Source organism: Hymenobacter coalescens, from assembly GCF_054783195.1.
The window spans coordinates 1-112,000 of sequence record NZ_BAAGRA010000001.1; the positions used below are offsets into that span (position 1 = coordinate 1).

The following is a 112,000-nucleotide window of genomic DNA, read 5'->3' on the forward strand; positions in this document are numbered from 1 at the left end:
ACTGCCACACCGCGTACATGTCATGCCCCAAGATACAGATAGCTATGAGGTTGTAGCAATGCCAGGAAACGGGTATTGGGGAATAATCAGCCACGCTGCGCTTATTGCTTAATGAATAATTAATGCTTATTACTTTAAGCAATTAATGCCGGGCAACTGGCTATGAAATCGGCGTTATTAAGCATTATCTAAATTTATTTATCGCTCAGAAAATGGCTTTAAAAGACATCTAGCGCCATTTCAACCTATGTCACAAAAAAAACTCCAGCCTGCACGCTACTTTATTTTCATTTCCTCGTTCCTTTGTTCAGGTCTTGCACACTTTTACTTTCTACATAACAATGGCCGAACTGAATCTGCAGCATCTGCAAAAAGTCCTCACGGATGCGACCCGCAACGAAAACCTGGTTCGCGAAATTCGCCGCGCGCACGGCAAGGTGCAGTTGGCCCTGAATGAGCTGGCTGAATTGCTGGATCCGGCTTACGAGCCTACCGAACGCAAAAAGCCGGGTCGTAAGACTTCGTCGGCGGAAGGCGGCGAAACCGGCGAAGGCCGTCGCCGCGGGCCGGGCCGCCCGCCCAAAAACACTGCCGGCAACGCCTAAGTAATTGCCTGCTTCAAAGCTTAGAGGGTCCGTCAACATCAGTGTTGGCGGACCTTTTTTTAGTTCACCCTCCTCCTATCCAGGCCAGTAGCGTACGGTTGCCCCAGCAGCTTACCAGACCGGGTTGGCTACGCCTTCTGCAACTGCTCGAAAGGCAACTCACTCCCGTTTTTTCTTCGAAGTTGCACGCGCCTATTTATTATTTCGCCCGTTTCGGCTCAGCCTATTGCCTGGTGGAAACCCGGGGTCTTTCCGTTTGGTTATTCTTTATCAGCACCGTCGCCTGCCAATAGCTATTAATTGCCAGACGTCAGGGGCTTTGTTAAGCTGCCACATCCCCATGACATTAACCCCGACACGCTTGCGCGAGTTGATTGCGCAGGGCGAAGGCGAAAGCCTCGAATTTAAAAAGCGTACGACCCACCCCAGCCGCATATCCCGCACCCTGGCGTCCTTGGCCAACGCCCGCGGGGGACGTGTATTGGTAGGCGTCGAGGACAACGGCCGCATCGTGGGCGTACGCGACGCGGAAGAGGAACGCTACCTGCTGCGTGAGGCCGCGACGCACTACGTAGACCCGCCGCTGACGCTGCGCCTGGACGAGGTAGACGTTGATGGTTGTACCGTGCTGGTGGTGACGGTGGCTGAAAGCGCCCACAAGCCCCACCGTGCCCGCGTCGGCAACGACGACTGGCGGGGCTATGTGCGCGTGGGCGATGAAAGCGTGCAAACCAGCCAACTCACGGAAAAAGTGCTGCGCCGTGACCCACCACCCGGCAGCCAGTTCGAATGGATTCCGCTCAGCCGCCACGAGCAGGCGGCGCTGGATTACGTGCGGCTGCATCCCCGCCTGACGTTGGGGCAGTACGAAAAGCTCATCAACGTGTCCAAGCGACGAGCGCACCGCATGCTTATCAAGCTGGTGCTCCACGGCTACCTGCGTTACCACGACAAGGAAAAAGAGCCCTACTACACCAAAGCGTAGCCGGCCGCCGAGCACGCGGCTTCGGCCTGGGCAGCTTACGCCTCGAGCGTCAGCAGCGGCAAGTAACGCTCGGCCAGCACGTGCAGATGGTGAGCCTCGTGGCCTGCCAGCAAGTAGAGCAGCGCCCGCACCGTGACGGGCTGGTGATTGGCTTTGCCGCCGCGCGCCCATTGCTCGGGCGTAAAGCTCCGGAACAAAGCCAGGGTGGCCCCGCGCGCGGCCGCGTACTCGTCGAGCAAGCTGGCCAGCGGGCGTTCATCGGCGCCGGAATGCTCCGCGTACCCGTTTTCGTCGAAGCCGGGCAGTTCCTGCCCGTCGCCCCGGGCAAAGCGCAGGGCGCGGTAGGCGAAGATGCGCTCAGCATCGGCTAAGTGCAGCACGACCTGTTTGATGCTCCATTTGCCGGGGCCGTAGCGCAGGCTTGCCTGCTCGTCGTCTACGGCCGCGAGCAGTTGGTGCAGCGCCGAGGGCTCCACGCTGAGCATAGCAAGCGGGTCGATGCCCTCGCCGATGTGGTGGAAATAGTTGTCGAAGTAAGGCGGATAAGTGCCCGGGGCCGGGCGCAGTGATGCGGACATGGCAATGAACATGAAGACGACGCGACAAGTTACGCGCCGCCGTCGGGAACCCCCTCTCCTACCTGCAGGTCAACTTCATGACGTTTTGGTAACATTTAGGTAACATTGTAACCCTCACGCAGAAGTACCTTTGTTTTCTCACCAAACCGACCTTCATGTCGATGAAATCACCTTTACTCCTAGGCTTGTTGAGCGCCGGCGTGCTGGGCTTTGCGGCTCAGGCAGCCCAGGCTCAAGTGACGCCCACGCCGCTGGCCACGAGCCCGTACTCCCAGAACTTCGACGCGCTGGGCAACACCGGGGCGAGCAACAACAAAACGACCCTGCCGGCCGGGTGGGATTTTTTGGAGACCAACGCGGGCACCGGCACCGGGGCCAACGACTTGTACACGGCCGATAACGGCGGGTCCAACGGGGGCAACACCTACAGCTACGGCGCCACCGGCAGCACCGAGCGGGCGCTTGGTGGGCTGCGCAGCGGCTCCCTAGTGCCCTCGTTTGGCGCTGCCTTCGCCAACAACACCGGCGCGGCCCTGACCAGCCTGACGGTGACCTACACCGGCGAAACCTGGCGCATCGGCACCATCAACCGCGCGGACAAACTGTCTTTTCAGTACAGCACCGACGCCACCTCGCTGAGCACCGGCACCTGGACTGGCGTGACGGCCCTGGACTACGCCAATCCCGGCAACGCCGCCACCACCAACGGCATCACGACCCCGGCGCACTCGGCCACCATCACGAGCACCATCACGGGCCTGAACGTGCCGGCCGGCACCAATATCTGGCTGCGCTGGACCGATTCCGACGTGACGGGCGCCGACGATGGCATGGCCATCGACGATTTCTCGCTGAGCTGGGGTGCCACCAACCCCACTTCGCCGGTGCTGACGCTGTCGGCGGCCACGCTGACCTTCCCGGGCCAGAACGTGGGCTCGACGTCGGGCGCGCAGACCTACACCCTGACGGGCGCCAACCTGACCGGCGACGTGACCGTGACGGCCACTGGCCCGTTCACCATCTCGAAGGACAACACCGCCCACGGCACGTCGCTGACGCTGACCACCGCGGAAGTGACCACCGCCAAGACGCTGTACGTGAAGTTTGCGCCCACCGCCACGGGCGCGGCCACGGGCAGCATCACGCACACCAGCGCGGGCGCTCCGGCCCGTACGCTGGCGCTGAGCGGCACCGGCCTGAACCCCAACCAGCTGAGCTTCGACTTCCAGGCTTGCACCGGCACGACCAGCCTTTCCGACGGCTGGACACAGTTTAGCGTGACGGGTGCCCAAACCTGGGCTTGCACCACCTTCGGCCGCAACCCCGCCGACCCGGCGTCGACGGCCGCCTTTCCGAGCGCGGTGCAGATCAACGGCTTCGCCAACGGCATTAACAACGTCAACGAAGACTGGCTGATTTCGCCCGCCCTGAACCTGGCCGGCACCAACTTCCCGCTGCTCTCCTTCTGGAGCCGCGTCGCCTTTGCCGGTCCGGCCCCGCGCCTGAAGGTATCGACCAACTACTCCGGCACCGGCAGCCCCCTGGCCGCCGGCGTGACCTGGACCGATCTGAACGCGTACTTCCCGCCCACCGGCACGGCCGCCTGGACGCAGACCAGCAACCTCAACCTGAGCGCCTACAAGCAGGCGGGCGTGTACGTGGCGTTTGTGTACACCTCCACGGCCGCCGACGGCGCCCGTTGGACCATCGACGACGTGAGCGTGACCAACTCGGCCACGGCGCCGGCGCCGGCCATCCGCACCAGCCCGAGCAGCGTGGCCTTTGGCTACCAGGCCGTAAGCACCTCGCCCACCCAGACCTTCGCCGCTTACCTGGAAAACCTGACCGCCAACGCGACCATCTCTTCTTCCGACCCGGCCTTTCAGGTGTCGCTCGACGGGACGACCTTCGCCAGTTCGGTCACGGTACCGGCCGCTACGGCCGCCACCGGCCCCGTGACGGTCACCGTGCGCTTCACCCCCACGGCAGCGTCGCGCAACTACACTGGCACCCTGACGCTGGCCACGGCCGGCGCTACCAGCGTGACCGTGGCCCTGAGCGGCAACACCTACGACGTGGCCAACACGCTGGAGGTCGTCAACTGGAACATCGAGTGGTTCGGCTCGACGGCTAACGGGCCCACTAACGAGCCGCAGCAGGACGCCAACGTGCGCACCATCCTCAACGCGCTGAACGCCGACGTGTTTGCACTGGCGGAAGTGGTGGATACCACCCGCCTGCGCGCCCTGGTGGCCGCCATGCCGGGCTACGCCTACCGCGTATCGGACTTCGGCTCGTACGCCGATAACCGCCAGGACCCGGACTACGCCGATGCCCAGAAACTGGCCTTCGTGTACCGCACCAGCGTTATCAGCAACCCGCAATTCACGGCTTTCTTCCGCTGCACCGAGGTGCAGAACTGCCCGCAGTTCAACGCCTGGTCGTCGGGCCGCTTCCCGTTCGTGATGACGGCCAACGCAACGCTGGGCGGCGTCACCAAGCAGGTGAGCTTCGTACTGATCCACGCCAAAGCCAACACCGGTGACCTGGTGGCCTCTTATAACCGCCGCAAAACCGGCGCCGACGCGCTGAAAGCCAAGCTCGACACCGATTACCCGACGGCCAACGTGGTCATCCTGGGTGACTTCAACGACGACTTGGACCAGACCATCACCGCTGGCATCACCCCGAACACGACTTCGTACAGCGCTTTCACCGCCGATGCCGCCAACTACCCGGCCCTGACCCTGCCGCTGAGCCTGACCGGCCAGAAGTCGACGGTGAGCTTCAACGACATGATCGACCACGTGGTGGTATCGAACGAGATGAACGCCTACTACGTGCCGGCCTCGGCCGCCGTGCAGACGCAAGTGGCCGGCCTGGTAACCAACTACGCCAACTCCACCTCCGACCACTACCCGATTCTGACGCGCTTCTCGTTCGCCAACCCCACCTCGACGGCCAAGGGCCACGTGGCCAAGCTGGGCCTGTACCCGAACCCGGTAAGCAAGTCGATCCGCGTGGAAGTGCCCGAGCGCAGCCAGTCGCTGCAGCTGCAGGTGCACACCACCGACGGCCGCCTGGTTATCAGCAGCACCGGCTCGGTGGAGCAGCTCAACCAGCAGCTCAACGCCAAAGTGGGTGGCCTGCACGCCGGTATGTACGTGGTACGCATCGTGGGCGAGCAGCAGACCTACGTGGAGCGCTTCGTGAAGCAATAGGCTTCTCCGCCGTTTCCGGCTCCGCAAAAAAGCCCCGCTCCTTCTGGAGCGGGGCTTTTTTTGTGGTGTTTGGTCCAGCCCGCCGCCTCAACCAGCCAAGGGCGGGTGCCCATCTTCCAGCACAAACGCCTGGCCGTCCTGCTCACCGGCCAGCCGCAGCCAATGGCGCTCGGCGGGGCGGCCCGTGGGCAGCCAGCCGCGGCCGGTTGCGGTCAGGACGAGCAGGCCCTCATCGTCGCCGAGGGCGGCGAAGTTGGGCAGGCGCGGGCCGCGGTGAAAGCCGGGCACGCCGTGCGCCGCCGTAATGGCCTCGGCGGTCGACAGCACGTCGGGCGTTACCAGGCCGGCTTCGCTGAGGTCGAGCAGGCCGGGCGCCGTGAAGGAATCGGGAGCGGCGTTGGGCAGTCCGCGGCGGGCAATGCACTCGAGGATGTTGCCGGCTGGATCAAGAAAGTAAAAGGCCCGCGCCTGCCAGTTGGGGAAGTCGGCAATGGGCTGGCCATCGGTGAAGGGCAACAGCGGCGTGCGGGCGCGCAGCCAGGTGTACACCTCCTCGAGCCGGTTGTGCGGCACGCTGAACGCGAAATGGTAGAACGGCTCCGCACCGGGCGGCGCTTGCCGAAACAGCAATCGGGAGCAGCCCACGGTCACGTGCAGCTCGGCGGGATGGGGCTGCTGCACCGGCAGCGCCAGCACCTGCCCGTAAAACGCGCGGAGTGCGGGCAGGTCGGGGGCCAGCAGGTGGAGGGCCAGAATGCGCATAAAGGCAGCCGTTGGGGAGTGGCGCCGCAACGTAACGGGTTTGGGCCGGTTGGTCAAGCCCGGCTGCCAACAACGCCCCGGCCGGTGGCCGCGTACAGGGGGACACATCCGTTTACTTTTCCTCTCCTCTATGGCTTCCCTCGCCCAACGCGGCCTGTCAATTTCCAAAAATGCCCTGTTCAGCCTCTTTGCCTCCCGCGCCGGCAAGCTGCTGGGCAAGCCCTTCAAGGTGATACTCGTGCTCAACGAGGTAGCCGACAAGCTGGCCACCCAGGGCAGCAAGGACAACAAGTTCAAGCAGCTCTTCGACGCGGCCTTCACCCTGGTGCGCCTCGTGCGGGCTTACATCAGCGGCGCGTACCGGCAGATCGAGACGGGCACCATCGTGGCGGGCCTGGCCGTGCTGCTGTACGTGCTGTCGCCCATCGACTTGGTACCGGATTTCATTCCCCTGCTGGGTTTTCTGGATGACCTGAGCCTGGTGAGCTGGTTTATCGGCAAGTTTCAGGGCGAAATCAGCCGCTTCCGCGAGTGGGAAACCACCAGCGCGGCCGCTGCGGCCCCCGAAGCCGCCCTGCCCCCGACTACCTCGGCCCGCTCCGCGCAACAAGCGGCGGCCGTGGCTGAGCTCGGCCACTCCTAAACCGACGCATTTTTCTTGCTCTTCCACGCCAACGCCGGCTCCACGGGGCCGGCGTTGGCGTGTTGGCGCCGGTACCACAGCCCAAACGCCACCAGTCCCAGCCACAGCGCCGAGCAACTGGCCACGATAGACTGCACCAGAAACCAGCGTAGCGCCGCATACGACTGCAGCGGGGCGGCCTGCCAGCGGCTGTAGCCCACGCCCAGCACCAACGCGCCCGCCATCAGCGCCACGGTCCAGCCCAGGCGGCGGCGCAGCGGCGGGGCCGTGGCACCAGCGGGTTGCCGGCGCAGCCAACGCCACGCCCACCAGGCCAGCAGCACGCCCCCGCCGGCCGTACTGGCCAGCTGCCCCACCTTGCAGAGCGGCATCGAGCCGAAAACCGGGAACGGCACCTCGCGCTGCAACAGCGGCCAGTGCTGCACCACCCAGCCATCGAGGTGGGTGAAAGCATCCCAGGCGTCGTGCGTGAGGGCCCCGAGCAGCAGGGCCGCCACCACCGCTCCGAAGCGGCGGCCGGGCCCGAAGGCAAAGGGCTGATTGGCTGCCTGGGCGGCGCGGCGCCCTGCCCAGGCGGGTAGCAGCGCCGCGGCCGGGGCCTTCACCACGCGGTGCCACAGCCAGAGCACCAGCAGCCCGGCCGGTAGGCAAAAGGTAAACAGCCCGGGCAGCGTGTGGCCGATGTTGCCAGTGGCCTGGAGCTGCACGAAGTAAATCAGGTCGGGCGCGAGGCTACCGATCCACAGGGCCGAAAGCGGCAAACCCAGGGGGCGGGCCAGTGGCACAACGGCGGCGGGATGGCAGAGCGTAAACGGCATCGGCGGCAAAAAGCTAGGCGCGGCGGGAACCCGGCGCGGGGCACGGGAGCCTTAAAGGTAGGCCAAGCCCGCCGCAGGGCGTCTCGGCATTGCGGCGTAATTTTGCGCCAACCATTCCCCATTCAAGCTCCCGCTCGTGACGACATTCTCTCCCCTGCGCGGCCTGCGTGCCTGCGCGCTGCTGCTGGCGCTGCTGCTGCCCGCCGTGGCCCGCGCCGACGAAGGCATGTGGCTGCCGCTGCTGCTCAAGCAGCTCAACGAAGCCGACATGCAGAAAAAAGGCCTCAAGCTCACCGCCGAAGACATTTACTCCGTCAACCGCGGCTCGCTGAAGGATGCCATCGTGCAGTTCGGCGGCGGGTGCACCGGCGAAATCATTTCCAACGAAGGCCTGCTGCTCACCAACCACCACTGCGGCTACGGGCAGATTCAGCAGCATTCGTCGGTCGAAAACGACTACCTGACCAAGGGTTACTGGGCCATGACGCGCGAGCAGGAGCTGCCCAACCCGGGCCTGACGGCTACCTTCATCGTGCGCATGGAGGACGTGACGGCGCCCGTGCTGCAGGGCCTGCCGGCCGGCATTGCCGAGGCCGAGCGCGAAAAAATCGTGCAGCAGCGCATCGCGCAGGTGGCCCAGAAAGCCGTGGAAGGCACGCACTACCGCGCCTTCGTGCGGCCCATGTTCGGGGGCGGCGAGTACTACCTGTTCGTCACCGAAGTATTTGAGGACGTGCGCCTCGTGGGTGCCCCGCCGAGCAGCATCGGCAAGTTTGGCGGCGACACCGACAACTGGATGTGGCCCCGCCACACCGGCGACTTCAGCATCTTCCGCATTTACGCCGGCCCCGACAACAAGCCCGCGCCCTACTCTAAGGCCAACAAGCCCTTCCAGCCCCGCCACTCGCTGCCCATTTCGCTCAGCGGCGTGCAGCCCGGCGACTTCACGCTGGTGTTCGGCTTTCCCGGCCGCACCACCGAGTACCTCACCTCCTGGGGCGTCGACGAAACATACTCGGCCTCCGACCCCATCAAGGTGAAAATCCGCGACACCAAGCTGCGCATTCTCGACGCCGACATGAAAGCGTCGGACAAGGTGCGCATTCAGTACGCGGCCAAATACGCTTCGCTGGCCAACTACTGGAAAAAGTGGATCGGCGAGATGCGCGGCCTTAAGCGCCTCGACGCAGTGCGCCGCAAGCAGCAGCAGGAAGAGCAGTTTCGGCAGTGGGTGCAGCAGGGCGACGCCGCCCGGCAGGCCGCCTACGGGCAGGTACTGCCGCAGCTGGAGCAGCAGTACCGCGCCGTGCGCCCCTACGTGGTAGCCCGCGACTACGTGACGGAAGCCGCGCTGGGCATCGAGTTGCTCAACTACGCCAGCGCCCTGCAGCAGTACGTGGATTTGATTCAGGACAAGGCCCCGCAGGCAGAAATCAACGCGGCCCTGGAAAAGACGCGCAAGGGCACCACCGGCACGTTCCGCAACATCAACATTGCCACCGACCAGAAAGTGGCGGCGGCCCTGCTCCCGCTGTACGCCGAAGGCACGCCCGCCGAGCTGCTGCCCGACCACATCAAGGCCCTGCGCAAGCAGCACACCACGCCCGAAGCCTGGCAGCGCTTCGTGGCCGACCTCTACGCGCGCAGCCGCCTCACCTCCGAGGCCAGCGCCCAGAAGGTGCTCGACGAAGTGGCCAAGGGCAACATCAGCGGCATTCTGAATGACCCGGCCTACCAGCTGGTGGCCCCCATCGTGGCCACCTACCGCCAGAAGGTGCTGCCCCTGTACTTGGCGGCCCAGGACCAGATTACGCTGCTGCAGCGCACCTACGTGGCCGGCCTGCGCCAGCAGCAGCCGCAGCGCAAGTTTTACCCCGATGCCAACTCCACCCTGCGCGTGGCCTACGGGCAGGTGGCCGGCTACCAGCCCGCCGACGGGGTGCAGTACGCCTACTACACCACCCTCGACGGCATCATGGAAAAGGTTGACCCGACGAACGTGGACTTCGAAGTGCCGCAGCGCCTCGTGGAGCTGTACCAGCAAAAGGACTACGGCCCCTACGCCGTCAACGGCACGGTGCCCGTGGCCTTTACGGCCACCAACCACACCACCGGCGGCAACAGCGGCTCGCCCGTCATCAACGGCCGCGGCGAGCTGATCGGCACCAACTTCGACCGCAACTGGGAGGGCACCATGTCTGACATCATGTACGACCCCGACCGCGTGCGCAACATCACGCTGGACGTGCGCTACATGCTGTTCGTGGTCGATAAGTTCGCCGGCGCGACGCACCTGGTAAAGGAAATGAAGCTGGTGGGCGGCCCCAATCAGCCGGCTTTCGAGCCGGCGGGCACGTCGGACAAGAAGGCGAAGAAGCAGAAAGTCAAGGTGAAGCGCGAAAAGGCCGCGGCGGTCAACTAAGCGTCGCCCGGCTCTCACCGTGCCTAAGGCCCTGTTCCCTCCCGGGAGCAGGGCCTTGTTGTTGGGGCGGATTTGTCAGGCTTACGCCTTTTCTTCAACCTGAACCGCGGCGTGGCCTTGCCGCAAAACCTCGTCAGGCGCTTAGCTTGCGACATGGTTAGAATGCTTTACCGCGCGGGCCTGCTGCTAAGCCTGCTTCTGCCGCCGCGCAGCCAGGCTCAGCCCTCGGCGGCGGGCTCCCCGCCCCCGGCGGCCTACCTGCTGCAACCCGCCGCCGTGTTCGATGGCCAGACGCTGCACCCGGGCTGGGCCGTGCTGGTGGAGGGCGAGCGGATCAAGGCCGTGGGCCCGGCCGCGCAGCTGGCGGCACCGGCCGGCTGCCGGCCGGTGCCGCTGCCGGGCCTCACGCTGCTGCCCGGCCTCATCGAAGGCCACGCCCACCTGCTGCTGCACCCCTACAACGAAACCAGCTGGAACGACCAAGTGCTGCGCGAGTCGCAGGCTGAGCGGGTGGTGCGCGCCACGGTGCACGCGCGGCGCACCCTGCTGGCGGGCTTCACCACCGCCCGCGACCTGGGCTCCGAGGGTGCTGGCTACGCCGACGTCGGGCTAAAGCAATCCATTGACCAGGGGCTGATTCCCGGTCCGCGCTTGCTCATTGCCACCCGGGCCCTCGTGGCCACCGGCTGCTACGGGCCCAAGCTCTCGGTAGACGTGCCGGTGCCGCAGGGGGCGCAAGAGGTCAGCGGCGCCGACGAAATCGTGCGGGCCGTGCGCGAGCAGGTCAGCCGCGGCGCCGACGTGGTGAAGGTGTACGCCGACTACCGCCTGACGCCCGGCGGGCCCTCGGTGCCCACGTTTTCCCAGGACGAGCTGAACGTGTTGGTCGCCACCGCCCGCTCCCTGGGCCGCCCGGTGGTGGCCCACGCCTCCACGCCCGAGGGCATGCGCCGCGCCACGCTGGCCGGCGTCGAAACCATCGAGCACGGCGACCAGGGCACGGCGGAGGTGTTCCGGCTGATGAAGCAGCGCGGCGTGGTCCTCTGCCCCACCGTGGCCGCCGGCGACGCCGTTCTGCAGTACCAGGGCTGGCGCAAGGGCCAGGCGCCCGAGCCGGAGCGCATCCAGCAGAAGAAAGCGAGCGTGCAGGCCGCCCGCCGGGCCGGCGTGGCGCTGGTGGTGGGCGGCGACGCGGGCGTATTCGCGCACGGCGACAACGTGCGCGAGCTGGAGCTGCTGGTGCGCGAGTACGGCTTCAGCCCGCTGGACGTGCTGCGCGGCGCCACCCACGGCAACGCGCAGCTGCTGCACCTGCCCGACCGCGGCCAGGTGCAGCCCGGCCTGCTCGCCGACCTGGTGGCCGTGCCGGGCGACCCGACGCAGGACGTGGCGGCGCTGCGACAGGTGCAGTGGGTGATGAAGGGCGGGGTGGTGGTGCGGGAATAGTTGCAACTTGTAGCCTATGCCCTCCATACCCGACATCCTTGCCGCCGCCCTTCCGGCGTTTGCCGCTGACGAGGCCGACGACGAATCCGTCCAGCAGTTTCTTTTGGCCCAAGGCGTTGATGAGGCCCTAGCCAACCAGGTCGTAGCCTTTTTGCCGCTGGCCTTCGGCCGCATCGTACTGGAACAACTGTCGCTGCAATTCTCCGAGGAATACTCCCGCGTAGGAGCCAGTGGGCGCATCCATTCGGGATACTCTTTGGCAGCTGAGCCTGTGTTTTTGGCTGCTACCAGTTTGGCTCGGCAGTTGGTCGCCACCGGCCAATGGAGTCAGGAACTCCACTGGCCCGTAGCCATGTGGAGTGCCGAGTTTCACGCCGTCAACAACTTGCTAAACGCGGGTTCACAGGCAGAAAACGTAGAACTCTCGCCACCAGTGCTGCTATGGAATATGGATGATTCGGCTGTGGCGGCCAAGCCTTGGTGGAAGTTCTGGTAAAAAAACGACACGTAACAGGTCAGCAGAGTTAACCTGTTACGTGTCTCTTATGGTTTGTCATTGACAAATTACCCCGGCCGCTCCACGCCCAGCGCCTTGAGCTGCGCCGCGTACTTGTCGTAAATCACCCGCAGGTCGGCGCCGTGCTTTTCGGCGTCCACGCCGATGCTCACGTTGGCGCGGTGAAAGCGGTGCAGGTGGCTCAGGTGGGGGCAGATGACGGGCAGGTGCCCGGCCAGCAGGAAGCGCACGTAGAGGTCGAGGTCTTCGGCCATGCGCAGCTCTTCGTCGTAGCCGCCCACCTCGTCGAAAAGGCGGCGGCTGTAGCACACGTTGCCCTGGATGAAGTGTTCGGCCCGGAAAATGGCCTGCAGCATGGCCGCGGGCGTGTCGAAGCGCCAGGCGTAGTAATCCTCGCCGGGCAGGTAGCGCCGCTCTTCGTCCACGCGCAGGAAATCGGCCACCAGCCACGGCCGGTCGGGGTGGGCTTCGATCTGGGCGCCGTAGTGGTAAAGGCAGCGCTGGAGCAGCAGGTCGTCGTCGTCGAGGGGCACGAGCCAGGCCTCCGGGTCGGTTTCGCGGATGAGGCGGTTGCGGGCCGGGCCGGGCAGCAGGCGCTCAGGCCCTTGGTGTTGCCAGGTGCGGATGGGCGGGCCCTGCCAGCCGCGGGCTTCGCCGAGGAAGGCCGCCGAGTTGTCGGTGCAGGCGTTGTCGAGGATGAGGTGCTCGTAGGAGGCATCGAGCGGGGCCAGGACGCTGGCGCGTACGCTCTGCACAGCCTCGGGCAGAAAGGCGGCCCGGTTGTGCGTGGGGGTGATGACGGCAAAGTGCATAGGACTTGCTTGTTCGGGCCCGGCCGAAAAAAGTTACCTTCCGGAAGCCATTCCCAACTTTCCCGTCAGCCGTGGCGTTTACCGGGGCAACTTCTCTGCTCCGCATTCCCATGGGCCTATACGTCGTAACGCTCCGCTTACCCGAAGTCTTCGACGAAGAGTTTGTGGCGCTGATTCCCCGCCACCGCGCCTTCGTCAACAGCCTGATCGAAGAAAACATCATCCTCTCCTACGCCATCAGCGCCGACCGCTCCCGGGGCTAGGTCACCATGCAGGGCGTCACCCCGGAGGCCGTACGCGCCGTGGTCGAGCAGTTTCCCCTGTACCGCTTCCTGCAGCAGATAGAAATCGACGAATTATTTGTATTCGACAGCACCGCTACGCGCCTGCCCAAAATCAGCTTAAATTAAGCTCGGCGGCCTCCCTTGGCGCCCCTTCTCCACCTTCGCCCTCTTCGCCCGCATGATATTTCCGCTGCTCTGGCCCCTCGCGCTGCTCTCCCAGCTGCACCCGGCCGCCACCGCACCATTCCCGTCGCCGGGGCCCGTGCCGGCCGAGGCGCCCACCACCGAAACGCTGCTCAACCGCCTGAGCAGCGCCATCGGCAAGCTGCAAACCCTGCGCGTGACGGTGAAGGCCAACGAACGGCACGCCGGCAGCTACCAGCAGGCGCGCACGCTCATGAAAATCAACGCCTCGCCCCTGCGCATCTACCTGCGCAACCACAAAGGCATCGAGGTGCTGTACCTGCAGGGCCAGAACGGCGGCGACGCGTGGGTGTACCCGGCCAAGTTTCCGTACGTAACCGTCAGCCTGGACCCCAACGGGGCCATCATGCGGCGCAACCAGCACCACTCCGTCGTCGACGCGGGCTACGGCACCATTGCCGACCTGATCCGCATCCCGCCGCAGCGCTCCGAGGCCTACCGCCGCTCCTTCCGCTACCAGGGCGACACCACCGTCCAGGGCCGCCCCTGCTACCTGCTGCGCTCCGACTTCCCGCAGTTCAAGTACGTGAGCTACAAGACCGTGGGCGGGGAAACCGCCGCCAAGATTGCCGAACGCTTCGGCTGCGGGGAGTTCCGCATTGCCGAACGCAACGACCTCGGCTACGAGGAAGTGCTGCCCGCCGGCCAGACCTTGCAGGTGCCCAATGCCTACGGACGTCGCACCATTCTCTGCGTCGATCAGAAGATGATGCTGCCCATGGCCGTGGCCGTGTGGGACGACAAAGGGCTGTTCGAAAGCTTTGAATTCTCGCAGGTGGTGGCCAACCAGCCCATTCCCGCCGCCGAGTTCAGCAAGGATTACAAGGACTATAAATTCTAATCCCGGATTTCGCGGACGATGGAACCAGTGGTGCCACGACTCTAAAAGTCGTGGCACCACTGGTTTCAAGCCACACGTTATTTCGAACCAGACGACGCGCGGTAAACGCAGTGGTGCCACGGCTCAAAGCCGTGGCACCACTGCGTTCAATCGTCTATCAAACCTCCGCGATTTAGCGGCGCATAGTTTTTTCGATCATGTCCCACATGTCCGGGGTCAGCAGCTCCAGCTTGTTGAACTCGCCGGCGCCGTTGAGCCATTCCCCGCCGTCGATGGTGATGACCTCGCCGTTGATGTAGGCTGCGAAGTCCGACACGAGAAAGGCGGCCAGGTTGGCCAGCTCCTGGTGCGAGCCCACGCGCTTGAGCGGCACCGAGGCGGCCGGGTCGAGCTTGGAGGCCAGCGGCTCGGGAAAGAGGCGGCTCCAGGCGCCCTCCGTCGGGAACGGCCCGGGCGCAATGGCGACCGAGCGGATGCCGTATTTGGCCCACTCCACGGCCAGGGAGCGGGTCAAAGCCAGCACGCCGGCCTTGGCCGTGGCCGAGGGCACCACGAAGGCCGAACCTACCGAAGCGTAGGTGGTGACGATGTTCAGGATGGTGCCGGGCTGCTGCTCCTTGATCCAGTGCTTGCCTACGGCCAGGGTGCAGTTGTAGCTGCCCTTGAGCACGATGTCCACGATGACGTCGAAAGCCTTGTTCGACAGGCGCTCCGTGGGGCTGATGAAGTTGCCGGCGGCGTTGTTCACCAGCACGTCGATGCGGCCAAACTCCTCGATGGTGCGCTGCACCAGCTTTTCCACCTCGTCGTACTTGCGCACGTCGCACTGCACGGCCAGCACCTTGCCGCCGGTCTGCTGGCGCAGCTCGTTGGCGGTGTTTTCCAGCACGTCGAGCTTGCGCGAGCTAATGACCACGTTGGCCCCGAGCTGCAGGAAGTAGGTGGTCATGGCGCGGCCCAGGCCGGTGCCACCGCCGGTGACGATGATGGTTTTGCCGTCGAGGGCGCCGTCGCGCAGCATGGGTTGGGCGTAGGGTGCAGTTGCCATTGGGAATGAAACGTTCGGGTTGGGTGGCAAGAAAGGTAATTATTACGACAAAGTAGTCGGCATGCCGAGTATTTACCTCAGGCGGCAGCCGGCGCCGTTGAGCTGCGCAGGACATCAACGTCGGTGACCACGCCCTCGGCCACGCACCGCCCCCTTCCCGGCAGCCGAAGCTGCAGCCGGGATACAGCCGCGTCCGGTGCACCTGGTACTTGGCTGGCTGGTTCAGGATGTACATCCGCGCGCGCAGCCATTCGCCCACGGGCAGGGGCAGCTCCGGGCTGAACGGCTGGCCTTGCGCGTCGCAGAACAGCGGCCAGATCATGTACGCAGGCCCGTCCATCTGCCCGTCGGGCTTCAGGTAAAAAAAATCCCAGCGGATGCCGTTGTATGGTGCGCTGTAGCGGCCGCCTTCTTCCGGGGGGCGGATGCGGATGCGGGCCAAGAAATCGGCCGGGGTGTCCCAACGGGCGTCTATGCTCATGCTTACGGGGCAACTGGAAACAGCCGGCCGATCCACCGCCAAGTTGGGCAAAAAGCGTCGTTCGAAGTCACGCGGCAAGGTCGGTCCGCATTTTTCCGGACCTTCGCCCTGCCCTTATTTCCCGCTTCCATCGTTCCGATGCCCTCCCTGCCCGCTTTCGCCGCTGCTCTCTCCCCCGCGTCTGTTTCCATTGCCGTACTCGGCTGCGGCTGGCTGGGCCTGCCGCTGGCCCGCGCGCTGGCCGCCGCCGGTCACGCCGTGGCCGGCAGCACCACCACGCCCGACAAGCTGCCCGCACTGGCCGCCGCCGGCCTCACGCCGCACCTGCTGCGCCTCGACCCCGCCACCACGCCCGCCGAGGTCGCCCCCCTGCTGCACGGCGCCGACGTGCTGATCATCAACGTGCCACCCTCCCGCGCTGCTGCCGACCGCGCGGCCTACGCCGCCGCGCTGCAGCCCGTGGCCGAAGCACTCGCGGCTTCGGCCGTGCGCCGGGTGGTATTTGTCAGCTCCACCGGCGTGTACCCCGACGAGCCGCGCATCATGCACGAAGCCGATGCCCTGGCTTCCGCTGAGGCAGAGAACCACCTCCTGCAGGCCGAGTGGCTATTTGCCCAGCCCGACCAGCCCTGGCAAACCACGGTGCTGCGCCTGGGCGGCCTGATGGGCCCCGGCCGCGCGCCCGGCCGCTTCCTGGCGGGCCGGACGGATCTGCCGCAGCCCACGGCGCCGGTCAACATGCTGCACCTCGACGATGCGGTGGGCGTGGTACGGGCCGTGCTCGACCAGGAGGTTTGGGGGCTCACGCTCAACGTGTGTTCGCCCCAGCACCCCAGCCGCCAGGCGTTTTACACCGCCGCAGCGGCGCTGCTGGGGCTACCCGCGCCGCAGTTCGCCGCCGATGCGCGCGGCGGCAAGCTCATCAGCACAGACCAGGTGCAGGCAACGGTGAACTACCGGTTCCGCTACACCGACCCGGCTACCGCCCTGCCCTACTGCGCCCACTGAATGCCCGCGGCGGGGTCGGGCTGTATCTTTGCCGGGTGAAAGAACTGCTTACCGTCGATGTGGCCGTGCTGGGCGGCGGGGCCGCCGGCTTTTTCGGGGCCATTGCCTGTGCCGAAGCCAACCCCGACCTGACCGTGGTGCTGCTCGAAAAAACCACCAAGCTGCTAAGCAAGGTGCGCATCTCGGGCGGCGGCCGCTGCAACGTGACGCACCACTGCTTTCAGCCGGCCGAGCTGGCGCAGCATTATCCCCGCGGCGGCAAGCAACTCAAGGAGCCCTTCCGCCAGTTCGGTGCCCAGGACACGGTGCGCTGGTTTGCGGCCCGCGGCGTCAAGCTCAAGACCGAAGCCGACGGCCGCATGTTCCCGGTCACCGACTCCAGCGAAACCATTGCCCAGGCCCTGGAAGAAGCCGCCCGCCGCACCGGCGTGCGGGTGCTGCTGAGCACCGCCGCCGACCTCATTGAGCCCCTGCCCAGCGGCTTCCGCCTGACGCTCAGCGGCGCGCAGGCGCCGGCCCGGGCGCTGCAGGTACGCAAGCTGCTGGTGGCCACCGGCGGCAGCCCCAAGTCCGCGGGCTACGACTGGCTGCGGCAGCTGGGCCACTCGGTGTGCGAGCCGGTGCCGTCGTTGTTTACCTTCAACGTGCCCGACTCGCCGCTCAAAGAGCTGATGGGCGTGAGCGTGCCGCACGCACGGGTGGTGCTGGCGGGCGAGAAGCTGGAATACGAGGGGCCACTGCTCGTCACGCACTGGGGCGTGAGCGGACCGGCCGTGCTCAAGCTCTCGGCCTGGGGCGCCCGGCGGCTGAGCGAGCTGCAGTACACCGGCACCGCTTTAATAAGCTGGGTGCCCGCGCACAAGGAAGAGTCGTTGCGGCAGTGGCTGCACACCTACCGCGCTGAGAATGGCAAGAAAACCGTGCTGTCGAACCCGCTGTTTGGGCTGCCGCAGCGGTTGTGGCGCACCTTGGTGGAGCAGGCCGGCATCGGCGCGGAAACGCGCTGGAGCGAGCTGGCCGGCAAGCTGCAAAACCGCCTGATCGAGCTGCTGCTGCGTACCCCGCTGGGCGTGCGCGGCAAAACCACGTTCAAGGAGGAGTTCGTGACCTGTGGTGGCATTCCGCTCGGCGAGGTGAACATGAAAACCATGGAAAGCCGCCAGGTGCCCGGCCTGCACTTTGCCGGCGAGGTGCTCGATATCGATGGTATCACCGGCGGCTTCAACTTCCAGGCTGCCTGGACCACGGGCTACCTCGCTGGGCGGGCCATGGCGGAACGGTAGATCAATGCATCGGCCCGCCCCAGTTCCATGGCTAAGCGTTGCATCTGCTTTACCATCGGCTCCCCAATTGCCGTCAGGCCGTCGTGGTGGTCCAGGCTGAGCAGCCAGCAGTGGTGCTTGTCCAGCACTCCGATTTCGCAACCCCACACTTCCTCGCTGATAGCCGCGAGGGCCGTCACGGTGCCTTGGTACCACCAAAACTTGGTCTGCTCCTGGGCATTGCCTTCAACATAGATAAAGCAGAGCTCCTCCTTACCGACCAGCCGCACCAGGTGAGGGAAGGGCCATTCGTTCCCGAGGCCTAAGGTTGCCGCCGCCTTATCAGCAGCCACCTGGGCCCAGGGCCAAGACCATTGTTTCAGCGCCCCGGTTTGCTCGGTAAACTCCAAGTACATCCGCTTCTCTACGGCCTGCCACTCCGTAAGCCTTAAGGGGCGAAATTGATCCGAGCTCAACCCTAGAGCTAGCCGAGCTTTTTCAATTTCCGGCCGAATATCATTTTTGCTCCACATAACCTACGCAAGTAAGCGGAATCCTAAACGTAACGGCCCGGCCGCAACCTTCTGCCAGCCTGCACAGTACTCTATCCTATTCCATCCTGATTCTTTCCACTCAACATTCCAAACACCATGGCAAGCGAAAACAATGCACTCAAGACTGTCCTGAACGAACTCGTGGAAACCCTGAAAGACGGTGAGCGGGGCTACTCCGAAGCCCTGACCGACGTGAAGGACCAGGATCTGAAGCAGGTGTTCAAACAATACGCGGTGCAGCGCGACGGCTACCTGACGGAGCTGGAAAACGCCATGCACAACCTGAACCTGCACCCGGCCGACACGAAAGAAGACAAGCTGGATTCGTTGGTAGGCACCGCGCACCGCGCCTGGATCAACATCAAATCGGTGGTCACCGGCAACGACCGGAAGGCCATCCTCGACGAGTGTGAGCGGGGCGAAGACTACGCCGTGAAAGCCTTCCAGAAGGCCGTCCAGGCCGAGGGGCTGCCCCAGGAAATCAAATCCATCGTGGAGAAGCAGTACAACGGCATCAAGCAGGCCCACGACCAGATCCGCAGCCTGCGCGACTCCTCGAAGTAAGCGCACTGATTTTACCGGCTGCTCAGGCGATTCGAATCCGCCAGTAGTTACCAGCAGCCGATAAGACAAAAGGCCCGCCTCAGTTGAGGCGGGCCTTTTGTCTATTTATTCAGTGCGAAGCACCAAGCCGAAGCCGGTCGGACTATTCGTCGAAGCCGCCTTCGTTACGGTCACGACGGGGCTTGTAGCCACCCTCGCTGCCGCCGCGGTTGCCACCGCCATAGCCGCCCGAACGCTGCCCGCCGCCGTAGCTGTTGCCACCGCGGTAGCCGCCTTCGCGGTTGCCGCCGCCGTAGCCGCCCGAGCGCTGACCGCCGCCGTAGCCGCCTTCGCGGCGCTGGCCGCCGTAGCCACCTTCGCGGCGCTGGCCGCCGTAGCCACCTTCGCGGTTGCCGCCCCCGTAGCCGCCTTCGCGGCGCTGGAAGCCGCCTTCGCGCGGGCCGCCGAAGCCGCCGGTGCGGCGCGGACGACGCTCTTCGCCGCCTTCTGCGCCCTCGGCACCGGCTTCGCGCTGCGTCGCCAGGCTAAAGGACACCGGGCGTCCGTACAGCGAGGTGCGGCCCAGTTGCTCCACGATTTCGGTCACGTTCTCGTTCGGCACTTCCACGAAGCTGAACTTGTCGTACAGCTCGATGTCGCCCACACGGCCGGGCGCGATGCTCGACGACGACACGATCAGGTCGACCAGGTCGCGCGGGTGCAGGCGGTCCTTTTTGCCCATGGTCACGAACAGGCGGGTGTACCCCTCTCGCGGCGTGCCCTTCTGGCGGTCCGATTCCAGGGCCTTGTCGGCCTGCTTCGATTCCTTCATCACCATCTTGAGCAGGGCGGCGGCAATGTCCAGCGACGTTACCTCCTCTTCCTGGTCGATCAGGCGCTGTACGCGGCCGATGTGCTTCTCCAGGTTGCCTTTCTCGATGATTTCCTTGATCTGGCCGAGCAGCACGGTGGTTTTCACCTCCGACACGTCCTCGAAGGACGGAATGCGCTCCTGCTTGATCTGCGCCTTGGTGAAGCGCATGATGTCGCGCAGCTTGTAAATGTCGCGGCCCGACACGAAGGTGAAGGCCTTGCCCGACTTGCCGGCGCGGCCCGTGCGGCCGATGCGGTGCACGTAGTACTCCTCGTCGGTCGGCAGGTCGTAGTTCACCACGGCTTCCACGTTGTCCACGTCGATGCCGCGGGCGGCTACGTCGGTGGCCACCAGGATTTCCAGCGTGCCCTTGCGGAACTTGTCGAGGGTGTTCTGGCGGGCCTGCTGGCTCATGTCGCCGTGCAGGCCGTCGGCGAAGTAGCCTTTGGCTTGCAGGTCGGCCACGATGTCGTCGACCATGCGCTTGGTGTTGGCAAACACAATCACCGACTTCAGGCTGTACATGTCGATAACGCGCGACAGCACATCCTTCTTCTGCGGACCGCGCACCTCGTAGTAGGCCTGCTCGATGTTCGAGACGGTCATCTCCTGGTGATTGACCTTCACGATCTGCGGGTCCTTCTGGTACTTGCGCGTCAAGTCCATGATGGGCTTGCTCATCGTAGCCGAGAAGAACACGGTCTGGCGCTCCTCCGGCATCTGCGCCAGAATGGTCTCGATGTCGTCGCGGAAGCCCATGTCGAGCATTTCGTCGGCCTCGTCGAGGATGATCATTTTCACCTTATCAAGCTTCAGCGTGCCGCGCTCCAGGTGGTCCATCACGCGGCCGGGGGTGCCGATAACAATCTGCACGCCGCGCTCCAGCGCTTTGAACTGACGGTCGTACGAGGAGCCCCCGTAGATGGGCACCACGGCCAGACCGCGCTTGTACTTACCGAGTTTCTGAATTTCGCCCGAAACCTGCACGGCCAGTTCGCGGGTCGGGCAGAGCACCAGGGCTTGCACGTCGCGCGTTTCGGCGTCGATTTTCTCAATGGCGGGGATGCTGAAGGCAGCCGTTTTGCCGGTGCCCGTCTGGGCCTGGCCGATAACGTCTTTGCCTTCGAGCAGCACGGGAATGGCGGCCGTCTGGATGGGCGAGGCTTCCTCGTAGCCCATGTCCGTAATGGCGCGCTGCAGCTCCGGCGAGAGCTGCAGTTCTTCAAATTTTACTTTCTCCATGATGTTGGTAGGGAGGGTTAGAAACGGCAATCGGAAACCAGCGCGTTCCTTTCCCTACGCAACACGACAGGACAACGGACGACGACAGCAGACGAACTCTTCTTTACTTGAGGCGAGCGGCAAACAACATAAGCCGCCTCGGCCGGGACGCGGACCGATTTGCAATTGCGGGTGCAAAGATAGGGAAAAATATAGTAGAAAAAGGGGATGCCTCGACAAATTGCCTTTTGCCCAGCGCCCCCTGCGCCCCGGCACAGGCCCAATAAAGGCCCTGCCCGATGCGCTTCGGCTATGCTTTCCGTAGCGGTGCTCCCCTTGGACGAAATTGTGCTGCCTTTAGTTCAGCGCGGGCGCAAACGACCGCGCCGCTGGCTCAACCTCAGGCGCTTATTGTGCACCGGCAGCTGTAGGCGTGACGCTAATGGCCGCGCGTTGCTTGGGGCGCCCCCATCCACAAACACAAAGCGGCCCGCCTCAGGGAGGCGGGCCGCTTGCTCACGTTATTCCGTGGTAAGAGCGCGACTAGGCGCGGCGCACTTGTACGGCATTCAGCCCTTTGCGGCCTTCGGCCACTTCGAACTGCACTTTGTCATTTTCGCGGATTTCGTCGATCAGACCGGTTACGTGGACGAAGATGTCCTGGCCAGTTGCGTCGTTTTTGATGAAACCAAAGCCTTTGGTTTCGTTGAAGAATTTTACCGTTCCTGTCTGCATGGTAAGGAGGTGATGAAGAAAATTATTTAAGCCAAACCGCTACAGAACCCTGTGAAAACACCGCAATGCTGCACAGCGGAACAGAAGCTTTTTATCTTAAACGCTGGTAAATATAGGCTTATTTATTTGGGACAAAAGAAAAATCCGCTCGGATTTTCAGCCCGTCAAAACCCGTTGCAAGTGCTGCAAAGGGCCTTTACTTTCGAAAAGCCAATTGCTTAGGCCCCTACTTCCCACCCATGAGCTTCGACGAAATCTACGCCCGGCTGCGCGAGCTGGGCAGCGAGCAAACCCGCAACACCTACCTGCGCCACGGCTTCGGCGACAACACCTTCGGCGTGAGCTTCGCCGACCTGAGCACGCTGAAAAAGCAGCTTGTCGGCCGCGGCAAAGACCGGACGCACGCCCACCGGGTGGCTGAACAGCTCTGGGCCAGTGGCACCTTCGAGGCGCGCACGCTGGCCACCCTAGTGGCCGATCCGGCGCAGCTGACCCCTGCCCAGGCGCAGTCCTGGGCCCCGGACCTAAGCAACCATAGCCTCGCCGACGCATTGGCGGCGCTGGTAGCCGGCACCGATTTCGCATGGACGAAAGCGGAGGAATGGATGACGGCACCGGGCGAGTACCAGCAGCGCCTGGGCTACGCGGTACTGGCCCGCCTAGCCGTACAGGACAATGCCCTGCCCGATGAGGCTTTTGAGCTGTACGTGGCGCGCATGGAACTGGCGCTGCAGCAGGCCCCCAACCGGGCCAAAGAAGGCATGAACAACGCGCTGATTGCCATCGGCAGCCGCAGCGAAGCCCTGCGCCGACGCGTGGAAGCTGCCGCCGACCGCATCGGCCCGATCAGCATCGACCACGGCGCCACCGCCTGCCAGACTTTTGAGCTCCGGCCTTACTTAGCGAAGGTGTGGGCCCGCAAAGCCCTGAAAAGCTGATGGGATGATGAGAACCCCATAAAAAAGGCGCGGAAGATTATTCCGCGCCTTTTAATGATTATCAAAATTCCCCCGCGGGCTAGCGCCGCCGGTCGGAGCGGCGGTCATGGTCGTCGTAGTGGTAGCGGCCGTCGCGGTCGTCGCGGGCACGGTCACGGCCCGGGTAATCGTCGCGGCGGTAGCGCTGCTCCTCGCGGTAGCGCCCGCCCTGGCTGCTGCCCTCGTAGTCGTCGTGGCCGTACTGGTCATTGATCTGGCGCACCCGCTCGCCGGGCTGGCCGTAGCCCGAAGGCCGGTCGCGAGCCGGGCCGCGGTCGTCGTACGGGTCGTGCTGCCGGCCGCGGCTGCTGGGGCGGTCCACCTCGTGGCCGCGGCGCCAGCGGTTGTCTTCGTCGGAATAGTGGCCGCGGCCGCCGCGGTAGTCGCCCTCGTACCGCTCGTTGCCGGGCCCGAGGCCGCCGTGGAAGGCGTTAGGGTTTTGTCGCTCGCGCGAGGTGCTGAACGCGGAGTCGTTTCGGCGGCGCTCGTCGTACTCAGCGTGGCGGCCGTAGCTGAAGGAGCCCTGGTCGCGGCCGTAGTCGCCGCGGGGCTGCGAGCGGTCGTAGTCGTTGTGCCGGTCGCCGCGCGCGGGGGCATCGTGGTCGTAACGGCTGCCGGAGCGGTCGTCGCGCTGGCGGCGCTGGTCGTAGTTGTCGTGGCGATTATCGTCGCGGCGGTCCTGGCGGCCGCCCTGCTGGTTGCGGGGCTCGTCCTGGGGGCGGCGGTCGTTGCTGGGGCGGTAATCGAAATTCTGTTCGTAGGGCATGGTTGTGTAGGGCAATGGTTGGAAGTAAGGTGTACTGCCGGGCCGCGGGGAAGGTTTTTGCGTACCATCGCCTTCCTTTGCGCCACCGCCCATGAACCCAGCCGACCCCGCCCCCGCCTTCCGCTTTTCACGCCCCGTTACCGTCGTGGAAGCCCACATCGACGAGCTTCGACACGTCAACAACGTGCAGTACGTGCAGTGGATTCAGGACATTGCCGGCGCGCACTGGCTCACGGCCTACCCTGTGGGCGAGCGGGAGCAGTACGTGTGGGTGGTGCTGGAACACCACGTGCGCTACCTGAAATCGGCCCTGCTCGGCGACGAGCTGCGCCTCAGCACGTGGCTGGGCGAGTTTAAAGGCGCCACGTCGCAGCGCTTCACCCGCATCGAGCGCGTGGCGGACGGGGCGGTGCTCTGCGAGGCCGAAACCAAGTGGGTGCTGCTCGACCCAACGACGCAGCGGCCCAAGCGCGTGGAACCGGGCGTGGTGGAGCGGCTGTGGGGGCCGGTGGAGTGATTTCGCCCAAACCCTGCGTTATTTGGAGGATTATCGAACCGATGCAGATGATATCCAACGCGCGCCATGCGGCCTGGCTGGCCCTGGTCCTGACCGGCTGCAGCTACGCCAAATCCAACCAGCAGGTGCTGGTATCCACTGATTGCGGCATGAACTGGGAGCGGGTCGAAGCGGGCAAAGCCGTGCCCAAGGGGACCATGAACCCTTGCTACATGAAGGTGGTCATTCCGAACTATCCCATGCAGGGCAACAGCCGCTTCATCACCAACCTGAAAGATCGGGTGCGCGCCTCCGTGCACATCGACTACGATTACACCATCGTGGAGCCGCTGAGCTTTATCCGGCAGGCCAAATACCTCGGCAAGGCCAATGCCGACCCGGACAGCCCCGACGCGCTGCCCGCGGCGGCGTTTGAAGGCGCTGAAAACATGGTCATCGACAAGCGCATTCGCGACGTGAGCAAGGCGCTGTTTCTGGCGGAGGACATCGTGGAGCTGGACCAGGCGGAGCTGGAAAATCATCTGCTGCTGCAGTCCAACAAGGTGCTGGAGCCGCTGGGCGTGCACCTGAATTTCATCACACTCACCTTTGATCTTGACGAGCAGACACGGCAGGCCATTGACGTGTCGACGGCCATGAAGATCTACGAAAGCAAGGGCCTCACCGAGGTGGGCAAGCAGGTGATGGTGCAGCGGGCCGGGGCGCCGCGCATCGTGGTCGAAAACAGCGCCCCGCCGGCCCCGAAAGAGGCCGAGGAGTAAACGCCGGCGGCTTTGGCGCCGGCTTGATGGGATGACGGGAGTACGCGCACCAACCCGCCCGTCATGCTTTGTCTGGCATCCGCTTGTCGAAGCAGCTATACTGCTTTGTTGAATGCTATCCGGCGAAGCGGTAGAGATGCTTCGACAAGCTCAGCATGACGGCCTTTTTTCGCACGCTTAGACAGGATCTTATACCAAAAAAAGCCGCGCCGGGTGTTCCGGCGCGGCTTTTTTACAGCGCGGGGCCGCGGGCTATTCCACCACGGCGTAGAGGTCGAAGTGCTTCCATTTGAGCATGTCCTCCTTCTGGCGAATGGGCACCACCTCGGCGTCGATGGCGAAATCGGCGAAGTAGTAGAGCGAGTAGCCCAGGTCGCGGAGCAGCTCGAACTGCTCGAAGCGGGCGGCGCTGTCATTTTTGCCGAAGCACTCGGTGATGACCGCCGGCCGGTACTGCCGCAGCAGACCGCTGATGGACTTGATGATTTCCTTGTCGTAGCCCTCGGTGTCGATTTTGACCAGCTTCAGGCGCGGCAGGCGGTCGGCGTAGTGCTGCTGCAGAAACTGCTGCAGGTTGACGCCTTTGATCTTGACGTTGAGCGAATACTTGCCGTGGCGGTTGCTCTTCTCGGTGCTGATGCCGCCGTTGTTGAACGAGGCCTCCGAGGAGTTGTAGTAGAATTCGCCGTCCTGCTCGCTGATGGCGAAGTTGTAGGCGTCGATGTTGGTCTTGTCGGGGTTGAGCTTGGTGTTTTCCTCCAGCACCTCGTACACGTACGGGTTCGGGTCGAAGCCCAGGGTGAGGCCGGTTTTGCCGGTGACCAGGGCCAGCGGCACGGTCATGTTGCCGATGTTGGCTCCGATGTCGATGGCCACATCGCCTTCGCGCAGGAATTTCTTGTAGAACTCCACGTTTTCGGCCGCAATGCTCTTGGGCTCCACCAGCGGGTTTTCCCAGTTGGCAAACCTGATGGTGCCGTACGGGCCAACCGTAAACGAGTCGATGCGCGTGGGGTATTTCTTGGTGACGCGGCGGGCGATTTTGCGCTTGATGGAATTGACAATGGCCTGAAACATCGGACGAGGCGGCGGTTGATGGCGTTAATAATCGGGGCGCAAGGTAGGCATTGTGCGGCAGTGGCGGACCACCGTTTTCCGGCGCTTTCTTTCCTCCCTGCGGTCTAAAACACTTCGCTTTCCGGGTTCAGCAGCATCGTTTCGACGTGCGCGGGCATGACCATACGGGTTTGCGCAACGCTGCTTAGCCCGATGATCGGGGCCAATCCGTCCTCGACGTTGACCAAGCACCAGCTTCGGTCATCGGGAAACAGGTACGCGGTGGCATCGAACATGGCTTGCTGCAGGAAAGTCACGAACTCGTCCGCAGTGACGCGGTACAGCACTTCGTCGTCGGTAGGTAGTACATGGTGCATTTGAGGCCCCCACCGCCAGTAGTCCTCCACGTAGAGGTTGAGCTTGGTCGCAGCTGCTAGGCCGTTTAGCAGCGTGCGCAAACGGGCGGCGGAGGGTTCTTCCAGAATGGCAAAGCCGCGTCTTCCCCACGGCAGTCGGTTAACCAAGCTCATGTCGTAGGGCAGCTCGAACCGGGCGGCCAACTGCCGGAACGTAGTCGACTGATAATGAGGTGTACGGTCGGAAATGTAGACGCCGTGCTGCGTCCAGATGGCCACGTTTCGGTTTATCTGGTCAATAGCGGTACTGTCGGGCTGGACCTCTCCGAATGGGAAGTCGGCAATTATTCCCACGACAGGCAGCAGTGTCAGGTACTGCTCATATGCCACCGGAATCAAGTGCTTGACCTTGAGCGGCTCGTCAGCAGGACCGAAATAGTACGCCGGGTTCAGCCAGCGCACCGTGGACAAATCGGCAGTGTACTCCATCGTTCAAATAGACCGATTAATCCGACCTTTACCAAGCTATTCCCGCCCCGCATGCCCGCTACCTTCCGCATCTATTCCGCTTCCGCCGGCTCCGGCAAAACCTACCAGCTCACCAAGGAATACCTGCGCCTGGCCCTGGGGGCCGACGAGCCGGGCTACTACAAGACCATCCTGGCCATTACCTTCACCAACGCCGCCGCGGCCGAAATGAAGGAGCGCATCATCGGGGCGCTGCGCGGCTTTGCCAACCCCGGCACCGATGCCAAGGCCGACGCGCTGCTGGCCGAGCTGGCCGAGGAAATGGGCCGCGACGGGGTGCTGCCGCGGGTGCTCGAAACCCCGGAGGAACGGCAGGGGCTGCTGCGCCGCCGCGCCCAGCAGACGTTTAAGCTGGTGCTCTACCACTACGCCGACTTCGCCGTCAGCACCATCGACTCCTTCGTGCAGCGCGTGGTGCAAGCCTTTACGCGCGAATTGGGCCTGCCCGCCGCCTTCGAGGTGGAGCTGGACGACGAATCGGTGCTGCACGCGGCGGTGGCCCTGCTGCTCGACAAGGTGAACCGCGGGCAGGAGCACGAGCTACTCACCCGCACCCTGCAGGACTACGCCCTGAGCAAGGCCGAGGAAGGCCGCAGCTGGAACCAGCTGCCCGACGAAATCATGCGCTTCGGCAAGTTTCTGCTCAACGAATCGGTGCACGAGGCGGTGGCGCAGCTGCAGCAGATGGAGCTCAAGGAATTCCGCACGCTGCACAAGACCCTGAAGCAGCGCCGCGAGCAGATGCAGGCCGAGGTGCAGGCCGTGGGCGACCGGGCGCTGGCGCTGCTCGCGCAGCACGGCATCGGCCTCGACCAGCTGGCGGGCGGCAAGAACGGCGTGCACTCGCACTTCAGCCGGCCGCTGCGCTGGCTCGACGAGCCCACCACGACGCCCACCAGCACGGCGCGCAAGGCGGCCGAATCGGGCAAGTGGGGCAGCGGCGACGCGCTAAAAGGCCCGCTGAAGCCGGCCCTGGAGGCTGTGGCCGGCGAGCTGACCGAGGCTTTCCAGGAGCTGGAGCTGCTGCAGGGCCGGTACCTGAGCCAGTACCTGCTCATCGAGGGGCTGCTGCCGCAGCTGTTTCACGTGTCGCTCTTGAGCGAGCTGAGCAAGGCCGTGCAGCAGGTCAGCCAGGACCGCAACGTGGTGCTCATCGGCGAGTTCAACCGCCGGTTGGCCAGCATCGTGCTGCGCGAGCCGGTGCCTTTCCTCTACGAGCGGCTGGGCGAGCGGTACCAGCACCTGCTCATCGACGAGTTTCAGGACACCTCCGAGCTGCAGTGGAACAACCTGCTGCCGCTGGTGGAAAACGCCGTGGCCAACGGCAACCTCAGCCTGGCCGTGGGCGACGCGAAGCAGGCCATTTACCGCTGGCGCGGCGGCGAGATGGAACAGATCCTACGCCTCTACCAGGGCCACACCGTGCCGCTCATCAACCGCGCCCAGGACGAGGAAACCCGCGACATCCTCGAAGCCCGCTACTTCGGCCTGGAAGGCGCGCTGGAGCCGGCTTCGCTGCAAACCAACTACCGCTCGGGCCCGCAGATCATCGGGTTCAACAACGACTTTTTCGCTCACGTCTCGCAGGGCCACCCGCAGCTGGAGCTGGTGCAGAGCATCTACGACGCGCATTTTGGGCAGGAGGCGCCAGGGGCTGGGCAGGCAGGCCCGCCCAGCCACGTCGAAATCCTGTTTACCCAACCCGATGCCCCGGCCCGGCTGTACCGCCCCGCCGAGGGCCGCTACGCCGAGGAGCCGCTGCCCGGCCACACCGGCGCTGAGGCGCTGGACTACGACGAAAGCACGCTCTACCTCACCCTGGCCTTGGTGGAGCAGGCGCTGGCCGACGGCTTCCGCCTCGAAGACCTGGCCGTGCTCTGCCGCCGCCGCGACCAGTCGCGGCGGGTGGCCAAGTTTCTCAAGGAGCGCGGCTACGACATCATCTCGGCCGACTCCCTCTCCCTGGAATTCGCGGAGGTGGTCAACCTGCTGGTAGCCATCCTGCGCGTGCTCCACCAGCCGGCCGACGCGCTGGCGCGGGTGGAGGCGCTGCTGCTCGTTGACAAGGTGGTGCGCGGGGTGCCGCCCACCCCTACCCGGGCCCGGCGCATCGGCGAAATTGCCAAGGAGGAGCGCAGCCGGCCCTTCTTCGATGAATTGCGCCGCCTGGGCTACGACGTGCAGGAGCGGCAAACCGGCAACCAGGACCTCTACGAGCTGTGCGAGCGGCTGATGGGCCTGTTCGGGCTGCTGCACCGCCGCGAGGAAAGCGAATACCTGTTTCGCTTCCTCGACCTGACGCTGGAATACTCGCTGCGCTACGGCAACAACCTCGGCAACTTCCTGGCTTACTGGGACCAGCGCAAGAGCAACCTGAGCATCAACGCGCCGGCGGGCCGCGGCGGGGCCGTCACCATCACCACCGTGCACAAGGCCAAGGGCCTGGCCTACGGGGTGGTCATCGTGCCCTGGGCCGACTGGAGCCTGGAGCCCAGCTCGGCCTTCGGCGGCTCCTACCTGTGGGGCCGCCTCGGCGAGGACGAAAAGCCCGTGGCCGGCATGCCGCCCGTGGCCGTGGTAAAGCAGCGCAAAGAGCTGGCCCAGACGGTGCTGGCCGGGCAGTACGCCGAGGAGCGCGAAAAAACCTTCGTGGAGGCGCTGAACCTGCTCTATGTGGCCTTCACCCGCCCGCGCCACCGCCTCTACATCCTCTCGCGCCGCCCCGACGGCGGCAAGGCGAGCAAGGACGACACCGCCCCGGCTTCGAACGTGGCCCAACTGCTGCACCGCTACCTCGTGGACCTGGGCCAGTGGAACGAGGAACAGCTCAGCTTCGTGCTCAGCGCCGGGGCCCCGGCCCCGCCCCGCCCCGCTCAGCTGCCCGCGGCCAACCTGTTTGCGCTGCGCAACCTGGCCACGGCCGACTGGGAGCAGCGCCTGCGGCTGCGGCGCCACGCCACCACGGTTTTCGACTTCTCCGAGCAGCAGCAGCAGCGCGACTGGAACCGCAAGCTGCACTTCGCCCTGCGCCGCGTCATCACGGCCCTGGACGTGGAGCGCGTGGCCGGGCAGCTCACCGCCGAGGGCCTGGTGAGCCGCCGCGAGCAGCCCGAGCTGCTGCAGCGCCTGCGGCAGCTGGTGCAGCACCCGCGGCTGGCCCCCTACTTCCGCCCCGACGTCATTGCCGAAACCGAGCGGGAAATCCTCGTCGGCGGCGCCCCGCGCGAGGACTACAAGCCCGACCGCGTGGTGTTCGAGCCGACGGTGGGCCTCGGCCCCGGCCGCGTCACGCTCATCGACTTCCGCGTGCCCCCGCCCGAGGAGCGGCACCAGCAGATGCTGCGCCAGTACGGACAGCTGTTTAAGCGCCTGGGCTACACGGATGTGCGCGGGCTGGTGTACTACTTCGAAACGGAGGAAGTGCTGGAGTTTGGGTGTTAGAGGAGTTGGGCTTAGCTTTCCGCAAAGAAGCTGCGGTCTACGCGGTTGCCCCAGCCGTGGCGTTCCTCAAACCGTGACTTCTCAAAAGGCCCCAACTGCGGCAGGGGCAGCCCTGACGACTGCATAATTGCCACAACCTGCATCGTTGTATCCAGCGTGTCGGCACTGTACCCAACCGTTGCGCCGTACAAATTGCCGCGCCCGGTTTCTATTACGTTTTCGATTAATACCTGCACGGCTGCCGGCAGAGTAGCATACCATTCCTGCAAGTCAGTTGCTTCGCTTGGCTGCGTTGGTTTTTCGGATAGGGCCGCTGTTTCGACCGCTTCCAAATAAACCCGGATGCTGTCTTCCCATTCACCTAAATCGGAACTGCTGACAAAGGCCCATAGCTTGGCGAGCAGGTATTGCGCCTGGGGTGCATGCCGTAGGTCGTAATGCGCCAATGCTTGCTCCAGACACGTAATTCCGAATGCCACCCGCCCCCTAATTGAGACTCGTTTAAGGCATTCTTCTGTTTTTGAACTGGGTCGCACCAGCTGCCTTAGTGATAATCCGAAACGCAGCGCTAATTTTTTGAACGTAAAGCCAAAGGCCATAAGCAGGCAGAGGGAGTAAATCAAAACTAAGCGGTAATCGGTAAAGGCATCTTTTCCGCGCCTCGGTAGTATCTTCTTCCGACAACCTGCCGCACGCTCATGGAAGAAGCTCCGTTCACCCTGCACGTCAACGGCCAGGACCGCGCCGTGCGCGCCGACCCGGCCACGCCCCTGCTCTACGTGCTCCGCAACCAGCTCGGGCTCAACGGGCCCAAGTTTGGCTGCGGCATGCAGCAGTGCGGGGCCTGCCTGGTGCTGCTCGATGGCTTTGCCTACCCTAGCTGCCAGCTGCCCGTGCACCGCGTGGGCGGCGTGTCGGTGACGACGCTGGAGGGCCTCACCCGCCCCGACGGCTCGCTGCACCCCGTGCAGCAGGCGCTGGTGGAGCTACAGGCCGCGCAGTGCGGCTTCTGCCTGAACGGCGTGGCCATAGCCGCTGCCGGGCTGCTGCGCCAGTACCCCAAGCCCGACGAGCAAACCATTCGCAACGGCCTGTTCCGCGTGCTCTGCCGCTGCGGCACCCACGAGCGGTACATCCGCGCCGTGCAGCGCGCCGCCGAGCTGATCGGGTAGCGGCGCAGGCCCGAAACGCCCTTGCCGCAGCTGCTCCTATCCCCTTCCCGTTAACGCTATGCCCACGTCTACACCGCCGCTTCCCTCCCGCCGCGCCTTCCTGAAGGATGCCGGCTGCCTGACCATAGGCTTCTGCCTGCTCGGCAGCGCGGCGCCCGTCTTGGCCGCGGCGGCCGACCAGCGGCCCGACTCGCTGCTCAGCAACCCGCGCCTCAATGCCTGGCTGGAAGTGCTGGCCGACGGGCGCGTGCGGGTGCTGACTGGCAAAATTGAAATCGGGCAGGGCATCACGACGGCCGTGGCGCAGGTGGCCGCCGAGGAGCTGAACCTGCCGCTGGAGCGCGTGGAGGTGGTGCTGGCCGAAACCGGCCGCACGCCCGACGAGCGGTACACGGCCGGCAGCGCCTCCATCGAGCAAAGCGCCATGTCGGTGCGCTACGCGGCCGCCGCGGCCCGCCAGCAGTTGCTGCAGCTGGCCGCCAAGCGCCTGCGCGTCCCGGCGGCCCAGCTCACCGTGGCCGGCGGCGTGGTGCGCACCGCCGACGGACGCCAGCAACTCACGTTTCAGCAGCTGCTGGCCGGGCGGCAGCTCAGCGGCGAGGTGCCGGCCGATACCCCGCTCAAACCTCAAAGCCAGTACCAGCTGGTGGGCCAGCCCGCGCGCCGTGCCGACATCGAGCGCATGGTGCGCGCCGAGCCAGTGTACGTGCAGGACCTGCGCCTGCCGGGCATGGTGCACGCCCGCGTGCTGCATCCGCCCGCCTATGGGGCCAGACTACAAAGCTTCGATGCGGCCGAGCTACGGCGGCAAGTGCCCGGAGTGCTCCACACGGTGGTCGACGGCTCGTTCGTGGGCATCGTAGCTGCCGATGAATGGGCCGCTATTCGGGCTCACGATTGGGGCAAGCAGCACGCGCAGTGGAGCGCTGGCCCGCCCCTGCCCGCCGAACAGCCGCTGCCGGCGGTGCTGCGCGCCCTACCAGCTGAGGTGGAGCAGGTGGCCCGCCAGGGCAGCGTGAGCATCCCGGCTGCGGCGGGCGAAAAAACCTTCCGCGCCACGTACTTCAAGCCCTACCTGATGCATGCCTCCATCGGGCCCTCCTGCGCAGTAGCGCTGTTCGAGCAAGGCACGCTGCACCTCTGGACGCACAGCCAAGGCGTGTACCCGCTGCGCGGCGCGGTGGCCGACCTGCTGGGGCTGGCGGAGGCGCACGTGCACGTCAAAGGCGTGCCCGGCGCGGGCTGCTACGGCCACAACGGCGCCGACGACGCGGCCGCCGAAGCCGCCCTGCTGGCCCACGCCTACCCCGGCCGCCCCGTGCGCCTGCAGTGGACACGTGAAGACGAGCACCTGTGGGAACCCTACGGCTCGGCCATGCTCTTCGACCTTGACGCCCGCCTCGATGCCCGCGGCCGCCTCACGCACTGGCATATGGAGCTGTGGTCGGATACGCACAGCACGCGCCCCGGCGGGCAGGCCGACAAGCTGCTGCCGGCGCGTCACCGGGGCCGCCCGCTGGCGCCCAAGCCCGGCGGCTACGGCGGGGGCACCGCCCGCAACGCGGAGCCGCTGTACCAGATTCCGAACCTGCTCATCAATGCGCACGCCGTGCAGGGGCCGCTGCGGGTGTCGGCGCTGCGCAGTTTGGGCGCCTTTGGCAACGTCTTCGCGCTGGAGTCGGCCATGGATGAGCTGGCCCAGCTGGCCGGGCAGGACCCCTACGCGTTTCGGCTGGCCCACCTGGCGGACGCCCGCGCCCGCGCCGTGCTGGAGGAAGTACGCCGGCTGACCCAGGACGTGAAAACCGGCCCAAACGAGGCGCTGGGCGTGGCTTTCGCGCAGTACAAAAACCAAGCGGCTTACCTCGCCGTGGCGGCCCGCGTGTGGGTCAACCCCGAAGACCATGTGCCCTGGGTGCGCCAGCTCTGGGCAGCCATCGACGCGGGCGAAGTCATCAACCCCGACGGGCTGCGCAACCAGACCGAGGGCGGGCTGATTCAGGCCGCGAGCTGGACCTTGCTGGAGCAGGTGCAGTTCGATGCGCAGGCGGTGCGCAGCCACGACTGGGAGAGTTACCCCATCTTCCGCTTCGATGAGGTACCGCGGGTGGAAGTCAGCATCCTCAACCGGCCCGACCAGCCCCCGCTGGGCGCCGGCGAAGCGGCCCAGGGCCCCACGGCCGCCGCCATTGCCAACGCCGTGCACCGCGCCTGCGGGGTGCGGGTGCGCGAGCTGCCCATCCGGCCGGTAAAGCTGGCTCCCCAAGGGGCCGAAAACGCCGGTTAATTTGCCGTAGCGCCGGCGGCGTTAGCGCATTCCCAGGGTGAGCGTTGGCAGCTGGCAGCGCAGGTTGCCGGTGAGGGTATCGGCGTAGAGCACAGGGTGAGGCCCCAAACCGAAGCGCAGGCCAAAACGGACCTCGGTGGGGCGCTGGGGCAGCTGAAACCGTGTGAGGGCAGCCAGGCGCAGGCGGCGGTAGGCGGCGGGCCGCTCCCGCGGGATGAGCACCAGGCTCTGGTCGTCGGGGCTGAGGAAGTAGTGCGTGGCGGTCTGGCGCAGGTACTGGTGGTTGAGGCCGCGGCCGTCCTGGTAGCCGGTGGCCGTGGCGCCCAGGTGCAGGCGCGCGAGCAGGCGCCCGTCCACCAAGTCGAGCAGCAGGGCGTTGGCGCGGGGCAGCGGCGGGCCCTGTTCGTCGGAAGTGGGGGCGTAGGCCACCAGGGCCGTGCGGGCGTTGACGAGGCGGGTGCCGGCCACGGCGAGGCTGGGCAGGGCCAGCTCCACCGGCGGGCGGCCCGCGGCCAGCACGGCGTAGCGGGTGAGCAGGGTGCGGCCGTCGGGCGTAGGCACGTTGGCGGCCGGCTCGTCCTGGGCGCGGTAGTTCAGGCCCAGGTGACGCACCTGCCCGGTTTCGGCGTCGAGCAGCACCAGGGCCGAAGCCGCCCAGTCGGTGTCGTAGGCCTGAAACCACACGGTGAAGGCCAAGGCGTTGAAGCGGGGCAGGTAGCCGCAGAACTGCGGGGCCGCCGGCAGGCTCTCGGTCACCAGCTCGGCGCCCAGGGCCGGCACGAAATCGGCCTTGCGCAGGGTGGTGATGAAGCGCACCCGGCCGTTGGGGTGGCGCAGGCGCAGGGTGTACTGGGCGTCGTAGCCGGCCCCGACGGCCTGCAACCGGGCCAGCGCGGCCGGGCTGGCGGGCTGCCCGGCCAGGGAGTCGCGCATCAGCAGCTGATGGGCCGCGTCCACCCGGGCCCCGGTTTCGATGCGGTAGAGCTGCCCGCCGATGGTGACGCTGCGCCCGGCGGGCCCCAGGGCGGTGAGCGGAGCAAAGGGCTGGGTGGTGTCGGCCACGGACTGCACGGCCGGGGCAGCGGCACCGGCAGTGGCTCCGGCCGTGCTGGCGACGGGCCGGCTCGGCTCACAGCTCAGGCACAAGCCCCCCAGCAACCCCAGGCCCAGCGGCCAGCTACGTAGCGTCATAATGGATACTCTCCCGGCCCCGGCTTACGGCCAAACAGCCCGCAAGATGCAGCGGCGGCGCGGGAATTCGCGGCGGGCGCTGCCTTGCCGCTGGTACTCAAGGAACTGCTAGCGCAAGGCCTCCCTGATGGTACCGGCGCAGAGGATGAGCGCAGCGCCCGCCTCGGAGTGGACGCGCAAGCACCACTTCGGCGAGCTGCTGCGGGGCAGCAGGCCCAGGCCCAGCAGCTTGCCCTCGGCAAACGATACGATTGAAGAGGTGGACAGTGGCGCCCTGTTTGGGGTTAAGCGGCAGCCTCACGCGTTGCTCATTGCTTTGACAGGCGGTAGCGCAGCGCACCGCTGATGGTATCGACCAGCAATGCCAGGCGCTGGCCTGTTTCGGTTTCCAGCTCCAGGCGCTGCTCGGTGGGGCGGGCCTTGCCGGTGAAGCGCGGCAGGCCCCGCAGCGCCACGAGGCGCGGCTGGGTGGGCGCACCGCGGCCAATCAGAGCCAGGCGCCCGCCGGCCAAGTCGACGAAGTAATGCGTGCGGGTGGCGGGCAGGTAGCGGTAGAGCCAGTTGTAGCCCAGCATTTCGCTGCTGACCAGATCGAGCTGAAACCGCGCCAGCTCGCGCCCCTGCCGGTCGAGCACCCGGTTGTTGGGTCCGGGCAGGGGCCGCTCCCGATCCAGCGAGTCCGCCTCGGGCGTGTAGGTCACCAGCACGGCCTGCTCGCTAAGCCAGGCGGCCGCGCCCACGCTCATGCCTGGCCGTCGAAACGCCACCACCCCGCCGTCGGCCCGCAGCAGCTCGTAGCTGGTCAGCAGCGCCTGCCCATCGGCCGAAAGCAAGGGGTTGCCGGGGTTGTAGGCCTCAAGAAACCACTGGCTAACCCCGGCGTGCCGCAGCCGCCCGGTGCGGGCATCGAGCAAGAGCAGCAGCTCGCCGCCCACGTCGGTGCCCTCGGGGCCGAAATACACCAGGAAGGCCAGGCTGCCGAAGGCGGGCAGGTAGCCCAAGTAGCGCGGCCGGAACGCGTCGGTATCAAGCACGAAGTCCTCGCCCAGGGCGGGGGCCAGCTCCCGGGTTTTGCGCAGCGTCTGGTCGAACACTGGCCGGCCGGCCGCGTCGCGCAAGCGGAAACGGTAGCGCACCTCGTAGCCGCGGGCGGTATCGATGCGCGTGACGCGGGTCGGGTTGCCAGCCTCATCCACCGCGCTGACACGGCTTCGGTAGATTTTCTGCAGCGGCTGGGTGGAGTCGGCCACGGCGCTGGTGTACAGCTGGTAGCGCTGGCCCGCCACCTCCACCGGCTGAAAGCGCGGCGTGGTGGCCGTATCGGGGCTCACCAGCGGCTGGTAAAAGGCCCGGGGGCTGGCCGCCAGGGTGTCAGCTGCCGGCGCGGCGGGGGCTGCCGGCGCGGCGGGCGGGGGTTGGCGCTGCTCGGCGCGGCGGGCATCGCATGCGGCCAGGGCCAGCATGCCCATCATAAACCAGCTGATTCGCATAAAATAAGCCCCGGCCACGCGCCCTGCGGTGGGCGCGTGGCCGGGGCTGCAACCTGCACAATTTCCGCGAACCGGGCTACACCTGCGCCACCGAGTCGGGGCCGTTGTGGCCCAGGTTTTTGGCGGCGCGCACTACTTCCGGCACGGCCAGGGCGAGCGAGGCCAGGGACAGGGCGTTGGCCGTCTGGCAGTAGAAGCACAGGGCCTTGTTTTCCTTCCATTCCTCGCGGGCCAGCACCAGGTTGGTTACCACGTCGCTGAGGATTTTGGCGCCCATGGCCAGCGGTACCCAGGGTTTCATCAACGCCCGGCCCTTGCCGCCGGCCGAGGCCAGCACGGTGGTCAGGCCGTAGGTCACGATCATGGCGGCCGCGTCGGGCGTGTCGAGGCGCTTGTAGCCGTAGTCGGAGGCGTCCACCTTGTCGGAGTCGAAGGGGCCCACGGGCGGGTCGGGCAGGTGCTTGACGATGCCCGTCTGGTAGAGCGTGACGATCTGGCCCATGGCCACGCCGAGCAGCGAGAGGCCGATAATCCAGCGGCGGCGCTTCAGGTCGGGCGTTTGGGCGGTGCGCAGCTCGCGGCTGAGTTGGGTTGGGTTCATGGCGGGGAACGGGGTCGGGTAGGAAAAGAAAACACGGGATTCTCAGAACCGTACGCGCCCCGCGGCGCCGGGTTCGGCCGCGGCTGGTTCGGCGCCGGCCGCGTAGCTTTGGCCCCATGCCCGTGCTGCCCGAAACCGCCCGCCTGGCCCTGCGCCCGCTCACTGCCGCCGACTTCGACGTGTACTTCCGCCTCAACACCGACCCGGCGGTAATGCGGCACATCGGCCCGCCACGCCCCCGCGAAGTGGTGCAGCAGTTCCTCGACGACATGCCCGCCGACTACGCCCGCTGGCCGGGCCTGGGCCGCTGGCTTACCCTCGACAAGCTGACTGGCGCCGTGGTGGGGCTGCACCTGCTCAAGCCCCTGGATACCTCGGCACACATCGAGCTGGGCTACCGCCTGCTGCCTGAGTACTGGGGCCGCGGCTACGCCACCGAGATGGGCCGCGCGCTGATTCACTACGGCTTCGAGCAGCTCGCGCTGCGCCAGATCGTGGGCATCACGGCCCCCGACAACCTCGCCTCGCAGCACGTGCTGGAAAAGTGCGGCATGCGCTACCTGCGCCCGGACCACTTCTACCACACCGACGTGCGCTTCTACGCCGTCGACAACCCCGCAGCGGCTTCCGCCGAATAGCCCTTGCCACTCCCCGCCCCCGCCATGGCTGATCAACTGCTGCTGCTGGTCGAAACCACCCTGCGCCTGCCGGGCCTGGGCACGCTCGTGGGCTCCCGCGCGCACGGCGAGGCCCTGCGGCGCTTTCCGCTGCACGCCCAGCTGGAGGTGGAGCTGCGCCTGCCCCACGGCCAGCTGAAAGTGCCGGCCACCGTGGAAGAGCTGCAGCGCCCCGCCGACGCGCCCAATGCCGAGGCCACCGCCGACTACGTGCTGCTGCTCGACGCCGACAACGTGGGCGAGCTGCCCGCCGGCACCGAAATCTGGCTGCCGGCCGTGTGGGCCGACATTTACCACCTTGCCTGAGCTTATGCTGCCCGAAACCGCGCGCCTGTACCTGCGCCCCCTCACGCTGGACGACCTCGACCTGGTGTACCGCCTCGACTCCGACCCGGCGGTGATGCGCTACATCATTCCGCCGCGTACCCTGGAGGGCGCCCGCGAGTACCTGCAAGAGGTGCTCGACAACTACGAGCGGTTTCCCGGACTCGGGCGCTGGGCCGTTCTCGAGAAGGGCAGCGAGGCCTTTGTGGGCATTCAGGTGCTCAAGCACCTCGAGGCCTCGGGCCACATCGAGGTGGGCTACCGCTTTTTCCCGGCGTACTGGGGCCGCGGCTACGCCACCGAAATGACGCGGGCGGTGCTGCGCTACGGCTTTGCGCAGTTGGGCTTGCAACAGATTGTGGCCGTGACCGACCCCAATAACCTGGCCTCGCAGCATGTGCTGGAAAAGTGCGGGCTGCGCTACCAGGGCCTGCAACACTTCTACGGCGGCCCTTCGCGGTTTTACACCATCGAGGCAGATGCTCTAACCGCCTAGCCCGGCCGCGCACAACTACTACTGCTGCGCGCCTTGCCGGCTACCCGGCATCCGGCCCTGCAGGGCGGTGAGCTGGGGGCGTAGATTGAGCACGCATTTGTACAGGGGGCGGCGTCAGGGCCGCTGCGAAGCCCAACAAGGGTGCGCTACTTCACCTGCCGCAGCCAGGCGGCCGCTTCCTGCGCGTCGTTGAAGACGCGGTAATGCAACGCGCCTTCGCGGGCGCCCTGCATCAGGGTGCTCATGGCCAGGCGGGCAAACACGTCGTTGGGCAGGAGCACGGCGGCAATCATCTCGCGCTGCAGGGCGTGGCTCACCACCAGCCACTGCTCCTTGATCCAGGTGCGCTCTTCGTCGCTGAACGGGGCCAGCAGCCGCTGATTGGCCAGCATGCGGTTCCAGCCCCGGCGCCTGAGCAGCTGCTCCAGGTGATTCAGAAATGCCTGAAACTCGCCGAGCTGGCGCGGCCCGGCGTTGTAGTCCACGATGGCGTACCCGTCGGGGTGCTCATGCAGGCGCCCGATGGGGTTTTCGAAATAAATCGGCAGGCCCGAGAGAATGAGCATACAGGAATGCGCAAGAAAGTGAGCGGCGGGCGGCAACTACGCCGCAAAGCTAGTAGCTCCGCGCACAAAGTCCTTTATCCCGGCCGGTTCGCGGCATTTGGGGCCGTCCCGCACGCGGGCTGGCAGCCGCGGCCGTATCTTTACCTTGCATGAATTCCCACGCTGCCCCCGTCGTTCCGCCCCACGCCGCCTCCGCTCCCAGCGCGGACGCGCTGCAACCCTTTCTGCGCCAGGCCGCCCAGGATTTGCTGAGCCGCTACACCGGCGCCGAGCTGTCGGACCTGGTGGTGGTGGTGCCCACGCGCCGGGCCGTGGTGTACCTCAAGAACGAGCTGGCCCTGGCCGCGCCGGTGGGCGAAGCGCTCTGGTCGCCGCGCGTCACGTCGATGGAGGACTACATGGTGGATTTGGCGGGCGTGCAAGTGGAGGAGCCCATTGCCCTGCAGCTGCTGCTGTTTGACATCCTGCGCGAACTGGACCCCAACCTGGACTTCGACCTGTTCACCGGCTGGTCGCGCCTGCTGCTCGACGACTTCTCCAACCTGGACCAGAACCTGGCCGACGCGAGCAACCTCTTCGAGTACCTTTCCGAAGCCAAGGCCCTGGAACGCTGGGACCTGACGAACTCGCCCGCGCCGGCGTCGGCCACGGCGGCCTGGTTCCGCTTCTGGGACGACCTGGAGAAAGTGTACCGCCGCCTGCGCCGCCGCCTCAAGACCGACAACCTCGCTTACCCCGGCCTGGCCTACCGCCTCGCCGTCGACGCGATGCAGAAGCGGCTTCAACACGAGGAGCCAGTGCCGCAACACGTGTTTCTGGGCCTGGGCATCCTCTCGCGCAGCGAGCAGTATTTGCTGCGCCAGCTACTGAAGGCCGGCAAGGCCGAGGTGCGCTTCGATACCGACCGCTTCTACCTGGAAGGCTCGCCCAACCGCGCCGGCCTGCCCTTCAGCCGCCTGCGCGAGCACCTGGATTTGGGCGTGCAGGCCCTGGGCTTCGCCGAAACGGGCTCCGTGGACCTGCTGCGCACCGTGCCGCGGCAGGTGCGCATGATCGGGGTGGCCAACAACTCCATGCAGGGCAAAGTGGCCGGGCAGCTGGTGGTCGAGGGGCTGCAGGCCAACGCCCGCGGCTCGGTGGCCGTGGTCTTGCCCGACGAGACGCTGCTGCTGCCCGTGCTCCACGGCCTGCCGCCCGAGCAAGTGCCGCAGTTCAACGTGACCATGGGCCTGAGCTTCCGCAGCACGCCGCTGTTCAACCTGATCGACCTGCTGTTTGAGGTGCACCTGACCGGCATCCGGGAGGGCGAAACCGGGCCCGACTACGGCATCCGGCGCTACCACCACCTCACCGTCACCAAGCTGCTGGCCCACCCCTTCCTGCGCCGTTACGAGCAGTGGATCGACCAGCAGCCCGAGCAGGAAGCCTACCACGGCGTGCTCGACCGGCTGTGCCGGCAGATCGTCAAGCGCAATGCGGTGTTGCTGACCGAGGACGAGCTGCGCGACATGGGCCGCCACCACCCGCTGGTGGAAGCCCTGTTTCGGCCCTGGCGCAACTGCGACGACGTGGTGCGGGCCTGCTACGAGGTCATCGAGCTGCTGCGCGACGTGTACCGGCAAGAGCACACGGCCATCGAAGCCGAGTACCTGTACCTGTTCTACACCCTGGTGCGCCAGCTCGATTCGGCCTTCGACTGCCGCGCGCAGCGGCCCTCGGTGCGCTCGTTCCGCCGCTTTCTCTACGAGCAGATGTCGCGCACGCGCCTGCCCTTCGCCGGCGAGCCGATTGCGCAGGTGCAGGTGATGGGGCTGCTGGAAACCCGCGCCCTGGACTTCGACCACGTCATCATCCTGAGCTGCAACGAGCAGATCTTGCCGGCCCCGAAGCGCAACAACTCGCTGTTTCCCTACGACGTGCTCACCAAGTACGGCCTGCCCACCTACGCCGAGCACGAAGCCGCCACCTCGCACCAGTTCTGGCGCCTGCTGCAACGGGCAAAGCGCGTGGACCTGGTCTACATCCTGCCCGGCGCCGAGGGCGTGCAGGCCGGCGAGCGAAGCCGCTTCCTGCTGCAGATCGAAAACGACCTGCTGCCGCAAAATCCCGGCCTGGAGCTGCTGGACCTGACCGCCTCGGCCACCGTGCTGCCCGACGGCCGGCTGGTGGGCGGCGAAGTGGCCCGCGGCTCCGAGGGCTACCAGAAGTACGAGGGCGACCTGGTGCTGGAAAAGGACTACGAAATGCTCGGCGCCATCCGCGGGCTGCTGGAGCGCGGCCTCTCGGCCTCGGGCCTGAACCAGTTCCTGACCTGCTCGCTGCAGTTCTACTTCTCACGCATCGCCAAGTTTCAGGAGCAGGAAGGCGTGGCCGAGGATTTGGGCGCCGACGTGTTCGGCACGGCCGTCCACTACGTGCTTGAGCAGCTCATGCTCCCCTTCGTGCGCGACAACCGGACTATTGCGGCCGACGACGTGGCCGCGTGGCTGCCCCAGGTGCCGGCCCTGCTGGAGCGCGGCTTGGCCCTGGACGACGGCGCCGAAACCGAAAACCCGCGCCAGCAGCTGCCCGACGAGGGCCTGAACCACGTGCTGCGCGGCGTGGGCGTGCGCCTGGTGGAGCGCTACCTGGAGTCCTTGCAGCAGCAGATGGAGCGCGACGGGCCGCTGAAGGTGGTGGGCCTGGAAGAAGAGCTGCACGGCACCGTGTTCGTGGAAACGCAGGCCGGCGACCGGGTAGCCGTGCGCTTGGTGGGCTACGCCGACCGCGTGGACGAGCTGCCCGACGGCCGCCGCCGCATCATCGACTACAAAACCGGCGCCGTGCACGGCTCGGGGCTGAACCTGCTCGGCAGCGCCCGCAAACGCTACACCCCCGCCGAAGCCCTGGAACGGCTGGTGTCGGAAGCCGGCGGCGGGGCCGAAAAGGTGCGGCAGCTCTGGCTGTACCGCCTCATGCTGGCCCAGCGCGGCTTCCCGGCCGCCGAGGCCGCCATCGTGCCCCTGCGCAGTCCCGATCCGCAGCCGCTGGAAGCCGACCTGTCCTTCCTCACCGACGACGGCCTGCTGTTCGAGGAAGCCAGCCAGGTGGCCCTCACCCGCCTCGTCGACCGCATGCTGGACCCGCAGGAACCCATCCGCAAAACCGACGACCTGAACGTGTGCCAGTGGTGCCCCTACAAGGGCATCTGCGCGAGATAAACGGTTAAATTGTCAAATTGCTAAATTGTTGGTCGTTGCGAAATTCATAACCATCAGCAATTCAACCATTTGACAATTTAACCACTTGAGTTTCATGGACCAATTCATGCAAGCCGCCATCGACGAAGCCCGCCTGGGCCGCTCGCAGGGCGGTATTCCGATCGGCTCGGTGCTGATGCGCAACGGCGAACTGGTGGCCAAGGGCCACAACAAGCGCGTGCAGGAGCTCAACCCCATTTTGCACGGCGAAATGGACTGCCTCAACAACGCCGGCCGCCAGCGCACCTACCGCGACACGGTGCTGTACACCACCCTGATGCCCTGCTACATGTGCGCCGGCACCATCGTGCAGTTCAAGATTCCGAAAGTCGTGGTGGGCGAGGCGCGTACCTTCGGCGAGTCCAAGGAATTTCTGGAAAGCCACGGCGTGGAGGTCGAAATCCTCGACCTGCAGGAGTGCGTGGACATGATGCAGGAGTTCATCACGGCCGAGCCGACGCTCTGGAACGAGGACATCATGGAGCTGTAGGCCCGCCCCTGCTTTTCCAGGCTGCCCGCCGAAGCCAGCCGCCGCTTCACCCGTTTATGTGAGCGGCGGTTGGCTTCGGCGGACGTACTTTTGGGCCATGCAACCGCGCGCCCTTTTCGCCTCCAAGCGCTGCCCACACTGCGGGGCGTGGTCGGACCACCAGCACCGGCCCGACGACCGGTGCCAGCACTGCCACGAGCTGCTCGACCCGCAGGGCCCGCAGCGCGCGGCCGACCTGCAGAAAGCCTGGCAGTGGGAGATGCCGCCGGTCATGCTCATTCCCATCCTGCCCACCGACTCGCGGCTGGTGCGCCTGTTCAAGCACGTGGTGCGCGGCGGGCAGCTGCTGTTTGCGGCTACCATTTCCTTTATCCTGTGGCTTATCGCGGCCGTGGCAGGCTAGCCCTGGCGCCGCTGCGGCAGCCCCTGTTCGTGGCCGCCGCGGCCGGTTACGCCGCGTACCAACTGCTGGCGCGCGGCCTGCACTGGCCCCTGCCCGGCTGGGTCACGAGCTGGCTGGCCGATGCGCTGTGCATGCCCGTGGTGCTCACGCTGGCCCTGGCGGTGCAGCGCGCAGGCCGCGGCCGCCCGCAGCTGGTGCTGCCCGACGGCTGGCTGCTGGCCGCGTGGCTGTACGTGAGCCTGTGGTTTGAGCTGCTGCTGCCCGGGCTGTACCCCGGCCGCTACACCGCCGACGGGCTCGATGTGCTGGCTTATGCCGCCGGCACCGGGGCTTTTCGTTGCTGGCTGAACCGGCCTGCGGCACCCCGGCGCTAACCCTGGCGCCCGCGTTTACCGTACAAGCTACTTCGCCCGCCGTGCCCGCCGCACGGCGGGCGGTTTGTTTCCGCAACGCTCCACCCCATGCTGCTCAACGACCTCCAACAAGTGTTTGCTCACTACTGGGCGCACCTGCTCGATTTAGTACCCAAGCTTGCCGTGGCCATTGTGCTGCTGGTGGTGGCTATTTTCCTGGCCAACCGCATCAGCGCGCTGGTCGGCGGCCGCCTGCACGCCCGCTCCCACGACCCGCTGCTGGCCGAATTTCTCACCCGCATGACCAAATGGGCCCTTATCCTGCTGGGGCTCACCGTGGTGCTGCAGGTGCTGGGCATGACGGGCCTGGTGGGCGGCATGGTGGCCGGTGCGGGCCTGACAGCCTTTGTCGTGGGTTTTGCCCTCAAGGACATTGCCGAAAACTTCCTGGCCGGCGTGGTGCTGGCCTTCAACCGCCCGTTCCGCATCCACGACACGATTCAGATCCGCGACAACCAGACCCTGATGGGCCGGGTGGAAGCCCTGAACCTGCGCACCACGCTCATCAAAACCTTCGACGGCAAGGATATCTACCTGCCCAACGCCATGGTGCTGCGCGAGCCGCTGATCAACTTCACCCGCGACGGCCACATCCGCCAGGACTTCCAGGTGGCCGTGGACATGGCCGGCCAGGGCGGCCCCGAGGTGCTCAAGCCGCTGATCCTGGATTTCGTCCGGGGCTTTCACGACGTGAAAAACGACGAGCCGCACACGCCTTATGTTATTCTGGAAAAAACCGACGGCACCATGGCCACGCTGCACGTGTACTTCTGGACGTACTCCGAAGACTACCGCCGCGGCACCCAGGAGCTGAAAAGCGAGCTGATGCAGGGCATCCGGGAGTTGCTGCTGCAGCGAGGCTACGAGCGCCCGGCCACCGTGCAGTAAGGCTAGGCCACCGCTGAATGCTCGCGCCTGTGCCGTATAGACGGTAATCAAAGAATGTGTTGTGACGCTTGGTGGCCGGTTTGCTCCTCTGACGTGCGCTGCTGGAAACGAAGTTCAGCGCAGCCCAAGAAGGTACAGCCAGGCAGCGCTACCGCTTCCTCGGAACCATTCAACGAAGCGGCAGAGCTGCTTCGCGCGGCGCGGCTGCGCGTTCTTATTTGCTTGCGGTTCCCTCCATCAGCTATAGCTGCCCGCGGGCGTGGCGGCTCACCAGCTCGGTGCGGCTGCTGACCTGCAGCTTGCGGTAAATGCGCTTGACGTAGGTGCGCACCGTCTCGACGGAAAGATCCAAGCGCGCGGCCACCTGCTTGTCGCTCAGCCCATCGACGATGGCCTGCACGACTTCCCGTTCGCGCTCCGAGAGCAGGTCGGGCTGGGTGCTGGGGCTGGGCTTGAAGTGCGCCAGCACCTTGCGCGCCACGGCCCGGCTCATGGGGGCGCCGCCGCTGGCCACTTCGAGCACGGCGGCCTTGATGTCGGCCAGCGGGGTGTTTTTGAGCACGTAGCCGGAAGCCCCCGAGCACAGCGCCCGGTAGATGCGGTCGGCATCGTCGAAGACGGTCTGCATGAGCACGTCGGCCTCGGGCAGGCGCTGCTTGATGAGCGGCAGCGCGTCGAGGCCGCTCATGCCGGGCAGGTGAATATCGAGCAGCACCACCTGCGGGGGCTGCAGCAGATCAGGCAGTTCGCTCAGGAAAGCCTCGGCCGAATCGGCCACGAGCACGCAGTCCAGCTCGGGCTGCTGGCACAGGTAGCCGTGCAGCAGGGCGCGCACTTCGGGGTCGTCCTCGACCAGAGCCAGGCGAATGGGGTTCATGAGGCAAAGGACGCGGCTCCCGGCCCGGGAACCAAGCCGCCCCCCGTCCCCAAATGCGGTACACGGCTCGGTTGCAGGCCGGACATTGCCCCCATACGTTTGCACCGGCCGTCCCCGTCAGGCCGGTACCTTTCGCGGTTTCCATCTCTTTTTGCCCTCTATGACCCCACGCTTTACCTTCTTGCCCCTGGCGCTGCTGGCCCTCCCGGCGTTGGCCCAATCACCCGTTACGCTGACGCAGGCCACGTTCCCGGCGTCGGCCAGCACCGTGGAACGCTACCAGGACGCCAGCCTCCCCGCGGGGCTGGGGGCCCCGGCTACCGGCGCCAACCAGACGTGGGACTACCGGGGCCTGGTGCCCAGCGGCTCGGCTTATCAACTGCTCAACCTGCCGGTGCCACCCAGCCCGCCCTTCGCCGGGGCGCAGTGGACGCGTGCCAACTCCAGCACCATTGGCAACGTGGCGTACGTGGGCACCACCTATTTCAACCTGGCTTCTACGGGACGGATGGCCCTGGGCCGCGGCATTACCCGCCAACCCTTTTCCCTGGCTACGCGCACCGGCGGCGCCAACGACTCCATCGTGGTGAACCGGCAGCACGTGCCTTACGGCGGAGCGAGCGGCATCGTGGACTTCCCGCTGCCGCTGACGGCCGGCAGCCGCTCGCAGCAGAATTTCCGCATCGGGGTGACGGGCACGCTGACGGTGGCCGCCGCCAGCCTAACCCGCGCCCCGTTCCGCCTCGTGCAGCGCTTCACCTACGTCGACTCGGTGGCCGGCTGGGGCACGCTGCGCATCCCGGTGGCAGGCCGCCCGGCCGGCTCCGATGCCCTGCCGGCGCTGCTGGTGCGCAGCCGCACCATCCGGCAGGACAGCGTGTACCTGAACGGCCAGCCGGCCCCGGCCGCGCTGCTGGCGGCTTTCGGCCTGAGCCAGGGCCGCGTGACGACCTTCTACCTGGACCACTTCTGGCGCGCGGGCTCGGCCCAACCGCTGCTGGAGCTGTACTACCCCAACGGGCAGTACGCCACGCCCAGCTTCGTGGACTACTCCACCGAGAGCAACGTGCTGGCCACAAAGGCGTCGTCGGCGCTGGCGGCGGGCTGGCAGGCCTGGCCCAATCCGCTGGATTCGGGCCAGCCCTTGCAGCTGGCCCTGCCGGGCGCTCAGGCCGGGCAGCCGGTGCAGGTGACCCTGCAGGACGCGCTGGGCCGCGTGGTGCTCAGCCGGCAGCTGCCGCTGGCGGGCGGCACGGCTACCTTGCCCGCCACGGCTACGGCAGCGCTGCGGCCGGGGCTGTACACGCTCACGCTGCAGCAGGGCGCGCACCGCGCCACCTCGAAGCTGCTGCGCGACTAAGCCGGCTCAAGGGCTACCCGCCCAAAACGCCACCCCGGCCGCAGCCGGGGTGGCGTTTTGGGCGGGTAGCCCGGCCGATACCCCCAAATGCGGTACACGCCCCGCTTGGAATAGGACTCTGCAAGCAGGAAGTTTGCACTGCCAATGCTCCGGCCCAGCGGCTGAGGCAGGCGCTGTTTCCTCCTCACACGCTGTATGCATCCACTCCTAAGGTACTCGCTCACCCTGGCCGCCGCGCTCGGCCTGGGCTCTGCCGCCCAAGCCCAGACCACTCCCGCCGGCTCGGTGGGCGTAGGCACCACCACGCCCCACGCCTCGGCCGCGCTCGAGGTGTCGTCGACGGCCAAAGGCCTGCTGCCCCCGCGCCTGACGCAGGCCCAGCGCGACGCCATCAGCAGCCCGGCGGCCGGTCTGACCATCTACAACACCGACGCGGGCAAGCTCAACACCTGGAACGGCTTTTACTGGAGCGAGTCGGTGCAGGGCCTCTCGGCCGCCGCCAGCGGCCCGCAGGCCGTGACATTCAACTTCACGGGCGCCACCCAAACCTGGACCGTGCCGCCCAACGTGACCAGCGTGCAGGTGGATATGGCCGGGGCCCGGGGCCGTACCATCGACAACTGCAGCAACTGTTACCGGGGCGGCCGGGGCGGCCGGGTACAGGCCACGCTGGCCGTGCAGCCGGGCCAGGTGCTCACCATTGAAGTAGGCGGCGACCGGGGATACAACCCCAGCACGCTTTACCAAGACGGGGGCTACAACGGCGGGGGACGCGGCAGCGAACCGGGCGGCGGCGCTACCGATATTCGCATCGGCGGCACGGGCCTGGCCAACCGGGTGCTGGTAGCTGGTGGCGGCGGCGGCTCGGGCTACTACGCCCGCGGCGGGCCCGGCGGGGGCGTCGCGGGCGGCGACGGCCTGGTTCCCAGCGCGGGCAACCCGACGGGGACGCCAGGGACCGGTGGTACCCAATCGGCGGGCGGCGTCACGGGCGGCACGCCGCAACAGTACTGCTACTGCGGCACGAGTCAGGCCGGCCTGGGGGTGGGCGCCGGCCTGACCGGCGGCACCAGCTGGGGCGCTGCGGGCGGCGGCGGCGGCTACTACGGCGGCGGCGCCAGCCACGGAAATGCCGGCGCCGGCGGCGGCTCCTCCTACGCCGACCCAGCGCTGACCAGCAACGTGGTGCATACCCAGGGCTACCAAAACGGGGCCGGCTACGCCCGCCTGAGCTTCAGCTTCCAGCCCGAAGCGCCCGTCATCAGCCTCCACAACGCTACGACCTCGCAGGCGGCGGGCAGCGTCATCTTCAGCGACGGCAGCAAGCTGAGCGGCAGCAACCAGCTGTACTGGGACCACGCCAACGCCCGCCTGGGCGTGGGCACCAGCAGCCCGCAGACACCGCTGCACGTGGCCGGTACAGCACGCCTCGACGGGCTGGGTGGCACCGGCACGCGCATGGTAACCACCGACGGCAGCGGCCAGCTGGCGGCGCAGGCCCTGCCCCAGCTCAGCCTGAGCGGCCTGACGCTGGGCATCAGCGGCGGCAATACCGTCACGCTGCCCGCCGGCGCCGACAACCTGGGCAACCACACGGCCACCCAAAACCTGAACCTGGGTACCAGCCAATTGGTGGGCCACGGCGGCAGCACCGGGCTGGGCGTAGCGGCCGGCGGCGGCCTGCTGCTGCCCGCCGGCGTGATTCAGCGCGGCGGAGCGGCCATTACCAGCACCTCCGACCTGGGCCTGTACTCGCGCGTGAGCGGCAACTTCCTGCGCCTGGTCACCAACAACGCCCCCATCCGCTTCTACGCCGACGACGACCGGGGCACCACGCCCAACGTGACCTTTGAAAGCAACGGCGACGTGGGCATCGGCACGGGCAACACCACGCCCGCCAACCGCCTCGACGTGCAGAGCGTGGGCCGCAGCGGCAGCCACGCCACGGGCCGTACGCTGTACGTCACCGGCGACTTCAACGAGGCCGGCAACGGGGCCGAGTTTCGGCACTCCAACGGCACGCAGGGCCTCGGCCTCGGCTACAACTCGCTGTACGCCGCCGGCTCCAACACCAATCAGCACCTGAACCTGATGCCCAAGGGCACCGGCGGGGTGGGTATCGGCACCACCACGCCCTCGGCCCTGCTTGACGTGAACGGCAACGGGCTGGTGCGCGGCGCGCTGGGCTTCGGGACCAGCACCCGGCAGATGATTGACCTGTGGGGCACGGCCTACGGCATCGGCGTGCAGGACGGCACGCAGTACTACCGCTCGGGCGAAGCCTTTGCCTGGTACGCGGGCGGCGCGCACAGCAATACCCAGTTTGACACCGGCGGGGGCACGCAGCAGATGGTGCTCAAAAACGGGCGCCTGGGCATCGGCACGGGCTTCACCAACGCGGCCCTGCCCAACGGCCCGTTGGAAATTCGCCAACAAAGCCCCTACCTGGTGCTGCACTCGCCCGGCAACGCCTGGGCCTCCCTCGGGCTGGATGCCAACGACGGCTACAAGCTCAAGCTGTCGGATGGCCCCTCTCTCGGCGGCGCCAACTACCTGACCTTTAGCGGTGCCAACGTGGGCATCGGCACCACCGCCCCGGCGTACCCGCTGGACGTGCAGCGCAGCGTGACGCCGGGCAACTTCAACTACGGCTACCTCAACGGCGGCGGCTCGACGGGCTACGCCACCAACAACACCGGCCCGGTGAGCATCCGCGCCACGGGCCGCGTGCTGGCCACCGAGTTCAACGCCACCTCCGACCGGCGTCTGAAGACTGTAATCGGCCTGAGCAACGCGGCCCAGGACCTGGCCCTGCTCCAGCAGTTGCGCATCACCGACTACCAGATGCGCGACCGGGTGCAGTACGGTGCCCGTCTGTTCAAGAAGGTCATTGCCCAGGAAGTGGAGCAGGTGTTTCCGCAAGCCGTCAACCAGCACGCCGGCTTCGTGCCCGATATCTACGCGGCGGCTATCCGGGCCGAGGTGCAAAGCGACTCGTTGCTGCGGCTGACGCTGCCGGCCGCCCCGGCCGCCGCCCAGGTCGGGCAGCGGATCAAGCTGCTCAGCGCCGGCGGCGAGGTGGTGGGCACGGTGAAGACGGCTAGCGGCCAGGAGCTGCTGGTGCGCGGGGCCCGGCAGCTGGCCGGCCAGCCGGTGTTCGTCTTCGGCCTGGAGCACGCCGATGTACGCACCGTCGACTACGAGGCGCTGGCCATGCTGAACGTGTCGGCCACCCAGGAGCTGGCCCGCAAGGTGGCCGAGCTGGAAAAGCAGAACGCCACCCTGCGTCAGCAAAACCAGGCCCAGGGCCAGCGCCTCGACCAGCAGCAGGCTTCGCTGCAAAGCCAGGCGGCCCAAACGGCCGAGCTGGCCCAGCGCCTGCAAGCCCTGGAAAACCTGCTCAGCCCCAAAGCGGACGTGCGCTAACGCCCCCGCTTGCGCCCGCACACGGCCCCGCGGCTTTCGGCTGCGGGGCTGTGTGCGTTTATCTGCGGGCCGGGCGTATTTTTGATGGTCAACAGCTCCTGGTTTTGCCTTCTTTCTCGCTGCGCGTCGCTGCTTTACGTTTGCCCTGGCTGCTGGGCCTGCTGCTGGCCGGCGGGCTGCTGACATGCCCACCGCGCGCCGAAGCCGCGCCCGCGTTCCTCGACAGCCTACGCCGCCTGCCAGAGCTGCCGCCGACCGAGCAGCTCCGGCTGGCCCGACGCCCCGTCACGCCCGCCACGGCCCCCACGGTCATTCGCCTGACGCGCCTCAGCGGCCTGCCGCGCCTGGTGCTGGCCGAGCTCCTGGCCAACCTGGCCGGACACTACCTGCACGAGAATCAGCCCAGTCTGGCGGTGGTGCAGATGCTGCAGACCCGCCAGATGGGCCTACAGGACGGTGACTCGGCACGCTACAGCGTGGCCTGCGAGTGGCTGTGCTACGCCTACGCCCTGCTCCATCAGCCGCGCCTGGGGCTGCGCTATGGCCACGAGGCCCTGCGCGCGGCCCCCGGCCGCGGGCGCGCCAAACGCGACCAGTTGGCCAGCATCTACTCCAACCTGGCGACCTGCGCCGAGCTGCTGCCCGATTATCCGCTGGCCACGCGCTACTACCGCCGCGCCCACTGGCTGGCCGTCTTCGACCGCGACTCGGGCAACATCGCCGTGGCCCAGGCCAACCTGGCCGCCGTCGCGCTCAAGCGGGGCCGCTACGCCGAGGCCGCCAGCCTGCTCGACTCGGCCCATGCTGTGTACCCGGAGCCCCGCTCGCCGGGCGCGCAGGTGTTTCTGGAGCGGCTTGCCGGGGAGCTGGCCCAGCGCCAGGGCAACGCTCCCCAGGCGGTGGAGCGGCTGCAGCCCGCCCTGCACCACAGCCAGCAGCACCGCCTGCTCGACGAAGAACTGACCATCATCCGCCTACTGGTGCCGGCCCTCGCCACCCTGGGGCAGCACCGCGAAGCCCTGGGGCATCAGCAGCGCCTCGCGGTGCTGCAGGACAGCCTGTTCGAGGCCAACAGCGCCCGGCACGCCCAGGAGCTGCGCACCCTCTACGAAACCGAGCAGTACGAGCAGCAGCTGGCCCGGCAGCGCCAGCGCATTGCAGGCCTGAAAGCCAGCGCCCAGCAGCACCAAGCCGAGCTGAACCGGCGCAACCTGCTGCTGGTAGCCGGGCTGCTCGGTGCCAGCCTGCTGCTGGCGCTGGTGGTGGTGCGCCAGCGGGCCCGCAACCTACTGACCTCCACCGCCGAAGCCCTGCGCATGCGCAGCCGCATCGCCGCCGACCTGCACGACGAGGTGGGCACGCTCCTGACCCGCATCAACCTGCAGGCCGAAATGTTGCGCCAAGCGCAGCCGGCCCCCGATCCGGCCCTGGAGCGGCTGCTGGCCAACAGCCGCCAGGCCGCCGGCACCATGCGCGACATCGTGTGGGGCATCGACGCGGAGGCGGACACGGTGGGCGCCCTGCTCGACCGCATGCGCGACCACCTCGACCAAACCGCTGCCGCCGCCGGCCTGGCCACCGAGCTGCACGTGCACCACCTGCACGACGAGGACGCCCTGCGCCCCGACGTGCGCCAGCACCTGTTCCTGATCTTCAAGGAAGCCGTGAGCAACGCGGCCCGGCACGCCCACGGCGCCACCTGCCTCCACGTGACGCTGGCCCAGACCGAAGGCGAGCTGCACCTGCGCGTGACCGACAACGGGACGGCCCCGGCGGCGGCCCCGCGCCGCAGCGGCCTGGGCCTGCGCAGCATGCAGCAGCGCGCCACGGCCCTGCGCGGCTGGCTGAGCGCCGGCGCGCTGCCCGCGGGGGGCTTCGAGGTGAGCCTGCGCGTGCCCACCTGAGGCCGCCAATGCGGGCCCGGATTTGGGGCGGTGGCTTTACCGTCTCACCAATTCGCCGTATCATGCGCAGAACGAGAACGGCCGGATGTTTGCGGCAGGGCTGCCCCGGTTGTTCCGCTTCTCGTTTGCCGCATGCCCAAAAGCATCATTCACCGAATTCTGCGTCCCCTGCTGCTTTGGCGCCTGCGCCACGTCAGCGACCGGGTGTACCTGATTCTGGTGAGCATCCTGGTGGGCACGCTGGCAGGGCTGGCGGCCGTGCTGCTCAAAAACGCGGTGCACTGGGGCCAGCAGCTGCTCTACGGGTGGATTCCCGAGCAGAACCGGGTTTTTGCCCTTTTTCTCTACCCTATCATCGGCATCGGCCTCACGGTGCTCTTCACACGCTACGTACTGGGTGGCAACCTTGGCCGCGGCATCGGACCCATCATTTATTCCGTGGCCCGGCAAGGCAGCATCGTGCCGCGTTCCAAGCTCTACTCGCAGTGGGTCAGTTCCCTGCTCACGGTGACGTTCGGCGGCTCGGCGGGTCTGGAAGCGCCGATTTCGGTGACGGGCTCGGCCATCGGCTCCAACCTGGCCCGCATCCTGCGCGTGAGCCGGCGCGAGCGGCGTCTGCTGGTAGGCTGCGGGGCGGCGGCGGGGGTGGCGGCCATCTTCAACTCGCCCATCGCGGGGGTGCTGTTCGCCGTGGAAGTGGTGCTCAGTGAGCTGTCGGCGCCGTTTTTCATTCCGCTGCTCATTTCTTCGGCCACGGCCACGGTCGTGTCCAAGTTCCTCTTCACCGGCCAGCCCTTCGTGCTCATCACCACCAGCTGGTCGCTCGATACCATCCCGTTTTACCTCGTCCTGGGCCTGTGCGCCGCGCTGGCGTCGGTGTACATGATCCGCGTGTACTTCGCCGCCGACAAGATCTTCGAGCGGTGGCGCGGCAATTTTCGCAAGGTAGCCCTGGGCGGCGTGGGGCTGGGCGTGCTGGTGTTCCTCTTTCCGCCGCTCTACGGCGAGGGCTACAACGTGGTGCAGAACCTGCTCAGCGGCGAGCCGCAGCGCCTGCTCGACGCGAGCATTTTCTCGGTGTACCGCGACGAGAACGTGTGGATTCTGCTCACCGTGGCCCTGTGCTCCATGCTGCTGAAGGTGCTGGCCACCTGCATCACCATCGGGGCGGGCGGCAACGGGGGCATGTTCGGCTCCTCGCTGTTTTCGGGCGCGCTGCTCGGCTTCATCATTGCTCGCCTGATCAACGTGAGCGGCTGGTTTGTGGTGCCGGAGGTGCACTTCGTGGTGCTGGGCATGGCCGGGGTGCTGGCTGGGGTGGTGCACGCCCCGCTCACGGCCATCTTCCTCATCGCCGAAATCACCGGTGGCTACGCCCTGTTCGTGCCCCTGATGTTCGTCACGAGCTGCTCCTACCTGATTACCCGCTACTTCGAGCCGTACTCGGTGTACACCCGCAAGCTGGTGCAGCGCGGCGTGTACGTGCACCAGGACCGCGACCGGGGCCTGCTGGCGCAGCTGGACCTTTCGCGCCTGCTCGAAACCGACTTCGAGCCCGTGCAGCCCGACGCCACTCTGGGCGAGCTGGTCGACATCTTCCGCCACGCCACCCGCAACCTGTTCCCCGTCGTCGACGAGGACGGAGCCCTGGTGGGCATCATCTCCCTGGATCAGGTGCGCGACGCCCTCTTCGACGAGGAGCACTACACCACGACGCGCGTGAGTGATCTGATGAGCGAGCCGCCCGCCACCGTAAACGTCGACGACACGCTGCTCGACACGCTGCGCTGCATGGAACAGCTGAACGTGTGGGCCCTGCCGGTGCTCAAGAACGGCCGCTACGTGGGCTTCCTGCTGAAATCGTCCATTCTGGCCGGGTACCGCAAGCAGCTCATCAAGGAAAGCGAGTAGCGGGGCGTTACGCCGCCCGCTGCGGCCGGCGGCGCGTCAGCCAGGCATCCAGCCCCAGGCCCAGCAGTATTCCGGCGGTGTAGCTCAGCACATCGGACCACAGAAAACCCCGCCCGAGCACCAGGGCACCGAGCCAGGTGCCCCGCACCGCCTGCAGCCACGGCGCCTGCCAGAGCTGGCTCACTTCCACCAACTGCGCCACCGCCCACGCCGCGGCAGCGCGCTGCCAAGCTGGCCGCCGCGGCCCTACGGCGCTGATCAGCCAAAATACCAGCAAGGCCCAGAGCGCGTCGCCCGCGTAGGCCCCCACCCAGCCGGGCAGCCCGGCCCGCCACCGCCGCGACGCCAGCCCCAGCGCCACAGTAACGAGGGCCCAGGTGATGTAGCGCCCGCGCGGGCTGAAGCCGGTAAGTACGGGACGTGGGTAAAGCATTCGATGGCTGATGCAGGTGGATTTGCCAAGCCGAGCTAACGCGGCAATTTCAGTGCAAACATAATCATTACTTTGTATCACAAAGTTCTTTGATATATTTGCAATCAACGAACTCACTCGCCAGGTTTTTTGGTGCAGCGCCAGGTCATTCGCCCAGTCTTCATGCGGCACGCGGGCGGGTTGCCGACTACGATTTCACTACGCATGGATTATTTCGTTCCGCAGGGCTCGGTGGTGCGCCGCATCTGGGGCAAGGCCGACACGGTGCTGTTTATTTTTGCCGGGGCCGCCGCTGAGTTTGCCCTCAACAAGGCCGTGGATTGGCTGTATTTCACCGGCCGGCTGCCCGCCGACCCGTTGGGGCGCCTGTTTTCGACCGTGGAATACGCCCGGCAGATCGTCTTTGCCGAGCGCAGGGCTGCCGAGCGGGCCATCGATACGATTGCCGCCATCCACGCCGGCGTAGAGGCCCGCCGGGGCCAGCGCATCCCCGACTGGGCGTACCGCGACGTGCTGTTCATGCTCATCGACTACTCCATCCGGGCTTTTGCAGTGCTGGAGCGCCCGCTCACGCCCGCCGAGCAGGCCGAGGTGTTCGACGTGTTCGGGCGCGTGGGCCAGCGCATGGGCATTCCGGATTTGCCGGCCACGTATGCCGCCTGGCAAACGGCCCGCGAGCAGCACCTGGCGCAGGACCTGGAGGCCAGCCGTTTCACCACCGACCTCTACCAGCAATACCGCCGGCACCTCGGGCCCATCCGGTACGGCCTGCTGCTCCAGGCCCAGGGCCTGGTGGTACCGGCCCGGGTGCGCGAACTGCTGCGCCTAAGCGCGGGAGCGTGGCTGCGGCCGGTGCTGGCCCTGTACCGCCGGCTGGGCCACCTGGCGCTCAGCCGCCGGGCCCGGGCCGCGCTGCTGCCCACGGCTTACAAGAAACAAATTCTGGCGCTGGATATGGAATCGGCACCGCCGGCGCATCTGTATCCTGTCCACGCCTGAACAAAGCTCTGCCGCGGCGCGCTGTTGCGTACAATTTTTGCACGGCTGGGCGTTGGGCAATGGCCCGGAAACAGACGTCTACCCGTGTCTTTAATCCTGTCTGCGTATGACCATTGCTTTACCCCCCGCCCCGCTACGCTCGGGGCTTCTCGGCTTGTGGCCACTCTTGCTGACCCTGCTGCTGGCGGCACCGGCGCAGGCCTCCCACATCCGGGCCGGCGACATTCAGGCGAAGAGCGACACGACGCCCGCGCGCAACCCGATGCGCTACTTTTTTCGGATGGTGACCTACACCGATCCGGCCACCGGGGCGCACGCTGACGCCGACGAAACCATCTACTTCGGCGACGGCACGCGGACGGTGGTGACGCGGCAGTCGCAGGTGTACATCGGCAACGAGGTGTACCGCAACGTGTACGTGTTCGAGCACACCTTCAACGCGCCGGGGGAGTACTGGGTAAGCCACATCGGGGAGTACCGAAACCGGTTTATCCGCAACATGAGCAACCCCAGTGGCCAGAGCTTCTACATTGCTACCAAGATTACGATCAGCCCGCTGTACGGCATCAACCGCTCGCCGGTGCTGCACGCGCCGGCCGTCGACCGGGCCGCCATCAACCAGGTATTTCTGCACAACCCCGCCGCTTCCGACGCCGACGGCGACTCGCTGGCGTACCGCCTGCAGGTAAGCCAGCAGGTGCCGGCCGGCGTGGCCGGCACCAATGCCACCGGCAACCGCCCCGTGCCGCAGCCGGTGCCCCAGTACACCTACCCCCACCTCACCTACCCCGGCACTCAGGTGCCGTACAGCGGCCCGCCGGCCAGTACCAACGGGGCCGCGATACTCGACCTGAACCCGCGCACCGGGCAGCTGGTGTGGAATGCCCCCAGCATCGCGGGCGAATTCAACCTGGCCTTCGTGGTGGAAGAATGGCGGCGCGACGGGTTCGGCGGCCGCCGGAAGATTGGCGAAACCATCCGCGACATGCAGATTTCGGTGTTTGCCACGCCCAACACGCGCCCCCTGGTGCTGGCCCCTGCCGACGTGTGCGTGGTGGCCGGCAACACGGTCACGAGCACCGTGACGGCCACCGACCCCGACGGGCACCAGATTCGGCTGCAGGCTTACGGCGGAATGCTGCCGCCGGCCACCTTTACCCAGACGCAAAACCAGGCGGGCCAGGCGGCCGGCACTTTCCGCTGGACCACCAGCTGCACCGACGTGGCCTCCGAGCCCGCCCAGATACTGTTCAAGGCGGAGGATCAGCCGCCAGGCAGCAGCGCCGTGCGCCTCATCGACGAGCGGGTGTGGCGCGTGCGGGTGGTGGGCCCACCGCCCCAGAACCTGCAGGCGGGCCTGCAGGGCAACAGCACGCAGCTTAGCTGGGACCGGTACTTCTGCCAGAACGCCTCGCGCATCCGCATCTTCCGCAAGGAGGACCGCTCCCAGTGGCAGCCCGATGCCTGCGAAACGGGCATTCCGGCCAGCGCGGGCTACGTGCAGATCGGGGAGGTGGGCGCCAACCTGCAAGGCTTTCTGGACGACAACGGCGGCCGCGGGCTGGAGCGGGGCAAGACTTACTGCTACCGCATCTACGCCGAGTTTCCGCGGCCGGCCGGCGGCGCCAGCATTGCCTCGCAGGAAGCCTGCGTGACCTTGCCGGGCCGCTCGGCGCTGCTGACCAACGTGACCGTGGACCGCACCGACGCCACCACCGGGCAGATTACGGTGAAGTGGACCAAGCCGGCGCCGGCGGCGGCCTTTGCCCAGCCCGCGGGCTACCGCCTGCTGCGCGGCGAAGGCCAGAGCCCGCTCACGTTTACGCCCGTGCGCACCTTCAACAACCTCAACGATACCGTGCACGTGGACACCGGCCTCGACACGGAAAACCGGGCCTATAGCTACCGGCTGGAGTTTTTCCGCAGCGGCGGCGCGGGCTTGCCCGACATCGTGGAAACGGCCGGCCCGGCGAGCAGCGTGCGCGTGCAGGTAACCCCGAACCCAAGCCGCACGCCCACGATGGACATCAGTTGGGCCTACCAGGTACCCTGGGACAACAGCGGCACGCGCACGCGCATCTACCGCAAGGACCCGGGCAACACCACGTACAGCCTGCTCACCAGCTCGGCCGCGGCCACCCGTACCGGCGGCACATTTGTCGACCGTGACCCGATCCTGCGCCTGAACGCTACTTATTGCTACCGGGTGGAAACGGTGGGTGGCTACGCTGCGCCGCAGCCCCAGAACCTGGAAAACCGCAGCCAGGAGCTGTGCGTGCGCCTGGCCCCGCGCCCCTGTCGCCCGGTGCTGACGCTGCAAGGCCCCGACTGCGAAACCCTCAGCCAACAGGCCCTACAGTATCCGTCTCCCCTGCCCCGCCCGCTCACCTACACCAACGTCCTGGGCTGGACGCTCAGCGACCGGCCGGAGGGCTGCAGTGCCAGCGTGGTGGAGTACCGGGTGCTCTACAGCGCCACCTGCGACACCACAGCCTTCCAGGAAATCGGCCGCACCCGCCAATCATCTTTCACCCACGCCAACCTGGCTTCGGCCGCGGGCTGCTACCGGGTGCTGGCCGTCGACTCGGCCGGGGCCACGGCGGCCAGCAACATCGCCGCGGGCGACAACTGCCGGATCTTCGTGCTGCCCAACATTTTCTCGCCCAACAACGACCAGCAGAACGACACCTTCCGGCCGCTGTTTGCCAGCCCGGTGGCCCAGGTACGGGTGCAGATATTTAACCGCTGGGGCGCGAAAGTGTACGCCGGCAACGCCGGCACCGACCTCACCCTCTGGGACGGCGGCGGAGCCCGCAGCCGCGAGAGCGGCGGCCGCGACACGGGCGCCAAGGCCGCGGCCGGCACCTACTACTACCTGATCGAGGTGGAGTTTGCCGACCACGACCACACCCGGGCGTCCTTTAAAGGCTGGGTGGAAATCATGCGCTGAGCGCGCTGCACGCCCGATGGCAAAGGCCCGGCCGCTGGTTGCAGCGACCGGGCCTTTGCCATCGGGGCCTCGCAGGCGGGGCTGGCCCTCACAGCAGCAGCACGTCGATGCGGTGGGCGTGCACCAGGTGGTGCTTCGGCGACCAGGCAAACACGGTGAAAAAGCCGTCCTGCGAGGCCACCAATGCCAGGGCGTCGCGCTGGTCGTGCACGAACTGCGCGGCCGCGAGGTGGCGGGTGCCGCCGTTCTGCGCCGGGTGCGTGCGCCGCGCCACGCTGCCCACCACCGGCTCGGTTATCATTATTTCTTCCACCGGGGCGCTGCCCTTGGCCCGCGCCACCTTGGCGCCGAAAGCCAGCAGGCGGTAATCCTGGGTAATGACGGTGGCCCCGTCGACGGAGGTGAAGCCGCCCACGACGCCGATGGCGCGCCGCAGCGGCTTGGGCCAGTCGGGGGCCTCGGCGCGGTGCGCCATGGCTTCGGCAATGCCCTCGTACGCCGGCTCCACCGGGTACGACATGGGCTGCACGATGGACGTCGACCACCGCTCCGAGCCTTCGGGTACCACCAGCACCAGCCCGCCGCGACCGTGGGCGCGCATCACGGCGGCCAGCTCCACCAGCACGTCGTCGGCTTCGGCGGGGGCGCCGGGCAAGGCACCGCCGGGCAGGAAGCGCCGCATGGCCTGGCAGTCGGATACCCCCGAGTTGTCGGCGTCGACGACCTGCAGCTGGTCGCCGCGCAGGATGGCCACGTTCACAAATTTGCCGAACCCGTCGGCCCGCGGGTGCTTCACCACCAGCAGGCCCGGCTCGATGACCTCGAGCACGAAGCACAGGGGTGGCAGCTCCGTCACGGTGCCCCACACGTAGAGGCCGTCCGCATCGTGCCACACGCCCAGGTGAATGCCGGGCTGCTCCACGGCCGGGGCCAGCTTGATCAAATTTTGAGGCGTGAGGCGCTTGCGGTGCCCGAACACCAGCGGCTGCGGGGCCTGCGCGGGCGTGAGCAGCGCCACCGAAATCTTCGGCGGGTGGCCTTCCTCCCGGCGCAGGCTGGCCCAGAACGTAGCGTCGATGACGGCCTCGGCCAGCGCGGCCTCGGGCGCGGGGGCCAGCTGCGGCCGCTGCCGCGCAGTGGCCTGCCGGTGGTGCGCGGCAAAATGCTGTTCGACAACGGGCGCCACCATACGGGCGGCCAGGTACGTGGGTTCGGAGAGCATAGCGGGAAGCGGAGAGGACACGGATAGCATGGACGGACAACCTACGACGGGCAGGCCACAAAGTGGATGGGTGCTGCATCAACCGCGCCGCCCCCGCCGGGTTTGGCCGCCCCGCCCACTAGGTACATCCGGACCCGCTTTTCCATATCTCCGGCGCCATGGCCCGCTACTATCCGGCGAGATGTCTCGACTGCGCTCGACATGACGGGCTTGTGGGCTGCCTGACCAGCTTCACAATGCCAAGGGCCTTCTTCCGCCGAAACGACTCTCGTAAAAACGACTCGTTTCGGCGGAATAAGGCCCTTGGCTACACCTGTCTGCGGTGCGCGTTCCGCTCAGGATGGCGTTCTTCTTTTCCCGCTCTCTGGTCCGGAATTACTTCAGCATCTCGTGCAGCACCGTCTGCATAGAAAACACGCGGTTGCCGGCTTCCTGCACCACCAAGGAGTTGGGCGAGTCCAGCACCGCGTCGGCCACTTCCACGTTGCGGCGCACCGGCAGGCAGTGGATGAACTTGGCGTTGTTGGTGAGGGCCATGTGGCGGGCATCCACCATCCAGCTCGGGTCCTGGGTGATGACCTGCCCGTAGTTGCGGTAGGAGCTCCAGTTTTTGGCGTACACGTAGTCGGCGCCTTCCAGGGCTTTGGCCTGGTCGTACTCGATGCGGGCGCCCTTGGTGAACTGCTCAGCCAGCTCGTAGCCCTCGGGGTGGGTGATGACGAAGTCCACCCAGTCGACTTCCGAAAACCAGTCGGCGAAGGAGTTGGGCACGCACTGGGGCAGGGCGCGCACGTGCGGGGCCCAGGTCAAAACCACTTTCACGCGCTCGGTTTGCTTGTTTTCGGCCACGGTGATGAGGTCGGCGAAGCTTTGCAGTGGGTGCAGGGTGGCGCTTTCCAGGCTGATGACGGGCACGGTGGCGTACTGCAGAATCTTGTTGAAGACCACCTCGTTGTAGTCCTCGTCGCGGTCCTTGAGGCCGGGGAAGGTGCGCACGCCCAGCACGTCGCAGTACTGGCTCATCACGGCAATGGCTTCCTTGATGTGCTCCTGCGTCGAGCCGTTCATCACCGCGCCGTCGGCCATTTCCAGGGTCCAGGAGTCGGCGCCGGCGTTGAGCACCCAGGCTTGCGCCCCGAGGTTGTAGGCCGCCTTGATGGAGCTGAGGCGGGTGCGCAGGCTGGGATTGAAGAAAATCAGCCCGACGGTCTTGTTCTTCCCTACCTGCTGGTAGCCGAAGGGGTTCTGCTTAATCTCCAGTGCCTGTTGCAGCAGGGCGCGGTAGTCGGGTACGTCGGCGAACGAGGTGAATTTGTTCATGGGGTGGTTCTACGGAATTTCAGAACGACAGACGGAACAGGCCGTCCGGACGTCATGCTGAGCTTGTCGAAGCATCTCTACCGCTTCGTTGGGTGTGTATACAGGGTGTAAGAGTATCTATTAAAGACTAATCCAACGTACCATGGCGGCCTGCTTGATGCCGCTGTTTAGCAATGCCCGCTAGGTCCCGAATACTCCGCACTAACGCCCAAAGAGTTAATAGGTGGACTCCGAAAAACGCCCAGACAGGCAGCGGGCGTTGTATCGAAGGAATAGCGAGGTAATCGGGATTGTTAGCTGCATAAACGACTTCTATCTCGTTCTTCTCTTTCAATTGCTGGGCTTGGTCAATAGTGACTTCACGCCGGTAGGACACCGTTTGGTCGGCAGACGGAACATAGAACTCGTAATCGAAGGATTGCTCTCCTACTGCTATAATTTTAGCTTTCGTATGTATAGGTCTTAGGAAAAGACTGTAGCTGCCCCAGAACCAGAAGAAAAATCCCACGAAAGCACAAAGCAACAGTCCAGCACGCAGAGCTTCGTCTTTTATCGTTTCCGTGAAATCGGATTCTTGCGTTGGGTTCATAAGAAAAGCTCAATTAATGTGGAGGCCGCGCCATGCTACCTACTTTTTGGGCAGACATTCCCCGGCATCCGAACCGATTCTCGAAGTACGTTAACAAACTCATCCTGCCCACGTCTGCAAATCAATAGCCTGCCATGTCGGGTTAAACGCCGCAATCAACGCGTCCTTCTTCTGTCGCGTCCAGCCTTTCAGCTGCTTTTCCCGCGCAATGGCCTGCACGGCATCGGGGCAGATTTCAAAGTACACCAGCAAATCCGCTTGGTAGCGGCCGGTGAACTTGCCCGCGTCGCCGCGGCCCTGGCTGTGCTCGTAGAGGCGGCGGGCCAAGTCATTGGTGACGCCGATGTAGAGCACGGTTTGGGTCAGGTTGGTCAGGATGTAGACGTACATGCGGCTACATTACGCAGAACAGCCGAAAAATTAGAACGTCATGCTGAGCTTGTCGAAGCATCTCTACTGGGTTCGTCCTCACGAGAGGAGTTACTGTCCTTAGAGATGCTTCGGCTTCACTCAGCATGACGTTCTGGTTTCAGTCGGTCAATGCTGACGCCGGGCAACAAAGCGGTAGAGATGCTTCGACAAGCTCAGCATGACGTTCTTTTAATCCTCTATAGCACCGGCTCGGTCTGCGCCTTGAACTCCTTCCAGCTCTTGATGCTCAGATCCTCCAGCTTCAGCGTGGTGAAGGCGTGGATGAAGGCTTTGGCCAGGCGGGCGTTGGTGATGAGCGGGATGTTGAAGTCGACGGCGGTGCGGCGGATTTTGTAGTCGTTGTCCAGCTCGCCCTTGGTCGTGTTCTTCGGGATGTTGATGACCAGGTCGATTTTCCGCTCGCGCAGGTAGGTCAGGGCGTTGGGCTCCTGCAGCTCGTCGGGCCAGTAGACCAGGGAGCTGGGCACGCCGTTTTCGGCGAAGAAGCTGTGCGTGCCGTGCGTGGCGTAGATGGTGTACCCGCGCTGCACCAGCACCTGCGCCGATTCCAGCAGGGCCACTTTGGACGTCAGCGGGCCGCTGGACATCAGCACCGTCTTCTCCGGAATGCGGTAGCCCACCGACAGCAGGGACTTCAGCAGCGCTTCCTCGGCCGTGTCGCCCAGGCAGCCCACTTCGCCGGTGCTGGTCATGTCCACGCGCAGCACCGGGTCGGCGCCCTGCAGGCGGGTAAAGGAGAACTGCGAGGCCTTCACGCCCACGAAGGGCAGGTCGTACACCAGCTCGCTCGCGTCGCGGTTCACGTGCTGGCCGAGCAGCACCTTGGTGGCCTTCTTGATCAGGTTGTTGCCCGATACCTTGCTCACGAACGGGAAGCTGCGCGAGGCGCGCAGGTTGCACTCGATGACGCGGATTTCGCGGTTTTTCTCCAGGAACTGGATGTTGAACGGCCCGCTGATCTGGAAGCGCTTGGCAATCTTCTCGGCAATGACCTTGAGCTTGCGCACCGTGCCCACGTACACGCGCTGCGGCGGGTAGTACATGGTGGCATCACCCGAGTGCACGCCGGCAAACTCCACGTGCTCGGAAATGGCGTACGACACGATTTCGCCCTTGTCGGCCACCGCGTCCAGCTCGATTTCCTTGGCGTCCTGGATGAACTGCGACACCACCACCGGGTACTCGGCGCTGACCTCGGCGGCCAGCTTCAGGTATTCCTCCAGCTCCCGCGGGTTCGACACCACGTTCATGGCCGCGCCCGACAGCACGTAGCTCGGCCGAATCAGCACCGGGAAGCCCACCTGCTTCACAAAGTCGTAGATGGCCTCCATGGTGGTCAGCTCGCTCCAGCGCGGTTGGGCAATGCCCAGCTCGTCCATGATGCTGCTGAACTTGTGGCGGTTTTCGGCCTCGTCGATGCGCGAGGCGGCGGTGCCCAGGATGGGCGCGCCGGCGGCTTCAAGGCGGGTGGCGATGTTGTTCGGAATCTGCCCGCCGGTGCTCAGAATCACGCCCTGCGGCTGCTCGAAGTCCAGAATGTCCATCACCCGCTCGTAGCTCAGCTCCTCGAAGTACAGGCGGTCCGACACGTCGTAGTCGGTGCTTACGGTTTCGGGGTTGTAGTTGATGATGATGGACTTGTAGCCCTCCTCGTTCACCGTTTGGGCCGCGTTGACGCCGCACCAGTCAAACTCCACCGAGGAGCCGATGCGGTACACGCCCGAGCCCAGCACCACCACCGACTTGTCGGTTTCCGGCGCCAGGTCGTTTTCGGTGCCGTGGTAGGTGAGGTAGAGGTAGTTGGTCTGGGCCGGGAATTCGGCCGCCAGCGTGTCGATTTGCTTGACCACGGGCAGCACGCCCAGGGCCTTGCGGCGGGCGCGCACCAGCATTTCGTTGGCCTTCACCTCGGCCGGGCCGAGCAGCTGCACGGCCAGCTGCTGGTCCGAGAAGCCCGACTTCTTGGCCTGGCGCAGCAGGTCGGTGTCGAGGGCATCGAGGCCGCCTTGGTTTCGCTTCTCACCGAGCTCCAGGCTCAGCTGGTAGATGCCGTAGAGGCGCTGCAAGAACCACCGGTCGATGCGCGTCAGCTCGTACACGCGCTCCACGTCGTAGCCGGCCTGGAAGGCCTCGTTGATGGCGAAGATGCGCTCCTCGTTCGGCTCGCTCAGCAGCCGGTCGAGGTCCGCCAGGTCAATCGGCTCGGGCTTGTTGGCCACGAAGCCGCGCCGGCCGGTGTCGAGCATGCGCAGGCCCTTCTGCACAGCCTCCTCGAAGGTTTTGCCGATGGCCATAACCTCGCCCACGCTCTTCATGGCCGAGCCAATCTGGCGCTGCACGCCCGAAAACTTGCTCAAGTCCCAGCGCGGCAGCTTCACCACCAGGTAGTCGAGCGAGGGCTCGAAGAAGGCCGAGGTGGTCTGCGTCACGCTGTTTTTAAGCTCGGCCAGCGAGTAGCCCAGGCTGAGCTTGGCGGCCACGAAAGCCAGCGGATAGCCCGTAGCCTTGGAAGCCAGGGCCGAGGAGCGCGACAAACGGGCATTCACCTCAATCACGCGGTACTCCTCCGAGTGCGGGTCGAGGGCGTACTGAATGTTGCACTCGCCCACGATGCCCAGGTGGCGGATGGTCTTGATGCCGATGCTGCGCAGCTTGTGGTACTCGCGGTTGCTCAGCGTCTGCGACGGAGCCACCACGATGCTCTCCCCGGTGTGGATACCGATGGGGTCGAAGTTCTCCATGTTGCAGACGGTGATGCAGTTGTCGAACTGGTCGCGCACCACCTCGTACTCCACCTCTTTCCAGCCTTTCAAGGACTCTTCCACCAGAATCTGGTCGGAAGTCGAGAAGGATTTCTGGGCCAGGGTGCGCAGCTCCTCCATGTTGTTGGCGAAGCCGCTGCCCAGGCCGCCCAGCGCGAAGGCGGCGCGCACGATGATGGGGAAGCCAATCCGCTCGGCGGCCGCCAGCGCGTCCTCCATCGTGGTTACGGCTTCGCTGCGGGCCGTGAGCACACCGATCTGGTCGAGCTTTTCCTTGAAGATGTCGCGGTCCTCGGTGTCGATGATGCTCTGCACGGGCGTGCCGAGCACGCGCACGTTGTACTTCTCGAACACGCCGGCGCGGTACAGGGCCACGGCGCAGTTCAGGGCCGTTTGGCCGCCGAAGGCCACCAGGATGCCGTCGGGCTGCTCCTTTTGTATGACGCGTTCCACAAAGTAGGGCGTCACGGGCAGGAAGTACACGTCGTCGGCAATGTCGTCCGACGTCTGCACGGTGGCAATGTTGGGGTTGATGAGGATGGTGCGGATGCCTTCCTCTTTCAGCGCCTTGAGGGCCTGCGAACCGGAGTAATCGAACTCACCGGCCTCCCCGATTTTGAGGGCACCGGAACCGAGGATGAGAACTTTCTGTGGTTTTTCCATTAGGTCGTGTGTGTTCAATCAGAACGTCATGTTGAGCGGAGCGCAGCAGAGTCGAAACATCTCTACCGCTTTGTTGGGGTCAGCCGGCCCACGTTTCTAAATCAATTGGCTGCCAAGTCGGATTGAACGCGGCAATCAGTGCGTCTTTCTTCTGGCGGGTCCAGCCTTTCAGCTGCTTTTCACGCGCTATGGACTGCGTAGCATCGGGGCAAATTTCGAAATACACCAGCAAATCCGCCTGATACCGTCCGGTGAACTTCCCGGCGTCGCCGCGGCCCTGGCTGTGCTCGTATAGGCGGCGCCGAAGGTCATTCGTCACGCCGATGTAGAGCACGGTTTGGGTTTGGTTGGTTAGGATGTAGACGTACACACTGGTGAGGTTAGAACGTCAGGTAAAGCGCTGTTTAGGCTTTGCATCACTAGCTTCCCTGGCATTCATTGCAACAGGTCGTCACCTGCTCTACTGCTTTCTTATTAAGGTCAGTTTGCCTGTCGCATCAATGGACTCTATAGTAAAGTGATGTTTAGATTTGTTCCTTTGGCAAACCACTAAACTGTCGACAAGTCTTACATAATCGTAGACGTAGGGACTGAGCCGTTTGCCTGCTTTATTGTAAAGAATCTGCCTCTTTCGCTTTGTTATCCAACTGATGCGGTTTTGACTACCAAGCGACTCTCCGCGTCCATTCAATTCGACTATTCTTTTTAGAACCCGACACTCCCGGTAAGTCACTACTATACTTGGAGTTATTTCAGTTCGTCCTGACTTCCAAAATGGCCAGCGCGGAGGACGCGCTGTTGCAACATTATTAGCTAATGATGAAATGAGTAGGGCTATTAGGGTGATAAGTCTCATGGAAAAGAAGAGTTGCTAAGTCTTAAATTATTCCCAACGAAGCGGTAGAGATGCTTCGACAAGCTCAGCATGACGTTCTTTTATTTCGCCGAACCAGCCTTATACTTCTCTACCTCCTCCAGGAACTGGTCGAAGAGAAACTCCGTGTCCTGGGGGCCGCCGGCGGCTTCGGGGTGGAACTGGGTGGAGAAGAAGGGCTTGGTTTTGTGTTTGATGCCTTCGCAGGTGCCGTCGTTGAGGTTCTCGAACAGCATGTCCCACTCGGCGGGCAGCGTGGCGGTGTCCACCGCGAAGCCGTGGTTTTGGCTGGTGATGTAGCTGCGCTGGGTGCCCGTGAGCTTCACGGGCTGGTTGTGGCTGCGGTGGCCGTACTTGAGCTTGAACGTGTCGCCGCCGGCGGCGAGGCCCATGAGCTGGGAGCCCAGGCAGATGCCGAAGATGGGCTTGTCCTGCTCCAGCGCCTTTTGCAGGTGCTCGATGGTGGGCACGCACATTTTCGGGTCGCCGGGGCCGTTGCTCAGGAACAGGCCGTCGTAGTCGAGCTGGGTGAAGTCGTAGTCCCAGGGCACGCGGATCAGCTCCACGTCGCGCTCCAGGAAGCAGCGGATGATGTTGGTCTTGGTGCCGCAGTCCACCAGCACGATTTTGTTTTTGCCCGTGCCGTAATGCTGCACGCCGTCGGGGCTCACCTGGGCCACCAGGTTGTCCTGGTTGGGGTCGTGCAGGGGCACGTCCTCTGCGGCCACGATTTTGCCGAGCATGGCGCCCTTCTCGCGCAGCTTCTTGGTGAGCATGCGGGTATCCACGCCGAAGATGCCGGGGATGTTGTACTCGGCCAGCCACTCGCCCAGGCTCTTGGCCGCGTGCCAGTGGCTGTGCTCCTCGGAGTAGTAGTTGACCACCAGCCCGGCCACGTGAATCTTGTCCGACTCGAAAATCTTGGAAATCGACTCGTACAGTTCCTCGCCCGGCACGCCGTAGTTGCCCACGATGGGGTAAGTCAGCACTAGGATCTGCCCGGCGAAGGACGGATCGGTGAGGTTTTCGGGGTAGCCGGTCATGGCCGTGCTGAACACCACTTCGCCCGCGGCCGAGGTAAATGCCCCAAAGGAGTTGCCCTGGATTTCGGTGCCGTCTTCGAGCACCAGCTTCACCGATTTAGCGTTTTCCACTCTGTTGTGCGAAAAAAGGGTTTATGCTATGGTTGATTTTCTGCGGACCTCACCCCCCGGCCCCCTCTCCAAAAGAGAGGGGGAGCCTGACGGGAAACTGAAGGCAGCCTGTTTTCCTGGTTGAGCAGTTGTTAGACTGCCGCTGCACCTGTCTGACGCACCCGCGTTGGGCGCATCGTCGTCCGCGAGGGTGTGCGGTGCGGTTTCGGCCCGCCGTTGGAACCGGCCGGATACAATTTCGGCTGGAACAGAACCAAACATCAGGGGTCTATTCCAGCCGAACGAGGACTTAAGCCAAACGGGAGCGAAGGAGGGTAAATCAATCGGTCCCGCGCCCGGCCGCTCCCAGACGTCAGGCATCGGGAAATCGGGCGGGCAGGCCTGCTGGAAGAAAGTGGTAATGGCCGCTCTTTCAGGGAAAGAACCGGCCGGGGGCTGCGCAATTGTGAGAAACGGCAGCGTGCAGCTGATCAGAAGGTGAGCTTTGCTCGTGAACCTCGTCGTGCCACTCATTAAGGCCGCAAGTTAGGCCACAAGTCGCTTAACTCCTTACCTCGGCCGGAATAATTGCGTACAGCGCCCGCAAAAACTGGTTTACCTCCTCGCGTTTAATGTTGAGCGGCGGCAGCAAGCGCAGCACCCCCGGGTCGGAGGCGTTGCCCACGAAGATGTGGTACTCGGTCAGCAATTTGTCGCGCAAGTCCTTGATGGGGAAATCGTACTTGATGCCCACCATCAGGCCGCGGCCGCGCACTTCCTGGGCGCCGGCATTGGAGAGCAGCTCTTGGCGCAGGTACTCGCCCATATCCGTGGCGTGGGCCAGCAGGTTTTCCTGCTCGATGACTTCCAGCACGGCCAGGGCGGCGGCGCAGGCCAGGTGGTTGCCGCCGAAAGTGGTGCCCAGCAGCCCGTACGAAGCTTTAAACTCCGGCGCAATCAGGATGCCGCCGATGGGAAAGCCGTTGCCCATGCCCTTGGCCACCGAAATGACGCCCGGCCGCACGCCGGCGTGCTGGTGCGCAAAGAACTTGCCGCTGCGCCCGTAGCCGCTCTGCACCTCGTCGGCAATGAGCACCGCGCCGTACTGCCGGCACAGCTGGTCCAGGCCCTGCAGAAACTCGTCCGAGGGCATGATGATGCCGCCCACGCCCTGAATCGGCTCGATGATGACGGCGCAGGTCTGCCCGCCTTGCAACACGCGCTCCACATCGGCCAGTTCGTAGGGCAGGAAGCTGATCTGGTGCCCGGCATTGAAGGGCGCCACGATTTTCTGGTTGTCGGTAGCCGCTACCGCGCCCGAGGTACGGCCGTGGAAAGCGCCTTTGAACGCAATGACGTGGCTTTTGCCGGTGTGAAACGAGGCCAGCTTCAGCGCATTCTCGTTGGCCTCGGCCCCTGAGTTGCACAAAAACAGCGTGTAGTCCGCGTAGCCCGACACCTCGCCCAGCTTCCGGGCCAGCTCCCGCTGAATCGGAATGTGCACCGAGTTGGAGTAGAAGCCGATTTTCTGCACCTGCTCGGTGATGCGCTGCACGTAGTGCGGGTGCGAGTGGCCAATGCTGATAACCGCGTGGCCGCCGTAGAAATCGAGGTACTGCTCGCCCTTGTCGTCCCAAAGCTGGGCCCCAAGGGCGCGCACCGGCGTGATGTCGTTGAGCGGATAGACGTTGAAAAGCTCCATCTTTTGTTTAGAACTGAGAAGTGGTTCAGGCGGAAATTAGAACGTCATGCTTGATCTGGTGTGCGCTTGTCGAACCGAAGGAAGTCGTAGCCAAGCATCCCTCCCGCTTCGTCCGGCTCCCCCGAAGAAATGCTTGATGCGCATTTCCCTTTTCGGAGAGGGGCCGGGGGGTGAAGCGCACACGAGGAGCAAAATCAGCATGACCGTGCTAATCCATCAGAACAGCACCGATTTAAGATTCAAACCCGTCGTTTCAGGAAGCCCGAAGAGCAGGTTCATGTTCTGGATGGCCTGGCCCGAAGCGCCCTTCACTAGGTTGTCGATAACCGAGGTGATGAGCAGCTGCTTGCCGAATTTCTGCACGTGCAGCAGGCACTTGTTGGTGTTGACCACCTGCTTGAGGTGCACTTCCGCGTCCGACACCGTAGTAAACGCGGCCTCGGCGTAGAACTCCTTATACAGCGCCCGCGCCTCGTCCTGCGTCAGTTCCGACGGCGTGTAGACCGTGGCGAAGATGCCGCGGGTGAAATTGCCGCGGTACGGGATGAAGTGCATCTCACTTTCCAGCTCCGGCTGCAGCTGCGTCAGGCTCTCCCCTATCTCGCCCAGATGCTGGTGCGTGAACGGCTTGTAGATGGACACGTTGTTGGCGCGCCACGAGAAGTGCACCGTTTCCGACAAGCTCTGCCCCGCGCCCGTCGAGCCGGTAATGGCCGATACGTGCACGTCGTCGGTGAGCAGGCCGGCCTGGGCCAGCGGCAGCAGGGCCAGCTGAATGGCCGTGGCAAAGCAGCCGGGGTTAGCAATGCTCTGCGCCTGCTGAATGCGCGTCCGGTTCAGCTCCGGCAGGCCGTACACGAATTCGCGGTCCACAAATTCCCGGTCGGCGCTCAGACGGAAGTCGTTGCTGAGGTCGATGACGTGGGTGGTTTCCGGCAGCGGAGTCTTTTCCAAGAACGCCCGCGAGTTGCCGTGGCCCAGGCAGAGGAACACCACGTCTTCGTCGCCGGCCAGCGCCGCGGCAAACTGCAGCTCCGTCTCGCCCACCAAGTCGTCGTGCACCTGGTACACCGGGTTGCCCGCGCTGGACGAGCTGACGATGGCGCCCAGCTCCACAAACTCGTGGTGCAGCAGAATGCGAATTAGCTCGCCCGCCGTGTAGCCGGCCCCGCCGACGATGCCAACCTTAATTTTCATCGTTGAAGGAAGAGTGAATGCGCAGCTGGTTGCTGAAAATCTTGATGAAGCCCTTCGCGTCGCGCGAATCCCAAGCGTTGTTCTCTTCGCCATAGGTTGCCACCTTCGACTGCATCATGTCGAACGGCGACTCGATGCCCAGCAGCTCGAACTGGTAAGGCTTCAAGGTCACGTACACCGTGCCCGATACCCGCTCCTGCGACGACTCCAGGAATGCCTCCATGTCGCGCATCACCGGGTCGAGGTACTGCGCCTCGTGCAACAGCGTGCCGTACCAGTTGGCGATGTAGTCCTTGTGCAGCAGCTGCCAGCGCGAGGACACGTGCTTTTCCAGCAAGTGGTGGCCCTTGATGAGGATGAGCGGCGCCGGCGCCTCGAAACCCACGCGGCCCTTGATGCCCAGGATGGTGTCGCCCACGTGGGTGTCGCGGCCGATGGCGTACTGCCCGGCCAGCTCGTTCAAGGCCACAATCAGGTCCACCGGCTGCATCTGCTCGCCGTTCAGGGCTACCGGCTCCCCCTTTTCGAAGGTGATGCTGATTTCCTGCGGCTCCTGCTTGCTCAGCTGGGTCGGCCAGGCCGACTCGGGCAGGCCCTGCCGCGAGGTCAGCGTCTCGACGCCGCCCACGCTGGTGCCCCAGATGCCCTTGTTGATGGAGTATTTGGCTTTTTCCCAGCTCATTTCCACTCCGTTGGCTTGCAGGTACTCAATTTCCTGCTGGCGCGAGAGGCGCAGATCACGGATGGGCGTCAGGATTTCGGTGTTGGGTGAAATCACTGAGAAAGCCACGTCGAAACGTACCTGGTCGTTGCCGGCGCCGGTGCTGCCGTGGGCAATGTAGTCGGCCTTGTTTTCGCGGGCGTATTCGGCCAGCGCCAGCGACTGAAACATGCGCTCGGCACTGACACTCAGTGGGTAGGTGTCGTTCTTCAGAATATTCCCCGCCAGCAGGTAGCGCAGGCACTGCTGGTAGAACCGTTCCGTCACGTCAATCACCTCGTGGCGCTTGGAGCCCATTTCGTAGGCGCGCTTTTCGATGCCGGCCAGCTCCTCCCGCGAGAAGCCGCCCGAGTTGACGATGACCGTGTGGACTTCCAGGCCCAGTTCTTTCGTCAGATACACGACGCAATAGGACGTATCCAAGCCGCCGCTATAGGCGAGAACTACCTTTTTCATTAGCGCTGAAGGGGTTCTTGAGAGAAGAAAGTGTGTATGGCTGACCTTGCCGCTGTGGTATGCTTGCACGGAGCCGGCGCCGACGCGTCGGCGCCGGCTGCCTGTCTAGATCGTGAAATCGGGGTTGGGCGTCAGCACGGGCGCCTCGGCCCCCGTTGCACCCGGCTTATCCAGAAAGTCAATGGTCGCCTGCGCTTGCTGCCCGTACTCGTCGTTCAGGCTGTCGTACAGCATGCCGGTGCACAAGCACATGCGGCGCTGGTTCTCCTCCAGAATGGGGTAGTACTTGCACGACGAACAGCCTTTCCAGAAGTCGTCCGACTGCGTCAGATCCGGAAAAGTTACCGGCTTGTAGCCCAGTTCGGTGTTCATCTTCATCACCGCCGCCGAGGTGGTAATGCCAAACAGCTTGGCCTGCGGGTACTTGGTGCGCGAGAGTTTAAACACCTCGTGCTTGATGGCGCGGCCCAGGCCCTCCTTGCGCAACTGGGTGTTCACGATGAGGCCCGAGTTGACAATGAATTTCTGGTCCTCGAAGGTTTCGATGTAGCAAAAGCCCGCCAGCTGCTCGCCGATAAAGGCGATGATGGCGTTGCCACTTTCCATCTTCTTCTTCAGGTAGTTAGGGTCGCGCTTGGCGATGCCCACGCCCCGCTGCTTGGCCGATTCCTCGTACCATTGACAAAGCGTGTCCACATACTGCACGTCGGCAGCATTAGCAACTCGTAGGATCATCGGGAAGGAGACAATGGTACCGGCCAGCTCAGGCGCGGCAAAAAGTCAGGAGTCAGAAAAACAGCAGATGCACGCTTGGGTGCACGGCGCGGCCCGACGCGAAAGCCGAGGCCGCAACGACCAGCCTGCCAGGAGGCCGGTGTCCGGGAAAAGTGCCAGTTGGGAGGGTTGGCTGGGGCGGACAACGCCAAGTTGGGCGTTGCTCAGGCGGGGCGCTTGCGTCTACCCACCATCAGTACATGTACCGCGTCCTACACTCGTGCAGCCAGTTTGTGTCGTTAGAGTCCTCTCCACTTGTGGGCGTCGTCGACAGCGACAACGGCTACCACTCCTGAAATTTTTCGCAAACATACTCTTCAGTCTTTACAATGCAAACGTACTTTTGCGCTGCTCGCAGCGGAAGTACGTACACTGGCCGGGCAACCTGAGCCTGAATTCCGGCTAACTTCTACGGTTGCGGGCATTTGGCGACTGAAAACCTGCGGTGAAAAAAGCGGCGGTGCGCAAAAAAATAACGCAACTGGCCAGCTTCGTTCTTATCAAATGGAGGTGCAGGACCGCAACGGCGCCACCCCCGGCTGGCCCGCCCGTGCGGGGCGCGAGAACAGCAGCATTGCGTGGGGATGTCGGAGCATGGCAGGTGCCGATAGGCAGTTGGTCATTTCGCTGCCTTAACGCGCCAACGGCGCGAAATCGTTTCAAAACCCTCGTAGAATTGCCGGCTGGCCCGCGTGCAGGTGCGGGCACGCTTCGTGTCCTTACGCGGCACACTCCGTAATTACCCGACTTTCAGCAATTGAAGAGCAACCTGGCAGTTGCCTATGACCCGAACACACGGCCCGACACGTTCATGAAAGAAGTTCTCAAGGTATTCAAGATAGGCGGCGGCGTACTGGACGACGAAAGCCAGCTGCGGCGCTTCGTGCGGGAGTTCAGCCAGGTCCCGGGCCGTAAAATCCTGGTGCACGGCGGCGGCAAAGGTGCCAGCCAGATGCTGCAGGACCTGGGCATCGTGCCCCAGATGGTGCAGGGCCGCCGCATCACCGACGCGGCTACACTGGACGTGGTAACGATGTTCTACGCCGGCAAGACCAACAAGCAACTGGTGGCCGCCCTGCAGGCCGCCGGTACCAACGCCCTGGGCCTCTCCGGCGCCGACGGCAACGTCATTCGCGCGGTGAAGCGCCCGGTCAAAGACATCGACTACGGTTTCGTGGGCGACCTGCCCACCGGCAGCGTGGATGCGCAGCTGCTCGTGCAGCTGCTGGGCGCTGACCTCACGCCGGTGCTCTGCGCCATCACGCACGACGGCCAGGGCCAGTTGCTCAACACCAACGCCGATACCATTGCCAGCACGGTGGCCCGCGCCCTGGCCGCGGCCTACGCGGTGGAGCTGCACTTCTGCTTCGAGAAGGACGGGGTGCTGGCCGATGTCAGCGACGACAGCTCGGTGATTCCGCAGATTCAGCCCCAGCAGTACCAGCAGCTCAAAGCCGAAGGCATCATTGCCGCGGGCATGATTCCGAAACTGGACAACGCTTTTGCGGCGCTGGAAGCCGGCGTGGCGAAAGTTGTTATCGAAAACGCGTTGAAAATCAACGAGCCCATCAAGACCGTGCTATGCCGCAGCTAACCCAGCCGTTGGAAGACGCGGCTATTGACCTGCTGATCGAGCTGATCAGAACCCCTTCCCTGTCGCGGGAGGAGGCTCAGACCGCGAATCTGCTAGTAAATTTCTTTCGGCGGCACGGCGTGGAGCCCCAGCGCGCGGGCCACAACGTGTGGGCTCAGAACCAGCACTACGACCCCGACAAGCCCACCATTCTGCTCAACTCGCACCACGACACGGTAAAGGCCGGTGCCTCCTGGACCTACGACCCATTCGGAGCCGTGGTGGAGGGCGACCGGCTGACCGGCCTGGGCAGCAACGACGCCGGCGCCTCGGCCGTGAGCCTGCTGGCCACATTCCTGCACTTCTACCAGCGCGCTGACCTGGCCTACAACCTGATCTGCGCCATCACGGCCGAAGAGGAAATCTCGGGCCCCGGCGGCATCCGCAGCGTGCTGCCGCTGCTGCCGCCGCTGGCGCTCGGCATCGTGGGCGAACCAACGCAGATGAATTTGGCCATTGCCGAAAAAGGCCTAGTGGTGCTCGACTGCACCGCCCACGGCCGCACGGGCCACGCCGCCCGCGACGAGGGCGACAACGCCCTCTACCAAGCCGTGGACGACATCAACTGGATTCGGCAGTACCAGTTTCCGAAAGCTTCCCCCCTGCTCGGCCCGGTGAAAATGACCGTGACGCAGGTGCAGGCCGGCTCGCAGCACAACGTGGTGCCGGACCGCTGCACCTTCGTGGTGGACGTGCGCACCAACGAGTGCTATTCCAATCAGCAGGTCGTCGACATCGTGCAGCAGCACGTGCAGGCCGAGGTGAAGCCCCGCTCCACGCACCTGAATTCCTCGCGCATCGCACCGGAACACCCGCTGGTGCGGCGCGGCGTGGCGCTGGGCCGCCAGACGTTCGGCTCAGTTACGCTGTCGGACCAGTCAATGATGCCCTTCGACACGGTCAAGATCGGCCCCGGCGACTCGGCCCGCTCCCACACGCCCGACGAGTTCATCCTGCTCAGCGAAATCCGCGGCGGCATTCGGGGCTACATCGAACTGTTGGAAGGGCTGGTGCTGTAACACGAGCGGGCCGTAGCCCCTGGGGCAAAGGCCCCATCATTGCTGATGCCGTGCTGCCGCCGACTCTCCCTGACGCGTCGGCGGCAGTACGCCCCGACCAAAAGCACGAGCCTTGCATCGTCAGCCGCCGACCTTCGGCTTCGGCCCGGCCGCACCGTCCGCCCACCGTACGCTATTTTTGCCCCATGAAGATTTGGGATAAAGGCATTGCCGTTGACAAGAAAATCGAGCGGTTCACCGTGGGCCGCGACCGGGAATTGGACATGTACCTGGCGCAGTTTGACGTGCAGGCTTCCAAGGCGCAGGCCAACATGCTGGCGCAGGCCGGCCTGCTCTCCCCCGCTGAAAACGAGCAGTTGCAGCAGGGCCTGACGGAACTCGCGACCCAGATAGAAGCCGGCAGCTTCACCATCGACGAGAGCTTCGAGGATGTGCACTCCAAAATCGAGTACTACCTCACGGAGAAGTTCGGCGACGCGGGCAAGAAGATTCACACGGCCCGCTCGCGCAACGACCAGGTGCTGACGGCCATCCAGCTGTTTCTGAAAGACTACACCCGGCGCACCGCCGCCCAGGTGCTGGCGCTGGTGGAGGTGCTGCTGCAAAAAGCCGAGCAGCACCAGGCCGACCTGATGCCGGGCTACACCCACTTTCAGGCCGCCATGCCCAGCTCCTTTGGGCTGTGGTTTTCGGCGTATGCCGAGCACCTGCTGCTGGATCTGGCCCTGTTCGAAGCGGCCCATACCGTGGCCGATCAGAACCCGCTGGGCTCGGGCGCAGGCTTCGGCTCGTCCTTTCCCATCGACCGCCTGCAAACCACCCGCGAACTGGGCTTCGGCCACCTCGCGGTGAGCAGCGTAGGCGCGCAGATGCTGCGGGGCAAAACGGAAAAAACCGTGGCCTTCGCCGTCGCCAGTTTGGCCGCCACCCTGGCCAAGATGGCCTACGATCTGGTGCTGTACAACTCCCAGGATCTGGCTTTCGTGGAGCTGCCGGCAGCTTTCACCACCGGCTCCAGCATCATGCCGCACAAGAAGAACCCGGACGTATTTGAGCTGATTCGGGCCCGCTGCAACGCCCTGCAGGCCCTGCCGAACACGCTCATGCTGGCGACCAGCAACCTGCCCAGCGGTTACCACCGTGACTTTCAGATCCTGAAAGAAATCCTTTTTGAGCCGCTCACCCAGTTGCTCGACATCCTGGACATCGTGTTGTTTGCCCTGCCCGAGCTGAAAATCAAGCCAGATCTGGTGGCGCAGCCCAAGTACGACGCCATATTCACGGTGGAGAACATCAACCAGCTGATTCAGGCGGGCACCCCGTTCCGCACCGCTTACAAGCAGGTAGGCCAAGCCGTGGAGGATGGCAGCTACCAGCCGCACCGCGAGTTTCACACCACGCACCTGGGCAGCGTGCACAACCTCGGCCTGGCCGAAATCCGCACGAAGGTGGATGGCTTCCGCCGCGACAGCCGCCTCACCAAAGCGTAAGCGCTGACAGCTAAGCGCTCCGTTCCCTTCCCTCCCGATGCCCCGGCCCAGCAGGTCGGGGCATTGCTTTTTACCCCAGTATACGACCGACTTGGCCTGGGTCTGAGCCGGTAACCTGCAGTTATTACACTGTTTTTTTCACTTAAATTTTCCCGCTGTTGTTCAAGGCCTTAAAGCCAAAAATCCCTAGTAAGTGACTACTCACAAAAAAAAGTAAGCTAACACTTACTTGTATATGCAAACCTTTGCGTAATATTGCTCTCGCTAACGGGCAATGACTCCCACTAATTACCCGCTAGCTTATACCACGTTCTGTTCTCCCGGATGTTGTCCCACCCCATCCGGAACCCTTTCTGAGAATCAAGTCGCTGGCTGCATCTGCGCCGCATTTGGTTATCGGATCATTAGCCGGCCGACTTGGAACCCCCAAGTCGGCCGGCTGCTTTATGGGCCAACCGCAAGCGGGACAGATACCGTAGCTGTGACCAGCGAAAAAAAAACGCAACTAACCGGGCATTCGGCGAACTTGCGGCGTTTTACCATCTTTGGCCGCGGCATCCGCGACAACGGCGTGTGCCGATTTATCCGACCCCATGTCCACAATCAACCGCAAACAGCACATCGCGCAGGTGGCCTTGCAGCTCTTTGGGGAGAAAGGCTTCGAGAATGCCTCCACGCAGCAGATTGCGAAAGCCGCCGGCGTTTCTGAAGCTCTGATTTTTAAGCACTTTGGTTCCAAGGACCAACTGCTGGATTTTGTTATCCGGAGCGGCTACAAGCGCATTATCGAAGAAAACCGCGGTTGGCTGGCCGAAACGGATCCGTTGAAATTCATTCACGCCGTTATCGATCTGCCGGTGAAGCTGGTACAGGCCGAACCGCACTTCTGGAAGCTGCAGTACCGGCTGGCCAACGTGGAATCGGCGCGGCAGCAACACGAGCGGTTTATGCAGCCCGTGCCCGCCCTGCTCGAAAAAGCCTTCCGCGCCCTCGGCTACGAAGAGCCCGAGAAAGAAGCCAGCCTGCTGCTGCTGCTGGTGGAAGCGCTCTGGAAAATCGAAGCCAACAAAACCGACGAGCACGTGCGCGACATGCTCGAGTTCATCAAGCGCAAGTACCAGGCGCAGTAGCGCCTCAGTACTCCCCTATTTCCGCCTGTTCTTCTTTGTTAGCCAGCTGCAATCCCACCAGCATCAGCACGCCGGTGAGCAGAATGACGACGAAGAGGATGTTTTCGCTGACCTCGCCGATGAGGTGCCGCTGCGGAATGCTGTAAAAGAGAAGTATAGTAATTAGCCCTTTGGGGGCGATGAACACCTCGGGCACCAGGCTGGTGCGGGCCACGTAGCGCAGGTAGAAGTACCGGATGAGCGTGAGCACGCCCACAATCAGCACGCCCTGCAGCAGCAAGCGGCCGTCGAGGATGTTGGCCAGGGAGATGGAAAAGCCGAACAGCAAGAAGAAGAAGGTGCGGATCAGGAAGGCCGATTCGGCGGTGATGCTCTGCAGCTGGTGCAGCTCGTCCTGCAGGCGCTCCAGCTGAAACCAGCGGCGCAGCGGCCCGCGCAGGAACAGGTCGGCGTTCTTGACCACCAGCCCGAACACGAGCACCACCAGCAGCGAGGACAGGTGCAGCTTCTTGGCCAGGGAATAAATCAGGATGAGGAAGGCCAGCACGAGGAAAAACTTGACGTGCAGCCGGATGCGGTCGAGCAGAAAGGCCAGCACGGCCGTGGCCAGCACCGACACGACGAGGATGGCCAGCAGGTCGCGGGTGAAGGTGAGGGCCGAAATGCCCTGCGCAAAGTTGTCCTGGGCCACGAAGTTGAAAAACATGATGCCCAGGATGTCGGAAAACGTGCTTTCGTACACGATAAACTCCTGCTTTTCGCCTCCCAGGCTAGCCACACTGGGAATGGCCACGGCCGAGCTGATGACGGCCAGCGGCACCGCGTTGAGCAGGCAGCTCTGAAACGATGCGCCCGCCCCGAGGTACCACTGCAACAATCCAGCAATGGCGAAGGCCTGCCCCAGCAGCATCACGGCGGCCGCCACGAACGAGCGCCGGATCAGCGGGCCTTTGTCGCGCCCGAGCTTCAGGTTCAACGACTCTTCCAGCACAATCATGATCAGGCCCACGATGCCGAGCAGCTCCAACGTTACGCGCGGCAGCACCAGCGTCACGCCCATGTACTCGACGGCCTGCTTAAGGGCAATGCCCGTGAGCAGCAGCATGAGCACCGAGGGAATCTTGGTGGCGCGGGCGGCTATGTCGAAGAGGTACGAAAGGATGACGGCAATGCTGAGGTAGATCAGGATGGAGTAGGGTCCCATGCGGCCAACATACGCATCCCGGCCGTAACACGCCGCCCAGCTCCGTCCACAACGGTTACTTTTGCGGCCGCCCCGCCAGCCATTCCGGCTTCGGGCAGCCCCCGATTTTTATATGCAGCAACCCACCGTGGCCATCATCGGCGGCGGGCCCGCGGGCCTGCTGGCGGCGCAGCACCTGGCCGAAGCCGGCGTGAGCGGCGTGGCCGTGTTCGAGGCCCAGGCAACCCCAGGGCGCAAGTTTCTGGTGGCCGGGCACGGCGGCTTTAACCTGACCAACGGCGAGCCGGCCGCGGGCTTTGGCCCCCGCTACGGCAGCCGTCAGCACGAGTTCGAGGCGTTTCTACGGCATTTTGGGCCCGACGCGCTGCGCCGCTGGGCCGCCGATTTAGGCATTGCGACCTATGTGGGCAGCAGCGGCCGCGTGTTTCCGGCCCCGGAGCACAAGCCCGCCGCGCTGCTGCGGGCTTGGCTGCAACGCCTCGCGGCGCTGGGCGTCGCCGTGCACACGCGTCACCGCTGGCTGGGCTTTGCGGGCGCGGCAGGCCTGCGCCTGCTCGACGCCCGCCACGGCCAGGAGCTGATCCTGGAGCCCCAGGCTACGCTGCTGGCCCTGGGCGGCGCCAGCTGGGCCAAAACCGGCTCCGACGGCCAGTGGGCCCCGGTGCTGGCGCAGGAAGCCAACTTGCTGCTTGAGCCCTTCGCGCCGGGCAACTGCGGAGTAGAAGTGCCCTGGTCCGCTTTCTTTCGGGAGAAAGTCGGCCGCACACCGCTCAAGAACGTGGTGCTGCGCTGCGGGGCCGTCGAAGCCCGGGGCGAAATCATGCTGACCGACTACGGCCTGGAGGGCACCCCCGTGTACGCGCTGACGCCCGCCATCCGCCGCGCCTTGCAGCACGCAACGCCCACACCGCTGCTGCTCAACCTCAAGTCCGACCTGGCGGCCGCTGAGCTGCTGGCGCGCCTGCAGCAGCCCCGGCGCGGCCGCTCCCTGCCCGAAGTGCTCCGTCAGGCGTTGCGCCTCGGACCTCCGGTGCCCACCCTGCTGCGCGAAGCCGCGCCCACCGCGGCCCTGGCCGACCCCGCGCAGCTGGCCGCGCTGCTGCAAGCCCTGCCGCTGCCGGTGGCAGCCCTGCGCCCGCTCGACGAGGCCATCAGCACGGCCGGCGGCGTGCCCTTTGCGGAAGTCGACGAGCACCTGATGCTGCGCCGGCGTCCGGGCACCTTCGTGGCGGGTGAGATGCTGGACTGGGAAGCGCCGACGGGCGGCTACCTGCTGCAGGGGTGCTTCAGCACGGGGGCATGGGCGGCACAGGGCATTCGGCAGTGGCTAAGCGAATCTGCCAACGGCCCGCGTTGATTTGGGCTAACGCTTCACGTGGCGGCGCAAGCAGTACCAGGAAGGCAACCCAAGATGTAATCGTACACTCCCTGCGTTACTCGTAGGGCTCCACCTCGTGCGCCTCGGCCTCGGCCAGTATGCGGCGGGCTTCTTGGAGCAGCCGGTTGCCGGGGTTGCGCTGCTCGCGCCACAGCAGCAGCAGCAGGGCCACGAACGAGACGCCGGGCAACGCCAGCCCCAGCCCGAACCACAGCCAAAACGACCGGTCGTAGCTGTAAGCGCAGTAGCCTGTGACCAACGGCAGCCACAGCACTGCGCAAAACGCCGCAAACATCAGATCTACGAGCATAGCCGGCAAGACGGGGAAAACGAAGACAACAGCTTCCTTCTCTAAGTTACAGGTAATGAAAGGCGTATGCAAACTATTAGCGGCTCTTTCCCTTCCGTAACGGAACCGTGGTATCCCCAAAAAGTTGGCGCCATTCTGGCGCCCGGATTCGGAATTGTACCTTCCGGCCGGCTTTCGCGTAGGTAAGGCCGTTACCGGCGGCCCGCCACGGCCGGCGGGCTTGTTTCGCTCCGCATGTGGGATTACCAAAGTCTGTTCCGGGTCTCGGCGCAACTCTTCGCCGAGGGTGTCTTCAATCTGCTCGACCGCAACCTGCGCCCCGAAGTGCTGCTGGTGGGCCTCGCGGCCGCGCGCGAAAGCGACGCCCCCGGCGCGGTGCGCGTAGAGCCCGCCTCGCACCGCTACCAGCCCGAAAGCTTCGCGCACGTCAAGGACCGCGCCACCGCCCTGGAACTCGACGGCGCCCGGGAACTGGTGTACCACCTGCACCACGACGACCAGGACCGTTTCGAGAAGCTGCGCTGGTACGGCATGCTGCGCCGCGCCGTGGAGCTGGAGCTGGCCCCGCTGGCCGAGCAGGATGGCAAGCGCGTGTTCTGCTCGCTGCCCGTGCTCATCAACGGCTACCTGATCATGGCCGTGCTGCAGCTCTCCACCGACGCGCTCCGGAGCTACTACCGCCTGCCGGGTGAAATCAGCCACGAATCCCGCTCCCAGTCGCTGCTGCACGCGGTGGTGCGCGAGTTTCTGCTGGAGTGCAGCAAGGCGCTGCGCGGCTCCGACCTGGATCAGGAAGAAGACCGCCCCATTCTGGACCGCGACTACAACGAGCTGCTGCGCGCGGCCGCCCGGCGCTTTATGCAGGGCCCGGCCGGCGGCAACCACGGCCTTTACGATGCCTGCAACGGCGTGGCCGGCCTGCGCCACGAGGGCTCCGAAGTGCACGGCACCATGCTCGTGGCCCGGCGCAACCACCCCGCCATCGTACCGGTGCTCACGCTGGAGTCCCCGGTGCCGCTGCGCGACCACCGCTCCATCCGCAAGCTCCTGGAGATGAGCGAGGGGCGCACCTCCCTGGTTTCCGACGCGGCGCACGTATTCGGGCTCGGCTACCTCGTCGAAACCTCCGACCCGCAGTACGAACCGCTGTTTCAGGTGCGCTTTACCACTCACCACAACTGGGAGCTGAGCTACGCCGACCACGTGATGATGCGCGTGGTATCGGGCACGCCGCGGCTGCCCAAAGGCCGCATCAACGAGCAAGCCTTCGCCGAAACGGTGCGCCGCCTCTGGCCCAACCTCGACGATGGGGCCGTCACCCACCTCTGGGAGCTGACCATGCAGGCCACGCACCAAGCCAACGGGACCATCCTGGTGGTGTCGGACAACGCGGGGCTGGAGTCGCAGCGGCTGACGCGGCAGAGCTTCCGGGTGGCGCCGCGCTACATGACGCCCTCGGTGCTGCGCCTGGTTACCAACATCGACGGGGCGGTGCTCATCGACCCGCGCGGCACCTGCTACGCCATTGGGGCCATCCTCGACGGGCTGGCCACCGAAAAAGGCGACTCCTCGCGCGGCTCCCGCTACAACTCGGCCTTGCGCTACGTGGAATCGGCCCGCTACGCCACGCTGGCCGTGGTGGTGAGCGAAGACGGCTGGATTGATCTGCTGCCCTCGAAGAAGTAGTGGTAACGGCTCACGGTCGGGTCATGCTTTCGGCCTTACCAAGCCACCGACCGGGCACAATGAACCGACAGCAAAAGCACCGTGCCAACCCGGCGTCTGCCGGTTTCGCACGGTGCTTTTTTGGCGGGCGTCGGAGGCAGAAGCCACTGCTAGGCGCAGTGGCTTCTGCCTTTCAGCGTTTGCATCATCGAGCCCCCGCAACGGCGGCCGGTTGCCCCCACTGCGGGAGGGCTACCGGTTCACCGACTGCATCATTTCGGCGGGGTAGCGCGGGCCGGCGGCCGCGCCTTTGGGGGCTATTTCATCGATCTGGCGCAGGTCGTCGGGGCTGAGCAGCACCTGCAGGGCCTCCACGTTTTCTTCCAGGTACGACACGCGCTTGGTGCCGGGAATGGGCACGATGTCGTCGCCCTGGGCCAGCACCCAGGCCAGAGCCAGCTGCCCGGGCGTGCAGCCTTTCTGCTGAGCCAGCGCGTTGATGCGCGCTACCAGGTCGAGGTTTTTCTGGAAGTTCTCGCCCTGAAAGCGCGGCGTGAAGCGGCGGTAGTCATCGGCGGCCAGGTCCTCAAACTGCTGAATCTGGCCGGTGAGGAAGCCCCGGCCCAGCGGCGAGTAAGGCACGAAGCCAATGCCCAGCTCGCGCACGGTTTGCAGGATGCCGTCTTCCGGGTCGCGGCTCCAGAGCGAGTACTCCGACTGCAGGGCCGTGATGGGGTGCACGGCGTGGGCCCGGCGGATGGTGTCGGCGCCGGCTTCGGAGAGGCCCAGGAAGCGCACTTTGCCTTGCTGCACCAGTTCGGCCATGGCCCCCACGGTGTCTTCGATGGGCGTATCGGGGTCGACGCGGTGCTGGTAGTACAAGTCGATGTGGTCGACGCCGAGGCGCTTGAGGGAGCCTTCCACAGCCTGGCGCACGTACTCGGGCCGGCCGCTGATGCCGCGCTTCGAGGGGTCGTTCGGGTCGCGCTGAATGCCGAACTTGGTAGCAATGATGACCTGGTCGCGGCGGTCGTGCAGGGCGCGGCCCACCAGCTCCTCGTTGGTGTGGGGCCCGTACATGTCGGCCGTGTCGAAGAAGGTGACGCCCAGCTCCACGGCCCGGTGAATGGTGCGGATGCTCTCGGCGTCGTCGCGGCCGGCGTAAAAATCGGACATGCCCATGCAGCCGAGGCCGAGGGCGGATACTTCCAGGCCTTGGCGGCCGAGCTGGCGGGTTGGCAGGGTGCTCATGCGAAGCGGTGTTTGGGGTAAGGATGAATGGAACAACAGCGGATAACCACGCGGCCGGGCAAATTGATTGGGCGCGCCGCCAAAAGGCTACCAGCGGCGCGCCAACCCGCGGCGTGGGGCGGCCGCTCCGCCGGGTGATTTCGCCGCGGCCGGCCGGGTTTGCGTACTAGCAGGTAAGCGTCCTTCAGCCCTCCCCTTATGGAAACCTCGCTCAACAAATATGCCGCCGTTCGCTCCTCCTCTCCGGCTGCCGACCGCGCCGCCACCGATGCCCGCCTGCGCTGGGTCGACAAGGTAGCGCACCTGATGGACAGCCAGTTTCAGCTACCCGGCACCAGCTTCCGCTTCGGCCTCGACCCCATCCTGGGCCTGATTCCGGTGGTGGGCGAGCTGGGCACCTTCGCCATTTCCGCCGCGCTCATCGTCACCATGATCCGCCACGGCGCTTCGCGCAAGGTGGTGGTGCTGATGGTGTTGAACGTGCTGCTGGATACCCTTGTCGGAAGCATTCCGATCATCGGCAACCTCTTTGACTTTGCCTACAAGAGCAATGAGCGGAACGTGCGCCTGCTGCGCCAGCACTACGGCGAAGGTCGGTATCAGGGCTCCGGCACCGGCCTGATCGTGCTGGTGCTCGGGGTGCTGCTGCTCATCGCGGCGGGCGTGGCGTGGCTGGCCTACTGGCTGTTTCGCTGGGCCTGGGAATACATGCAGTAAGGCGCCGCAACGGCGGATTGTGCCGGCCTTGCCACCAGAACTGGTGCGCCGCCGGCCCGGCGTTTTTGCCCGGGCCGGTCGGCTTACTGACCTACCAGGGGCGGGTATCCGGCATTCGGGCCTTACCTTTGCGGCCGTGAATACCCCCCGTAGAACCCTGGGCGCGTGGAAAGCCCTGCCGCTGCTGGCCCTGCTGGCGGCCGGCTGCCTGCAGCTGCAAAGCGACGAGCAAAAGCAAGCCGAAGCCGAGGCCAAGCTCATGGCCCGCCACGATGAGCTGATGGCCCGCATGGATGAGCTGTACCGCCTGCGCCAGCAAATGGCCCAGCTGCCCGACACGGCCGAGGCCACCCGCCGCCGCCGCGCCCTGCTCGCCGCCGACGAGAGCATGATGCAGTGGATGCGCCAGTACCACAAGCCCGCCGACACCATGCGGCACGAGCGCGCCATGGCCTACCTGGCGCAGCAGCAGCACCGAATCGACTCGGTGGGTGTTCTGATGCGACACAGTATCGACTCGGCCCGCGCGGTGCTGCCCGCCGCGGCCGGCTCAGCCCAATGACCATGCCCCGATTCCCGTTTTTCCGCCCGCTGCTGGGCCTGGCTGCCGCCGCCCTGCTGTTACCCGCCTGCCAATCCGGTCCCGACCAAGCGGCCACCAAGCCCCTGCCGCGCTACGGCGGGCAGGAGGAAGCCCCCGGCGACACGGTGTACCCCCGCATTCCGACGTTTGCGCTGCTGAACCAGGACAGCGTGGCCGTCACCCCGGCTACCTTCGCCGGCAAGGTGTACATCGCCGATTTTTTCTTTGCCACCTGCCCGAGCATCTGCCCGAAGATGCAAAGCCAGATGCTGCGCGTGTACGAGAAGTACAAAAACGACCCGCGCGTGGCCTTTCTGTCGCACACCATCGACCCGGACCACGACACGCTGCCGGTGCTGCGCGACTACGCCCAGCGCTTGGGCGTGATGAACGCCAGCCAGTGGCACTTCGCCACCGCCCCGCGCGACACCATTTTCCGCCTGGCCGGTGAGTACATGGTGGCCGCCGAGCGCGACGACAAAGCCCCCGGCGGGGCCGTGCACAGCGGCGCGTTCGTCCTCGTCGACCCGCAGAAGCACATCCGCGGCGTGTACGACGGCGTGAACGAAAAGGAAGTAGACCGCCTGCTGGCCGAGCTGCCGCGCCTGCTGGCCGAACTCGGTCCGGCCAAAGCCACGGCGGCCAACTAGCCGCCGCGCCCGCCTATATCCGCCGTTTTATGTTCCGCTTTCGCTCCTTCCGGCTTGTTCTGCGCGGCGCGGCCCTGCTGGCGGCGGCCGGCCTGGCCCTGCCGGCGTGTTTTACCGACCGCCAGAACGAGGGCCAGCGGCTCTACGCCACGCACTGCGCCAGCTGCCACGGCGAGCAGGGCGAGGGGCTGCGGCGGCTGATTCCGCCCCTGGCCGGCGCCGACTACCTCACCAAGCACCGCGACGCGCTGCCCTGCCTGATCCGGCAGGGGCAGCGCGGGCCGATTGTCGTCAACGGCGTGCACTACGACCAGGTGATGCCCGGCCACGAGGACCTCACCGATTCGCAGATTGCCAACCTGCTGAACTACGTGAACGGCGCCTGGGGCAACCGCGGGCCCAAGTACACCATCCGGGAGGTAAGCGAACTGCTGGGGCCCTGCGCGGGCTCAGACGGCCGATAGGCCCCCGGCCCGCGCAGTTTGCGCGCCCGGCAGCTGGTTTTCGCCCAAACCTGATTAGTTTGCATCTTCATCCGCTTACCGTATCATGGGTCTGTTCGACTTTCTAAAGAAAAAACCCGGCGACGAGTCCGCCGCTACGCCGCCCGCCGCCCCGCAGCCATCCACCCCGGCCGTTACGCCCGCCGAGGGTGCCCAGCCCGCCGCTCCCAAAGCCGACGGTGGCCCGCGCTACCAGCGCCCGGCCTTCGCCGCCCAGAACGCCGCGCAGATTCAGCCGTCGTTTTCGGCGACGCCGCCGCCCCCGCCGCCCATTCCGGAGCCGCAGCAGCTCCCCTTCGAGCCCACCAACAACCTGGAGCAGGTGTTGCTGCTGGCCGCGCAGGATCCGCAGTACCGCCTCGCGTTCTACCACGAGCTGCTGCAGGCCCAGCTCTTCGTGCTCACCAACCCCGTGGAGGGCGCTGAGCCCGGCGAAGTGACCGTGGAAGAAGGTACCGAAGTGCAGCTGCATGTGCTCCACGACGGCCGCATCCCGGTATTCTCCTCCGAGGAGCGCATCTACGACGGCGCCGCTATTCAGGGCGAGGTATCCTTCCTGCGTGTGCCCGGCCAGGGCTTCTTCCAGATGACCCAGGGCGCCGAGTGCGTGCTGAACCCCTTCTCGCCCTTCGGCAAGCTGCTGGTGGCCCCGGAAATCGAAGACCTGCTGTCGGGCCGCATCTTTGCTCAGCCCGCCGAGGGCGCCGAGCAGGGCCCGCAGGCCCAGCTGCTGCCCATGCCCGAAGTGCCGGAGGAGCTGGCCTCGGCCCTGCAGGAGTTCTGCGGCCGCCACGCCCACATCGAGGCGGCTTACCTGGCGCAGGTGCTGATTGAGGGCGAAGAAGCGCCTTCGCGCCTGCTGCTGGCCTTCAACGTCGACGGTGAGGACATGGACTTTCTGCAGGAGCTCGGCCCGGTTATTCAGGCGCACCTGCAGCAGGAGGCCATCGACGTGGCCCGCCTCAGCCCCGACCCCAACGAGCCGCTCACGCAGTTCTTCAGCCAGCAGCAGGCGGTGTACCGCCGCGTGCAGGCTTAGGCAGCTGCGCTAAGCGCCCGAACGTCACTGCGGGGAGCCGCGGCATCAGCACACCCGATGCCGCGGCTCCCCGCAGTGACGTTCGCTTTTGGCCTACTCCACTTCCGGGACGCGGGCGGCGGCTTCGGCCTGCCGCCGGGCCACGCGCCGAAACAGCGGCAACAGCCCCGCATACAACGCCAGCACCACCGGAATCGAGCCCAACAGCCACAGCAGCAACGCCCCTACCTCGGCGCGCCAGAACAGCTGCAGGGCCGCTTGCCAGTCGTGGCTGAGCAAGTACTGCACCCGCGCCAGGGTAATCTGGCTGCCGCTGGGCCCGCCGAGCAGGCCCGCCCCATAGCGCAGCAGCGGCAGCAGAATCATGAGCTGCACGGGGCTGAGCAGGTGGCTCACGAGCAGTAACGCGCCCACGTTCAGGCGCAGCCACACGGCCACAGCCGTGCCCAGTACGGTGGTCACGCCCAGCAGCGGCACCAGGCCGAAGGCCGTGCCGAGGGCAACGGTCAAGGCCAGCTGAGTGGGCGAGAGGCCCTGGCGCAGCTGGCCCAACAGCGGCTCCACGAAGCGGCGGCGGAAAAAGCCCGGGCGGACGGAGGCAGTATCGGTCGACATGGTTTCAGCAAGAGCGGCGCGGGGCCGGCAAGGTTGGCAGCCCCGGGAAACAGCCGCGGGCCGCGCCGCGTTTCACACAACATTTGCGCGGCCCTGCGGTTTGGCGGGCCGCATTCCGGCTTGGCATGACAAAAGTACGCCCCACCGGCCGGCTGCACCACCGCTGGCCCGATTTCTTTACCCTGCTGCGCCGCGCTGGCCGCGAGCTATCGGCCCACGACCCGCTGCGGCTGGGCGCGGCCACGGCGTTTTTTACCACGTTTGCCCTGCCGCCCATCCTGATCCTGTTCATCAGCGTGCTGGGCTCGTTGTATCCGGCCTCGCAGGTGCGGGTGCTGCTGCTGGAAAAGGTGGCCGGCCTGCTGGGCACGCCCGGCGCCGGCCTGCTGGAGCAGATTGTGACCAACGTGACCAACCTGCAGCGCAGCCACTGGGTCACCGCCCTGGGGTTCGGCTTTCTCACGTTCGTGGCCACCACGCTGTTCGTGGTGATTCAGAACTCGCTCAACGACCTGTGGCAGGTGCGCCCCCGTCCGCAAAAAGGCCGGCTGGGCCGGGTACTGCGCGAGCGGGCCCGCTCCGGCTCGGCCCTGCTGGCTACGGCCGGGCTGGCCGTGGCCGCCATCATGGCCGATTCGCTCCTGCATTTGTTCAGCGACCTGGTGGCCGACTTCGACCTGAGCGCGGTGCTGCTGGTCGGGTTGCTGAACAATGTCGTGTCGCTGCTGATCCTGTCGGCTTGGTTTGGGCTGGCCTTCCGCACGCTCAGCCACGCCCACGTGCCCTGGCCGGCGCTGTGGCGCGGGGCCCTGCTGACCGGCGTGCTGTTCGAGCTCGGCGAGCGGGTGCTGCACGTGCTGCTCCGGCCCCGCAACCTCGGCCCGATCTACGGCCCGGCCTCGTCGGTGGTGCTGCTGCTGCTGTTCGTGTTCTACTCGGCCATGATGTTCTACTTCGGCGCGAGCTTCACGAAGGTGTACGCCCAGTACGCCGGGCAGCCCTTGCGCCCCAAGCCCTCGGGCGTGCGCTACCGTCTGGTGAACGTGGCCGAGCCCGACGCGGACGCCTAGGCCCGCCCCGGCGCGAGGTTTCGTACCTTCGCAGCCCGCTTTCTAATTCCGCTGATGTCCGACGCTGCTGTTACGCCCGCTGCTCCTACCCCCGATTTTGCTTCCCTTGGCCTAGCTGAGCCGCTGCTGCGCGCGTTGGCGGAGCTGAACTACAGCCAGCCGACGCTCATTCAGCAGCAGGTGGTGCCGCTGGTGCTGGCCGGGCAAGACATTGCCGGACAGGCCCCCACGGGGTCGGGCAAAACCGCCGCCTACGGTCTGCCGCTGCTCCAGCAGCTCGACGTGACGCAGGACGCGGTGCAGGCCCTGGTGCTGGTGCCCGCCCGCGAGCTGGCCCTGCAAGTGCGCGACGAGCTCAAGCGCCTCGGCAAATTCCTGCCCAACCTGCGCGTGGCGGCCTTCTACGGCGGCCACAGCTTCCAGGAAGAAACCAAGAGCCTCAAGCAGGCCCCGCACGTGGTGGTGGCCACCCCCGGCCGCCTGTTCGACCACCTGGACCGCCGCACCATTATTCCCAATAAACTGCAGCTGCTGGTCATCGACGAAACGGACAAGCTGCTGGAGCTGAAGTTCCAGGAGGCGCTGGCCAACATCGTGCAGCGGCTGCCGCGCCGCCGCCAGACGCTGCTGTTCTCGGCCACCATGCCCGACAAAGTGCTGGAGCTGGTGCGCAAAAATCTCACCCGGCCCCGCCACGTGGAAGCCGAGCTGCGCGCCGACGTATTGCCCGAGTCGCTGACGTTGCTGGGCCACGTGGGCGCCGCCGAGAAAAAGCCCGCCGCGCTCTTTCACCTGCTGCAGCTGCCTGAAACCGGCCGCACGCTGGTGTTCTGCAACACCCGGCAGCGCTGCGAGGAATTGGCGCAGTTCCTCACCAGCCGCGGCATTGCGGCGGCGGCCCTGCACGGCAAGCTGCCCCAGCCCGAGCGCGACAAAGCCCTGCTGAAGCTGCGCAACGGCTCGGCCCTGGCCTTGATGGCCACCGACGTCGCCGCCCGCGGCATCGACGTGACCGATCTGGACACGGTGATTCAGTACGAAGTACCCGAGAAGGCCGACACCTTCCAGCACCGGGCCGGACGCACGGCCCGCGCCGGCGCCGCCGGTACGGCCCACCTTTTGGTGACGCCCGCTGAGCAGGCCACGGTGCAGCGCTGGCCGCTCGACAAAGCCATCAAGTGGGCGCCGCTGCAGGCCCCGGCCCTGCCGCCGGCCGCCAAGGTCGCCAAACCGACCACCGTCACCCTGCACGTATCGGCCGGGCGCAAGCAGAAGGTCAGCGCCCACGACCTGGTGGGGGCCCTGGTGAACGTGGCCGGGCTGCAGCGCGAGGACATCGGCCGCATCGAGGTGTTCGACCACTACAGCTACATTTCGGTGCCGCGCGCCGCCGGCAAGGCCGTGCAGGAAAGCATGGCCGGCGCCCGCATCAAGGGGCAGAAGGTGCGCGTGACGGAGGTGCGGTAAGCGCGGCACGTGTTTCATCCCTGGGTACCGCGGCACTGAACATGGCTAGCGCAGAACCAACTGACTTTGGGGCGGGGTCAGCGCTTCACCCAGTTCGTAAGCTCCTGTTTATCTGCAGCCAGAACCGCTGGCGCAGCCTGACGGCGGAGCGGCTGTTCGACCACCACCCGCACTACGAGGCCCGCTCGGCGGGTACCGAGCCCGGGGCCCGCGTGCGCGTCACGGCCGGGCATTTGGGCTGGGCGGAGGTCGTCTTCGTGATGGAGAAGCGCCACGCCGACCGTCTGCCTGCGCATCCCGGATAGGTATTCGTTTCAGGATCCGGCGCTGGTGCGCCTGCTCCGCGAGCGGTTGGCCGTGCACCTCGGCCCGGCGTGCTTCGGCGAATAACCAGGCTGCCTTACCCAGAAAGGGCAACCATCCCGGGCGCCTGCCGTTCTTGCGCCCGATGACTTACCTGATGGGCCTGGCCGTGTTGGCTGGCATTGCTTTCCTGATTTACCGCTACGTCACCGCCGGCAGCCGGCAGCGGGCCGCCACCCTGCGCCAGCCCTTCCCCGAGGCCTGGCGCCAGATCCTTGCCGACCGTGTCGCCTTCTATTCGGCCCTGACCGACACGGAGCAGCTGCGCTTCGAGAAGCAGGTGCAGCTGTTTCTGGCCCAGACGCGCATCACCGGCATCAAAACCCGCGTGGACGACGCGACGCGGCTGCTGGTGGCCTGCTCGGCCGTCATTCCCATCTTCGGCTTTCGCGGCGGCTGGGAGTACGACAACCTCGGCGAGGTGCTCGTCTTTCCCGACGCCTGGCAGCTGCCGCGCAACACCGACTCCGAGGTGGCCCCGCTCGAAGGCACCCTGCTCGGCTCGGTGCAGAATTTCCAGTCCGACCATTACATGCGCCTCTCCAAGGCCGCGTTGGAGCAGGGCTTCCGCGACGCGAAGGACAAGCAGAACGTGGGCATCCACGAGTTTGCGCACCTGCTCGACGAGGCCGACGGGCAAATCGACGGGGTGCCGCTGCTGCTGCTGCCGCCCGCGCTGGTGCCGGAGTGGCGGCGCGTGATGCACGAGGAGATTGAGCAGATCCGGGCCGGCAAATCCAGCATCGGCGACTACGGCGGCACGAGCACCGCCGAGTTTTTTGCCGTGGTGCTCGAGTACTTCTTCGAGAAGCCCGAGCAGCTGGAGCAGCACCACCCCGAGCTCTACGAACTGCTCACCCGCACCTTCCGCCAGGACCCCGGCCTGCGTTTCGCCCGCTTCGACCCGCGCCGCCTGCTCAAGAAAGCCCCCAAGCGCCTGGGCCGCAATGACCCCTGCCCCTGCGGCTCGGGCGAGAAGTTCAAGAACTGCTGCCAGCGGGAGCAGGAAGCAGAGGCCGCAGCGTAGTCGCCTTCCCGCCTAACGCGGCCAAACTCTGCCTCCTTCCTTCTCAACAGGGTTCTGACGCAACCGGGTTGATCTGGTCGAGCCATAATCTCGCCGACATATCTATGTATTTTGTACAGGCGAGCATTTCAAAAAGATCATAACGGCGGACGGGTCCGCATTCAAGAACATTTACTCGTGCACCCCTTCGTCCTGCTGTACATTCTGTTGCCGAGCATCGTTGGGGTGATGCTCTTTCGAGCCATTGGCCGTTGGCTCAACGCCGAACGCCCGCGCCTGAAGCAGTACGCGAATGCCTTCACCTTGGCAGCCGTGCTCTGGGGGCCCCTACAAGCCCTTTGGGTTTACAACCTAGGTCAATCACGGGATTATTACATCGATGACAGAAGTCAACCGCCAATTCGTTATTCACGCTACCGCGGATATGTATACCCACAGAAGCTCGTAAAAGTGCCAAAATACCACTGTGGTGTAGGATACAAGTTTAGTTTGGGCAACCCCCTTGCAAAATTCCTCTACGACCAGCTTGGCGGTCTTAGGCTAACTTACATCATGTCGGCGGTAGACGTGTTGATATTGGGATGCCTGTTCTCGGCCGTTCTTTACGCCGGCAAGTGGGTGGTGGAAAAGTTTTTTCAACCCTGAATATCCCTCTCTAATACCGTCGTCACGCTAAAATTTCTGCGTACCGAAATCGGACGGATTGTACATGCAGATGCTTGTGAGAACAGGATGGCGCAACGCACGGTCGGAAGCCGTGTTTTCAGCCAGGTGCTACATTTAGGCCCGAAGCCTTATTCCCGCTCCCTCGCCATGCAAAAAACCCTCCTGCCCCTGCTCACGGCCATGCTGCTGGCCGGCTGCGCGCCCACAGCGCCTAAAACCAATGTCGGCGCGGCCCTGCCTCCGGCATCCGCCCCGGCCGAAACCGCGGCCCAGCCTGCGCCCGTCAGCTGGCCGCGCGAAGCCGAGCAGTTTCTGAGCGCCTACTCCCAGGAATACCAGCGCCTGTACACGGCCTCGGCGGAGGCGGAGTGGCGCTCCAACACCCGCATCGTGGCCGGCGATACGACCAACGCGGCCGCTACGGCCCGCGCCAACGAGGCCCTGGCCGCCTTCACCGGCAGCACCCAAAACATCAACCGGCTGCGCGAGCTGCTGGAGCACAAAGCCGAGCTGACGCCCATTCAGGTCAAGCAGCTCAATACGGCCCTCTACAACGCCGCCGGCTCGCCCCAGACCGTGGCCGACGTGGTGAAGCGCCGCATCAAGGCCGAAACGCAGCAGACCGAGAAGCTTTACGGCTACGAGTACAAGTACCAGGGCAAAGCCGTGACGACCAACGACCTGGACCGCGTGCTGCGCGACGAGAAAAACCCGCAGCGCCGCCTCGCGGCCTGGGAAGCGTCGAAGGCGGTGGGCCCCACGCTCAAGGAAGGGCTGCTGAACCTGCGCACCCTGCGCAACCAGGTGGTGCAAGCCCTGGGCTACCCCGACTACTTCACCTACCAGGCCTCCGACTACGGCATGACGCGGGAGGAGATGATGCAGCTGGTGCGCAAAATCAACCAGGAGCTGCGCCCGCTCTACCGCGAGCTGCACACCTACGCCCGCTACGAGCTGGCCAAAAAGTACGGTCAGAAGCAGGTGCCCGACTACCTGCCCGCCCACTGGCTGCCCAACCGCTGGGGCCAGGACTGGAGCGCCATGGTCGACGTGAAGGGCCTGAACCTCGACGCGACGCTGGAGAAAAAGGGCGCCGAGTGGCAGGTGAAGCAGGCCGAGCGCTTCTACCAGGGCCTGGGCTTCCCGGCCCTGCCGGCCGTGTTCTGGGAGAAGTCGAGCCTGTACCCGCTGCCCAAAGACGCGACGTACAAGAAGAACAACCACGCCTCGGCCTGGCACATGAACCTCGACCAGGACGTGCGCAGCCTGATGAGCGTGGAGCCCAATACGGAGTGGTACGAAACGACCCACCACGAGCTGGGCCACATCTACTACTACCTGACCTACACCAACCCCGACGTGCCGGTGCTGCTGCGCGGCGGCGCCAACCGTGGCTACCACGAGGCCATGGGCAGCCTGATGGGCCTGGCGGCCACCCAGAAACCCTTCCTGGCCGGCCTGGGCCTCGTCGATGCGAAGACGCAAACCAACGAGACGCAGACCTTGCTCAAGGAGGCGCTCAACTACGTGGTGTTCATCCCCTTCGCCTCGGGCGTGATGAGCGAGTGGGAAAACTCGTTTTACGCCGACAACCTTTCGCAGGACCAGCTGAACGCCCGCTGGTGGAAGCTGGCCAAGCAGTACCAGGGCATCGTGCCGCCCACGGCGCGCGGGGAGAATTTCCTCGACCCGGCCACCAAAACGCACATCAACGACGACCCGGCGCAGTACTACGACTACGCACTGAGCTACGTCATCCTGTTTCAGCTGCACGACCACATCAGCAAGAACATCCTGAAGCAGGACCCGCACGCCACCAACTACTACGGCAGCAAGGAGGTCGGCAAGTTCCTCTACGACATCATGTACCCCGGCGCCTCGGCCGACTGGCGGCAGCTGCTGCGCGAGAAAACCGGCGAAGACCTCTCCGCCCGCGCCATGGTCGATTACTTCCAGCCGCTGATGACTTACCTGAAGCAGCAGAACCAGGGCCGCAAGTACACGATGTAGCGCTGATTTGGCCGTATGTTGAACGGGCGGGACCATCGGGTCCCGCCCGTTTTTGTTTGTCCCCGCTCCTGCTCGCTGGCCACCTCCTCGATTCACCCACTACGCCGCCGCCCGGGGCCGCTTCTGCTGCCGGCCAAGGCTAGTAGTGCGTGTGATTCACCACCACGCTTTTGCGGTAATCCAGGTTCTTTTTCGCGTCCTGACCGCTGTATTGGGCGTGCCGATGGCCGTACACGCGCAGCACGCCCGGGCTTAGCGTGATGACCTCCTCGGCGCCGCGGCCCTGAAAGTCAAACATATGGAACACCGGGTCGGGGAAGTACAGGCGGCCGGCGCCCTGCTCGTTGAGCCGGAATTTGTACCAGAACAGGTCCACCGATCCGTCGCCGCGCCAGTTGCCGCGGACGAAATCGGGGTTGCCGTTGATGGGGTTGCCGGGCCACTTTTTCACGGCGTTGCCCTGGTTATCAAACCAGTAGAGCTGGCTCGACAGGTACGGTTCCCCAATTTCGCGGTTGCCGTAGGTGCGCCCGCCAATGACGACTTGCGGCCCGGGCACGCCCCGCAGAAACGGTCCGACGGCCAGCTGCTGGCTGTGCTCGGCGGTGTTTTGCCACAGGATGCGCCCCGTCAGGCCCTCGTACACGAACACGCCCGTCTCGCTGTTGGCCGCCACGACGTCGAGCTGACCGTCGCCGTTCACGTCGGCAAACTTGTAGGAGTCGACGTGGTCGTGGTTGTCGGGCAGCAGGTCGAACCGGTCCCAGATGCGCCGACCGTTAGGGTCCAGCAGCAGGGAGCCGACCAGCACTTCGTCCAAGCCGTCTTGGTTGAGGTCCACGGGGTACACGTAGTGGCCCAAGTGGTCCTTTTTCCGCGCTTCCGCGTGGCTCCACAACGAGCGCAGCTGCGCGTCGTAGGCCTGCACGTTGATGGAGCCGCCCATGTCGGTGAACACCACCAGGTCGTTGGGCCCCGCGCCGGGGTGCAGCTGGGCAATGGCCAGCCGGAAGTTGTTGTAGAAGTGCGGCAAGGGCTTGGTGGGCCACAGCGTTTTGCGCCGGATGTTGCCCGTGCGGCCATCGGCCACCACCAGCCACTCCTGCCCGTCGATGAAGCGCCAGTGCACCACTTCGGCCCGGCCGTTGCCGTCGAAGTCCCAGACCACGCCCGGCGCCTCAAACTCCGACCGCTCTTTTTTGTACTCCGCCGGGGCCTCGTAGCTCCACAGCTTCCGGCCGTCGTGGTCGAACACGTGGGCCGAGAAATCCGGTTCCAGCACCAGCAGGTCGGTCTGCCCGTCGCCGGTCACGTCGCCGAACTTCACCGCGTTGGCAACGGGAATCCGGTATTCCTGGAGCAGCTGCACGTCCTCGTGCAGCTGGTTGGGCCGCACATCGTCCTCGCGCAGGCCGGCATGTTGGCTGAGCACCAGCACGTCGAAGGCGGGCGCGGCCTCGATGCGGGTGATTTTGATGGTGGCCGTGCCCGCCGGCAGCACAAAGGAGCCGCCCGCCTGCCAGCTCAGCGGCCCCGCCCCGAAGCTTGCCGCGGTGACTTGGTCGTTGACGGCTACTTTGAACGAAGCACGCCCCTGCCCCTGGCCGCGCACGAATAGGTGGTAGGTGCCCGCTTCCGGCACCTGCACCCGTGTCAGTAAGTTGGTTTTCGATTTGAGTACCAGGGCGGTGTTGTTGAATACCCACGGCACTTTCAGGGCGCTGGCGTCGGCAATGGTATTGCCCTTCGGCATTTCTTCCAGAAAATCAGAAGCCGGCACGATGACGGTAGTCGGCAGCGGTGCCGGCCGCGCGGGGGCCGGCGGCTGGGCCTGCAGCCGCCCGGCCAGTAGCAGCCAAACGGCCGCGTGGAAGAGAATTTTCATGATGGAAAGCGAGCCGCCGGCGGTGCAACCTTCGGATCGGTCAGCCGGGCAGTTGTTGTGGAATTAGTTGGGTGGGCAGTTTGCCGGTGCAGGCTGTGTGGGTGGCGAGTGGGCGCGCGACGCTCTACTGCACGTTTACTTGTCGCACCAGCGCGGCGCCTTCTTCCACTTCCATCCGCAGACCAGCCAGCTTCACCCGCCGAGCATGCTCGATGATCAGGCCGCGCTTGGCTTTGATCAGGCAACCTTTGAAGCGCACGCCCTGGACGGGGCTGTCGGGTAGGCCGCGGATGTCGCCCACGGTGGTCACAATGCCGGTCACCTGCTCGATGCGCACGTTGCGCACCACGGGCAGCACGGCGGCGGGCGGCTGCAGCGGCGGCACCATGCGCCAGGCCATGTTGAACTCCACGGCCTTGCCGGTACCGTTGAGCCGAATGTCGCGGTAGGTGATGTTTTCCACCAGTCCGCCGCGGCTGGGCTGCGACTTAAACCGAATGGGCGCCCAGTTGCCGGCCTCCACCACGCAGCGGCGCACCAGCACGTTGCGGATGCCGCCCGAGGTTTCGCTACCCATGGCCACGCCGCCGTGCCCGTAGCCGAAGCGGCAGTCCTCGATGCGGATGTCTTCGCTCGGCCGGTTCACGCGCAGCCCGTCGGCATCCTTGCCCGCTTTGATGGAAATGCAGTCGTCGTTCACGTCGATGTCGCAGCCCTTGATGCGCACTTTGCGGCTGGAATCCACGTCGATGCCGTCGGAGCTGGGAATGTTGTGGTCGGCGGTGATGCGCAGGTTTTCGGCCGTTACATCCTGGCTATAGAGGATGTGCAGGCCCCACACGGCCTGGTTGTGCAGCTGCAGGTCCTGAATGCGCACCCGCTCGCAGCGCTGCACGCAGATCAGCCGCGGCCGCCCGCGGTACGGCCCCGCCGGCACGGCCCCACCGCGCTGCTCCCGCTCCTGCTGCGCGCGGCGCACCCACTCGTCGCCGGCCCCGTCGATGGTACCGGGGCCGCTGATGCGCACATTGCGCAGGTTTTCGGCGTTGACCAGCGCCGCCGTCCACTCCCGCTCGATGCCTTCCCAACGGGTGGCCACCTGCGGATAATCGTCGGGGTTGATGGAGCCTTTGAGCACGCCACCCTGCTCCACGCGCAGAGCCACGCCCAGCTTCAGAAACACGGCGCCGGTGCGATACACGCCCGCCGGCACCACCACCGTGCCGCCGCCTGCCGCCGCGCACGCGTCGATGGCGGCCTGGACCGCCTTGGTATTAACGGTCAGGCCGTCGGCCACGGCCCCGTAGGCCGTGATGGGAAACTGCCGGGAGGATGGGCCCGCCCCCGCGCTGGCTGGCGTTGCGAGCAGGGTGGCCCCGATGAGCCATTGGCCAAGGCGTGCGGCGCGACCAGCAGCGAACAGGCGGCTGGCCACTGAGGCAGGATGCGCCGCGCGCCGCGTTTGCAGGGGCCGTGCCATCAGTTGGAAAGCAGGTATTTGCGGAGCGCCAGCTTGCGGTTGGCCTGCATCCCCTCCGCCACCGAGGCAGCATTGATGCGGGCACCGGCTTCGTTGGTATGCGTATGGTCGCCGGCAAAGAGCTTGGCTACCTCAGCTGGCCCGAGCCGGTCGTACTTGTCGGCGCTGAGGCGGTTCAGGTCAATAAACGCCACGCCTTCCTGCCGGGCAACCTCGGCCGCCCAGAGCCCGAAATCCTTGTCGGCGCGGCGCACTTTGCCATCGGTCCACTGGTTGCGCGGAATCATGGAGGCAATCAGCGGCGTGGCGCCCCGGGCCTTGGCCTGGCGCACGAACTGGCGCAGGTACCAGCCGTAGGTGTGCACCGTTTCGCGCCGCCCGTCGGGCCAGACCAGGTCCTTGGTTTCTTCGCCTGTGCCGCGCAGCACGCCCCGCCGGCCGGCCTTAGTGGTATCGGGCGCACTACCTTCGTTGTGCCCAAACTGCATCAACACGAAGTCGCCGGGGCGCAGCAGCGAGTCTACCCGGCGCCAGCGCTGCTCCGAGACGAAAGTGCGGGTGCTACGGCCGGCCATGGCGTGGTTGGCCACGCGCAGCCGCGTTGAGTCGAAAAAGCTGCCGAGCAGACTTCCCCAACCCATCTGGGGCGCGTGGGTGTTGCGCACCGTGGAGTCGCCGATCAGGTAGAGCGTGGGCCGACGCGCGGGCCGGCCGGCGCCGGCCGCCAGCACCAGCACCAGCAGTGCCAAGGGCCAGCAGCGTATGCCGCGGCGTGAAATCAGGAAAGTATTCATGGCGGGAAGGGAGGAAACCAGGTAATCAGTCCTCAAAGACGCCACGGCCGGCGGCCGGCCCATCCTGCACCCTCCTGCCACCTCACGCCTTGGTCCACTGATCAAGCCTGCACGTGGGCAGGCGCAGCGGCGGCCGGGCCTAAAATGCCAGCAGCCAGACGGATGCCTGGCTGCTGAACTTGCTTGAGCGATGTACGCGGGTTTAGTAGTTGGCTTCCGCCGCGGGCAGGTCAATCAGAATAAACTGGGCGTCGCGCTCGGCGCGAATATGCAGCACGTGCTCGTCAGTGATGCGGGCTTGGTCGCCAGGATTGAGTTGGGTACCGTTGATCAGAATCGAGCCTTCCCGCACGTAAATGAATGTCAATCGGATCGGGAAGGTTTTGAACTCCAGCTCCTTGTCGGCCCGCAGGTTGCTCCAGTAGATGCTGGTGTTGGAGTTCATGTACACCACGTCCTCCAGCACCTTTTGGCCCGACACCAGCGGCACGAGCTCGTTTTTGGTGTCCAGGAAGTCGACGTCTTTCTGCTCGTAGCTCGGCGTCAGCCCCTTCTGGTTCGGCATAAACCACAGCTGGTAAAGCTGCAGCGGCTTGTCGGTGCGGTTGAACTCGGAATGGGCCAGGCCCGTGCCGGCCGTCATGCGCTGCACTTCCCCAGCCGTGATGGTGGTCTTGTTGCCCATCGTGTCCTCGTGGGACACCTCCCCTTCTAATACGAGGGTCACGATTTCCATCTCGTGGTGCGGGTGCTGCGGAAAGCCGGCGTTGGGCGCCACCGTGTCGTCATTGAACACGCGCAGCGGTCCGAAGTGCATGTTCTTCGGGTCGTAATAACCGGCGAAGCTGAACAGGTGGTAGCTGCTGAGCCAAGCCACCGGCTGAGCATGAAAACGTTCGTTGGCAGCGATGAAGGAGAGCATGGGCTTGGAAAAAGGAGCGTTTGGTAGGGCGCCGGCGGCCCCGGCAATTGCCTCGCATACGCGGAGCGGCGGGCTAAAGTTAAAGCACGAATTTCCGCGGATTTCCGCCGCGCAACCGATTGCCCGAATTTCTAAGACGATTCGATGCCGCCCCTCCTCTTCCACCACTAGGCAGAACGTAAAGGGGGCCTACAAAGCAAAAGCCGGGAGCAGTGCTGCTCCCGGCTTTCCCAACGTCTGCTAAAGTGACTTAAGCGGTAATCCTTCGGTTAAGCCTTTTTCATCGTTGTCACCTGCTTCTGCAGATCCAGCACGATGCTCGCCAGGCGGTTCAGCGAGAGGTCCGCAATGGGGAAGGTGCTGCTGATGTAGCTCTTGGCTTCCCAGATTTCCAGCACGTCGTCCACGTCGATGTCGTAGGGCGAGTACACCGGGTTGTCGGAGTGCAGAGTCAGCGCGGCAGCATCCTTCAGTCGGTTGAACACGCGCTTAAACACGATGCCCTCCTTTTTGCTGACCACAATGCAGGGCGTGCCGTCCTTCACCTCATTCCAGTCGGCCACGTAGCGGCCCACGATAACGGTGCCGGAAGCAATGGGCAGCATGGAGTCGCCGCTGATTTCGAAGGCGCGGAACGTGCCCGTCTGGCCCAGCATGGGCAGGCGGAACTTGGGCAGGTCCTCGATGTACTCCTGATCGGCGTACCCATTCAGGTAGCCGGCCGCAGCTTTCAGCGGCACCAGCTCGATGTTTTCCTGCTGGTCCTGGCCCACGGTAAAGGCGAGCACGCGCAGGTTTTCACCCGTGGTGCGCTCCGGATCGGTCACGGAAGCGCCGTCGGTGCCGGCCGTTTCCAGCGCGGGCACGTTCTGCAGCTGCCGGAGCACGGCGGCGGCCTGCCGCTTCTTGGAGAAGTCGGTGGTGACCAGCGCGTCCAGCGAGATGCCGAACAGGCGGGCCATCTTCACCAGCGTGGTGAGCTTGGGCTCGGCGCGGCCCTCTTCGTAGGCTCCGATCAGGGAGCGTTTGATGCTGAGCTTATCGGCCAGCTGAGCCTGGGTCAGACCCAGTTCGCGGCGCCAGAATTTAAGGTTCGTATTGATCATGGGGCGGGGGAGCCGGCTAACGGAATTCGCCCTCAACGGCTTACCGGCTCGTGAAGGTACTAACGGCTTCTTGCTTTTACTAATTCAATTAGCTAAAAGTTTTTTCACAATCCGCTGAGGCTGCTTAACCCGTGTGCACCCAATTATTTGGCCTTCCTGATAGCGCCAGGGCTATAATTGCGCTGTGGGGGCTTCGGCCCACCATTCCTCGTTTTCCCAGTAGTTCGACCACCCGAGCCGCGCGTACCTGGGGTTGATGGTCACGTCCCGCTCGCCGATGGTGAAATCCTTAAGCACTTCGCCGGCGATGTTGAGGAAGCTATCGGCCCAAAGCACGGGCTTGCGCACGGTGCCGGCGGCGTTGGTCCAGTGCCCTTCGAAGAGGTAACCGCCGTTGCGGGCAGCCGGCTGTTCGGGCTGGTACGTGTCCAGGTACAATTCCCCTTCGTCCGTAAAGTTGAAGTCGATGGCCGCCCGGCCCTGGAATACGCCCGCCTCCGCTGTGCCCTGCTCGCGCAGTTCGAAGCGGCCGGTGGCGGCGTACACCGGCACTGGCCCGCCGCTGGTTTGCTGCTGCTCCCGGCTCAGCCGCTCCAGCACAATGTCGCCCGCAAAAGGCATGACGGTCTTTTTGTAGCGGTTCTTGCCGCGCACGTGGTACACGTTCGGCAGCGCCGCGTCGCGCTCCACGCTGATGAACACAAACTCTATCCGGTAGTGGTCAGTGCCGTACGCGCCGTTTTGGGCGGCGGGGTTTTGCGCGTTGAGCTGCCAGAGCGTTGCCAGGTTGTGTTGCCGCAAAAACTGCAGGTCATCGGCGGTGAGGGCCGTGGGGGTGTTGGGCGCAGTAGCTTCCGGCTCGGCAGCCGGCGTAGCGGGTGCCGCCGAAACCGGCGTGGCCGCTTGGGTGCGGCCCTGCACGGAAGTGGCCACGGCCCGGTCGCCCTCCACGTGGCGCTGGCAGGCGCCGAGCAGCAGGCCCAGCGCGGCAAAGAACAGGTACGGTTTCATAGCAGGTGTTGGAAGTAGGTGAGCAGGCAAATCAGGCCGCTACGGCCGTAGCGGCGGGCTGGGGCTGGGTGCGGAAGTGGCGGAGCAGCCGCCGGGCCAGGCCGGCCTGCACCAGCACTTCGGCCAGCAGCAGGTTGCCCGTCCACGACAGCCAAGTGACGGTCAGGTACGTTTCGATGGGTTTGGTCCCGAGCAGGTAGAACATGGCGTAGCTTTCCAGGCGCAGGCTCATGGCGGCCAGCGTCATGGCGAAGCTGCGCAGCATCCACTCGGTGTGCTCGGTCCAGCGGTGCTGCCGGGCCATGCGGTAGGCCTGCCAGGTGCTCAGCCACCACACCACGCACTGCAGGCTGAAGCCGACCTTGGCCGCCAGCCCGCCGTTGGCATACAGGGCCAGAATCTGCCCCGACGGGGCCGCCAGCAGCAGAATCGACGCCACGTACACCTTGCCCAGCGTGCGGTGCAGGGGCTGGTGATGGCGCGTGAGGCCGGGAAAAAACTGCACCAGCCCGGCCCCGAGCACCCACAGGCTGCTGGTGATGTGCACGTAAAAGCCCACCCGAAAAAGCAGATCGGCGTTGACGGTCGTGCTTTTGGTGGTCAGAAACTCTATTCCGGGCTCAAAGCTCAGGTACGGCAGCACTTTGGTGAGCATCAGCAGCCCAAAGGCGGCAATGCCCCCTCCGATCAGCCCCTGCCCCACCCGGCTTCCCAGCGTATGTTCCGGCATATTATCAGGCAATAAATACGGTTAGCAGACCACCCTTTTAAGGTAGCATTTTTCAGGCGTAGTGTGGTACTCGACGGGTAGCGCAATGCCGCAAAAGCAGCAGCACCGGCGCGGCGGACTGACTACCGGCGGCGGCCGCGCGCGGCAGTCCACCATTCGTCGTTTTCCCAGTAGGTGTCCCAGCCGGCGTGGTAGTACCGCGGGTTGATATCGGGGCTGCGGCTGCCGATTTCAAAGTCGCCCAACAGGGCCTTGCCCAGGCTGAACACGTCGTCGGACCAGGCCACGGGGCGATACTGGCCATCGGGCTGGTGCCACTCGCCGTCGAAGGTGAAGCCGGTGGGGCGCGGGTCGCCGGCAGGAAACGGCTGCGGGCGCAAATCCACCGTCACGTCGCCCACCAGCACGCCCCGGCTGGCCGGCGCCAGCTGAAACCGGAACCGGCCGGTGAAGGCGGTGGCAATGGTTTGCGTTTCGCGCACGTTGTTGCGCGTGCGCGTTAGTGTCTTTTCAGCTACTTCATCGAGCGTGAAGCGGCCCGCAAACGCGGAAATGCGCCCCTTGAAGCGCTGCTTGCCCCGCACGTGGTACACGTTGACCAGCTGCGCATCGCGCTGCACGCTGAGCAGCACCACGTCGAGGCGGTAGTAGTCGGCCCCCACGAAACCGTGGCTTTCGGGCTGATTGCGGTTGAGTTCCTGCCACCACGGCGTCAGGTTGTGGCTGGCCATAAAAGCGGCCGCTGCGCCGGAAACCCCATTAGCCGTTGGCACTTTGCGCGCTGCCGCAGGTTTGCGGGCGGGCGAAGCGGCTGGTTTTTTGGCCGATGGCGCGGCCTCGCCGCTGGTTTTGGGCACGTCGGTCGGCGGCGCGGCTCCCAGGAAGCCCAGGCACAGGAAGGCGCCCAGCCACGCGGTTGGCTGCTGAGTCATACGAAGGTGAGTTGGTAATGGGCAAAGCGCCATCGGCATCCGCCAAACCGGTTGGCGGATGAAGGGCAGCAACATGAGAGGGCGGTTACCGGCCGGGTCGGAAGTCAAGGCTCAAGCCTGCGGACGGGAACTGGCAGCAAAACGCTATATACCCGTTTTATTGTATTGAGCGGATCAGATTTTCCGGCTGAACAGGCGCTCTTGCACGAAAAAGGCCCGCGCAATTCGCGCGGGCCTTTCCCAGGTTTCAGCAAACCGGCGTCGTTACGCGCCCGGCTCGGTCGGCGGCTGGTTGGGCAGCTCCCCACGCAGGCGCTTGTCATAAATCAGGGCCAGGCGCAGCTGAAAATAATCGTATTGCTCGCGCAGGTGGTCGAACAGGTCGCGCAGGCGGAAATCGGGGCCCAGCTCGTGGGCCGCGGCGCGGATGCGGGCGTAGTCGTCCTGGCTGATGAACTCCTCGGTGCGCAGCTGGTAGCCTTTTTCGTAGAGCGTTTCGAGGTGCGACTTCACGGTGCTCGGCGAAAGGCCGCGCTGCTCGGCAATCTGGTCCACGGCGAGGCCCTGGCGGTGCAGCTTCCAGCTGTCGAGGTAGGTGCTGCCGGCGGCCGGGCGCTTTTTGGCGGCACCCGCGGCCGGCTGGTCGTCCTCGTCAGACAGGTCCGGCACGTCGTCGGGCGAGGGCGCGCCGGCGTGCTGGTTGATGAGCTCGATGAACCGTTCGCCGTAGGTCTCAAACTTCTTCATGCCCACGCCCGACACGGCCAGCATGGCCGTGCGGGTGCGCGGCCGCTCGATGGCCATTTCCTGCAGCGTGGTATCGGTGAAGATGACGTAGGGCGGCACGCCCTGCTCGTCGGCAATCTTCTTGCGCAGCTGGCGCAGGCGGTCGAACAGCTCGTCGGTGACGGAGGGCAGGCGCTGGGTGCCCGCGGTGGCTTTGGCGGCGCGGCCCTTGGGCGCTTTTTCGGCCTTCTGCGGCACCTGAAACTGCTTTAGGGCCTGCTTCCGCTCCCCCTTGAGCACTTGCCAGCCCAGGTCGGTGAGCTTCAGCGCGTAGCCCTGCTCGTAGGCAATGTAGAGCAGGCCGTCGTTCAGCAGCTGGTGCAGGTAGCTCTGCCAGTCGAGAAACGAGAGGTTGGCGCCGGCGCCGAAGGTCTTGATCTGGTCGTAGCCGCGGCTGATGACGGCCTGGTTGCGGCGGCCCAGCAGCACGTCGGCGATGAGCGTGAGCGGGGCGGCCTCGCGGGTGCGGGCCACGGCCGAGAGGGCCTTCTGCGCCAGCTCAGTGCCGTCGAAGGTGGTGGGCGGGTTGCGGCAGATGTCGCAGTTACCGCAGTCCTTGTCGAGCACTTCGCCGAAGTACGCCAGCAGGATGCGGCGGCGGCAGGAGGCCGCTTCGGCAAACTGCTGCATGCGCTCCAGCTTGGTGGTGTTCAGCTGGGCCAGGCGCGGGTCGGCGTCCTTGGTAATCATGTCGCGCAGCTGGGCCACGTCGGCGTAGCTATAGTAGAGCACGGCCTCGGCGGGCGCCCCGTCGCGGCCGGCGCGGCCGATTTCCTGGTAGTAGCCCTCGATGTTCTTGGGCAGGTTGTAGTGAATCACCCAGCGCACGTTGCTCTTGTCGATGCCCATGCCGAAGGCTACGGTGGCGCAAATCACCTGCAAATCGTCGCGCAGAAACTGCTCCTGCACTTCGGAGCGGCTGCGGTCGGCCATGCCCGCGTGGTAGAAGCCGGCCCGGATGCCTTTCTCCTTGAGCTTGCCGGCCAGCGTCTCGCACTGTTTGCGCGAGAGGCAATACACGATGCCGGCCTCGTCGGGGTGCTTGGCGAGGAAGTCGACCACCGACTTCACGCGGTCCTGGCCGGGGCGCACGCTCAGCGAGAGGTTGGGCCGGTCGAAGGACGAGAGAAACACCTTGGGCTCGGTCAGGCGCAGTTGCTGCTGGATGTCGCGCTGGGTGAGGCGGTCGGCGGTGGCGGTGAGGGCAATGATGGGCACCTGCGGAAACTGCTCGCGCAAGACCCGCAGCTGGGTATATTCGGGCCGGAAGTCATGGCCCCACGACGAGATGCAGTGCGCCTCGTCGATGGCGAACATGCTCACCTTCAGGCGGTGCAGAAACGCCAGAAAGCCCTCGGACAGCAGCTTTTCGGGCGACACGTACAGCAGCTTGAGCGCCCCGGCGTGGCAGGCCCGCCCGATGCTGCTCTGCTCCGCCTGCCCGATGCTGGAGTTGATGCAGGCCGCCGCGATGCCGTTGGCCTTCAGCGCCTCCACCTGGTCCTTCATCAGGGCAATCAGCGGCGACACGACCACGCACACGCCCTCCTGCACCATGGCCGGCACCTGAAAGCACACCGACTTGCCCCCGCCCGTGGGCATGAGCACGACGGTGTCCTGCCCGCTCAGGATGCTCTGGATAATATCCTGCTGCATGGGCCGGAACTGGTCGTAGCCGTAGTACTGCTTCAGCACGCGCCGGGCGGCGTCGAGCGTGGGCGTGAGGGGCTGGGTAGCTGCTAACATTCGGTAAAAATACGGCGGTTTGCCGGGAGTTTTAGGCTAATAAAACTATCAAAAAACTAAAAAAGTGCGTGAACCGCGCTTTGCTCCGGACCGAACAGGTGGACCTCTTATCTTGGGATGCCGCCAGGCTTTCTACCCCACCGTTCAGCGCCCCGCTCTGCCCATGTCGCACCACGCCGTCACCATCGAAGCCTACAACCAGCTGGCCGAATCCTACGAGGCGAAGTTCATGGACTGGGACCTGTACGACGCGACCTACGACGCCTTCTGTGCCCTGCTGCCGGGGGCGCAGCCGCAGCTGCTGGAGGTGGGCTGCGGCCCCGGCAACGTCACCCGGCAGCTGCTGGCGCGCCGCCCCGACGCGCGGCTGCTTGCCACCGACGCAGCGCCCAACATGGTAGCGCGGGCCCAGGCCAACAACCCGGCGGCCCGCTGCGCCGTGCTCGACGCGCGGCAGCTCGGCACGCTGCCCGGCCCCTACGACGGCATTGTGAGCGGTTTCTGCCTACCCTACCTCGCTGCGGACGACTGTGCGCAGTTCATCGGCCAGTGCCACCGCCTGCTGCGGGCCGGCGGCGCCCTGTACGTGAGCCTGATCGAGGGCGATGAGGCGCAATCGGGCTACCAGGCGTCCAGTGACGGGCAGCACCGGGCGTACCTGCATTACTACCCGGCCGATTTTGTGCCCCGGCTGCTGACCAGCCACGGGCTGACGCTTCACTCCCTTACCCGTGTGTCGCGGCCGCAGCCCCACGGCCCCACGGCCACTGATCTGGTTTACCTTGCCCTGAAGCCCGCCGACAAACCAGCCGCGGGCGCGCTCAACTCCCCGGCCGTTTCTGGGCGGTAAGCACAACCATCCGGGCCGGGCTGCGCTATGCCCACAAAGATTTTCTCCGTGGGCATGTTCTTTTCTACCTCTTCCTCGACGCGAGTCCGCTGGTACGGGCTCGGCCTGCTGGGCCTCTCGGCGCTCATGCTGACAGCCGGCGTGATGCATTTCGCGGAGCCGCGGCCCTTCGTGCGCATTGTGCCGCCCCAACTCCCCGCGCCGGAGGCGCTGGTGTACCTGAGCGGCGCCGCCGAAATCGGACTGGGCCTGCTGCTGCTGCCGCGCCGCACGCGCCGGCCAGCCGCCTGGGGACTGGTGCTGCTGCTGCTGGCCGTGTTTCCGGCCAATGTGTACATGGCGCGCATTCCCGGCGGCGGGCTGGGCTTGCCGCAGTGGATGCTCTGGGCGCGGCTGCCGCTACAGGGCCTGCTCATCGCCTGGGCCTGGTGTTACACGCGGCCGGCGGCGCGGCAGCTGGTTTAAGCGACTTGGTTTATGCGCCATTCCTTTTTCTTCGACCCCACCAAGAGCGGCCTCTTCTACCTGGCCCTGTTCCTGCTGCTAGTGGGGCTGGGCCTGAGCTGGATGGGCGACGTGGGCAACCACTACTCCGTGGTCGGCAGCGTGGCTTCGTTCTTGGCTTTTTTCGTAGCCTTCCAAAGCTGGCGGGCCGCCAACGAGGCTTCGCGCAACACCGACGAAGCACTGCAGCAGATGCACCAGGTCGCCGAGGAAACCCGCAAGCTCGCCGAGAGCAACATGGCCATCGACCAGCAGATCCGCGGGGCCGTCAACACGATTTCCGACGCCACCCGCGAACTGTATAAGGGCATGCCGCGCATCCTGAGCGAGGTTCGCGAATTTCTGGATCGGGCCCACGGGAGCGAGTACCTAGCGGTGCTGACCGACTCGGCGGCCATCGGCAAGTTCTGGACCGAGCACTACGCCCCGGGCCCCCAGCGCCAGCTTGCCAGCGTCACCGACCGCATTCATACGCTGCTGCTGGAGCGTGCCCGCGACGCCCGCGAGTTTTACCTGGCCACCCTTGCCGCCGAGGAAACCACCCCAGACTTTCCGCCCGCCGAAGCCGGCAACAGCCTTTACGGGCACTTTCTGCGCCCCCTCTGGCAGCAGCTACATCCCGAGCGGGAGTTGAGCGCTGCGGCCTGGGAGGCTCACCGCCACCTGCACCACACCACCCTGCGCCAAGTGCAGGAAACGTTCGAGCTTTTCGCCGACCACCCCGAGCAGCGGCAGGCAGGCCTTGGCTCGCACTTCGTGGTGCCCACGCTGCCGTTGCAGCTGCTCATCCGCGTCGATATGGAAGCGGCCGAGCCGTTTCGGGCGCTGGTCATCTTCGTGGGCCAGTACAACCTGGGCCGGCTGGCCGAAGCCCGCGCCATGCTCACGGCCGACCCCGAGCTAGTGCGCTCCTTTGTCAGCATGTTCGAGTCGCTGGTGGGGCTGGACGGGCACCCGGGCTACCAGCAGCTGCGGCGGCAGTGGCCGCTGTAGGACGCCGGGCCGCTTTTCCTATCTTTAAGGCCTGTATTCCTCCTCTCCCGCCTGCATGGCCGCTCCCACTACTTCCTCTTCCTCGGCCGCTACGGCCACCGCCGGGCCCGCGCGCAGCTACGCGCTGCCCATGGCGGCCATGACGTCCCTGTTTTTCCTCTTCGGGGCCGTCACCAACTTCAACGACGTGCTCATGCCCTACCTGAAGGACGTGTGCCAGCTCACCGACCTGCAGTCGTCGCTGGTGCAGTTTGCCTTCTTCGGGGCCTACTTCCTGATGTCGCTGCCGGCCGGCCGGGTGCTGGAGCGCCTGGGCTACCAGCGCGGCATCGTGCTGGGCCTGCTGGTCATGGCCGCCGGCGCGCTGCTGTTTGTGCCGGCCGCCAATACGCGCACCTTCGCCGTGTTCCTGCTGGGCCTGGGCGTGCTGGGCGCCGGCGTGACGCTGCTGCAGGTAGCCGCCAACCCCTACGTATCCGTGCTCGGGCCCGCCAACCGCGCGGCCAGCCGCGTGAGCATCGTGGGCGTGGCCAACAACCTCGGCGGCACCCTGTCGCCTTTGCTGGGCGGCATGCTGCTGTTCGGCGGCTCGGTGGCCCTGAAAGCCCGGCTGGCGGCGCTGCCGGCGGCCGAGCGCCTGGCCGAGGAAGCCACGCTGGTAAAAGCGCCCTACGTAGGCCTGGCTATTTTCCTGGCCGTGCTGGCGGGCGTGTTCTTCACGCTGAAGCTGCCCGAAATCGAGGGCATGCAGGCCGATAACGAAACGGAGGCGGCCGACTTAGCGCCGGCCCTGGGTCGAAAGTCGGCCCTGGATTTTCCCCACCTGAAGCTCGGCGTGGTGGCCATTTTCCTCTACGTAGGCGTGGAAGTGGGCCTGGGCTCGTTCCTGATCCGCTACGGTGAGGCGCAGGGCATTACCCAGCTCAGCGACTTCACGCAGGCGCTGGTGCGCGGCCTGAACGTCGCCACGAACTTTGTGGGCGTGCTGCTCGGCCAGTCGCCGGCCCCGATTGACACCACCGCCGGCTTCACCAAGGCCGTAGGCGCGGTGCTGGTGGCTTCCTACTGGTTTGGCTCGCTGGTGGGCCGCGTGGTGGGCATTCCGCTGCTCAGCCGCATCAACGACCGGAAGGCTCTGGCCGCGGTGTGCGCCGCCGCGGTGCTGTTCGTGCTGGCTTCCATTGCCGTGCGCGGCGAAGCGGCCCTGTGGCTGGTGGTGCTCTGCGGCCTGATGAACTCCATCATGTGGCCCGTCATCTTCCCGTTGGCCATCAAAGGCCTCGGCCCGTTCACCAAGCAGGGTTCCTCCTACCTGATCATGGCCATTGTGGGCGGGGCCATCGTGCCGCTGCTCATGGGTTGGGTGGCCACCTACGCCGGCGGCCTGCGCGTGGCGTTCATCCTGCCGGCGCTCTGCTACGCTTACCTCCTTTACTACGCCCTGCGCGGCTACCGCGTGCGGTAGGCCTGCCCGGCTTTCCGCGCCCACTGCCGCGCCCATGGCCGGGCCCGCTGCCACTCCGGCGGCGGGCCCGCCTGCATTTCGGGCCGGCCCTGGATGCGCTACCTTTGCCTTCGCACCGATTTTCCGACTATGCCCGCTTTGCTTCAGCACGACGTTTCCCTGCGCCCCTTCAACACTTTCGGCATCGACGCCAAAGCCCGCCTGTTTGCCGTCTTCACTACGGTGGAGGAGCTGCGCGAGCTGCTGCGGGAGCCCGAAGTGCAGGCCGCGCCCAAGCTCATCCTCGGCGGCGGCTCCAACCTGCTCTTTACCCAGGACTTCGACGGGGTGGTGCTCAAAAACGAGATTCGCGGACTGGAAACCCTGGACGAAGCCACCGACGGGAGCACCCTGGTGCGGGCCGGCGCGGGCGAATCGTGGCACGGGCTGGTGGAGTACGCGCTGGGCCAGAACCTCTCGGGCATCGAAAACCTCTCGCTGATTCCGGGCACGGTGGGCGCGGCCCCGCTGCAAAACATCGGGGCCTACGGCGTGGAGCTCAAGGACGCCTTTGAGTACCTGGAAGCCGTGGAGCTGAGCACGGGGCAGCTGCGCCGGTTTTCGCGCGAGGAATGCGGGTTCGGCTACCGCGAATCGGTGTTTAAAGGGCCGCTGCGCAACCAGTACGTGGTGACGGGCGTGGTGCTGCGGCTGCACCAGCGGCCGCAGGCCAACGTGTCGTACGGCGCCATCCGCACCACGCTGGAGGAAATGGGCGTCACGGCTGAGCCCACGCCCCAGCAAGTGAGCCAGGCCGTCATCAGCATCCGGCGCAGCAAGCTGCCCGACCCGGCCCAGATCGGCAACGCGGGCTCCTTTTTCAAGAACCCGGAGGTGTCGCAGGCCAAGTTCGACGCGCTGAAGGCTGAGTACCCGGAGCTGCCCGGCTACCCGGTGCCCGGCGGCGTGAAAGTGCCCGCGGGCTGGCTGATTGAGCAGTGCGGCTGGAAGGGCCACCGTGCCGGCACCGAGGGCCGCTACGGGGTGCACGACCGGCAGGCGCTGGTGCTCGTCAACCACGGCGGGGCCACCGGCGGCGAGGTGCGGGCATTGGCCGAAGAAATTATTGCGTCGGTGCGCGAGAAGTTCGGCATCGAGCTGCACCCGGAAGTGAACATCCTGTAAGCTCGCATAGTCCGGGCGCTATATTAAAGTTTAGAGTTATTAGCCTTTCTTTTTGCAAGAACTTCAGAAACAAGCCGGATATTTGTAGGGAGTTGCCTCTCCCTACCTATTGCAGCCTTTTTGCTTCTGATGAAAAAATTGACTCTTCTGGCGCTGCTGCTCGGCGGCGCCCTGGCGGCCCAGGCTCAGCAGGGTCGGGCGCCCAAGCGTACCACGGCGGCGGCTCCGGTCAAAGCGCAGCCGGAACCAGCTGCGGCACCGGCACCGGCCGGGCCCCTCACGCTGGCGGCCGTACGCACGGCCGAGCCGGGCACCACTGTCACCGTGCGCGGCGTGGTCGTCAACGGGCCGGAACTGGGCAACATTCGCTACATCCAGGATAAAGAAGCCGGTCTGGGGTTGTTTTCCAACACCCTGGACGCGCTGAAGGCCCTGGTACCGGGTGACAGCGTGGAAGCGCACGGCACGCTGAAGAACTACAACAGCCTGCTGGAAATGGACCCTGTGCTGTCGGTGAAAAAGCTGGCCTCGGGCCGCAAGTACACCATCACTGCGGTGCCGGCCACGGAGCTGACGAAAGTGCTCAGCGAAGCCTACGAGGGCCGGCTGGTGAAAATCACCGACGTGGAACGCCTCACCAGCACCGGCGGCAACGCTGCCACCGCGCTGGCCGGCAACATGAACTACCTGATCAACGGCCAGGCCGGGGCCATCGTGCGCGTTTCGGCGCCCTCGACGGGCACCAACGGGTTGGTGGGCAGCACGGTGCCCACGCAGAAATTCGACCTGGTCGGGGTGGTCGGGCAGCACTCGCCCACGGGCACGCCCACGGGCTACCAGCTGCTGCCGCGCCTGAGCACCGACTTGGTGGTGGCCGGCGGCTTGCCCGTTATTAAAGGCGAGCCGGTGCCCATAGCCGTGACCAAGAACAGCATCACGGTGGATTTCGCCACCATCAACCCCGGCACCACCAAAATCGAGTTCGGCGCCACCCCGGCCCTGGGCGGCGTGATGGAGGATAAAACCCCGACCACGCAGCATCAGATGACTATTCCGGACCTGCAGGCCGGCACGACGTACTACATTCGCGTCTCGTCGGCCAACAGCATGGGGGTCAGCACCCAGCCGGCCGTGCCCATGATTACTCGGAAAAAGTAAGCCCGCAACGGCGCTTGCACGCAACGCAAAAGCGCGGCCCCCTTCTGGAGGCCGCGCTTTTGCATGTAAGGCCGGCTTGCTCCGGCCAGGAGCGAAACGCTTATTTCAGCACGGCCACCGTTACGCCGTCGCCACCGCGGTCGGCGTGCTCGTCGGCCACGCTGGCCACCGCGCGCACGGAATGCAGGTAGTCGCGCACGACCTGGCGCAGCACGCCGTTGCCGCGGCCGTGGATGAATTTCAGCTCGGGCACGCCCAGCATCACCGCGTCGTCCACGTAGTTCATGATGCGCTGCAGGGCGTCTTCGGCCCGCTCGCCGCGCAAGTCCAGCGTGGTGCTGAAGCCGGCCATGCGCCCGGTCACGTCGAGGCCGCTGGCGCGGGCCTCCACGGCCGGCGCCTTGCGGGCGGCCTCCTTTTCCCGCTCCCGGATTTCCGAGCGCGTGACTTTTTCCAGCTGCTGCACCTTCACCAGC

100 protein-coding genes (1 of these 100 cut by a window edge) are annotated in these 112,000 nt (G+C 65.4%); 57 read left to right on the top strand and 43 right to left on the bottom strand.

Annotation, left to right across the window (positions count from 1 at the left end; translation table 11 throughout):
- Positions 1-341 precede the first annotated feature (341 nt).
- Positions 342-605 carry a hypothetical protein gene (locus tag ACYVKQ_RS00005; RefSeq protein WP_460574325.1) on the top strand — a complete coding sequence of 88 codons (264 nt, stop codon included), beginning with the start codon at positions 342-344 and terminating at the stop codon, positions 603-605.
- 340 nt (positions 606-945) lie between these two features.
- The gene (locus ACYVKQ_RS00010) at positions 946-1,590 is read left to right on the top strand and encodes an AlbA family DNA-binding domain-containing protein (protein WP_460574327.1); all 645 of its coding nucleotides are present in this window, start codon (positions 946-948) and stop codon (positions 1,588-1,590) included.
- Between the two features lie 35 nt (positions 1,591-1,625).
- Here the strand turns inward: ACYVKQ_RS00010 and ACYVKQ_RS00015 are convergent, their stop codons facing one another.
- Positions 1,626-2,168, bottom strand: a complete 543-nt coding sequence (locus tag ACYVKQ_RS00015) for a DinB family protein (protein WP_460574329.1) — start codon at positions 2,166-2,168, stop codon at positions 1,626-1,628.
- Positions 2,169-2,329: 161 nt separating this feature from the next.
- On the opposite strand from ACYVKQ_RS00015, the gene ACYVKQ_RS00020 reads away from it, so the two are divergent.
- Complete coding sequence (locus tag ACYVKQ_RS00020; protein WP_460574331.1) at positions 2,330-5,389, top strand: choice-of-anchor J domain-containing protein; 3,060 nt, start codon at positions 2,330-2,332, stop codon at positions 5,387-5,389.
- Between the two features lie 87 nt (positions 5,390-5,476).
- Here ACYVKQ_RS00020 and ACYVKQ_RS00025 read toward each other — a convergent pair whose 3' ends face one another.
- Complete coding sequence (locus ACYVKQ_RS00025; protein WP_460574333.1) at positions 5,477-6,151, bottom strand: VOC family protein; 675 nt, start codon at positions 6,149-6,151, stop codon at positions 5,477-5,479.
- 130 nt (positions 6,152-6,281) lie between these two features.
- Here ACYVKQ_RS00025 and ACYVKQ_RS00030 point away from each other — a divergent pair, with 130 nt between their 5' ends.
- Positions 6,282-6,794: a YkvA family protein gene (locus ACYVKQ_RS00030; RefSeq protein ID WP_460574335.1), complete on the top strand. Its 513-nt coding sequence runs from the start codon at positions 6,282-6,284 to the stop codon at positions 6,792-6,794.
- On the opposite strand, the gene ACYVKQ_RS00035 is transcribed toward ACYVKQ_RS00030, so the two are convergent.
- Complete coding sequence (locus ACYVKQ_RS00035) at positions 6,791-7,612, bottom strand: DUF4184 family protein (protein ID WP_460574337.1); 822 nt, start codon at positions 7,610-7,612, stop codon at positions 6,791-6,793. The genes ACYVKQ_RS00030 and ACYVKQ_RS00035 overlap by 4 nt on opposite strands.
- 136 nt (positions 7,613-7,748) lie before the next feature.
- Here ACYVKQ_RS00035 and ACYVKQ_RS00040 point away from each other — a divergent pair, with 136 nt between their 5' ends.
- The 3 genes from ACYVKQ_RS00040 (at position 7,749) to ACYVKQ_RS00050 (ending at position 11,976) form a co-directional block, all read left to right on the top strand.
- On the top strand, positions 7,749-10,034 hold the full coding sequence (locus ACYVKQ_RS00040; protein WP_460574339.1) for a S46 family peptidase: 2,286 nt from the start codon (positions 7,749-7,751) through the stop codon (positions 10,032-10,034).
- A gap of 153 nt (positions 10,035-10,187) precedes the next feature.
- On the top strand, positions 10,188-11,480 hold the full coding sequence (locus ACYVKQ_RS00045; RefSeq protein WP_460574341.1) for a metal-dependent hydrolase family protein: 1,293 nt from the start codon (positions 10,188-10,190) through the stop codon (positions 11,478-11,480).
- A 16-nt stretch (positions 11,481-11,496) separates the two neighbouring features.
- Positions 11,497-11,976, top strand: a complete 480-nt coding sequence (locus tag ACYVKQ_RS00050; protein WP_460574343.1) for a hypothetical protein — start codon at positions 11,497-11,499, stop codon at positions 11,974-11,976.
- A 68-nt stretch (positions 11,977-12,044) separates the two neighbouring features.
- Here ACYVKQ_RS00050 and ACYVKQ_RS00055 read toward each other — a convergent pair whose 3' ends face one another.
- A complete protein-coding gene (locus tag ACYVKQ_RS00055; RefSeq protein ID WP_460574345.1) occupies positions 12,045-12,809 on the bottom strand; it encodes a glycosyltransferase family 2 protein in 765 nt (254 codons plus the stop codon).
- Positions 12,810-12,919: 110 nt separating this feature from the next.
- Here ACYVKQ_RS00055 and ACYVKQ_RS00060 point away from each other — a divergent pair, with 110 nt between their 5' ends.
- Genes ACYVKQ_RS00060 through ACYVKQ_RS00070 form a run of 3 tightly spaced genes read left to right on the top strand, consistent with a single transcriptional unit; the run spans position 12,920 to position 14,138 of the window.
- Positions 12,920-13,072, top strand: a complete 153-nt coding sequence (locus ACYVKQ_RS00060) for a hypothetical protein (RefSeq protein WP_460574347.1) — start codon at positions 12,920-12,922, stop codon at positions 13,070-13,072.
- Between the two features lie 6 nt (positions 13,073-13,078).
- On the top strand, positions 13,079-13,219 hold the full coding sequence (locus tag ACYVKQ_RS00065) for a hypothetical protein (protein WP_460574349.1): 141 nt from the start codon (positions 13,079-13,081) through the stop codon (positions 13,217-13,219).
- A gap of 52 nt (positions 13,220-13,271) precedes the next feature.
- Entirely contained in the window at positions 13,272-14,138 is an 867-nt protein-coding gene (locus tag ACYVKQ_RS00070; RefSeq protein WP_460574351.1) for a LysM peptidoglycan-binding domain-containing protein, read from the top strand.
- A gap of 172 nt (positions 14,139-14,310) precedes the next feature.
- Here the strand turns inward: ACYVKQ_RS00070 and ACYVKQ_RS00075 are convergent, their stop codons facing one another.
- The gene (locus tag ACYVKQ_RS00075; protein ID WP_460574352.1) at positions 14,311-15,186 is read right to left on the bottom strand and encodes an SDR family oxidoreductase; all 876 of its coding nucleotides are present in this window, start codon (positions 15,184-15,186) and stop codon (positions 14,311-14,313) included.
- A gap of 619 nt (positions 15,187-15,805) precedes the next feature.
- Between ACYVKQ_RS00075 and ACYVKQ_RS00080 the strand changes: the two genes are divergently transcribed.
- Positions 15,806-16,675: a Rossmann-fold NAD(P)-binding domain-containing protein gene (locus tag ACYVKQ_RS00080; RefSeq protein ID WP_460574354.1), complete on the top strand. Its 870-nt coding sequence runs from the start codon at positions 15,806-15,808 to the stop codon at positions 16,673-16,675.
- 35 nt (positions 16,676-16,710) lie between these two features.
- Entirely contained in the window at positions 16,711-17,958 is a 1,248-nt protein-coding gene (locus tag ACYVKQ_RS00085) for a BaiN/RdsA family NAD(P)/FAD-dependent oxidoreductase (protein ID WP_460574355.1), read from the top strand.
- On the opposite strand, the gene ACYVKQ_RS00090 is transcribed toward ACYVKQ_RS00085, so the two are convergent.
- Positions 17,925-18,470, bottom strand: a complete 546-nt coding sequence (locus ACYVKQ_RS00090) for a DUF6756 family protein (protein ID WP_460574357.1) — start codon at positions 18,468-18,470, stop codon at positions 17,925-17,927. The genes ACYVKQ_RS00085 and ACYVKQ_RS00090 overlap by 34 nt on opposite strands.
- 117 nt (positions 18,471-18,587) lie before the next feature.
- Between ACYVKQ_RS00090 and ACYVKQ_RS00095 the strand changes: the two genes are divergently transcribed.
- Positions 18,588-19,055, top strand: a complete 468-nt coding sequence (locus tag ACYVKQ_RS00095) for a ferritin family protein (RefSeq protein ID WP_460574359.1) — start codon at positions 18,588-18,590, stop codon at positions 19,053-19,055.
- Positions 19,056-19,197: 142 nt separating this feature from the next.
- On the opposite strand, the gene ACYVKQ_RS00100 is transcribed toward ACYVKQ_RS00095, so the two are convergent.
- Together ACYVKQ_RS00100 and ACYVKQ_RS00105 are read right to left on the bottom strand one after the other, a co-directional pair.
- Positions 19,198-21,150 carry a DEAD/DEAH box helicase gene (locus ACYVKQ_RS00100; RefSeq protein WP_460574361.1) on the bottom strand — a complete coding sequence of 651 codons (1,953 nt, stop codon included), beginning with the start codon at positions 21,148-21,150 and terminating at the stop codon, positions 19,198-19,200.
- A gap of 522 nt (positions 21,151-21,672) precedes the next feature.
- Complete coding sequence (locus tag ACYVKQ_RS00105; protein ID WP_059070568.1) at positions 21,673-21,864, bottom strand: cold-shock protein; 192 nt, start codon at positions 21,862-21,864, stop codon at positions 21,673-21,675.
- 51 nt (positions 21,865-21,915) lie between these two features.
- On the opposite strand from ACYVKQ_RS00105, the gene ACYVKQ_RS00110 reads away from it, so the two are divergent.
- The gene (locus ACYVKQ_RS00110; RefSeq protein ID WP_460574363.1) at positions 21,916-22,086 is read left to right on the top strand and encodes a hypothetical protein; all 171 of its coding nucleotides are present in this window, start codon (positions 21,916-21,918) and stop codon (positions 22,084-22,086) included.
- Between the two features lie 17 nt (positions 22,087-22,103).
- Entirely contained in the window at positions 22,104-22,802 is a 699-nt protein-coding gene (locus tag ACYVKQ_RS00115) for a DNA alkylation repair protein (protein WP_460574365.1), read from the top strand.
- A gap of 79 nt (positions 22,803-22,881) precedes the next feature.
- Here the strand turns inward: ACYVKQ_RS00115 and ACYVKQ_RS00120 are convergent, their stop codons facing one another.
- Positions 22,882-23,607 carry a hypothetical protein gene (locus ACYVKQ_RS00120; RefSeq protein WP_460574367.1) on the bottom strand — a complete coding sequence of 242 codons (726 nt, stop codon included), beginning with the start codon at positions 23,605-23,607 and terminating at the stop codon, positions 22,882-22,884.
- A gap of 91 nt (positions 23,608-23,698) precedes the next feature.
- Here ACYVKQ_RS00120 and ACYVKQ_RS00125 point away from each other — a divergent pair, with 91 nt between their 5' ends.
- Positions 23,699-24,124, top strand: coding sequence for an acyl-CoA thioesterase (locus tag ACYVKQ_RS00125; protein ID WP_460574369.1), 426 nt, complete (start codon positions 23,699-23,701; stop codon positions 24,122-24,124).
- A 41-nt stretch (positions 24,125-24,165) separates the two neighbouring features.
- Positions 24,166-24,885 carry a hypothetical protein gene (locus ACYVKQ_RS00130; RefSeq protein WP_460574370.1) on the top strand — a complete coding sequence of 240 codons (720 nt, stop codon included), beginning with the start codon at positions 24,166-24,168 and terminating at the stop codon, positions 24,883-24,885.
- 252 nt (positions 24,886-25,137) lie between these two features.
- Here ACYVKQ_RS00130 and ACYVKQ_RS00135 read toward each other — a convergent pair whose 3' ends face one another.
- Complete coding sequence (locus ACYVKQ_RS00135) at positions 25,138-25,962, bottom strand: class I SAM-dependent methyltransferase (protein ID WP_460574372.1); 825 nt, start codon at positions 25,960-25,962, stop codon at positions 25,138-25,140.
- A gap of 104 nt (positions 25,963-26,066) precedes the next feature.
- On the bottom strand, positions 26,067-26,786 hold the full coding sequence (locus tag ACYVKQ_RS00140; RefSeq protein WP_460574375.1) for a hypothetical protein: 720 nt from the start codon (positions 26,784-26,786) through the stop codon (positions 26,067-26,069).
- Between the two features lie 51 nt (positions 26,787-26,837).
- On the opposite strand from ACYVKQ_RS00140, the gene ACYVKQ_RS00145 reads away from it, so the two are divergent.
- The gene (locus ACYVKQ_RS00145; RefSeq protein WP_460574377.1) at positions 26,838-30,266 is read left to right on the top strand and encodes a UvrD-helicase domain-containing protein; all 3,429 of its coding nucleotides are present in this window, start codon (positions 26,838-26,840) and stop codon (positions 30,264-30,266) included.
- Between the two features lie 11 nt (positions 30,267-30,277).
- Here the strand turns inward: ACYVKQ_RS00145 and ACYVKQ_RS00150 are convergent, their stop codons facing one another.
- The gene (locus ACYVKQ_RS00150) at positions 30,278-30,889 is read right to left on the bottom strand and encodes a hypothetical protein (protein WP_460574378.1); all 612 of its coding nucleotides are present in this window, start codon (positions 30,887-30,889) and stop codon (positions 30,278-30,280) included.
- Positions 30,890-30,964: 75 nt separating this feature from the next.
- Between ACYVKQ_RS00150 and ACYVKQ_RS00155 the strand changes: the two genes are divergently transcribed.
- The gene (locus ACYVKQ_RS00155) at positions 30,965-31,438 is read left to right on the top strand and encodes a (2Fe-2S)-binding protein (RefSeq protein ID WP_460574380.1); all 474 of its coding nucleotides are present in this window, start codon (positions 30,965-30,967) and stop codon (positions 31,436-31,438) included.
- 58 nt (positions 31,439-31,496) lie between these two features.
- On the top strand, positions 31,497-33,725 hold the full coding sequence (locus tag ACYVKQ_RS00160) for a xanthine dehydrogenase family protein molybdopterin-binding subunit (RefSeq protein WP_460574382.1): 2,229 nt from the start codon (positions 31,497-31,499) through the stop codon (positions 33,723-33,725).
- A 21-nt stretch (positions 33,726-33,746) separates the two neighbouring features.
- Here ACYVKQ_RS00160 and ACYVKQ_RS00165 read toward each other — a convergent pair whose 3' ends face one another.
- The 3 genes from ACYVKQ_RS00165 to ACYVKQ_RS00175 all read right to left on the bottom strand — a co-directional run bounded on the left by ACYVKQ_RS00165 (position 33,747) and on the right by ACYVKQ_RS00175 (position 37,007).
- Positions 33,747-34,916: a hypothetical protein gene (locus ACYVKQ_RS00165; RefSeq protein WP_460574384.1), complete on the bottom strand. Its 1,170-nt coding sequence runs from the start codon at positions 34,914-34,916 to the stop codon at positions 33,747-33,749.
- Positions 34,917-35,224: 308 nt separating this feature from the next.
- Complete coding sequence (locus ACYVKQ_RS00170; protein WP_460574386.1) at positions 35,225-36,406, bottom strand: hypothetical protein; 1,182 nt, start codon at positions 36,404-36,406, stop codon at positions 35,225-35,227.
- 76 nt (positions 36,407-36,482) lie between these two features.
- Complete coding sequence (locus ACYVKQ_RS00175) at positions 36,483-37,007, bottom strand: vitamin K epoxide reductase family protein (RefSeq protein WP_460574388.1); 525 nt, start codon at positions 37,005-37,007, stop codon at positions 36,483-36,485.
- A gap of 116 nt (positions 37,008-37,123) precedes the next feature.
- On the opposite strand from ACYVKQ_RS00175, the gene ACYVKQ_RS00180 reads away from it, so the two are divergent.
- Genes ACYVKQ_RS00180 through ACYVKQ_RS00190 form a run of 3 tightly spaced genes read left to right on the top strand, consistent with a single transcriptional unit; the run spans position 37,124 to position 38,504 of the window.
- A complete protein-coding gene (locus ACYVKQ_RS00180) occupies positions 37,124-37,645 on the top strand; it encodes a GNAT family N-acetyltransferase (RefSeq protein ID WP_460574390.1) in 522 nt (173 codons plus the stop codon).
- 24 nt (positions 37,646-37,669) lie between these two features.
- Positions 37,670-37,990 (top strand): hypothetical protein, encoded by a 321-nt coding sequence (locus ACYVKQ_RS00185; protein WP_460574392.1) that lies wholly within the window; start codon positions 37,670-37,672, stop codon positions 37,988-37,990.
- 4 nt (positions 37,991-37,994) lie between these two features.
- Positions 37,995-38,504 (top strand): GNAT family N-acetyltransferase, encoded by a 510-nt coding sequence (locus ACYVKQ_RS00190; protein ID WP_460574393.1) that lies wholly within the window; start codon positions 37,995-37,997, stop codon positions 38,502-38,504.
- Between the two features lie 146 nt (positions 38,505-38,650).
- On the opposite strand, the gene ACYVKQ_RS00195 is transcribed toward ACYVKQ_RS00190, so the two are convergent.
- The gene (locus ACYVKQ_RS00195) at positions 38,651-39,070 is read right to left on the bottom strand and encodes a hypothetical protein (RefSeq protein ID WP_460574394.1); all 420 of its coding nucleotides are present in this window, start codon (positions 39,068-39,070) and stop codon (positions 38,651-38,653) included.
- Between the two features lie 149 nt (positions 39,071-39,219).
- On the opposite strand from ACYVKQ_RS00195, the gene ACYVKQ_RS00200 reads away from it, so the two are divergent.
- The 5 genes from ACYVKQ_RS00200 to ACYVKQ_RS00220 all read left to right on the top strand — a co-directional run bounded on the left by ACYVKQ_RS00200 (position 39,220) and on the right by ACYVKQ_RS00220 (position 44,503).
- Positions 39,220-42,270: a PD-(D/E)XK nuclease family protein gene (locus tag ACYVKQ_RS00200; protein ID WP_460574396.1), complete on the top strand. Its 3,051-nt coding sequence runs from the start codon at positions 39,220-39,222 to the stop codon at positions 42,268-42,270.
- 94 nt (positions 42,271-42,364) lie between these two features.
- The gene (locus ACYVKQ_RS00205) at positions 42,365-42,799 is read left to right on the top strand and encodes a nucleoside deaminase (RefSeq protein ID WP_460574398.1); all 435 of its coding nucleotides are present in this window, start codon (positions 42,365-42,367) and stop codon (positions 42,797-42,799) included.
- A 97-nt stretch (positions 42,800-42,896) separates the two neighbouring features.
- Positions 42,897-43,202, top strand: a complete 306-nt coding sequence (locus ACYVKQ_RS00210) for a hypothetical protein (protein ID WP_460574400.1) — start codon at positions 42,897-42,899, stop codon at positions 43,200-43,202.
- Positions 43,175-43,576, top strand: a complete 402-nt coding sequence (locus ACYVKQ_RS00215; RefSeq protein ID WP_460574402.1) for a hypothetical protein — start codon at positions 43,175-43,177, stop codon at positions 43,574-43,576. Before ACYVKQ_RS00210 ends, ACYVKQ_RS00215 begins: the two co-directional genes overlap by 28 nt.
- A gap of 87 nt (positions 43,577-43,663) precedes the next feature.
- Complete coding sequence (locus ACYVKQ_RS00220; RefSeq protein WP_460574404.1) at positions 43,664-44,503, top strand: mechanosensitive ion channel family protein; 840 nt, start codon at positions 43,664-43,666, stop codon at positions 44,501-44,503.
- 241 nt (positions 44,504-44,744) lie between these two features.
- Here the strand turns inward: ACYVKQ_RS00220 and ACYVKQ_RS00225 are convergent, their stop codons facing one another.
- Positions 44,745-45,380: a response regulator transcription factor gene (locus ACYVKQ_RS00225; RefSeq protein WP_460574406.1), complete on the bottom strand. Its 636-nt coding sequence runs from the start codon at positions 45,378-45,380 to the stop codon at positions 44,745-44,747.
- Between the two features lie 160 nt (positions 45,381-45,540).
- Here ACYVKQ_RS00225 and ACYVKQ_RS00230 point away from each other — a divergent pair, with 160 nt between their 5' ends.
- From ACYVKQ_RS00230 to ACYVKQ_RS00245, 4 genes are all read left to right on the top strand, one after another.
- Positions 45,541-46,740 carry a hypothetical protein gene (locus ACYVKQ_RS00230; RefSeq protein ID WP_460574408.1) on the top strand — a complete coding sequence of 400 codons (1,200 nt, stop codon included), beginning with the start codon at positions 45,541-45,543 and terminating at the stop codon, positions 46,738-46,740.
- Positions 46,741-46,935: 195 nt separating this feature from the next.
- Positions 46,936-50,166 (top strand): tail fiber domain-containing protein, encoded by a 3,231-nt coding sequence (locus tag ACYVKQ_RS00235; RefSeq protein ID WP_460574410.1) that lies wholly within the window; start codon positions 46,936-46,938, stop codon positions 50,164-50,166.
- A gap of 104 nt (positions 50,167-50,270) precedes the next feature.
- Positions 50,271-52,070 carry a tetratricopeptide repeat-containing sensor histidine kinase gene (locus tag ACYVKQ_RS00240; protein WP_460574412.1) on the top strand — a complete coding sequence of 600 codons (1,800 nt, stop codon included), beginning with the start codon at positions 50,271-50,273 and terminating at the stop codon, positions 52,068-52,070.
- A 132-nt stretch (positions 52,071-52,202) separates the two neighbouring features.
- Positions 52,203-53,981 (top strand): chloride channel protein, encoded by a 1,779-nt coding sequence (locus tag ACYVKQ_RS00245; protein WP_460574414.1) that lies wholly within the window; start codon positions 52,203-52,205, stop codon positions 53,979-53,981.
- A 7-nt stretch (positions 53,982-53,988) separates the two neighbouring features.
- Here the strand turns inward: ACYVKQ_RS00245 and ACYVKQ_RS00250 are convergent, their stop codons facing one another.
- Positions 53,989-54,414, bottom strand: a complete 426-nt coding sequence (locus tag ACYVKQ_RS00250; RefSeq protein ID WP_460574416.1) for a ribosomal maturation YjgA family protein — start codon at positions 54,412-54,414, stop codon at positions 53,989-53,991.
- A gap of 204 nt (positions 54,415-54,618) precedes the next feature.
- Here ACYVKQ_RS00250 and ACYVKQ_RS00255 point away from each other — a divergent pair, with 204 nt between their 5' ends.
- Both ACYVKQ_RS00255 and ACYVKQ_RS00260 read left to right on the top strand, forming a co-directional pair.
- Complete coding sequence (locus ACYVKQ_RS00255) at positions 54,619-55,413, top strand: oxygenase MpaB family protein (RefSeq protein ID WP_460574419.1); 795 nt, start codon at positions 54,619-54,621, stop codon at positions 55,411-55,413.
- Positions 55,414-55,519: 106 nt separating this feature from the next.
- Entirely contained in the window at positions 55,520-58,363 is a 2,844-nt protein-coding gene (locus tag ACYVKQ_RS00260; RefSeq protein WP_460574421.1) for a T9SS type B sorting domain-containing protein, read from the top strand.
- 88 nt (positions 58,364-58,451) lie between these two features.
- Here ACYVKQ_RS00260 and ACYVKQ_RS00265 read toward each other — a convergent pair whose 3' ends face one another.
- The 11 genes from ACYVKQ_RS00265 to ACYVKQ_RS00315 all read right to left on the bottom strand — a co-directional run bounded on the left by ACYVKQ_RS00265 (position 58,452) and on the right by ACYVKQ_RS00315 (position 72,169).
- Positions 58,452-59,585 (bottom strand): putative sensor domain DACNV-containing protein, encoded by a 1,134-nt coding sequence (locus ACYVKQ_RS00265; protein WP_460574423.1) that lies wholly within the window; start codon positions 59,583-59,585, stop codon positions 58,452-58,454.
- A 375-nt stretch (positions 59,586-59,960) separates the two neighbouring features.
- A complete protein-coding gene (locus tag ACYVKQ_RS00270; protein ID WP_460574425.1) occupies positions 59,961-60,905 on the bottom strand; it encodes a Rossmann-fold NAD(P)-binding domain-containing protein in 945 nt (314 codons plus the stop codon).
- A gap of 127 nt (positions 60,906-61,032) precedes the next feature.
- Entirely contained in the window at positions 61,033-61,494 is a 462-nt protein-coding gene (locus tag ACYVKQ_RS00275; RefSeq protein WP_460574427.1) for a hypothetical protein, read from the bottom strand.
- 99 nt (positions 61,495-61,593) lie between these two features.
- Entirely contained in the window at positions 61,594-61,884 is a 291-nt protein-coding gene (locus tag ACYVKQ_RS00280) for a GIY-YIG nuclease family protein (protein ID WP_460574429.1), read from the bottom strand.
- A 218-nt stretch (positions 61,885-62,102) separates the two neighbouring features.
- Positions 62,103-65,351 (bottom strand): carbamoyl-phosphate synthase large subunit family protein, encoded by a 3,249-nt coding sequence (gene carB, locus ACYVKQ_RS00285; RefSeq protein WP_460574431.1) that lies wholly within the window; start codon positions 65,349-65,351, stop codon positions 62,103-62,105.
- A gap of 79 nt (positions 65,352-65,430) precedes the next feature.
- Positions 65,431-65,721: a GIY-YIG nuclease family protein gene (locus ACYVKQ_RS00290; protein ID WP_460574433.1), complete on the bottom strand. Its 291-nt coding sequence runs from the start codon at positions 65,719-65,721 to the stop codon at positions 65,431-65,433.
- A gap of 566 nt (positions 65,722-66,287) precedes the next feature.
- Positions 66,288-67,379, bottom strand: coding sequence for a carbamoyl-phosphate synthase small subunit (gene carA, locus ACYVKQ_RS00295; protein ID WP_460574435.1), 1,092 nt, complete (start codon positions 67,377-67,379; stop codon positions 66,288-66,290).
- 541 nt (positions 67,380-67,920) lie between these two features.
- Positions 67,921-69,060 (bottom strand): aspartate aminotransferase family protein, encoded by a 1,140-nt coding sequence (locus ACYVKQ_RS00300; protein WP_460574437.1) that lies wholly within the window; start codon positions 69,058-69,060, stop codon positions 67,921-67,923.
- A gap of 216 nt (positions 69,061-69,276) precedes the next feature.
- Positions 69,277-70,257, bottom strand: coding sequence for an N-acetyl-gamma-glutamyl-phosphate reductase (gene argC, locus ACYVKQ_RS00305; RefSeq protein WP_460574439.1), 981 nt, complete (start codon positions 70,255-70,257; stop codon positions 69,277-69,279).
- Entirely contained in the window at positions 70,247-71,434 is a 1,188-nt protein-coding gene (argG, locus tag ACYVKQ_RS00310) for an argininosuccinate synthase (RefSeq protein ID WP_460574441.1), read from the bottom strand. The genes argC and argG overlap by 11 nt, the downstream gene beginning before the upstream one ends.
- A 105-nt stretch (positions 71,435-71,539) precedes the next feature.
- Positions 71,540-72,169, bottom strand: coding sequence for a GNAT family N-acetyltransferase (locus ACYVKQ_RS00315; protein WP_460574443.1), 630 nt, complete (start codon positions 72,167-72,169; stop codon positions 71,540-71,542).
- Positions 72,170-73,019: 850 nt separating this feature from the next.
- On the opposite strand from ACYVKQ_RS00315, the gene argB reads away from it, so the two are divergent.
- The 4 genes from argB (at position 73,020) to ACYVKQ_RS00335 (ending at position 77,480) form a co-directional block, all read left to right on the top strand.
- Positions 73,020-73,802, top strand: coding sequence for an acetylglutamate kinase (argB, locus tag ACYVKQ_RS00320; protein ID WP_460574445.1), 783 nt, complete (start codon positions 73,020-73,022; stop codon positions 73,800-73,802).
- The gene (locus ACYVKQ_RS00325) at positions 73,790-74,860 is read left to right on the top strand and encodes a M20 family metallo-hydrolase (RefSeq protein ID WP_460574447.1); all 1,071 of its coding nucleotides are present in this window, start codon (positions 73,790-73,792) and stop codon (positions 74,858-74,860) included. The genes argB and ACYVKQ_RS00325 overlap by 13 nt, the downstream gene beginning before the upstream one ends.
- Positions 74,861-75,045: 185 nt before the next feature.
- Positions 75,046-76,350 carry an argininosuccinate lyase gene (argH, locus tag ACYVKQ_RS00330; protein WP_460574449.1) on the top strand — a complete coding sequence of 435 codons (1,305 nt, stop codon included), beginning with the start codon at positions 75,046-75,048 and terminating at the stop codon, positions 76,348-76,350.
- Positions 76,351-76,943: 593 nt separating this feature from the next.
- Positions 76,944-77,480, top strand: a complete 537-nt coding sequence (locus tag ACYVKQ_RS00335; RefSeq protein ID WP_460574451.1) for a TetR/AcrR family transcriptional regulator — start codon at positions 76,944-76,946, stop codon at positions 77,478-77,480.
- Between the two features lie 4 nt (positions 77,481-77,484).
- Here the strand turns inward: ACYVKQ_RS00335 and ACYVKQ_RS00340 are convergent, their stop codons facing one another.
- Entirely contained in the window at positions 77,485-78,684 is a 1,200-nt protein-coding gene (locus tag ACYVKQ_RS00340; protein ID WP_460574453.1) for a cation:proton antiporter, read from the bottom strand.
- Between the two features lie 112 nt (positions 78,685-78,796).
- Here ACYVKQ_RS00340 and ACYVKQ_RS00345 point away from each other — a divergent pair, with 112 nt between their 5' ends.
- Positions 78,797-80,041, top strand: a complete 1,245-nt coding sequence (locus tag ACYVKQ_RS00345; protein ID WP_460574456.1) for a Rossmann-fold NAD(P)-binding domain-containing protein — start codon at positions 78,797-78,799, stop codon at positions 80,039-80,041.
- 76 nt (positions 80,042-80,117) lie between these two features.
- On the opposite strand, the gene ACYVKQ_RS00350 is transcribed toward ACYVKQ_RS00345, so the two are convergent.
- Positions 80,118-80,372 carry a hypothetical protein gene (locus tag ACYVKQ_RS00350; RefSeq protein ID WP_460574458.1) on the bottom strand — a complete coding sequence of 85 codons (255 nt, stop codon included), beginning with the start codon at positions 80,370-80,372 and terminating at the stop codon, positions 80,118-80,120.
- 234 nt (positions 80,373-80,606) lie between these two features.
- Between ACYVKQ_RS00350 and ACYVKQ_RS00355 the strand changes: the two genes are divergently transcribed.
- Positions 80,607-82,058: a diadenylate cyclase gene (locus ACYVKQ_RS00355; protein WP_460574460.1), complete on the top strand. Its 1,452-nt coding sequence runs from the start codon at positions 80,607-80,609 to the stop codon at positions 82,056-82,058.
- Positions 82,059-82,289: 231 nt separating this feature from the next.
- Here ACYVKQ_RS00355 and ACYVKQ_RS00360 read toward each other — a convergent pair whose 3' ends face one another.
- A complete protein-coding gene (locus tag ACYVKQ_RS00360; protein ID WP_460574462.1) occupies positions 82,290-83,288 on the bottom strand; it encodes an aldo/keto reductase in 999 nt (332 codons plus the stop codon).
- 198 nt (positions 83,289-83,486) lie between these two features.
- Here ACYVKQ_RS00360 and ACYVKQ_RS00365 point away from each other — a divergent pair, with 198 nt between their 5' ends.
- The 5 genes from ACYVKQ_RS00365 (at position 83,487) to ACYVKQ_RS00385 (ending at position 86,780) form a co-directional block, all read left to right on the top strand.
- Positions 83,487-84,005 carry a DUF4112 domain-containing protein gene (locus ACYVKQ_RS00365; RefSeq protein ID WP_460574464.1) on the top strand — a complete coding sequence of 173 codons (519 nt, stop codon included), beginning with the start codon at positions 83,487-83,489 and terminating at the stop codon, positions 84,003-84,005.
- Positions 84,006-84,141: 136 nt separating this feature from the next.
- Entirely contained in the window at positions 84,142-84,567 is a 426-nt protein-coding gene (locus ACYVKQ_RS00370; protein ID WP_460574466.1) for a hypothetical protein, read from the top strand.
- Between the two features lie 2 nt (positions 84,568-84,569).
- The gene (locus ACYVKQ_RS00375) at positions 84,570-85,238 is read left to right on the top strand and encodes an SCO family protein (RefSeq protein ID WP_460574468.1); all 669 of its coding nucleotides are present in this window, start codon (positions 84,570-84,572) and stop codon (positions 85,236-85,238) included.
- Between the two features lie 29 nt (positions 85,239-85,267).
- Positions 85,268-85,702 carry a c-type cytochrome gene (locus ACYVKQ_RS00380; protein WP_460574470.1) on the top strand — a complete coding sequence of 145 codons (435 nt, stop codon included), beginning with the start codon at positions 85,268-85,270 and terminating at the stop codon, positions 85,700-85,702.
- Positions 85,703-85,787: 85 nt separating this feature from the next.
- Positions 85,788-86,780, top strand: coding sequence for an enhanced serine sensitivity protein SseB C-terminal domain-containing protein (locus tag ACYVKQ_RS00385; protein ID WP_460574472.1), 993 nt, complete (start codon positions 85,788-85,790; stop codon positions 86,778-86,780).
- Between the two features lie 93 nt (positions 86,781-86,873).
- Here the strand turns inward: ACYVKQ_RS00385 and ACYVKQ_RS00390 are convergent, their stop codons facing one another.
- On the bottom strand, positions 86,874-87,395 hold the full coding sequence (locus tag ACYVKQ_RS00390) for a DUF2062 domain-containing protein (protein ID WP_460574474.1): 522 nt from the start codon (positions 87,393-87,395) through the stop codon (positions 86,874-86,876).
- Positions 87,396-87,520: 125 nt separating this feature from the next.
- Here ACYVKQ_RS00390 and ACYVKQ_RS00395 point away from each other — a divergent pair, with 125 nt between their 5' ends.
- The 6 genes from ACYVKQ_RS00395 (at position 87,521) to ACYVKQ_RS00420 (ending at position 93,998) form a co-directional block, all read left to right on the top strand.
- On the top strand, positions 87,521-88,465 hold the full coding sequence (locus ACYVKQ_RS00395; RefSeq protein ID WP_460574476.1) for a YihY/virulence factor BrkB family protein: 945 nt from the start codon (positions 87,521-87,523) through the stop codon (positions 88,463-88,465).
- 54 nt (positions 88,466-88,519) lie between these two features.
- Positions 88,520-89,932: a DEAD/DEAH box helicase gene (locus ACYVKQ_RS00400; protein WP_460574478.1), complete on the top strand. Its 1,413-nt coding sequence runs from the start codon at positions 88,520-88,522 to the stop codon at positions 89,930-89,932.
- A gap of 41 nt (positions 89,933-89,973) precedes the next feature.
- Positions 89,974-90,237, top strand: a complete 264-nt coding sequence (locus tag ACYVKQ_RS00405; protein WP_460574480.1) for a hypothetical protein — start codon at positions 89,974-89,976, stop codon at positions 90,235-90,237.
- 143 nt (positions 90,238-90,380) lie between these two features.
- A complete protein-coding gene (locus ACYVKQ_RS00410) occupies positions 90,381-91,322 on the top strand; it encodes a zinc-dependent peptidase (RefSeq protein ID WP_460574481.1) in 942 nt (313 codons plus the stop codon).
- A gap of 177 nt (positions 91,323-91,499) precedes the next feature.
- Positions 91,500-91,967 (top strand): hypothetical protein, encoded by a 468-nt coding sequence (locus tag ACYVKQ_RS00415; protein ID WP_460574483.1) that lies wholly within the window; start codon positions 91,500-91,502, stop codon positions 91,965-91,967.
- Positions 91,968-92,135: 168 nt separating this feature from the next.
- On the top strand, positions 92,136-93,998 hold the full coding sequence (locus ACYVKQ_RS00420; protein ID WP_460574485.1) for a M2 family metallopeptidase: 1,863 nt from the start codon (positions 92,136-92,138) through the stop codon (positions 93,996-93,998).
- Between the two features lie 139 nt (positions 93,999-94,137).
- Here ACYVKQ_RS00420 and ACYVKQ_RS00425 read toward each other — a convergent pair whose 3' ends face one another.
- The 9 genes from ACYVKQ_RS00425 to recQ form a co-directional block, all read right to left on the bottom strand.
- Positions 94,138-95,883, bottom strand: coding sequence for a hypothetical protein (locus tag ACYVKQ_RS00425; protein WP_460574487.1), 1,746 nt, complete (start codon positions 95,881-95,883; stop codon positions 94,138-94,140).
- Positions 95,884-96,007: 124 nt separating this feature from the next.
- Positions 96,008-97,363, bottom strand: a complete 1,356-nt coding sequence (locus ACYVKQ_RS00430; RefSeq protein WP_460574488.1) for a glycoside hydrolase family 28 protein — start codon at positions 97,361-97,363, stop codon at positions 96,008-96,010.
- Complete coding sequence (locus ACYVKQ_RS00435) at positions 97,363-98,157, bottom strand: rhamnogalacturonan acetylesterase (protein WP_460574490.1); 795 nt, start codon at positions 98,155-98,157, stop codon at positions 97,363-97,365. Before ACYVKQ_RS00435 ends, ACYVKQ_RS00430 begins: the two co-directional genes overlap by 1 nt.
- 202 nt (positions 98,158-98,359) lie before the next feature.
- Complete coding sequence (locus tag ACYVKQ_RS00440; RefSeq protein ID WP_460574492.1) at positions 98,360-99,079, bottom strand: pirin family protein; 720 nt, start codon at positions 99,077-99,079, stop codon at positions 98,360-98,362.
- A gap of 269 nt (positions 99,080-99,348) precedes the next feature.
- Positions 99,349-100,185: a helix-turn-helix domain-containing protein gene (locus ACYVKQ_RS00445; protein WP_460574494.1), complete on the bottom strand. Its 837-nt coding sequence runs from the start codon at positions 100,183-100,185 to the stop codon at positions 99,349-99,351.
- 171 nt (positions 100,186-100,356) lie between these two features.
- Positions 100,357-101,196 carry a hypothetical protein gene (locus ACYVKQ_RS00450; protein WP_460574496.1) on the bottom strand — a complete coding sequence of 280 codons (840 nt, stop codon included), beginning with the start codon at positions 101,194-101,196 and terminating at the stop codon, positions 100,357-100,359.
- Between the two features lie 31 nt (positions 101,197-101,227).
- Complete coding sequence (locus ACYVKQ_RS00455) at positions 101,228-101,926, bottom strand: DUF2306 domain-containing protein (RefSeq protein WP_460574498.1); 699 nt, start codon at positions 101,924-101,926, stop codon at positions 101,228-101,230.
- Positions 101,927-102,048: 122 nt separating this feature from the next.
- Positions 102,049-102,858, bottom strand: a complete 810-nt coding sequence (locus ACYVKQ_RS00460; RefSeq protein ID WP_460574500.1) for a hypothetical protein — start codon at positions 102,856-102,858, stop codon at positions 102,049-102,051.
- A gap of 264 nt (positions 102,859-103,122) precedes the next feature.
- The gene (gene recQ / locus ACYVKQ_RS00465; protein WP_460574502.1) at positions 103,123-105,390 is read right to left on the bottom strand and encodes a RecQ family ATP-dependent DNA helicase; all 2,268 of its coding nucleotides are present in this window, start codon (positions 105,388-105,390) and stop codon (positions 103,123-103,125) included.
- Positions 105,391-105,553: 163 nt separating this feature from the next.
- Here recQ and ACYVKQ_RS00470 point away from each other — a divergent pair, with 163 nt between their 5' ends.
- The 6 genes from ACYVKQ_RS00470 (at position 105,554) to ACYVKQ_RS00495 (ending at position 111,524) form a co-directional block, all read left to right on the top strand.
- Positions 105,554-106,240, top strand: a complete 687-nt coding sequence (locus tag ACYVKQ_RS00470; protein WP_460574504.1) for a class I SAM-dependent methyltransferase — start codon at positions 105,554-105,556, stop codon at positions 106,238-106,240.
- Positions 106,241-106,294: 54 nt separating this feature from the next.
- Positions 106,295-106,705, top strand: coding sequence for a DoxX family protein (locus ACYVKQ_RS00475; RefSeq protein WP_460574506.1), 411 nt, complete (start codon positions 106,295-106,297; stop codon positions 106,703-106,705).
- A gap of 12 nt (positions 106,706-106,717) precedes the next feature.
- Positions 106,718-107,737: a hypothetical protein gene (locus ACYVKQ_RS00480; protein WP_460574508.1), complete on the top strand. Its 1,020-nt coding sequence runs from the start codon at positions 106,718-106,720 to the stop codon at positions 107,735-107,737.
- 55 nt (positions 107,738-107,792) lie between these two features.
- Positions 107,793-109,202: a sugar MFS transporter gene (locus ACYVKQ_RS00485; RefSeq protein WP_460574510.1), complete on the top strand. Its 1,410-nt coding sequence runs from the start codon at positions 107,793-107,795 to the stop codon at positions 109,200-109,202.
- Positions 109,203-109,331: 129 nt separating this feature from the next.
- Positions 109,332-110,366, top strand: coding sequence for a UDP-N-acetylmuramate dehydrogenase (gene murB, locus ACYVKQ_RS00490; protein WP_460574512.1), 1,035 nt, complete (start codon positions 109,332-109,334; stop codon positions 110,364-110,366).
- Between the two features lie 129 nt (positions 110,367-110,495).
- Positions 110,496-111,524, top strand: a complete 1,029-nt coding sequence (locus tag ACYVKQ_RS00495; RefSeq protein ID WP_460574514.1) for a hypothetical protein — start codon at positions 110,496-110,498, stop codon at positions 111,522-111,524.
- A 100-nt stretch (positions 111,525-111,624) separates the two neighbouring features.
- Here the strand turns inward: ACYVKQ_RS00495 and ACYVKQ_RS00500 are convergent, their stop codons facing one another.
- Positions 111,625-112,000: the 3' portion of an endonuclease MutS2 gene (locus ACYVKQ_RS00500; protein WP_460574516.1), read on the bottom strand. The gene runs 2,039 nt beyond the window's last position; only the last 376 of its 2,415 coding nucleotides appear in the window; its start codon lies beyond the right edge, outside the window; the stop codon is at positions 111,625-111,627.

What these genes read in the sequence shown, in the direction of transcription:
- ACYVKQ_RS00395 (WP_460574476.1), top strand. Translation starts at nt 87,521, where the DNA reads ATGACAAAAGTACGCCCCACCGGCCGGCTGCACCACCGCTGGCCCGAT.
- ACYVKQ_RS00220 (WP_460574404.1), top strand. Translation starts at nt 43,664, where the DNA reads ATGCTGCTCAACGACCTCCAACAAGTGTTTGCTCACTACTGGGCGCAC.
- ACYVKQ_RS00485 (WP_460574510.1), top strand. Translation starts at nt 107,793, where the DNA reads ATGGCCGCTCCCACTACTTCCTCTTCCTCGGCCGCTACGGCCACCGCC.
- recQ (WP_460574502.1), bottom strand. Translation starts at nt 105,390, where the DNA reads ATGTTAGCAGCTACCCAGCCCCTCACGCCCACGCTCGACGCCGCCCGG.
- ACYVKQ_RS00315 (WP_460574443.1), bottom strand. Translation starts at nt 72,169, where the DNA reads ATGATCCTACGAGTTGCTAATGCTGCCGACGTGCAGTATGTGGACACG.
- ACYVKQ_RS00080 (WP_460574354.1), top strand. Translation starts at nt 15,806, where the DNA reads ATGCCCTCCCTGCCCGCTTTCGCCGCTGCTCTCTCCCCCGCGTCTGTT.
- ACYVKQ_RS00045 (WP_460574341.1), top strand. Translation starts at nt 10,188, where the DNA reads ATGGTTAGAATGCTTTACCGCGCGGGCCTGCTGCTAAGCCTGCTTCTG.
- ACYVKQ_RS00130 (WP_460574370.1), top strand. Translation starts at nt 24,166, where the DNA reads ATGCAGATGATATCCAACGCGCGCCATGCGGCCTGGCTGGCCCTGGTC.
- ACYVKQ_RS00430 (WP_460574488.1), bottom strand. Translation starts at nt 97,363, where the DNA reads ATGGCACGGCCCCTGCAAACGCGGCGCGCGGCGCATCCTGCCTCAGTG.
- ACYVKQ_RS00335 (WP_460574451.1), top strand. Translation starts at nt 76,944, where the DNA reads ATGTCCACAATCAACCGCAAACAGCACATCGCGCAGGTGGCCTTGCAG.
- ACYVKQ_RS00475 (WP_460574506.1), top strand. Translation starts at nt 106,295, where the DNA reads ATGTTCTTTTCTACCTCTTCCTCGACGCGAGTCCGCTGGTACGGGCTC.
- ACYVKQ_RS00410 (WP_460574481.1), top strand. Translation starts at nt 90,381, where the DNA reads ATGACTTACCTGATGGGCCTGGCCGTGTTGGCTGGCATTGCTTTCCTG.
- ACYVKQ_RS00230 (WP_460574408.1), top strand. Translation starts at nt 45,541, where the DNA reads ATGACCCCACGCTTTACCTTCTTGCCCCTGGCGCTGCTGGCCCTCCCG.
- ACYVKQ_RS00340 (WP_460574453.1), bottom strand. Translation starts at nt 78,684, where the DNA reads ATGGGACCCTACTCCATCCTGATCTACCTCAGCATTGCCGTCATCCTT.
- ACYVKQ_RS00095 (WP_460574359.1), top strand. Translation starts at nt 18,588, where the DNA reads ATGGCAAGCGAAAACAATGCACTCAAGACTGTCCTGAACGAACTCGTG.
- ACYVKQ_RS00015 (WP_460574329.1), bottom strand. Translation starts at nt 2,168, where the DNA reads ATGTCCGCATCACTGCGCCCGGCCCCGGGCACTTATCCGCCTTACTTC.
- ACYVKQ_RS00350 (WP_460574458.1), bottom strand. Translation starts at nt 80,372, where the DNA reads ATGCTCGTAGATCTGATGTTTGCGGCGTTTTGCGCAGTGCTGTGGCTG.
- ACYVKQ_RS00160 (WP_460574382.1), top strand. Translation starts at nt 31,497, where the DNA reads ATGCCCACGTCTACACCGCCGCTTCCCTCCCGCCGCGCCTTCCTGAAG.
- ACYVKQ_RS00470 (WP_460574504.1), top strand. Translation starts at nt 105,554, where the DNA reads ATGTCGCACCACGCCGTCACCATCGAAGCCTACAACCAGCTGGCCGAA.
- ACYVKQ_RS00385 (WP_460574472.1), top strand. Translation starts at nt 85,788, where the DNA reads ATGGGTCTGTTCGACTTTCTAAAGAAAAAACCCGGCGACGAGTCCGCC.
- ACYVKQ_RS00115 (WP_460574365.1), top strand. Translation starts at nt 22,104, where the DNA reads ATGAGCTTCGACGAAATCTACGCCCGGCTGCGCGAGCTGGGCAGCGAG.
- ACYVKQ_RS00245 (WP_460574414.1), top strand. Translation starts at nt 52,203, where the DNA reads ATGCCCAAAAGCATCATTCACCGAATTCTGCGTCCCCTGCTGCTTTGG.
- ACYVKQ_RS00025 (WP_460574333.1), bottom strand. Translation starts at nt 6,151, where the DNA reads ATGCGCATTCTGGCCCTCCACCTGCTGGCCCCCGACCTGCCCGCACTC.
- ACYVKQ_RS00225 (WP_460574406.1), bottom strand. Translation starts at nt 45,380, where the DNA reads ATGAACCCCATTCGCCTGGCTCTGGTCGAGGACGACCCCGAAGTGCGC.
- ACYVKQ_RS00010 (WP_460574327.1), top strand. Translation starts at nt 946, where the DNA reads ATGACATTAACCCCGACACGCTTGCGCGAGTTGATTGCGCAGGGCGAA.
- ACYVKQ_RS00170 (WP_460574386.1), bottom strand. Translation starts at nt 36,406, where the DNA reads ATGCGAATCAGCTGGTTTATGATGGGCATGCTGGCCCTGGCCGCATGC.
- ACYVKQ_RS00280 (WP_460574429.1), bottom strand. Translation starts at nt 61,884, where the DNA reads ATGTACGTCTACATCCTGACCAACCTGACCCAAACCGTGCTCTACATC.
- ACYVKQ_RS00325 (WP_460574447.1), top strand. Translation starts at nt 73,790, where the DNA reads ATGCCGCAGCTAACCCAGCCGTTGGAAGACGCGGCTATTGACCTGCTG.
- murB (WP_460574512.1), top strand. Translation starts at nt 109,332, where the DNA reads ATGCCCGCTTTGCTTCAGCACGACGTTTCCCTGCGCCCCTTCAACACT.
- carB (WP_460574431.1), bottom strand. Translation starts at nt 65,351, where the DNA reads ATGGAAAAACCACAGAAAGTTCTCATCCTCGGTTCCGGTGCCCTCAAA.
- ACYVKQ_RS00400 (WP_460574478.1), top strand. Translation starts at nt 88,520, where the DNA reads ATGTCCGACGCTGCTGTTACGCCCGCTGCTCCTACCCCCGATTTTGCT.
- ACYVKQ_RS00270 (WP_460574425.1), bottom strand. Translation starts at nt 60,905, where the DNA reads ATGAACAAATTCACCTCGTTCGCCGACGTACCCGACTACCGCGCCCTG.
- ACYVKQ_RS00190 (WP_460574393.1), top strand. Translation starts at nt 37,995, where the DNA reads ATGCTGCCCGAAACCGCGCGCCTGTACCTGCGCCCCCTCACGCTGGAC.
- ACYVKQ_RS00255 (WP_460574419.1), top strand. Translation starts at nt 54,619, where the DNA reads ATGGATTATTTCGTTCCGCAGGGCTCGGTGGTGCGCCGCATCTGGGGC.
- ACYVKQ_RS00165 (WP_460574384.1), bottom strand. Translation starts at nt 34,916, where the DNA reads ATGACGCTACGTAGCTGGCCGCTGGGCCTGGGGTTGCTGGGGGGCTTG.
- ACYVKQ_RS00135 (WP_460574372.1), bottom strand. Translation starts at nt 25,962, where the DNA reads ATGTTTCAGGCCATTGTCAATTCCATCAAGCGCAAAATCGCCCGCCGC.
- ACYVKQ_RS00365 (WP_460574464.1), top strand. Translation starts at nt 83,487, where the DNA reads ATGGAAACCTCGCTCAACAAATATGCCGCCGTTCGCTCCTCCTCTCCG.
- ACYVKQ_RS00375 (WP_460574468.1), top strand. Translation starts at nt 84,570, where the DNA reads ATGCCCCGATTCCCGTTTTTCCGCCCGCTGCTGGGCCTGGCTGCCGCC.
- ACYVKQ_RS00180 (WP_460574390.1), top strand. Translation starts at nt 37,124, where the DNA reads ATGCCCGTGCTGCCCGAAACCGCCCGCCTGGCCCTGCGCCCGCTCACT.
- ACYVKQ_RS00445 (WP_460574494.1), bottom strand. Translation starts at nt 100,185, where the DNA reads ATGATCAATACGAACCTTAAATTCTGGCGCCGCGAACTGGGTCTGACC.
- ACYVKQ_RS00460 (WP_460574500.1), bottom strand. Translation starts at nt 102,858, where the DNA reads ATGACTCAGCAGCCAACCGCGTGGCTGGGCGCCTTCCTGTGCCTGGGC.
- ACYVKQ_RS00090 (WP_460574357.1), bottom strand. Translation starts at nt 18,470, where the DNA reads ATGTGGAGCAAAAATGATATTCGGCCGGAAATTGAAAAAGCTCGGCTA.
- ACYVKQ_RS00450 (WP_460574496.1), bottom strand. Translation starts at nt 101,196, where the DNA reads ATGAAACCGTACCTGTTCTTTGCCGCGCTGGGCCTGCTGCTCGGCGCC.
- ACYVKQ_RS00155 (WP_460574380.1), top strand. Translation starts at nt 30,965, where the DNA reads ATGGAAGAAGCTCCGTTCACCCTGCACGTCAACGGCCAGGACCGCGCC.
- ACYVKQ_RS00425 (WP_460574487.1), bottom strand. Translation starts at nt 95,883, where the DNA reads ATGAAAATTCTCTTCCACGCGGCCGTTTGGCTGCTACTGGCCGGGCGG.
- ACYVKQ_RS00200 (WP_460574396.1), top strand. Translation starts at nt 39,220, where the DNA reads ATGAATTCCCACGCTGCCCCCGTCGTTCCGCCCCACGCCGCCTCCGCT.
- ACYVKQ_RS00035 (WP_460574337.1), bottom strand. Translation starts at nt 7,612, where the DNA reads ATGCCGTTTACGCTCTGCCATCCCGCCGCCGTTGTGCCACTGGCCCGC.
- ACYVKQ_RS00065 (WP_460574349.1), top strand. Translation starts at nt 13,079, where the DNA reads ATGCAGGGCGTCACCCCGGAGGCCGTACGCGCCGTGGTCGAGCAGTTT.
- argH (WP_460574449.1), top strand. Translation starts at nt 75,046, where the DNA reads ATGAAGATTTGGGATAAAGGCATTGCCGTTGACAAGAAAATCGAGCGG.
- ACYVKQ_RS00050 (WP_460574343.1), top strand. Translation starts at nt 11,497, where the DNA reads ATGCCCTCCATACCCGACATCCTTGCCGCCGCCCTTCCGGCGTTTGCC.
- ACYVKQ_RS00140 (WP_460574375.1), bottom strand. Translation starts at nt 26,786, where the DNA reads ATGGAGTACACTGCCGATTTGTCCACGGTGCGCTGGCTGAACCCGGCG.
- ACYVKQ_RS00360 (WP_460574462.1), bottom strand. Translation starts at nt 83,288, where the DNA reads ATGAGCACCCTGCCAACCCGCCAGCTCGGCCGCCAAGGCCTGGAAGTA.
- ACYVKQ_RS00145 (WP_460574377.1), top strand. Translation starts at nt 26,838, where the DNA reads ATGCCCGCTACCTTCCGCATCTATTCCGCTTCCGCCGGCTCCGGCAAA.
- ACYVKQ_RS00205 (WP_460574398.1), top strand. Translation starts at nt 42,365, where the DNA reads ATGGACCAATTCATGCAAGCCGCCATCGACGAAGCCCGCCTGGGCCGC.
- ACYVKQ_RS00070 (WP_460574351.1), top strand. Translation starts at nt 13,272, where the DNA reads ATGATATTTCCGCTGCTCTGGCCCCTCGCGCTGCTCTCCCAGCTGCAC.
- ACYVKQ_RS00355 (WP_460574460.1), top strand. Translation starts at nt 80,607, where the DNA reads ATGTGGGATTACCAAAGTCTGTTCCGGGTCTCGGCGCAACTCTTCGCC.
- argG (WP_460574441.1), bottom strand. Translation starts at nt 71,434, where the DNA reads ATGAAAAAGGTAGTTCTCGCCTATAGCGGCGGCTTGGATACGTCCTAT.
- ACYVKQ_RS00480 (WP_460574508.1), top strand. Translation starts at nt 106,718, where the DNA reads ATGCGCCATTCCTTTTTCTTCGACCCCACCAAGAGCGGCCTCTTCTAC.
- ACYVKQ_RS00405 (WP_460574480.1), top strand. Translation starts at nt 89,974, where the DNA reads ATGGCTAGCGCAGAACCAACTGACTTTGGGGCGGGGTCAGCGCTTCAC.
- ACYVKQ_RS00055 (WP_460574345.1), bottom strand. Translation starts at nt 12,809, where the DNA reads ATGCACTTTGCCGTCATCACCCCCACGCACAACCGGGCCGCCTTTCTG.
- ACYVKQ_RS00075 (WP_460574352.1), bottom strand. Translation starts at nt 15,186, where the DNA reads ATGGCAACTGCACCCTACGCCCAACCCATGCTGCGCGACGGCGCCCTC.
- ACYVKQ_RS00250 (WP_460574416.1), bottom strand. Translation starts at nt 54,414, where the DNA reads ATGCTTTACCCACGTCCCGTACTTACCGGCTTCAGCCCGCGCGGGCGC.
- ACYVKQ_RS00275 (WP_460574427.1), bottom strand. Translation starts at nt 61,494, where the DNA reads ATGAACCCAACGCAAGAATCCGATTTCACGGAAACGATAAAAGACGAA.
- argB (WP_460574445.1), top strand. Translation starts at nt 73,020, where the DNA reads ATGAAAGAAGTTCTCAAGGTATTCAAGATAGGCGGCGGCGTACTGGAC.
- ACYVKQ_RS00380 (WP_460574470.1), top strand. Translation starts at nt 85,268, where the DNA reads ATGTTCCGCTTTCGCTCCTTCCGGCTTGTTCTGCGCGGCGCGGCCCTG.
- ACYVKQ_RS00435 (WP_460574490.1), bottom strand. Translation starts at nt 98,157, where the DNA reads ATGAATACTTTCCTGATTTCACGCCGCGGCATACGCTGCTGGCCCTTG.
- ACYVKQ_RS00345 (WP_460574456.1), top strand. Translation starts at nt 78,797, where the DNA reads ATGCAGCAACCCACCGTGGCCATCATCGGCGGCGGGCCCGCGGGCCTG.
- ACYVKQ_RS00195 (WP_460574394.1), bottom strand. Translation starts at nt 39,070, where the DNA reads ATGCTCATTCTCTCGGGCCTGCCGATTTATTTCGAAAACCCCATCGGG.
- ACYVKQ_RS00210 (WP_460574400.1), top strand. Translation starts at nt 42,897, where the DNA reads ATGCAACCGCGCGCCCTTTTCGCCTCCAAGCGCTGCCCACACTGCGGG.
- ACYVKQ_RS00235 (WP_460574410.1), top strand. Translation starts at nt 46,936, where the DNA reads ATGCATCCACTCCTAAGGTACTCGCTCACCCTGGCCGCCGCGCTCGGC.
- ACYVKQ_RS00125 (WP_460574369.1), top strand. Translation starts at nt 23,699, where the DNA reads ATGAACCCAGCCGACCCCGCCCCCGCCTTCCGCTTTTCACGCCCCGTT.
- ACYVKQ_RS00105 (WP_059070568.1), bottom strand. Translation starts at nt 21,864, where the DNA reads ATGCAGACAGGAACGGTAAAATTCTTCAACGAAACCAAAGGCTTTGGT.
- ACYVKQ_RS00060 (WP_460574347.1), top strand. Translation starts at nt 12,920, where the DNA reads ATGGGCCTATACGTCGTAACGCTCCGCTTACCCGAAGTCTTCGACGAA.
- ACYVKQ_RS00020 (WP_460574331.1), top strand. Translation starts at nt 2,330, where the DNA reads ATGAAATCACCTTTACTCCTAGGCTTGTTGAGCGCCGGCGTGCTGGGC.
- ACYVKQ_RS00440 (WP_460574492.1), bottom strand. Translation starts at nt 99,079, where the DNA reads ATGCTCTCCTTCATCGCTGCCAACGAACGTTTTCATGCTCAGCCGGTG.
- ACYVKQ_RS00185 (WP_460574392.1), top strand. Translation starts at nt 37,670, where the DNA reads ATGGCTGATCAACTGCTGCTGCTGGTCGAAACCACCCTGCGCCTGCCG.
- argC (WP_460574439.1), bottom strand. Translation starts at nt 70,257, where the DNA reads ATGAAAATTAAGGTTGGCATCGTCGGCGGGGCCGGCTACACGGCGGGC.
- ACYVKQ_RS00495 (WP_460574514.1), top strand. Translation starts at nt 110,496, where the DNA reads ATGAAAAAATTGACTCTTCTGGCGCTGCTGCTCGGCGGCGCCCTGGCG.
- ACYVKQ_RS00175 (WP_460574388.1), bottom strand. Translation starts at nt 37,007, where the DNA reads ATGAACCCAACCCAACTCAGCCGCGAGCTGCGCACCGCCCAAACGCCC.
- ACYVKQ_RS00030 (WP_460574335.1), top strand. Translation starts at nt 6,282, where the DNA reads ATGGCTTCCCTCGCCCAACGCGGCCTGTCAATTTCCAAAAATGCCCTG.
- ACYVKQ_RS00300 (WP_460574437.1), bottom strand. Translation starts at nt 69,060, where the DNA reads ATGGAGCTTTTCAACGTCTATCCGCTCAACGACATCACGCCGGTGCGC.
- ACYVKQ_RS00420 (WP_460574485.1), top strand. Translation starts at nt 92,136, where the DNA reads ATGCAAAAAACCCTCCTGCCCCTGCTCACGGCCATGCTGCTGGCCGGC.
- ACYVKQ_RS00265 (WP_460574423.1), bottom strand. Translation starts at nt 59,585, where the DNA reads ATGCTCTCCGAACCCACGTACCTGGCCGCCCGTATGGTGGCGCCCGTT.
- ACYVKQ_RS00100 (WP_460574361.1), bottom strand. Translation starts at nt 21,150, where the DNA reads ATGGAGAAAGTAAAATTTGAAGAACTGCAGCTCTCGCCGGAGCTGCAG.
- ACYVKQ_RS00260 (WP_460574421.1), top strand. Translation starts at nt 55,520, where the DNA reads ATGACCATTGCTTTACCCCCCGCCCCGCTACGCTCGGGGCTTCTCGGC.
- ACYVKQ_RS00390 (WP_460574474.1), bottom strand. Translation starts at nt 87,395, where the DNA reads ATGTCGACCGATACTGCCTCCGTCCGCCCGGGCTTTTTCCGCCGCCGC.
- ACYVKQ_RS00455 (WP_460574498.1), bottom strand. Translation starts at nt 101,926, where the DNA reads ATGCCGGAACATACGCTGGGAAGCCGGGTGGGGCAGGGGCTGATCGGA.
- ACYVKQ_RS00005 (WP_460574325.1), top strand. Translation starts at nt 342, where the DNA reads ATGGCCGAACTGAATCTGCAGCATCTGCAAAAAGTCCTCACGGATGCG.
- ACYVKQ_RS00120 (WP_460574367.1), bottom strand. Translation starts at nt 23,607, where the DNA reads ATGCCCTACGAACAGAATTTCGATTACCGCCCCAGCAACGACCGCCGC.